106 protein-coding genes and 7 tRNA genes (2 of these 113 cut by a window edge) are annotated in these 115,343 nt (G+C 38.1%); 61 read left to right on the top strand and 52 right to left on the bottom strand.

Annotated elements, in window-relative coordinates; translation table 11 throughout:
* From HMPREF0014_RS18065 to HMPREF0014_RS18055, 3 genes are all read right to left on the bottom strand, one after another.
* Positions 1–1,255 carry the 5' portion of an amino acid permease gene (locus HMPREF0014_RS18065; protein ID WP_006580341.1) on the bottom strand. 206 nt of this gene lie to the left of the window's left edge, so the window shows 1,255 of its 1,461 coding nt (coding positions 1–1,255); the start codon lies at positions 1,253–1,255; the stop codon falls past the left edge of the window.
* Positions 1,256–1,276: 21 nt separating this feature from the next.
* Entirely contained in the window at positions 1,277–2,290 is a 1,014-nt protein-coding gene (locus HMPREF0014_RS18060) for a class I SAM-dependent methyltransferase (protein ID WP_002051385.1), read from the bottom strand.
* A 66-nt stretch (positions 2,291–2,356) separates the two neighbouring features.
* A complete protein-coding gene (locus HMPREF0014_RS18055; RefSeq protein ID WP_004885351.1) occupies positions 2,357–3,715 on the bottom strand; it encodes a uracil-xanthine permease family protein in 1,359 nt (452 codons plus the stop codon).
* A 178-nt stretch (positions 3,716–3,893) separates the two neighbouring features.
* On the opposite strand from HMPREF0014_RS18055, the gene typA reads away from it, so the two are divergent.
* The 3 genes from typA (at position 3,894) to HMPREF0014_RS18040 (ending at position 6,909) form a co-directional block, all read left to right on the top strand.
* The gene (gene typA, locus HMPREF0014_RS18050) at positions 3,894–5,729 is read left to right on the top strand and encodes a translational GTPase TypA (RefSeq protein ID WP_004712053.1); all 1,836 of its coding nucleotides are present in this window, start codon (positions 3,894–3,896) and stop codon (positions 5,727–5,729) included.
* Positions 5,730–5,985: 256 nt separating this feature from the next.
* Positions 5,986–6,417 (top strand): large conductance mechanosensitive channel protein MscL, encoded by a 432-nt coding sequence (gene mscL, locus HMPREF0014_RS18045; RefSeq protein ID WP_006580342.1) that lies wholly within the window; start codon positions 5,986–5,988, stop codon positions 6,415–6,417.
* A gap of 138 nt (positions 6,418–6,555) precedes the next feature.
* Positions 6,556–6,909, top strand: coding sequence for a gamma-glutamylcyclotransferase family protein (locus HMPREF0014_RS18040; protein ID WP_006580343.1), 354 nt, complete (start codon positions 6,556–6,558; stop codon positions 6,907–6,909).
* 11 nt (positions 6,910–6,920) lie between these two features.
* On the opposite strand, the gene HMPREF0014_RS18035 is transcribed toward HMPREF0014_RS18040, so the two are convergent.
* Positions 6,921–7,211: a peptidylprolyl isomerase gene (locus HMPREF0014_RS18035; protein WP_002051379.1), complete on the bottom strand. Its 291-nt coding sequence runs from the start codon at positions 7,209–7,211 to the stop codon at positions 6,921–6,923.
* Positions 7,212–7,230: 19 nt separating this feature from the next.
* Entirely contained in the window at positions 7,231–8,055 is an 825-nt protein-coding gene (gene mutM, locus HMPREF0014_RS18030) for a bifunctional DNA-formamidopyrimidine glycosylase/DNA-(apurinic or apyrimidinic site) lyase (RefSeq protein WP_006580344.1), read from the bottom strand.
* A 75-nt stretch (positions 8,056–8,130) separates the two neighbouring features.
* On the opposite strand from mutM, the gene HMPREF0014_RS18025 reads away from it, so the two are divergent.
* The 4 genes from HMPREF0014_RS18025 (at position 8,131) to HMPREF0014_RS18010 (ending at position 13,073) form a co-directional block, all read left to right on the top strand.
* Positions 8,131–8,697: a DNA-3-methyladenine glycosylase gene (locus tag HMPREF0014_RS18025; RefSeq protein ID WP_020992279.1), complete on the top strand. Its 567-nt coding sequence runs from the start codon at positions 8,131–8,133 to the stop codon at positions 8,695–8,697.
* A gap of 134 nt (positions 8,698–8,831) precedes the next feature.
* A complete protein-coding gene (locus HMPREF0014_RS18020; protein WP_006580346.1) occupies positions 8,832–10,964 on the top strand; it encodes a TonB-dependent receptor in 2,133 nt (710 codons plus the stop codon).
* 9 nt (positions 10,965–10,973) lie between these two features.
* Complete coding sequence (locus tag HMPREF0014_RS18015) at positions 10,974–12,083, top strand: NADH:flavin oxidoreductase/NADH oxidase (RefSeq protein ID WP_006580347.1); 1,110 nt, start codon at positions 10,974–10,976, stop codon at positions 12,081–12,083.
* A 66-nt stretch (positions 12,084–12,149) separates the two neighbouring features.
* Positions 12,150–13,073 carry an AEC family transporter gene (locus tag HMPREF0014_RS18010; RefSeq protein WP_006580348.1) on the top strand — a complete coding sequence of 308 codons (924 nt, stop codon included), beginning with the start codon at positions 12,150–12,152 and terminating at the stop codon, positions 13,071–13,073.
* A gap of 34 nt (positions 13,074–13,107) precedes the next feature.
* Here HMPREF0014_RS18010 and HMPREF0014_RS18005 read toward each other — a convergent pair whose 3' ends face one another.
* The 3 genes from HMPREF0014_RS18005 to HMPREF0014_RS17995 form a co-directional block, all read right to left on the bottom strand.
* Entirely contained in the window at positions 13,108–13,932 is an 825-nt protein-coding gene (locus HMPREF0014_RS18005) for a tetratricopeptide repeat protein (protein ID WP_002051569.1), read from the bottom strand.
* 182 nt (positions 13,933–14,114) lie between these two features.
* On the bottom strand, positions 14,115–14,825 hold the full coding sequence (locus HMPREF0014_RS18000) for a DsbC family protein (protein ID WP_006580349.1): 711 nt from the start codon (positions 14,823–14,825) through the stop codon (positions 14,115–14,117).
* Between the two features lie 145 nt (positions 14,826–14,970).
* Positions 14,971–15,693 carry a glycine cleavage system protein T gene (locus HMPREF0014_RS17995; RefSeq protein WP_006580350.1) on the bottom strand — a complete coding sequence of 241 codons (723 nt, stop codon included), beginning with the start codon at positions 15,691–15,693 and terminating at the stop codon, positions 14,971–14,973.
* Between the two features lie 212 nt (positions 15,694–15,905).
* Between HMPREF0014_RS17995 and HMPREF0014_RS17990 the strand changes: the two genes are divergently transcribed.
* The 4 genes from HMPREF0014_RS17990 (at position 15,906) to HMPREF0014_RS17975 (ending at position 17,844) form a co-directional block, all read left to right on the top strand.
* Positions 15,906–16,358 (top strand): SRPBCC family protein, encoded by a 453-nt coding sequence (locus tag HMPREF0014_RS17990; RefSeq protein ID WP_079377340.1) that lies wholly within the window; start codon positions 15,906–15,908, stop codon positions 16,356–16,358.
* Between the two features lie 147 nt (positions 16,359–16,505).
* A complete protein-coding gene (locus HMPREF0014_RS17985; RefSeq protein ID WP_006580352.1) occupies positions 16,506–16,862 on the top strand; it encodes a DUF488 domain-containing protein in 357 nt (118 codons plus the stop codon).
* Between the two features lie 90 nt (positions 16,863–16,952).
* The gene (locus HMPREF0014_RS17980; RefSeq protein WP_004885364.1) at positions 16,953–17,297 is read left to right on the top strand and encodes a zinc ribbon domain-containing protein YjdM; all 345 of its coding nucleotides are present in this window, start codon (positions 16,953–16,955) and stop codon (positions 17,295–17,297) included.
* Between the two features lie 211 nt (positions 17,298–17,508).
* On the top strand, positions 17,509–17,844 hold the full coding sequence (locus HMPREF0014_RS17975; RefSeq protein ID WP_006580353.1) for a YegP family protein: 336 nt from the start codon (positions 17,509–17,511) through the stop codon (positions 17,842–17,844).
* Positions 17,845–17,904: 60 nt separating this feature from the next.
* Here HMPREF0014_RS17975 and HMPREF0014_RS17970 read toward each other — a convergent pair whose 3' ends face one another.
* The 4 genes from HMPREF0014_RS17970 to HMPREF0014_RS17955 are packed head-to-tail and all read right to left on the bottom strand — an operon-like array spanning position 17,905 to position 24,610.
* Positions 17,905–19,620: a proline--tRNA ligase gene (locus HMPREF0014_RS17970; RefSeq protein WP_006580354.1), complete on the bottom strand. Its 1,716-nt coding sequence runs from the start codon at positions 19,618–19,620 to the stop codon at positions 17,905–17,907.
* 59 nt (positions 19,621–19,679) lie between these two features.
* Entirely contained in the window at positions 19,680–22,778 is a 3,099-nt protein-coding gene (locus HMPREF0014_RS17965; RefSeq protein ID WP_006580355.1) for an efflux RND transporter permease subunit, read from the bottom strand.
* 15 nt (positions 22,779–22,793) lie between these two features.
* Complete coding sequence (locus HMPREF0014_RS17960; RefSeq protein ID WP_006580356.1) at positions 22,794–23,912, bottom strand: efflux RND transporter periplasmic adaptor subunit; 1,119 nt, start codon at positions 23,910–23,912, stop codon at positions 22,794–22,796.
* Positions 23,913–23,971: 59 nt separating this feature from the next.
* The gene (locus HMPREF0014_RS17955; RefSeq protein WP_002051486.1) at positions 23,972–24,610 is read right to left on the bottom strand and encodes a hypothetical protein; all 639 of its coding nucleotides are present in this window, start codon (positions 24,608–24,610) and stop codon (positions 23,972–23,974) included.
* 282 nt (positions 24,611–24,892) lie between these two features.
* Here HMPREF0014_RS17955 and pilG point away from each other — a divergent pair, with 282 nt between their 5' ends.
* From pilG to HMPREF0014_RS17925, 6 genes are all read left to right on the top strand, one after another.
* Positions 24,893–25,276: a twitching motility response regulator PilG gene (gene pilG, locus HMPREF0014_RS17950; protein ID WP_000389061.1), complete on the top strand. Its 384-nt coding sequence runs from the start codon at positions 24,893–24,895 to the stop codon at positions 25,274–25,276.
* A gap of 26 nt (positions 25,277–25,302) precedes the next feature.
* Positions 25,303–25,665 carry a response regulator gene (locus HMPREF0014_RS17945; protein ID WP_002051151.1) on the top strand — a complete coding sequence of 121 codons (363 nt, stop codon included), beginning with the start codon at positions 25,303–25,305 and terminating at the stop codon, positions 25,663–25,665.
* A 57-nt stretch (positions 25,666–25,722) separates the two neighbouring features.
* Complete coding sequence (locus tag HMPREF0014_RS17940) at positions 25,723–26,259, top strand: chemotaxis protein CheW (protein WP_002051357.1); 537 nt, start codon at positions 25,723–25,725, stop codon at positions 26,257–26,259.
* Positions 26,260–26,305: 46 nt separating this feature from the next.
* The gene (locus HMPREF0014_RS17935; RefSeq protein ID WP_004885376.1) at positions 26,306–28,387 is read left to right on the top strand and encodes a methyl-accepting chemotaxis protein; all 2,082 of its coding nucleotides are present in this window, start codon (positions 26,306–26,308) and stop codon (positions 28,385–28,387) included.
* Between the two features lie 147 nt (positions 28,388–28,534).
* The gene (locus HMPREF0014_RS17930) at positions 28,535–33,058 is read left to right on the top strand and encodes a hybrid sensor histidine kinase/response regulator (protein ID WP_006580357.1); all 4,524 of its coding nucleotides are present in this window, start codon (positions 28,535–28,537) and stop codon (positions 33,056–33,058) included.
* Entirely contained in the window at positions 33,055–33,522 is a 468-nt protein-coding gene (locus HMPREF0014_RS17925; protein WP_002051358.1) for a hypothetical protein, read from the top strand. Before HMPREF0014_RS17930 ends, HMPREF0014_RS17925 begins: the two co-directional genes overlap by 4 nt.
* 249 nt (positions 33,523–33,771) lie before the next feature.
* Here the strand turns inward: HMPREF0014_RS17925 and dapE are convergent, their stop codons facing one another.
* From dapE to HMPREF0014_RS17910, 3 genes are all read right to left on the bottom strand, one after another.
* A complete protein-coding gene (dapE, locus tag HMPREF0014_RS17920; protein ID WP_006580358.1) occupies positions 33,772–34,905 on the bottom strand; it encodes a succinyl-diaminopimelate desuccinylase in 1,134 nt (377 codons plus the stop codon).
* A gap of 125 nt (positions 34,906–35,030) precedes the next feature.
* On the bottom strand, positions 35,031–35,174 hold the full coding sequence (locus HMPREF0014_RS17915; RefSeq protein WP_002051109.1) for an entericidin A/B family lipoprotein: 144 nt from the start codon (positions 35,172–35,174) through the stop codon (positions 35,031–35,033).
* Positions 35,175–35,286: 112 nt separating this feature from the next.
* Positions 35,287–36,180 carry a DUF1853 family protein gene (locus HMPREF0014_RS17910; RefSeq protein ID WP_006580359.1) on the bottom strand — a complete coding sequence of 298 codons (894 nt, stop codon included), beginning with the start codon at positions 36,178–36,180 and terminating at the stop codon, positions 35,287–35,289.
* A gap of 104 nt (positions 36,181–36,284) precedes the next feature.
* Between HMPREF0014_RS17910 and HMPREF0014_RS17905 the strand changes: the two genes are divergently transcribed.
* From HMPREF0014_RS17905 to HMPREF0014_RS17870, 8 genes are all read left to right on the top strand, one after another.
* Positions 36,285–36,653 (top strand): YbaN family protein, encoded by a 369-nt coding sequence (locus tag HMPREF0014_RS17905; RefSeq protein ID WP_006580360.1) that lies wholly within the window; start codon positions 36,285–36,287, stop codon positions 36,651–36,653.
* Between the two features lie 210 nt (positions 36,654–36,863).
* A complete protein-coding gene (gene elsL, locus HMPREF0014_RS17900; RefSeq protein ID WP_006580361.1) occupies positions 36,864–37,367 on the top strand; it encodes a cell wall-recycling L,D-carboxypeptidase ElsL in 504 nt (167 codons plus the stop codon).
* Between the two features lie 206 nt (positions 37,368–37,573).
* A tRNA-Val gene (locus tag HMPREF0014_RS17895) sits at positions 37,574–37,649 on the top strand.
* A 24-nt stretch (positions 37,650–37,673) separates the two neighbouring features.
* A tRNA-Asp gene (locus tag HMPREF0014_RS17890) sits at positions 37,674–37,750 on the top strand.
* Positions 37,751–37,797: 47 nt separating this feature from the next.
* Positions 37,798–37,874 (top strand) — tRNA-Asp (locus tag HMPREF0014_RS17885).
* A 21-nt stretch (positions 37,875–37,895) separates the two neighbouring features.
* Positions 37,896–37,971, top strand: a tRNA-Val gene (locus HMPREF0014_RS17880).
* A gap of 39 nt (positions 37,972–38,010) precedes the next feature.
* A tRNA-Asp gene (locus tag HMPREF0014_RS17875) sits at positions 38,011–38,087 on the top strand.
* A 66-nt stretch (positions 38,088–38,153) separates the two neighbouring features.
* A tRNA-Val gene (locus tag HMPREF0014_RS17870) sits at positions 38,154–38,229 on the top strand.
* Between the two features lie 248 nt (positions 38,230–38,477).
* Here the strand turns inward: HMPREF0014_RS17870 and HMPREF0014_RS17865 are convergent.
* The 4 genes from HMPREF0014_RS17865 to yccS form a co-directional block, all read right to left on the bottom strand.
* Entirely contained in the window at positions 38,478–39,263 is a 786-nt protein-coding gene (locus tag HMPREF0014_RS17865) for a YdcF family protein (protein ID WP_006580362.1), read from the bottom strand.
* A 126-nt stretch (positions 39,264–39,389) separates the two neighbouring features.
* Entirely contained in the window at positions 39,390–41,936 is a 2,547-nt protein-coding gene (locus HMPREF0014_RS17860) for a PepSY domain-containing protein (RefSeq protein ID WP_006580363.1), read from the bottom strand.
* Positions 41,937–42,092: 156 nt separating this feature from the next.
* Positions 42,093–42,668: an SdpI family protein gene (locus HMPREF0014_RS17855; protein WP_002051565.1), complete on the bottom strand. Its 576-nt coding sequence runs from the start codon at positions 42,666–42,668 to the stop codon at positions 42,093–42,095.
* 100 nt (positions 42,669–42,768) lie between these two features.
* Entirely contained in the window at positions 42,769–44,943 is a 2,175-nt protein-coding gene (yccS, locus tag HMPREF0014_RS17850; protein ID WP_006580364.1) for a YccS family putative transporter, read from the bottom strand.
* 127 nt (positions 44,944–45,070) lie between these two features.
* On the opposite strand from yccS, the gene HMPREF0014_RS17845 reads away from it, so the two are divergent.
* Entirely contained in the window at positions 45,071–46,285 is a 1,215-nt protein-coding gene (locus tag HMPREF0014_RS17845) for a multidrug effflux MFS transporter (protein WP_004885395.1), read from the top strand.
* A gap of 27 nt (positions 46,286–46,312) precedes the next feature.
* On the opposite strand, the gene HMPREF0014_RS17840 is transcribed toward HMPREF0014_RS17845, so the two are convergent.
* The gene (locus HMPREF0014_RS17840; protein WP_001047584.1) at positions 46,313–47,017 is read right to left on the bottom strand and encodes a nitroreductase; all 705 of its coding nucleotides are present in this window, start codon (positions 47,015–47,017) and stop codon (positions 46,313–46,315) included.
* A 507-nt stretch (positions 47,018–47,524) separates the two neighbouring features.
* On the opposite strand from HMPREF0014_RS17840, the gene HMPREF0014_RS17835 reads away from it, so the two are divergent.
* From HMPREF0014_RS17835 to sbmA, 6 genes are all read left to right on the top strand, one after another.
* Entirely contained in the window at positions 47,525–47,728 is a 204-nt protein-coding gene (locus tag HMPREF0014_RS17835) for a hypothetical protein (RefSeq protein ID WP_002051146.1), read from the top strand.
* A gap of 182 nt (positions 47,729–47,910) precedes the next feature.
* Positions 47,911–48,051, top strand: a complete 141-nt coding sequence (locus HMPREF0014_RS25590; protein ID WP_079377098.1) for a hypothetical protein — start codon at positions 47,911–47,913, stop codon at positions 48,049–48,051.
* A 98-nt stretch (positions 48,052–48,149) separates the two neighbouring features.
* On the top strand, positions 48,150–49,625 hold the full coding sequence (locus HMPREF0014_RS17830; protein WP_002051404.1) for an alanine/glycine:cation symporter family protein: 1,476 nt from the start codon (positions 48,150–48,152) through the stop codon (positions 49,623–49,625).
* A gap of 166 nt (positions 49,626–49,791) precedes the next feature.
* Positions 49,792–50,763 carry a patatin-like phospholipase family protein gene (locus tag HMPREF0014_RS17825; RefSeq protein ID WP_002051248.1) on the top strand — a complete coding sequence of 324 codons (972 nt, stop codon included), beginning with the start codon at positions 49,792–49,794 and terminating at the stop codon, positions 50,761–50,763.
* Between the two features lie 195 nt (positions 50,764–50,958).
* Positions 50,959–52,194: a threonine ammonia-lyase gene (locus HMPREF0014_RS17820; RefSeq protein WP_004712107.1), complete on the top strand. Its 1,236-nt coding sequence runs from the start codon at positions 50,959–50,961 to the stop codon at positions 52,192–52,194.
* Positions 52,195–52,429: 235 nt separating this feature from the next.
* Positions 52,430–53,626 (top strand): peptide antibiotic transporter SbmA, encoded by a 1,197-nt coding sequence (gene sbmA, locus HMPREF0014_RS17815; protein WP_006580367.1) that lies wholly within the window; start codon positions 52,430–52,432, stop codon positions 53,624–53,626.
* A 40-nt stretch (positions 53,627–53,666) separates the two neighbouring features.
* Here sbmA and HMPREF0014_RS17810 read toward each other — a convergent pair whose 3' ends face one another.
* Positions 53,667–54,416, bottom strand: a complete 750-nt coding sequence (locus tag HMPREF0014_RS17810) for a DUF4850 domain-containing protein (protein WP_004885401.1) — start codon at positions 54,414–54,416, stop codon at positions 53,667–53,669.
* Between the two features lie 125 nt (positions 54,417–54,541).
* On the opposite strand from HMPREF0014_RS17810, the gene HMPREF0014_RS17805 reads away from it, so the two are divergent.
* Both HMPREF0014_RS17805 and HMPREF0014_RS17800 read left to right on the top strand, forming a co-directional pair.
* On the top strand, positions 54,542–55,609 hold the full coding sequence (locus HMPREF0014_RS17805; protein ID WP_004885403.1) for a DUF1176 domain-containing protein: 1,068 nt from the start codon (positions 54,542–54,544) through the stop codon (positions 55,607–55,609).
* Positions 55,610–55,692: 83 nt separating this feature from the next.
* Positions 55,693–56,211, top strand: coding sequence for a hypothetical protein (locus HMPREF0014_RS17800; RefSeq protein ID WP_004885404.1), 519 nt, complete (start codon positions 55,693–55,695; stop codon positions 56,209–56,211).
* Between the two features lie 78 nt (positions 56,212–56,289).
* Here HMPREF0014_RS17800 and HMPREF0014_RS17795 read toward each other — a convergent pair whose 3' ends face one another.
* From HMPREF0014_RS17795 to gatC, 4 genes are all read right to left on the bottom strand, one after another.
* On the bottom strand, positions 56,290–56,868 hold the full coding sequence (locus tag HMPREF0014_RS17795) for a DJ-1/PfpI family protein (protein ID WP_004885407.1): 579 nt from the start codon (positions 56,866–56,868) through the stop codon (positions 56,290–56,292).
* A gap of 169 nt (positions 56,869–57,037) precedes the next feature.
* Entirely contained in the window at positions 57,038–58,507 is a 1,470-nt protein-coding gene (gene gatB / locus HMPREF0014_RS17790; RefSeq protein ID WP_004885409.1) for an Asp-tRNA(Asn)/Glu-tRNA(Gln) amidotransferase subunit GatB, read from the bottom strand.
* A complete protein-coding gene (gene gatA, locus HMPREF0014_RS17785; RefSeq protein WP_004885411.1) occupies positions 58,507–59,985 on the bottom strand; it encodes an Asp-tRNA(Asn)/Glu-tRNA(Gln) amidotransferase subunit GatA in 1,479 nt (492 codons plus the stop codon). The genes gatB and gatA overlap by 1 nt, the downstream gene beginning before the upstream one ends.
* A 53-nt stretch (positions 59,986–60,038) precedes the next feature.
* Positions 60,039–60,353 carry an Asp-tRNA(Asn)/Glu-tRNA(Gln) amidotransferase subunit GatC gene (gene gatC / locus HMPREF0014_RS17780; protein ID WP_000107699.1) on the bottom strand — a complete coding sequence of 105 codons (315 nt, stop codon included), beginning with the start codon at positions 60,351–60,353 and terminating at the stop codon, positions 60,039–60,041.
* A gap of 133 nt (positions 60,354–60,486) precedes the next feature.
* Between gatC and HMPREF0014_RS17775 the strand changes: the two genes are divergently transcribed.
* The 6 genes from HMPREF0014_RS17775 (at position 60,487) to HMPREF0014_RS17750 (ending at position 65,310) form a co-directional block, all read left to right on the top strand.
* On the top strand, positions 60,487–61,527 hold the full coding sequence (locus tag HMPREF0014_RS17775; protein WP_000601379.1) for a rod shape-determining protein: 1,041 nt from the start codon (positions 60,487–60,489) through the stop codon (positions 61,525–61,527).
* Positions 61,528–61,543: 16 nt separating this feature from the next.
* Positions 61,544–62,401 (top strand): rod shape-determining protein MreC, encoded by an 858-nt coding sequence (gene mreC, locus HMPREF0014_RS17770; protein ID WP_002051136.1) that lies wholly within the window; start codon positions 61,544–61,546, stop codon positions 62,399–62,401.
* Complete coding sequence (gene mreD, locus HMPREF0014_RS17765) at positions 62,388–62,879, top strand: rod shape-determining protein MreD (RefSeq protein WP_002051447.1); 492 nt, start codon at positions 62,388–62,390, stop codon at positions 62,877–62,879. The genes mreC and mreD overlap by 14 nt, the downstream gene beginning before the upstream one ends.
* Entirely contained in the window at positions 62,867–63,427 is a 561-nt protein-coding gene (locus HMPREF0014_RS17760; RefSeq protein ID WP_004885414.1) for a Maf-like protein, read from the top strand. Before mreD ends, HMPREF0014_RS17760 begins: the two co-directional genes overlap by 13 nt.
* A 113-nt stretch (positions 63,428–63,540) precedes the next feature.
* Positions 63,541–64,995 carry a ribonuclease G gene (gene rng / locus HMPREF0014_RS17755; RefSeq protein ID WP_004712131.1) on the top strand — a complete coding sequence of 485 codons (1,455 nt, stop codon included), beginning with the start codon at positions 63,541–63,543 and terminating at the stop codon, positions 64,993–64,995.
* Between the two features lie 141 nt (positions 64,996–65,136).
* Positions 65,137–65,310 carry a PA1571 family protein gene (locus tag HMPREF0014_RS17750; protein ID WP_001103036.1) on the top strand — a complete coding sequence of 58 codons (174 nt, stop codon included), beginning with the start codon at positions 65,137–65,139 and terminating at the stop codon, positions 65,308–65,310.
* 29 nt (positions 65,311–65,339) lie between these two features.
* On the opposite strand, the gene HMPREF0014_RS17745 is transcribed toward HMPREF0014_RS17750, so the two are convergent.
* Both HMPREF0014_RS17745 and HMPREF0014_RS17740 read right to left on the bottom strand, forming a co-directional pair.
* A complete protein-coding gene (locus HMPREF0014_RS17745; RefSeq protein ID WP_002051325.1) occupies positions 65,340–66,725 on the bottom strand; it encodes a wax ester/triacylglycerol synthase family O-acyltransferase in 1,386 nt (461 codons plus the stop codon).
* A gap of 172 nt (positions 66,726–66,897) precedes the next feature.
* Complete coding sequence (locus HMPREF0014_RS17740; RefSeq protein WP_004885416.1) at positions 66,898–67,632, bottom strand: phosphoadenylyl-sulfate reductase; 735 nt, start codon at positions 67,630–67,632, stop codon at positions 66,898–66,900.
* A gap of 184 nt (positions 67,633–67,816) precedes the next feature.
* Here HMPREF0014_RS17740 and thrH point away from each other — a divergent pair, with 184 nt between their 5' ends.
* Positions 67,817–68,434: a bifunctional phosphoserine phosphatase/homoserine phosphotransferase ThrH gene (thrH, locus tag HMPREF0014_RS17735; RefSeq protein ID WP_002051289.1), complete on the top strand. Its 618-nt coding sequence runs from the start codon at positions 67,817–67,819 to the stop codon at positions 68,432–68,434.
* A gap of 57 nt (positions 68,435–68,491) precedes the next feature.
* Here thrH and HMPREF0014_RS17730 read toward each other — a convergent pair whose 3' ends face one another.
* Complete coding sequence (locus HMPREF0014_RS17730) at positions 68,492–69,922, bottom strand: outer membrane protein transport protein (RefSeq protein WP_004885418.1); 1,431 nt, start codon at positions 69,920–69,922, stop codon at positions 68,492–68,494.
* A 597-nt stretch (positions 69,923–70,519) separates the two neighbouring features.
* On the bottom strand, positions 70,520–71,218 hold the full coding sequence (locus HMPREF0014_RS17725) for an NAD(P)H-dependent oxidoreductase (RefSeq protein ID WP_002051318.1): 699 nt from the start codon (positions 71,216–71,218) through the stop codon (positions 70,520–70,522).
* Positions 71,219–71,375: 157 nt separating this feature from the next.
* Here HMPREF0014_RS17725 and HMPREF0014_RS17720 point away from each other — a divergent pair, with 157 nt between their 5' ends.
* Positions 71,376–72,410 carry an AraC family transcriptional regulator gene (locus tag HMPREF0014_RS17720; protein ID WP_006580370.1) on the top strand — a complete coding sequence of 345 codons (1,035 nt, stop codon included), beginning with the start codon at positions 71,376–71,378 and terminating at the stop codon, positions 72,408–72,410.
* 53 nt (positions 72,411–72,463) lie between these two features.
* Here the strand turns inward: HMPREF0014_RS17720 and HMPREF0014_RS17715 are convergent, their stop codons facing one another.
* Positions 72,464–73,444 carry a fatty acid desaturase family protein gene (locus tag HMPREF0014_RS17715; protein ID WP_004885423.1) on the bottom strand — a complete coding sequence of 327 codons (981 nt, stop codon included), beginning with the start codon at positions 73,442–73,444 and terminating at the stop codon, positions 72,464–72,466.
* A 107-nt stretch (positions 73,445–73,551) separates the two neighbouring features.
* On the bottom strand, positions 73,552–74,352 hold the full coding sequence (locus tag HMPREF0014_RS17710) for a PaaX family transcriptional regulator C-terminal domain-containing protein (protein WP_004885424.1): 801 nt from the start codon (positions 74,350–74,352) through the stop codon (positions 73,552–73,554).
* Between the two features lie 344 nt (positions 74,353–74,696).
* On the opposite strand from HMPREF0014_RS17710, the gene HMPREF0014_RS17705 reads away from it, so the two are divergent.
* The 4 genes from HMPREF0014_RS17705 to hchA all read left to right on the top strand — a co-directional run bounded on the left by HMPREF0014_RS17705 (position 74,697) and on the right by hchA (position 78,689).
* On the top strand, positions 74,697–75,515 hold the full coding sequence (locus HMPREF0014_RS17705; RefSeq protein WP_002051555.1) for an undecaprenyl-diphosphate phosphatase: 819 nt from the start codon (positions 74,697–74,699) through the stop codon (positions 75,513–75,515).
* 158 nt (positions 75,516–75,673) lie between these two features.
* Positions 75,674–76,567: an AraC family transcriptional regulator gene (locus tag HMPREF0014_RS17700; protein WP_004885427.1), complete on the top strand. Its 894-nt coding sequence runs from the start codon at positions 75,674–75,676 to the stop codon at positions 76,565–76,567.
* A gap of 46 nt (positions 76,568–76,613) precedes the next feature.
* Positions 76,614–77,612, top strand: coding sequence for an NAD(P)H-quinone oxidoreductase (locus tag HMPREF0014_RS17695; protein ID WP_004885429.1), 999 nt, complete (start codon positions 76,614–76,616; stop codon positions 77,610–77,612).
* Positions 77,613–77,813: 201 nt separating this feature from the next.
* Complete coding sequence (hchA, locus tag HMPREF0014_RS17690; RefSeq protein ID WP_004885431.1) at positions 77,814–78,689, top strand: glyoxalase III HchA; 876 nt, start codon at positions 77,814–77,816, stop codon at positions 78,687–78,689.
* A 220-nt stretch (positions 78,690–78,909) separates the two neighbouring features.
* Here hchA and HMPREF0014_RS17685 read toward each other — a convergent pair whose 3' ends face one another.
* From HMPREF0014_RS17685 to HMPREF0014_RS17675, 3 genes are all read right to left on the bottom strand, one after another.
* Complete coding sequence (locus HMPREF0014_RS17685) at positions 78,910–81,102, bottom strand: S8 family peptidase (protein WP_006580372.1); 2,193 nt, start codon at positions 81,100–81,102, stop codon at positions 78,910–78,912.
* Positions 81,103–81,104: 2 nt separating this feature from the next.
* A complete protein-coding gene (locus tag HMPREF0014_RS17680; protein ID WP_006580373.1) occupies positions 81,105–82,205 on the bottom strand; it encodes an ATP-binding protein in 1,101 nt (366 codons plus the stop codon).
* A 104-nt stretch (positions 82,206–82,309) separates the two neighbouring features.
* A complete protein-coding gene (locus HMPREF0014_RS17675; RefSeq protein WP_020992277.1) occupies positions 82,310–82,603 on the bottom strand; it encodes a hypothetical protein in 294 nt (97 codons plus the stop codon).
* Between the two features lie 671 nt (positions 82,604–83,274).
* Between HMPREF0014_RS17675 and HMPREF0014_RS26320 the strand changes: the two genes are divergently transcribed.
* The 5 genes from HMPREF0014_RS26320 to HMPREF0014_RS17650 all read left to right on the top strand — a co-directional run bounded on the left by HMPREF0014_RS26320 (position 83,275) and on the right by HMPREF0014_RS17650 (position 87,676).
* Positions 83,275–83,469, top strand: coding sequence for a hypothetical protein (locus HMPREF0014_RS26320; RefSeq protein WP_227501429.1), 195 nt, complete (start codon positions 83,275–83,277; stop codon positions 83,467–83,469).
* 12 nt (positions 83,470–83,481) lie between these two features.
* Positions 83,482–83,964: a hypothetical protein gene (locus HMPREF0014_RS17665; protein WP_006580376.1), complete on the top strand. Its 483-nt coding sequence runs from the start codon at positions 83,482–83,484 to the stop codon at positions 83,962–83,964.
* Positions 83,965–84,105: 141 nt separating this feature from the next.
* Positions 84,106–86,631, top strand: coding sequence for a hypothetical protein (locus HMPREF0014_RS17660; RefSeq protein WP_006580377.1), 2,526 nt, complete (start codon positions 84,106–84,108; stop codon positions 86,629–86,631).
* A 93-nt stretch (positions 86,632–86,724) separates the two neighbouring features.
* Positions 86,725–87,192: a hypothetical protein gene (locus tag HMPREF0014_RS17655; protein ID WP_006580378.1), complete on the top strand. Its 468-nt coding sequence runs from the start codon at positions 86,725–86,727 to the stop codon at positions 87,190–87,192.
* Between the two features lie 52 nt (positions 87,193–87,244).
* The gene (locus HMPREF0014_RS17650; protein ID WP_031944335.1) at positions 87,245–87,676 is read left to right on the top strand and encodes a hypothetical protein; all 432 of its coding nucleotides are present in this window, start codon (positions 87,245–87,247) and stop codon (positions 87,674–87,676) included.
* Positions 87,677–87,893: 217 nt separating this feature from the next.
* Here the strand turns inward: HMPREF0014_RS17650 and HMPREF0014_RS17645 are convergent, their stop codons facing one another.
* The 9 genes from HMPREF0014_RS17645 to HMPREF0014_RS17600 all read right to left on the bottom strand — a co-directional run bounded on the left by HMPREF0014_RS17645 (position 87,894) and on the right by HMPREF0014_RS17600 (position 95,394).
* Positions 87,894–88,268, bottom strand: a complete 375-nt coding sequence (locus tag HMPREF0014_RS17645) for a hypothetical protein (protein WP_006580380.1) — start codon at positions 88,266–88,268, stop codon at positions 87,894–87,896.
* Complete coding sequence (dnaB, locus tag HMPREF0014_RS17640; RefSeq protein WP_006580381.1) at positions 88,268–89,641, bottom strand: replicative DNA helicase; 1,374 nt, start codon at positions 89,639–89,641, stop codon at positions 88,268–88,270. The genes HMPREF0014_RS17645 and dnaB overlap by 1 nt, the downstream gene beginning before the upstream one ends.
* Positions 89,641–90,462, bottom strand: a complete 822-nt coding sequence (locus HMPREF0014_RS17635) for a helix-turn-helix domain-containing protein (protein WP_020992276.1) — start codon at positions 90,460–90,462, stop codon at positions 89,641–89,643. The genes dnaB and HMPREF0014_RS17635 overlap by 1 nt, the downstream gene beginning before the upstream one ends.
* A 149-nt stretch (positions 90,463–90,611) precedes the next feature.
* Positions 90,612–91,166, bottom strand: coding sequence for a hypothetical protein (locus HMPREF0014_RS17630; protein WP_006580383.1), 555 nt, complete (start codon positions 91,164–91,166; stop codon positions 90,612–90,614).
* A 307-nt stretch (positions 91,167–91,473) separates the two neighbouring features.
* Positions 91,474–92,136, bottom strand: a complete 663-nt coding sequence (locus tag HMPREF0014_RS17620) for a phage antirepressor KilAC domain-containing protein (RefSeq protein ID WP_006580384.1) — start codon at positions 92,134–92,136, stop codon at positions 91,474–91,476.
* Positions 92,137–92,138: 2 nt separating this feature from the next.
* The gene (locus HMPREF0014_RS17615) at positions 92,139–92,357 is read right to left on the bottom strand and encodes a hypothetical protein (protein WP_020992273.1); all 219 of its coding nucleotides are present in this window, start codon (positions 92,355–92,357) and stop codon (positions 92,139–92,141) included.
* Between the two features lie 136 nt (positions 92,358–92,493).
* Positions 92,494–93,726: a hypothetical protein gene (locus tag HMPREF0014_RS17610; protein WP_006580386.1), complete on the bottom strand. Its 1,233-nt coding sequence runs from the start codon at positions 93,724–93,726 to the stop codon at positions 92,494–92,496.
* 99 nt (positions 93,727–93,825) lie between these two features.
* Positions 93,826–95,169, bottom strand: a complete 1,344-nt coding sequence (locus tag HMPREF0014_RS17605) for an integrase arm-type DNA-binding domain-containing protein (RefSeq protein WP_020992272.1) — start codon at positions 95,167–95,169, stop codon at positions 93,826–93,828.
* Between the two features lie 152 nt (positions 95,170–95,321).
* A tRNA-Arg gene (locus tag HMPREF0014_RS17600) sits at positions 95,322–95,394 on the bottom strand.
* Positions 95,395–95,707: 313 nt separating this feature from the next.
* Here HMPREF0014_RS17600 and HMPREF0014_RS17595 point away from each other — a divergent pair.
* The gene (locus HMPREF0014_RS17595; protein ID WP_004705831.1) at positions 95,708–95,962 is read left to right on the top strand and encodes a TIGR03643 family protein; all 255 of its coding nucleotides are present in this window, start codon (positions 95,708–95,710) and stop codon (positions 95,960–95,962) included.
* Positions 95,963–96,047: 85 nt separating this feature from the next.
* On the opposite strand, the gene HMPREF0014_RS25585 is transcribed toward HMPREF0014_RS17595, so the two are convergent.
* Both HMPREF0014_RS25585 and HMPREF0014_RS17590 read right to left on the bottom strand, forming a co-directional pair.
* Positions 96,048–96,188, bottom strand: coding sequence for a DUF2256 domain-containing protein (locus HMPREF0014_RS25585; protein ID WP_023188215.1), 141 nt, complete (start codon positions 96,186–96,188; stop codon positions 96,048–96,050).
* 4 nt (positions 96,189–96,192) lie between these two features.
* The gene (locus tag HMPREF0014_RS17590) at positions 96,193–97,716 is read right to left on the bottom strand and encodes a cryptochrome/photolyase family protein (RefSeq protein ID WP_004885433.1); all 1,524 of its coding nucleotides are present in this window, start codon (positions 97,714–97,716) and stop codon (positions 96,193–96,195) included.
* A 289-nt stretch (positions 97,717–98,005) separates the two neighbouring features.
* Between HMPREF0014_RS17590 and nudC the strand changes: the two genes are divergently transcribed.
* Positions 98,006–98,785: an NAD(+) diphosphatase gene (gene nudC, locus HMPREF0014_RS17585; protein WP_004885434.1), complete on the top strand. Its 780-nt coding sequence runs from the start codon at positions 98,006–98,008 to the stop codon at positions 98,783–98,785.
* Between the two features lie 97 nt (positions 98,786–98,882).
* On the opposite strand, the gene HMPREF0014_RS17580 is transcribed toward nudC, so the two are convergent.
* On the bottom strand, positions 98,883–100,238 hold the full coding sequence (locus tag HMPREF0014_RS17580) for an amino acid permease (RefSeq protein ID WP_004885437.1): 1,356 nt from the start codon (positions 100,236–100,238) through the stop codon (positions 98,883–98,885).
* Positions 100,239–100,616: 378 nt separating this feature from the next.
* Between HMPREF0014_RS17580 and prpF the strand changes: the two genes are divergently transcribed.
* The 3 genes from prpF (at position 100,617) to HMPREF0014_RS17565 (ending at position 103,303) form a co-directional block, all read left to right on the top strand.
* On the top strand, positions 100,617–101,804 hold the full coding sequence (gene prpF / locus HMPREF0014_RS17575; RefSeq protein WP_004885439.1) for a 2-methylaconitate cis-trans isomerase PrpF: 1,188 nt from the start codon (positions 100,617–100,619) through the stop codon (positions 101,802–101,804).
* A gap of 159 nt (positions 101,805–101,963) precedes the next feature.
* Positions 101,964–102,875: a polyprenyl synthetase family protein gene (locus HMPREF0014_RS17570; protein WP_000097114.1), complete on the top strand. Its 912-nt coding sequence runs from the start codon at positions 101,964–101,966 to the stop codon at positions 102,873–102,875.
* Between the two features lie 59 nt (positions 102,876–102,934).
* On the top strand, positions 102,935–103,303 hold the full coding sequence (locus HMPREF0014_RS17565) for an MmcQ/YjbR family DNA-binding protein (RefSeq protein ID WP_004885440.1): 369 nt from the start codon (positions 102,935–102,937) through the stop codon (positions 103,301–103,303).
* A 69-nt stretch (positions 103,304–103,372) separates the two neighbouring features.
* Here HMPREF0014_RS17565 and HMPREF0014_RS17560 read toward each other — a convergent pair whose 3' ends face one another.
* The 4 genes from HMPREF0014_RS17560 to HMPREF0014_RS17545 all read right to left on the bottom strand — a co-directional run bounded on the left by HMPREF0014_RS17560 (position 103,373) and on the right by HMPREF0014_RS17545 (position 106,434).
* Positions 103,373–104,227, bottom strand: a complete 855-nt coding sequence (locus tag HMPREF0014_RS17560) for an SPFH domain-containing protein (protein WP_002051299.1) — start codon at positions 104,225–104,227, stop codon at positions 103,373–103,375.
* A gap of 28 nt (positions 104,228–104,255) precedes the next feature.
* The gene (locus HMPREF0014_RS17555; RefSeq protein ID WP_004885442.1) at positions 104,256–104,717 is read right to left on the bottom strand and encodes an NfeD family protein; all 462 of its coding nucleotides are present in this window, start codon (positions 104,715–104,717) and stop codon (positions 104,256–104,258) included.
* Positions 104,718–104,822: 105 nt separating this feature from the next.
* A complete protein-coding gene (locus HMPREF0014_RS17550; protein WP_004705841.1) occupies positions 104,823–105,740 on the bottom strand; it encodes a patatin-like phospholipase family protein in 918 nt (305 codons plus the stop codon).
* A 67-nt stretch (positions 105,741–105,807) separates the two neighbouring features.
* Entirely contained in the window at positions 105,808–106,434 is a 627-nt protein-coding gene (locus HMPREF0014_RS17545) for a lysophospholipid acyltransferase family protein (RefSeq protein ID WP_004885444.1), read from the bottom strand.
* Positions 106,435–106,561: 127 nt separating this feature from the next.
* On the opposite strand from HMPREF0014_RS17545, the gene HMPREF0014_RS17540 reads away from it, so the two are divergent.
* The 5 genes from HMPREF0014_RS17540 (at position 106,562) to HMPREF0014_RS17520 (ending at position 113,571) form a co-directional block, all read left to right on the top strand.
* On the top strand, positions 106,562–107,809 hold the full coding sequence (locus tag HMPREF0014_RS17540) for an MFS transporter (RefSeq protein WP_004885446.1): 1,248 nt from the start codon (positions 106,562–106,564) through the stop codon (positions 107,807–107,809).
* Positions 107,810–108,350: 541 nt separating this feature from the next.
* A complete protein-coding gene (locus HMPREF0014_RS17535; protein WP_006580389.1) occupies positions 108,351–109,685 on the top strand; it encodes a DcaP family trimeric outer membrane transporter in 1,335 nt (444 codons plus the stop codon).
* Positions 109,686–109,872: 187 nt separating this feature from the next.
* Positions 109,873–111,522, top strand: a complete 1,650-nt coding sequence (locus tag HMPREF0014_RS17530; RefSeq protein WP_006580390.1) for a phosphoethanolamine--lipid A transferase — start codon at positions 109,873–109,875, stop codon at positions 111,520–111,522.
* A 14-nt stretch (positions 111,523–111,536) separates the two neighbouring features.
* Positions 111,537–112,211 (top strand): DNA-binding response regulator PmrA, encoded by a 675-nt coding sequence (locus tag HMPREF0014_RS17525; RefSeq protein WP_002051287.1) that lies wholly within the window; start codon positions 111,537–111,539, stop codon positions 112,209–112,211.
* Between the two features lie 25 nt (positions 112,212–112,236).
* A complete protein-coding gene (locus HMPREF0014_RS17520; RefSeq protein ID WP_006580391.1) occupies positions 112,237–113,571 on the top strand; it encodes a two-component system sensor histidine kinase PmrB in 1,335 nt (444 codons plus the stop codon).
* Here HMPREF0014_RS17520 and HMPREF0014_RS17515 read toward each other — a convergent pair.
* On the bottom strand, positions 113,568–114,266 hold the full coding sequence (locus tag HMPREF0014_RS17515; protein WP_004885453.1) for a phosphatase PAP2 family protein: 699 nt from the start codon (positions 114,264–114,266) through the stop codon (positions 113,568–113,570). The two genes, HMPREF0014_RS17520 and HMPREF0014_RS17515, sit on opposite strands and share 4 nt — an antisense overlap.
* A 259-nt stretch (positions 114,267–114,525) precedes the next feature.
* A protein-coding gene (locus HMPREF0014_RS17510; protein WP_004885455.1) for an ammonium transporter crosses the window boundary here: on the bottom strand, positions 114,526–115,343 show its 3' portion. Its footprint extends 370 nt past the window's final position; the window shows 818 of its 1,188 coding nt (coding positions 371–1,188); its start codon lies beyond the right edge, outside the window; the stop codon is at positions 114,526–114,528.

Here is a 115,343-nt window from a genome sequence, read left to right as displayed (position 1 = left end):
GAGCAAATGGGAAAAACTTAGCACGGTAGGCAAGATCGTCGAGCTTATAACCTTGAGCAATATAACCTTTACGGAAACGATAATGTGAAATTGCAATACCTAGCCAAACAATGAAACCACACATCCCAGACATATTGAGAAGCCAGTTAAAGACTTGTTTTTCCCCAATAAAAGTCGTTAAGAAGCAGAATGCAGCAATAAATGTAGTCGCATATAAGGCATTCATTGGAACACCACGATTGTCGAGTTTTGCAAACCATTTTGGTGCGCGGCCTTGTTGAGCCATATCAAATAACATACGGGTAGAAGAATACATACCTGAGTTACCTGCCGACAAAATAGCTGTCAAAATAACCGCATTCATTAAGCTCGCAGCGAAAGCAAAGCCTACTTTTTCATAAAGCAAGGTAAAAGGAGAAAGTGCAACATTTTCTGTTGTCGCAGCTTGTAATAGGTTTGGATCATCATAGGCAATGAGTGTACCGATAATGAAAATACACAATACATAGAATAATAAAATTCGCCAGAAAATCTGTTTAATCGCAAGTGGTATCGTTTTCTTTGGATCTTTCGATTCACCCGCAGCCACACCCACCATTTCGGTTCCCTGAAATGAGAACCCTGCAATCATGGCAACACCAATCATGGCTTGTAAACCACCTACAAAAGGCGCATCTTTGTAAGTCCAATTACCAAAAGTAGCCACACCTGGTGTCAACATCACCTTAATAATCATGGCAATACCAATGATAATGAAGGCAACAATAGCGATAACTTTAACCATTGAAAACCAGAATTCGCTTTCGCCAAATCCTTTTACACTCATCGCATTAATCATAAAAATAATGACGAGGAAGAGCGCACTCCAATAGAACCCGGGAATATCTGGAAACCAGAACTTCATAATAAACTGTACTGCAACGAGTTCAAACGCAACCGTGATTGCCCAGTTATACCAGTAGTTCCAACCTAGTGCGAAACCAAAGCCTTCTTCCACATAGCGACTGCCATAGGTGAAGAATGCGCCAGATGTCGGTGTATGAGTTGCAAGTTCGCCCAAGCTGGTCATTAAGAAATAAATCATAATACCAATGAGGGAATAGGCGAGTAACGCCCCACCTGGACCTGCATTTGCAATGGTTGAACCAGAAGCAAGGAAGAGACCTGTACCAATGGAACCACCAATGGCGATCATATTCAGATGACGAGCCCCAAGCTTTCGCTGGAGTTTTTCAGGAGCATGTGTTTCGCTCATGGAGATTCCTTACATAGTTTGTTATGCACAGGCATATAACACCTTAAAGCCTTGTAGATCAGTTTTAATCTCACACTGACCAAAGTGCTTCTCGATTAAGATCGGATAGTTTAAAAAACGGTTTGCTACAATCCATAGCTCACCTGATGCCTTTAAATGTTTTTTAGCGTTCTGGCAGAGTCCTTCACTTGCATCGTAGTTGGTATGAATACCTTGATGAAAGGGGGGATTACTGACAATGGCATCAAGTTCTGTTGGGGCGTCTGCAATTCCCGTAACGGGCTGCAATCTCAACTGGTCTGAACCTATTCCATTTCGACTAAAAGTCATTTCCGTTGACCGTAAAGCGAAGGCATCAATATCTAGGGCATGAATAATATTACTTGAATTTACTTTTGCCAAATAGCAACTGATAATTCCCGCACCACACCCGAAGTCGGCAATTCTACCTGATTTCACCTGATTTAGATAAGGGAGTAAAACAGCAGTTCCGACATCTAGATGATTTTGACTAAAAACGCCAGGTAGCGCGCAAATGGTAAGTTCTTGTTCATTTGCTTGAACAGTATAGGTTTTTAACCAGCTTTCAAGAGGCTTGATTTTTTCAGTTTTTTCAATTTTTAAATGCCATAATTGACAATGGCGTGCACTATCGAGTTTAAGTATCTGGCCAAAACTTTGTAATTGTTTAGCTGCTCTTTCAACACCGCCTTTTTTCTCGCCTACTAGAAAAACTGATTGATCAGCCTTTAAATGGCTCATCACTACATGCAATATATAGTTTAAAAGCTCTTTTGATTTAGGCACAAAAATTAAAGCCTGATCAAATTCTTGTGATGGAAACTCAACTGAGAAATGTGCTGGGGTACCTGTATTAATGAAACCTTGGTAGTCGGCATAATTCCATGTCCAGACTGAGGCATCAACCGCAGTAGGTAATTGACTGACTAAGGCATCATTGGGTGCATTAATCAACAAGAGTCTACCTTTTAAATAGTCTTGCTGTCTTAATACCACTTCACTTCTAGGATCCATGTACATCTCTCATGAAGAAGAATGCCCAGTGGAAACTGGGCAGTAATCAAAAAATTAAAAAATAGGTTATTTGTGGGTTTCAGGCAGAACAATATTTAAAATTAGTGCTGCAATACCACCTGTTGCTACACCAGAACTAAAAATATTTTTAAATAACTCTGGCAAGTGCTCCAAAATTTGTGGAACTTGGGCAACACCTAAACCGAGTGCAAGTGAGATTGCAATAATTAAAAGTGCGCGACGATCGAGATGGATAGATGAAAGAATGTTAATGCCTGAGGCAGCAACTGCACCAAACATTACCATAACTGCTCCGCCTAATACTGCCTGTGGTACAGCTTGTATTACACCCGCTACAGCTGGGAATAGCCCTAATATAATGAGTAAAGCTGCAATCCAGATCCCTACGTAACGACTAGCCACCCCCGTGAGTTGAATAACACCATTATTTTGGGCAAAAACAGAACTAGGGAAAGTATTAAATAATCCTGCAAGTAAAGAGTTTGCGCCATTTACTAACACCCCACCTTTAATGCGTTGCATCCACTGAGGGCCATCTACAGGTTGGTTTGAAAGTTTGCTGGTTGCTGTGACATCACCAATTGCTTCTAATGAAGTCACCAAATAAATGAATGCCATTGGAATAAATAAGCCCCATGAGAAGCTTAAGCCAAAGTGCATTGGTGTTGGAATTTGAATGACTGGGGCGTCTTTTAGACCAGAGAAATCTAAATAACCCATGAAGCCGGCAAGAATGTAGCCAATAACTAAAGCAATCAAAATAGCTGAGCTTTTAATCCACACTATGCGTATGCGATTTAAGACAATAATGATGGCAAGAACTGTACAAGACATTATAAGGTTATCGGAACTTGCAAAAGTATGATCTTGCATGGCTTGATAACCACCACCCATACTAATCAAGCCTTCCTTAATAAGTGTCAAGCCAATCAGAAGTACAACAATACCTGTCACAAGCGGAGTAATCAGTCTTTTTACCCATGGCAGAATTTGTGAAACACCCATTTCAATAAATGAACCAGCAATCACCACACCAAAAATAGCAGCCATAACTTGATTTACTGGCGTACCTGCAGCAACCATTGCACTACCGATACCAATAATTGGTCCAATAAAGTTAAAGCTTGTTCCTTGAACAATGAGTAGACCTGCACCGAAAGGACCAACTTTTTTGCATTGTAAGAAAGTTGCAATTCCTGAAATGACCAAAGACATGGATAAAATCATGTTAGTTTCGGTACGTGAAACGCCCAAAGCTAAACAAATGAGAAGTCCAGGTGTAACAATCGGGACAATAATTGCAAGCAAATGTTGAAAAGCTGCTAGAAAAGCCACGAAGGGTTTTGGTCGGTCATCTAGTCCATAAACGAGGTCAAGATGGTCTTGTGATGGTTGATTGGACATGGGGGTAAGTACGCCGCAATTTCGCAAATTGGCGCTATTCTAATCGAGATACCTATCTTTACAAAACGAAATACAAGCTATTGGGAAATTTTTTTGTCAATGTCAATAAACTGTCACTACTCAAGAGTAGTGTTTTTCTGTATAATTTGCCCTCAAATTTCAGGCGTTTCTAATTTTCATGTCAGATATCAAAAATCTCCGTAATATCGCAATTATTGCGCACGTCGACCACGGGAAAACCACACTTGTCGATAAACTACTTCAGCAATCAGGTGCTCTCGGTGACCGAGCAGGCGAGATTGAGCGTGTCATGGACTCGAATGCGCTTGAAAGTGAACGTGGTATTACCATCTTAGCGAAAAACACTTCTATTACTTGGTTGGATAAGCGTACTGATACAACTTACCGTATCAACATCGTGGACACCCCGGGACACGCCGACTTCGGTGGTGAAGTAGAACGTGTTATGTCGATGGTTGACTGCGTATTACTTCTTGTTGACTCTCAAGAAGGCCCAATGCCACAAACTCGTTTTGTGACACAAAAAGCCTTTGCTCGTGGTTTAAAACCAATCGTTATTATCAACAAAGTTGATAAACCAAGTGCGCGTCCAGACTGGGTAATCGATCAAGTATTTGATTTGTTTGATAACCTTGGTGCAACTGATGAGCAACTTGATTTCCCAATCGTTTATGCATCAGGTTTACGTGGTGTAGCGGGTCCTGCTCCTGAAGAACTTGCAGAAGATATGACTCCGTTGTTCGAAACGATTGTAGACATCGTTGAACCACCAGCGGTTGACGTTGATGGTCCATTCCAAATGCAGATTTCATCACTTGACTATAACAGCTTCGTAGGCGTTATCGGTGTTGGTCGTATTCAACGCGGTTCAGTAAAATTAAACACTCCTGTTACTGTAATTGACAAAGATGGCAATACACGTAACGGTCGTATCTTAAAAATCATGGGTTACCATGGTTTAGAGCGTATTGATGTTGACTCAGCATCTGCTGGTGACATCGTATGTATTACTGGTATTGATGCTCTTAACATTTCTGACACGATTTGTGATCCGAAAAATGTTGAAGCATTACCAGCTTTATCTGTAGATGAACCTACAGTATCTATGACTTTCCAAGTTAACAACTCTCCGTTTGCTGGTAAAGAAGGTAAATTCGTAACTTCACGTAATATCCGTGAACGTCTTGATCGCGAATTAATTCACAACGTAGCTTTACGTGTTGAAGATACTGACAGTCCAGACCGTTTCAAAGTATCTGGCCGTGGTGAACTTCACCTTTCAGTTTTAATTGAAAACATGCGTCGTGAAGGTTTTGAAATGGGCGTATCACGTCCACAAGTAATCATCAAAGAAATTGATGGTGAAAGACAAGAACCTTACGAAAACGTAACGTTTGACGTTGAAGAACAGCATCAAGGTGCTGTAATGGAACAAATGGGTCACCGTAAAGGCGAAATGACTAATATGGAAGTTGACGGTAAAGGCCGTATCCGTATTGAAGCGACTGTTCCTTCACGTGGTCTTATCGGTTTCCGTTCTGAATTCTTGACTATGACTTCTGGTACAGGGATCATGACTTCAAGCTTCTCGCATTATGGCCCTGTTAAACAAGGTACTGTTGCGAAACGTCAAAACGGTGTGTTGATTTCTATGGTTCAAGGTACTTGCTTGGGCTATGCATTGTTCAGCTTGCAAGACCGTGGTCGTTTGTTCGCTAAACCACAGTTAGAAGTTTACGAAGGTATGATCGTGGGTATTAACTCTCGTTCAGACGATATGGTTGTAAACCCAACTAAAGCGAAACAATTAACTAACGTTCGTGCATCTGGTACAGATGATGCTTTAACTTTAGTACCAGCAATTGAATTTACGCTTGAACAAGCGCTTGAATTCATTGAAGATGACGAGTTAGTAGAAGTTACTCCAAAATCAATCCGTATCCGTAAGCGTTACTTGACTGAAAACGAACGTAAACGTAATCGTGATAAATAATTTTTCTTAAATGGAAAAAGACAAACCGCTAAATTCGTTTAGCGGTTTTTTATTGCTTACTGGTAAAGCTGAAAGTAAACTTAAAGTCATATTTTTCTTGTAAGCAAATATGTTGTTAAAGTGTGAAATAGCTTTCTTTTTTTGAAAAAAATATTAAATTATCAATATCATGGCGAGTACTATCTAGACGGATAAGAGGCCAGTGAAAAAAGAAAAATATGATGTGTTCCTCCCCCCTACATCTGGAGATGTTTAGATGAGTATTATTCAAGAATTTAAAGAATTTGCCATTAAAGGCAATATGATGGATTTAGCCATTGGTGTAATTATTGGTGGTGCTTTTGGCAAAATCGTGGACTCGTTAGTAAAAGATATCATCATGCCGCTTATCACTGTAATTACAGGTGGTGGTGTTGATTTCTCGCAGAAATTTATCGTATTAGGTGCAAACCCTAATAATTTACAATCTCTAGATGCCTTACAAAAAGCAGGTATCAATGTATTAACTTACGGTAACTTCCTGACCATTTTAATTAACTTCCTGATTTTGGCTTGGGTTGTGTTCTTAATGGTGAAATTATTAAACAAACTTCGCCGTGATAAGAATGAGCCAGAAGCTCCAGCTGCAACTCCTGAAGACGTACAATTATTGCGCGAAATTCGTGATGAGTTGAAAAAGAAAGCTTAAGCAGATTTCAAATAAAAAAACGGTACTTAGAGTACCGTTTTTTATTACATCACATTTTATACTGGACTAGAGATATTGATAAAATTGTAAGGTCGCAGTTAAGTTTAGCTAAGCATATTGAACAAGGAACATAAATTAATGAATCAGCTTTTTGTATATGGAACCTTATGTCCTAATAAAGCAAATGCTCATATTTTAGAGCAGATTGGTGGAAGCTGGACGAAAGCTAGTGTACGAGGGGTAATTCATATTTTAGAGTGGGGCCCAGACAAAGGTTTAAAAGCGTTAGAGTTAGATTCGCAAGCAGATTGGATAGAAGGTTATGTGTTTAGCACAGAAAAACTTGCTGAAAACTGGCAAATGTTAGATGACTTTGAAGGCTTTCAATACCAACGTGTAATCGCTGATATAAAACTAGAGTCGGGTGAATATATTAAAGCCTGGACATATCAAATGAATGCACAGGCTAAAACTTTTGAAAACGACAATTAAATTAATGAGTCCTAACGTAAGCTACCCATTCGGAATTTAACTTCTAAAAGATGATAGCCAAACTGGCTTTTGATAGGACCTTGTAACACGCGTTCAGCAGCAGTAAAAACGACTTTGTCTATAACAGGTACCAACTGTCCTTTTTTGACTTCACCAAGTTCTCCACCACGTTTTGCTGAATTGCAAGTGGAGTATTGCTTGGCAAGTTTGGCAAAGTCAGCCCCACTTTGTAGCTTCTTTTTTAGCTGTTCGGCTAAGTCTTTATCTTTGACTAAAATATGTCGGACAATTGCTGTTTGCATGTTGTCTTCCTCCAAAAAATTAAGGCTTTCTCAGCTTTTTAAGCGGTTGGCATTGTGGGCAAAATACACTGGCGCGCTGACCGAGTTTTAAGTTTTCTAATGTGGTTTCACAGTTAACACACATTTCTCCGGCACGACTATAAGCGAGTAAAGTCTGTTGAAAATAACCATTTTCACCCATGGCATTGCTGTAGTCTCGTAAAGTCGAGCCGCCTAAATCAATTGCTGACTTCAAAATTCGCTTAATCTCGATAACCAGTTTCTCAATTTGTTGCATAGTCAAATCGCCAGCAGGCTGAGCTGGGTGAATGCCTACATTAAACAAGCTTTCGGTTGCATAGATATTGCCAACACCAACCACTACATGATTATCCATGAGTGCAATTTTTATGCCGACAGCTTTATTCTTGAGTTTGGAAGCTAAATATTCTGCATGAAAGTCAGTACTTAAAGGCTCTGGGCCTAAAGTATCGATGAGTTTGCCTTGAGTTTCAGGGTTAAGCCAAAGAATGCAGCCAAAACGACGTGGGTCGTGGTAACGTAACTGCTGATCTTCAAATTGAATAATCAGATGATCATGCTTTCTAAATTCATCGTTTGGTTGACACAGACGAAAGCTTCCTGACATGCCTAAATGCCAGAGCATTTGATCTTGTTCAAACTCTGCCAAAATATATTTTGAGCGACGATTTAATCCAATCAGGCGTTGCCCAACAAGTCTTTGAATATCATCTGGTATTGGCCAACGTAAGCTAGGGTTACGTACTTCAACACTTAAAACTTTTTGATTCAATAAGGGAAATAAACTGGTTTTGGTGGTTTCGACTTCGGGTAACTCAGGCATGCCAACTCGCAGAATTAACAGATATACTGGATTAATCAAGTATAACGTGTGGTATGTAATATTTCAGAGAATACTATGTCAGATATTTTACCATTAAGCTGGTTTCAACGAGAAACTTCGGAAGTAGCATATGATTTAATCGGCTGCGTATTATGTAAGCGACAACCTGATGGACAAGTTATCCGCTGTACAATTAGTGAAACAGAAGCTTATTTAGGCGTGCGTGATAAAGCCTGCCATAGCTACAATGACAAACGTACCGCACGAACAGAAGTGATGTATCGCCATGGTGGTACCATTTATGTCTATTTAATTTATGGCATGTATGAAATGCTCAACATTATTACTCAAACAGAAGGTGTACCTGAAGGAGTGATGATTCGATCAGCATTTTTAAATGGTGCTTCAACCAAAAAAGAATATAAGCTTTTGGCTGGACCTGGCAAACTGACGCGTTATTTAGGCATTAATCGGACTTTAAAAGGCCAGACTTTAGGTGAAGAATCTGGACTATGGATTGAGGCAGCCACTACACAGCCAGAAGTGGTTTTAACGCCACGTATTGGAATTGATTATGCCGAGGAAGCAAAAGATTGGCCTGAACGATATTGCTGGAAAGATCATCCATCTTTGAGCCGATAACTCTTAAACTGGAAATCAATTTTTATATCGCAAAACGACTGTTCCAGATTTACAACAATGTAAACCGAATTCTATATCCAGACAAGACACTGCTTTTTGTTATCATAACTACAATATAAATAAAGGAAATAAGCATGTCCTTATTACGCTTAGACCGACTTCACTACTGTATTTTGATGAGTATGGGCTGTATTTCTAGCCCACTTGTTTGGGCAGAAGACTTAAATTCAGATGTTGCCAAATTGCCTACTTTACATGTGGAAGCAACGCGTACTGATACTACTTACTTACAAACACCTGCTTCGGTTTTTCGAATCGAGGCACCTCAGGCGGATAATTCTTCACAAGTGAATTTGACCGAAGTTGTGAAGGGGATACCGAGTTTGCAAATTCGTAACCGTGAAAATTATGCGCAAGATTTACAGCTATCTATGCGTGGTTTTGGTGCACGTTCTACTTTTGGTGTCCGAGGTATTCGCCTATATGTGGATGGTATTCCTGCAACAATGCCAGATGGGCAAGGCCAAACGTCTAATATCGACTTAAGCAGTCTGGATCATGTTGAAGTCCTAACAGGGCCTTTTTCTTCACTTTATGGAAACTCATCGGGCGGGACAATTTTAACTTCTACTAAAGAAGGACAAGGGAAAGACTCAATTGAGCTCAGCTATTCGGGTGGTAGTCAAGATAAAAGCCGAGCAGGGTTAGTGCTACAAGGTGGGGCAAAAGGGGCGAATGAACCAAGTTATATTATTAGCTCATCATACTTCGATACCGATGGTTACCGAGAACATAGCGGGGCAGAAAAAATATTAAATAATGCAAAGCTCAGTTGGAACCTTGATGATGGAAGTAAAATCAACTGGGTGACTAACTATGTCAAAATCAATGCCGATGATCCACAGGGTTTAACGCATGATCAGTGGAATGCGAATCCAAAGCAACAAGTTCCGTTTTTAAAGCAATTTAATGTTCGTAAAGATATCGAACAAACCCAAACGGGCATGACATGGTCTAAGCCTATTAATGATAAAAATGAACTTTATGCCATGGCATATTTGGGTAATCGTCAAGTCACTCAGTATCAATCTATTCCTAAATCTACCCAAGATGCCAGTATCAATCATGCGGGTGGTGTGATTGATTTTGACCGTAATTATTATGGTGCTGATTTCCGTTGGACAGGTAAAGAACTATTGCCAAATACAACGGTGAGTTTGGGGGTTGCACTCGATGCGATGGATGAAGATCGTAAAGGCTTTGAAAACTTTAATTTAGTAAATGGTCAACCTTCTTATGGCGTCAAAGGTAAATTACGCCGTGATGAAGACAATACTCTGTGGAATATCGATCCATATTTACAAGCTTCATGGCAGTTCTTACCTACATGGCGTATAGATACAGGTGTGCGCTATAGCAATGTGCATTACAAATCCAAAGATAACTATTTAAGTAATGGCGACGATAGCGGCAAGACTGATTACAGTAAAGTTTTACCGTCGCTTGCGTTAAGTTGGCAAATTTTACCTGAGCTCATGGCTTATATGAGTTATGCCAAAGGGTTTGAAACACCGACCTTTACTGAAATGGCATATCAAACTGATACGACAAAGTCAGGTTTTAATTTTGATTTAAAACCATCGACCAGTGATACCTATGAAGCTGGTTTAAAATCACAAAACCAATTAGGTGATTTTACTTTGGCAGTTTTTCAAACTAAAACCAAAAATGACATTGTTTCAGCAGGAAGCTCAAATGGTCGTTCTACCTTCCGAAATGCGGATAAAACTTTGCGTGAAGGGGTAGAGTTTGCATGGAATAAAAAGTTGTGGCGAGATTTAACAGCGACAGCAAGCTATGCCTATTTAGATGCTACTTTTGATGCGGATATTCCTGCTTTAGGCAATATTGCTCAAATTCCAGCTGGCAATGCGATTCCTGGAATTGCTAAAAATCAGGCTTACATTTCTTTAGCTTGGCAACCGAGCCACGGACTATATGGTGGTGTAGATGTACAGTATATGGACAAAGTATACGTGAATGATACCAACAGTGACGCAGCACCAAGCTACAGTGTAACTTCAGCAAATATTGGTTATGCATGGGATTTAGGTACTTGGAAAGTCAAAAGCTTTGCTCGTGTAGATAACCTATTTGATAAAAATTATGCGGGTTCAGTTATCGTAAATGATGGTAATGATCGTTACTTTGAACCCGCTGATGGGCGTAACTGGAGTGCAGGTTTACGTGTAATTAAACAATTCTAGGAATTTAAAATGGCAAAATTATTTGAAACGGTTAATTTTGATTCGCTACAACTGGTCAATAGAATTGTAATTGCCCCAATGTGTCAGTATTCGGCAACTGATGAAGGCGAAATTACCTATTGGCATGAGCAGCAATGGGCAAATTACGCGTTGTCTGGAGCTGGGTTATGCATTGTGGAAGCTACGGCTGTACAAGCGGAAGGTCGAATTAGTTACGCAGATCTTGGACTTTGGAATGATCAGCAACGTGACCAAATCAAAACTTTATTAGGAAAAGTTAAAACACTTTCTCCTATGCCATTTGGAATTCAGTTAGCACATGCTGGACGTAAGGCATCAACTGAAAAGCCTTGGTTGGGGAAAGGTCAAATTGCAAAAGATCAGCCACATGGTTGGCAAACAGTTGCCCCAAGTACAAGTACTTTTTCGGTTCACGATGCAGCACCACATGCATTAACAGTTGATGAAATTAAACAAATTCAACAAGACTTTGCAGCTGCAGCAAAACGTGCAGTTGAAGCGGGCTTTGAGCTAATCGAAGTACATGCGGCGCATGGCTACTTGTTGCATCAATTTTTATCTCCAATTGCCAATCAACGTACTGACGAATATGGCGGCTCTTTAGAAAACCGTATGCGTATGACGCTTGAAGTACTTCAGGCAATTAAACTTGCTGTTCCTGCAGGTTATCCTGTAGGGGTGCGTTTATCTGCAACTGACTGGATGGATGGTAACGAACAGTGGGACATTGAGTCTACGGTTGGTTTATCAAAAGCCTTAGAGCAGTTGGGAGCCGCTTATATCCATGTCTCTAGTGGTGGCTTACATGAACACCAAAATATTACCATCGGGGCAGGTTACCAAGTACCATTCGCGGAGCAGGTTAAAAAACATGTATCTATTCCTGTGATTGCGGTAGGTCTTATTACTGATCCACAGCATGCTGAACAAATTTTAGAAAACCAACAAGCTGATGCCATTGGTCTTGCACGTGCAATGTTATATGACCCACGTTGGCCGTGGCATGCTGCAGCTACATTGGGGGCAAAAGTCAAAATTGCTCCTCAATATTTGCGTTGTCAACCACATGGCTTAAAACAGCTTTTTGATTCTTTTTAGTTTTTAAATATGCGGGCAAATTAAGATTTGCCCGTTTTTCTTTTGAAATGAGTGAGGAAGTAGTCTGTGGTTTTTCAGGTAATCTTACCAATTTTGATTTTATTATTGATGGGGTACTGTAGTGTCCTCATTAAATTGGTGACACCTGAGCAAATTAAGGCTCTTAGCGCATTCGTTATTAAAATTGCTCTTCCTGCATTTTTAATCCAATCCTTAGCCAATAAAAATTTACAAGATATTTGGCACCCAGCTTATTTTATTGCTTACGGTGGTGGCTCTTTAATCTTGTTTTTTCTGGCTTTTATTATTTATCGAAAATATTTTAAAAACAGCTTAACCCATAGTGCAGTCATATCAATGGGTGCTTCTATGTCAAATACAGGTTTTATAGGTACTGCTATTTTGACTATGCTCATGGGTAGTCATGCTGCAATCTATATATCTTTAACTTTAATCATTGAAAACTTATTAATCGTCGCTTTAATGCTTATTTTGGCAGAAGCGGGATTACATCAACAGCAGCGGCTTTTGCCTTTACTGAAAAAAACATTCATAAATTTAATTAAAAATCCTGTAATTATTGCAATTTTAGTGGGGATGAGCTGTATCTTGCTAGGTATTCATCTGCCTTCAAAACTTGGGCAAGCTTTAGAACTTTTAGGAAGGACAGCCTCACCTTTAGCACTATTTGCTATTGGCGGCAGCTTGGTTGGTATAGGTATTACCGCCGTGAATTTACAAAGTGTATTGTTGGCTGGGTTTAATGTCATTCTTATGCCAGTTGTGATTTTTGGATTGTTCCTTTTATTACCAAACGTCAGTCAAGAGATGTTATATGCCGGAACATTAATTGCGGCACTGCCCATGCCAATTGCTTTTGGTATTTTTGGGCAAGCATATGGTTTAAATGAAAGAGCATTAACACCTTTAATGATAAGTACCATTATTGGTTTTATTGGTGTAAGTGGGCTTATCGCTTTGTGGTGGTAAAAGATAAGCCCCATACGGGGCTGTTGTTTCTTTGCTATTTTTTAGGTGCAGGCTGTGTAGGGGCGGCTGCAGCTTGTTTATTCTTCTCAGCAATAATCTTTTCGACTGAAGCTAAAGATTCTCTAGCATTAGGAACATTTTGGTTAGCAAGTTCAGTAAAAATCTGTTTTGCTTGAGGCAAGTTCTGAGGAATGATATTGCCATTTGCCATCATAGTCGCTAAAGCCATAGACGCTGGTGCATAACCTTTTTGTGCAATTGCTTGTAAAGCTTCAATGCCTTGGCGTTTCATTAGCGGGTTTTTATTTTCAACCCCTTGGCTAATATCATAAAGAGCTTTGACCTGAATAGCAGGGTAGTTTCCTTTTCGAATTAAAGGCGCTAGCTTTTGTAAAGCAATTTGATGAGACTGTGGCTTTTTCTGAGCAAATAAAATGGTCGCAATTTTTACCGTTGCATCATCAGAGCCTTGAGCTGATGCTTTTTGCACATATTGGCTAAATTTATTACTATCTTTTGCAACGCCTAATTCACCCGTTTCATAAATCTGTGCAAGTCTATAACTGGCCTGGGCATAACCTTTGTTTGAAGCGTCTTCATAATATTTTAGAGCTTTGGCATTATCTTTAGGGGTGCCTTGTCCCATTTGCGTCATATAACCTAAGTTATAGATCGCTTGAGCATTTCCTGTCTGCGCAAGGCGCTGCACTTCTTGGAAAGCAGCAGGATAATTTTTTGCCGCATACAATTGTTCAGCCTGTTTAAAGACATCATTTTTTGCCACAGATGCTGTAGTGTCTGCCGCAAAGATTGATGAACTTGAAATGGCGATTAGGCTGGCGATGAGTAATTTCTTCATTTCTTTTTAACCTTTTACTTTGTAGCTACATCATTCCATCGATGTATTGAATCAACTCAACTTCTCATCATAAATATTGATAGATGAAAGTAAACAGCCGATTTGTATATAAAACGATGTCTATAAAGCAAACTATGGAGAAAAATAATATGCCACTCTACTTCTGAGAGTGGCATATAGCATTATTTTACTGATTTAAGTAATGCTTCAATTTGTTTTGCATCACTTGGTACACCAGAGATTCTTTGACCATCTTGCAAGAATAGGGTTGGTGTTCCATCGATATTTAATTTTTGTCCTAAAGCGATATTCTTTTGAATTGGGCTTGAGCAACTTTTGCTGTTAGCCGGCAATTTGCGATCAAGCATATAACTGGTCCAAGCTTCCGAAGGGTTCTTTGAACACCAGATCTGATTTGAAACTTTTTCAGCATTGGGGTGCAAACTGGTCAGCGGATATAAGAATACATATACCGTTACGTTATCAACCCCAACCATATTTTGTTCTAGGCGCTGACAGTAAGGACAATCAGGGTCGCTGAAAATATAAAGAGTACGTTCTCCTTTACCTTTTACATATTTAATCGCTTGGTTTAGAGGTAGGCTTTTAACATCAATTTTACCCAATTCGGCAATTCGTTCTTCTGTCATATTTTTTTGTTGTTTGATATCAACTAAATTGCCTACAAAAAAGTATTTAGCATCTTGATTGGTATAAACAATACGACCGCTTGTATACACTTCATAAATACCTTGCACAGGTGATTGATAAACACCTTTTACAGGTAAGTCTGGGTAATTTGTTTTCAGATTTTGTTCAAGTGTTTTTACATCAGCATGAGCAGAACCGAAAAAAGCCAGACTCAACATGAGTGTAGCAAGTTTAGTTTTCATATTTTTTCTCTTAGATTTCAATCTGGATTATGATGGCATAGAAAAATTAAAAAATTGATGCCCTAATTAAATGAATTTATTAGAATTTTGTATCTATAGAAAAGCCCGTAGGGTCATCCACGGGCTTTTTATTTGCTAAATCTGCTTATTGTGGTCTAGCAACATCACCACTTAAAGCTTCTGGTAAATCTAAAACTTGAAGGCCGAGTTCTGCTAGAGCGGCAGGTTTCGCAACAACTAAGGCAATATAACCGTCAGTGGTTTGGGTACTATTAACCACTTCTACATCATTGTGCAGTTGAGTTGCTGGAGAAGGTGCATCACCTGTACCTTGAACTAAATGCAACCAGTGTTTTGGTTTTGCTTTAAACCAAAGGCGCGCCACAATTTCTTGACCTAAGTAACAGCCTTTATCGTAATTGACGCCTTCACGTTGATGTAAACGTAATTCTTGTGGCTGAAACTCATGTTCAGTCGCTTGAGCAATCCATGCTTGACCTGTCATGATGGCTTGTTTTTGCCATTCGGAAATATCAGTTTCTGTAGAGCTGAACTCAGTATGGTCATTCACAACTTTTGGAAACACAACGCCTTGTTCACTTAAGGTCATTTTTGAAAATGCGCCATATTTTTTAATATGCTTAGCAAACTCTTCAGCTTGATCTTGAGTAACAACAATCTCAAAACTTTCAGCGTTAATCTTTTTCAACCATAGGCCAAAATGAATACGGCCTTTAAGATCACAAATGGCTGTATAGCGTGTTTCATTTTCAGCTAAACGCTCAGTATCGACAGTCACTTGGCCTTGTAAAAACTTCTGTGCATCTACACCGTTTAATGCATATGAGGAGAAAGCGAGCAGACTCATGATTAATCTCAAATTCAATATGTTTCTTTATGATTGCTGACTATTTTGCTCCATTTTTATCAAAAAATCAGCCTTAGTTTTCGTAATTTAGTTTGTTAGAAACTGGTTATATAAATGGAAAAAACACCAAAAATATACGTTAAATGAAATTCTAGGGTTTAAGCTACTAAAGATAATTTCTATAACCTAAATGGACTTAAAATAAGGAGAACATAATGGCAACAGGTACAGTAAAATTACATCGCGTATTTAAAGCACCCGCTGAACGGGTTTATCGTGCTTTTCTCGATCCAGATGCTTTAGTTAAGTGGATGGCACCTCACGGTTTTACTGCGAAGGTTCATAGTTTTGATGCAAAAGTGGGTGGCTCATATAAAATGAGTTTTACCAACTTTTCAACAGGTTCAACACACTCATTTGGGGGAACTTATGTTGAACTCGTTCCAAATGAATTAATTCGTTATAACGACCAATTTGATGACTCAAATTTACCTGGTACGATGCAGGTCACTATTACATTAAAAACTGTATTGGTAGGCACAGAAATTCACATTACCCAAGAAGGCATACCAGAAGTTATTCCTGTGGAAGCATGTTATTTAGGTTGGCAAGAATCTTTATCTTTATTGAAGTTGTTGGTGGAAGCCGAAATCCCAGATCAGTAATCGCCTTTTAAAATTTTAAATATTAAATAAGAAAAGAGTGAGTAGAGAGGCTACTCACTCTTTTCTTTTTAAGTACATTAAAAGAGAACAAAATATTAAATCTGTTTATAAAGCCTAAACAATGAGGCGTTCTAGTGAGAAAAAGAGATGAACATACAAATTAAAAGAATTTATGAACAAGCAAGTACCGAGGATGGAAAACGAATATTAGTTGATCGGCTATGGAGCCGAGGGATAAGTAAAGAAAATGCTCATTTGGATTTATGGTTAAAAGAAATAGCTCCCTCAACTGAGCTACGTAAATGGTTTCATGCAGAGTCTGCAGAATATTGGGATGAGTTCAAACAGCGTTATTTAAAAGAACTAAGAAGCAACCCAGCAGTTAAAGAGTTACAAGACCTTGTGTCACATCATAAAGTCACGCTTTTATATTCGGCAAAAGATGTGGAACATAACCATGCAATTATTTTAAGAGATTATTTATTAGAGAAAGAGAAGAAATGAATATATAAATTTTTTTTTGGTAAAAGTCTTTTATTTAAAACTTTAAAAAATGAGTCATATCTCGCATAATATACTTTTTGAGATTTTTTTATGTCTTTACCAAATTGCCCAAAATGCCAATCAGAATATACCTATCAAGACGGCGACTTATTAATTTGCCCTGAATGCTCACATGAGTGGAAGGAAGGGGAAGCTTCAATAGCTGATGAACAAGAAGTGATTAAAGACGCAAATGGTAATGCCTTGGCAGATGGCGATAGTGTCACTGTGATTAAAGACTTAAAAATTAAAGGTTCATCGTCAGTTGTTAAAGTGGGAACAAAAGTAAAAACAATTCGTTTAGTACCAGATGCAAGTGATGGTCATAATATCGATTGCAAAATTGATGGTATTGGTCAGATGAAATTAAAATCTGAATTTGTAAAAAAAGCTTAATTTGTTAATTTTAATTACATTTCGGTAGAGGTACCTATCAGACCTCTACCTTTTTAAACTTTCAACATCCTTATAATTTTATTACCATAATGTATAAAAAGTAGACTATCCAAAGTTACATTGCTCATTTATATTGTCATTAATAACAAATAACTTTCGTCCAGAATAATAACGAAAGTCATACCCACACCAACAAAAAAACGAGGTTCTTATGGCAGGATGGTACGAGATTTCACAAGCGAGTGATGGACAATATCGCTTTGTACTTAAGGCAGGTAATGGCGAAATTATTTTAAATAGTGAGCTATATAAAGCGAAAGCATCGGCAGTCAATGATATTGAGTCAGTTCAAAAAAATAGTGGTGACGATGGACGATATGATCGTTTAACTGCAAAAAATGGAAAACCTTACTTCAATTTAAAAGCTGCAAATCATCAAATTATTGGTACAAGCCAATTCTATGCGAGCGAAGCATCGCGCGATAAAGGGATTGAATCGGTGAAAACCAATGGATCTTCAGCAACCATTAAAGACTTAACGGTTTAGGCGTAAAATTAAATATAAAAAAAGCAGCTTCTAAAAGCTGCTTTTTTATTTATGTCTTTATTAACGCGCTAACTTAGCTAAAAGTTCTTCTTTAGTTAAATTGCTCGCTTCAGCATCGCGGCGGCCTTTATATTCAAATGTACCAGCATCAAGGCCTTTCTCACCAATTACGATACGGTGTGGAATGCCCATTAACTCAAGGTCAGAGAATTTAACACCTGGACGTTCATTACGGTCATCAAGTAATACATCAAAACCTTGAGCTTGTAATTCAGCATAAAGTGCTTCAGCTGCTTCAAGAGTGCGAGGTGATTTGTGTGCATTCATTGGAACAATTGCGATTTCAAAAGGAGCAATTGCTTGTGGCCAAATAATCCCTTTGTCATCGTAGTTTTGCTCAATTGCAGCTGCAACTACGCGCGTTACACCAATACCGTAACAACCCATTGTTACTGTAAATGGTTTGCCATCTTCACCTAAAACTTTACAGCCTAATGCTTCAGAGTATTTAGTACCAAGTTGGAAAATATGACCCACTTCAATACCGCGTTTAATTTGTAGTGTGCCTTTACCATCTGGAGATGGATCGCCTTCAACCACATTACGCAAATCAAAGATTTCAATAATTTGTGCATCACGTTCCCAGTTTACGCCTACAGCGTGTTTATCAGCTTCATTTGCACCAGCAACAAAGTCAGAAAGAACAGATGCAGCACGGTCAACAATTACAGTGATACCTTTTTCAACCAAACCTTGTGGACCTGTAAAGCCAGCAGTTAAGCCAAATGCTTGAAGTTGCTCTTCTGTTGCAAACGTAAGAGGAGCGGCAACTAAAGGATGTTTCTCAGCTTTAATTTCATTGAGTTCGTGATCGCCACGTAAGAATAGGGCAACCACAGGTACATTACCTTTTTCGTCTGCAATACCTTGAACCAATAACGCTTTTACTGATTGTTTAGGATCAGCATTTAAGAACTGGCATACATCAGCAATTGTTTTTTGGTTTGGTGTTTCAACTAACTTAAATTCTTGTGCAGGCGCTGCGCGTTCACCTACTAAAACAGCCTCAGCCATTTCAACGTTCGCTGCATAATCAGATTCAGTTGAAAATGCGATGTCATCTTCACCACTTGAAGCCAATACGTGGAACTCATGTGAAGCTGAACCACCAATTGAGCCTGTGTCAGCTTGAACTGGGCGGAAGTCTAAACCTAAGCGAGTAAAAATACGGCTATAAGTGTCGTACATTACATCATAGGTTTCTTGTAATGATTCTTGAGTTGCATGGAAAGAATATGCATCTTTCATAATGAACTCGCGTGAACGCATTACACCAAAACGTGGACGAATTTCATCACGGAATTTGGTTTGAATTTGATAGAAATTTACAGGAAGTTGTTTATAACTTTTTAGCTCGTTACGTGCTAAATCGGTAATCACTTCTTCATGTGTAGGACCAAGCACAAACGGGTTGTCGTGACGATCTTTGAAGCGTAATAATTCAGGGCCGTATTGTTCATAACGACCTGATTCTTCCCACAAGCTTGCGGGTTGAGTCACGGGCATGAACACTTCCATAGCACCTGAACGATTCATTTCTTCACGAACAATCGCATCAACTTTTTTAAGCACACGTGTTCCCATCGGCAGCCATGTATATAAACCAGATGCCAATTTACGAATCATCCCCGCACGTAACATAAGCTGATGTGAAATCACTTCAGCATCGTTTGGGGTTTCTCTCAACGTTGCAAATAAAAAGCGGCTTGCGCGCATGGAAAAAGTCCTAAAAAGTTAAGCGTTATAAAAACGCAGATTATACGATAGTTGCTGCATTATGACATGAATCGTCGAGTTTGACGCAGCATAAAGTTTTTCAAGTCATCCAGATAAGTGAAAATGACGGGTACTACTACAAGAGTCAATAAGGTAGAGGTGATTACACCACCAATAACAGCATGGGCCATCGGTGCACTTTGCTCTCCGCCTTCGCCCAAGCCTAAAGCTAATGGAACCATACCCATGACCATAGCACTAGTAGTCATTAAAATAGGGCGTAAACGGGTTTTACCCGCTTGTAAAATAGCATCATAACGACTTTCCCCATGTTCCATGGCCTTTTTAATAAAGTCGATAAGTAAAATCGCGTTTTTGGTTACTAGCCCCATGAGCATAATAATGCCAATAATTGAAAATAGGTTTAGGGTACTTCTGAACAAGAACAGTGCAAGGAACACCCCAATCAATGACAGAGGCAAAGATGCCATAATCGCAGCTGGGTGAATAAAACTATTAAACTGAGAACCCAAAACAATATAAATAAATACAATGGAAAGTGTAATAGCAGTTAATGCATAACCCGCAGACTCGGCCATATCTGCATTGGCACCTTGGGTATTGAAGGTATAACCAGCAGGCAACTTAAATGCTTTTTGCATTTTATCGATGTCTTTACCGATATCCCCACTTGGGCGTCCTGATGTATTGGCTTGAATGAGTACTTCGCGCTCAAGATCACGTCGGTTAATTTGTGACGCACCGAATTTTTGCTCGGTTGTTGCTACTGCACTCAATGGAACTAATATCGGTTGTCCATTTGCACCAGTTTTGTTTGAGTTGAGATATAGGTTTTGCACGTCTTGCGGAAGCATGCGTTTGTTTTCATTTAAGCGGATATTTACATCATAAGTTTCGCCGTCACGGTCTTCCCACGTTGTGACATTATCGCCCGCAATGAGTGGTCGAATTGCATTGGCAACTTGGGAAACAGACAACCCTAAGTCACTTGCCAGTACACGATTAATATGAACACCTAAAGTTGGTTTCGGTTCTTTTAACGAGCTTTCTAAATCGACCACACCTTTAATTTTACCCATTTCAGTCATAAATCGATTTGAAATTTTTTGAAGTTCATTCAGGTCAGTTCCTTTAATCGAAATCATGATTGGCTTTTGACCACCAGAAACTGAATCTTGAGCCGCAGCAACGGAGGTAACACGAATACCCGCTACGGTTTGCAAACGATCACGGAATTCATTATTGAGCGTTGTTAAATCTGAACTACGTTGTTGTTTTGGTTTTAAAGTCACTCCTAAACCAGCGTGGTTTTTACCAGAGTCTATTGTGCTATTTACAACCCCGTAGGTAGAAACCACATCGGGAAATTGCCTAATAATTTGATCGACTTGATGTAACTTGGCTTGAGTATATTCTAAAGAAGCATCGACAGGCGTCTCGAACTGAATACGGATTTCACCTTTATCTGGAACTGGTACAAATTCGGTTCCAATCAATTTAGATAAACCTAAGGCCGCAACCAGTGAAGCAATCGCAATAATGACTGTAATAAAACGAAAGCGTAGAGCAAGTTTCAACAGCTTTTCATAAATATGGGTAAGGCCATCTAGTAATTTAGAAATGTGATTAAAGAAACGTTGTAGTCGTCTTTCTTTTTTCTTTACAGGGTCTTTCCAATGTGCTGAAAGCATTGGGTCGAGTGTAAAACTGATAAACATGGAAATAAGAACAGCTGTACTTACAGTTACCCCAAACTGGTAGAAGAAACGCCCAATTAACCCCCCCATGAAAGCAACAGGTAAAAATACCGCCACAATGGTAAGTGTAGTTGCGAGTACTGCTAACCCAATTTCTTTGGTCCCATCTAAAGCGGCGGTGACATGGTCTTTGCCAAGCTCTGTATGCCTAACAATGTTTTCTCGAACTACAATCGCGTCATCAATTAATAGGCCAATACTAAGTGATAGAGCTAACAGTGTCATCATGTTAATACTAAAACCAAAAGCCCAGATGAACGTTAATGTTCCAAGCAGGGTAATGGGTAAAGTTAAACCTGTAATGACGGTAGATCGGAAAGAACCTAAAAAGAGTAAAACAATTAAAACTGCTAAACCTGCTCCTTCAAGAATGGTACGTACTACATCTTTAATTGAAGCCCGAATACCTTTGGAGCTATCTGCGACGACTTTATAGTTTAATCCAGCAGGCATTTGAGCTTTTAGCTTCTCTAAGGTTTGATAAGTCTTATCGACAACTTGAATTACATTGGCATCTGAACTTTTTAAAATATCGATAGAGACTGCGGTTCTTCCATTATAAAAAGCACTGGATTGCAGTTCGGCTTGAGTGTCTTCAACGGTTGCCACTTGTTTTAGAAAAATAGGGGAGCCATTTTTATTAGCAATGACCAAGTCACCAAAACCAAAAGGATGAATAACTTTTGATTGAATCTGTACCACTAGTTCAGAATTCTTTTGCTGTAAAGTTCCTGCAGGTACTTCTATATTTTCATTTTTTAGTGTGTTAATGACCTGATCAATGCCAATACCATAGCTTTGTAATTGTTCAGGATGAACTTTTATACGAATTTGACGTTTCGCATCACCTAGTAAATTGACATTACCTACACCAGAAACGGTTTTAAGTTGCGGCACAATTTTTTTGTCTACATAAGAACTTAATTGAGCCAAGCTCATCGTATTCGACTCAAATACCACCGACATAATCGGGCTAGATGAAGGATCGTATCGTTGCACAATCGGCGTATCAATTTCATCACGAAATTGAGCGATAACCGGAGCAATTTTGTCGCGAACATCTTGAGCAGCAATTGCTGAAGAGGTGTCTAGATTAAACTCGGCAATCACCATCGATGACCCTTCACTTGAACGTGAAGTAATTTGTTTAATGCCTGAAATTGTATTGATTTGATCTTCGAGTTTTTTTGTAATATCAGACTCAACTGCTTCAGGTGAAGCACCAGCATATTGCGTGGTAACCACTACAAATGGGAAATCTACGTTAGGAAACTCTTCAACGGTCATGCGTTTCCAAGAGGCTAACCCGAGTACCATTAAGCACAGCATCATCATAATGGTAAAAACGGGGTACTTCACACTGATTCGGGTAAACCACATAAGCTATTTGCTACCTTATTTATTTTTTTCGGCTGTAAGCGTCACTTTTTTATTGATATCGGAATCGTCAAACTGGATACGACTTACCTGATCTGTGCTTTGTAGACCTTGTACCAAAGCAATATTTTCGTTGTAACGCTGCTCAACTACCCGAATTTTGACCTTTTGAATGGTTTGATTGCGTATCACCCATACGAAAGGATCTTGTTGCAGGTTTTGAATACTATCTAAAGGAATAGTTTGTCCTCGATTGTGATCACTTTGCAAAATAATGCCATTAATAAAAGCGCCGATACTGAGTGAATCAATTGCTTCTTTAGGGCTCGCAAAGAATTCAATTTGTCGACTATCTTGGTCTGCTACAGGTGAGACCCGAGTCAGTATGGCATGTAATTGTTTTGAATTACCCTGAATCTGATATTGAATAGAGCTGCCGACTTTTAGTGCAGATTGTTGCTCAATAGGCAACTTTGCCTGTATTTCTAATTGATCAGGATTAACGATTTCAAAGAGCGTTTGTCCAACCGATACAGTTTGTCCCGGTTCAACTTGTCGTTTAGTAATGACACCTGAAATCGGGCTAGTAATAATACCATCTCGATCAGCCTTTTTAGCAATATCAACATTGGCTTGCTGAGCTCTAACACTTTCAAGTTGACCCTTATAATCTACCTGACTCTGTTCAAACTCTACACGGGCAATAAAGCCTTGATTAAGTAGTCTTTGTTTTCGATTCATCAAATTACGTGCAAGCTCTGCTTGTGCCTGAGCTGAAGCAAGATTTGCTTCAGCTTGAGCTAAACGTGCAGCATTATCTTGATTGTTTAATCTGACTAAAACTTGGCCTTTTTGTACTTTTTGTCCCACATTTGCATTAACAGATGTTGCTGTCGCACTGACTTGAGCTTGAATAGAGCTTCGTTGTACCGCACGAATAGTTCCTGTAAAGGCAGTCTGAGCAGCAAGCGAACCTTCTTTTACAGTAATTAAATCTTGAGGAATAAGTTCAATTTTTTTTGGTTCAGATGCTGTGGTTTTTGGTGCTTCTTGCTTATGACATGCAGCTAAAATCAAACTCAAGCTAATTAAGCTTAATTTAAAAAAAGTAGAAGGGGTAAGATGCGTTGTGCGCATACAGCATCATCCTGTAATTCAAATTTTATTTTGCCCCTATTCTTGATAAAGCTGTGCGCTTATTCAAGCTTTTTTAAACGTTCGATAATATTTTCATAGTCTTTATTGGTGCGGTTATAGTTTTTTGAAAGTATTTCAAGTGTTTGTTTAACCTTATTAATATTCATCAGATTGTTTTCAATTAGGGTTTTATGCCTTTCAGGAACCTTTTCACCTTTACGAAAATATTCCATTTCCTGACGTTTAAATAAAATTTTGTCTTGTTGTAATTGGCTCAGTTGTTCCTGTTGATAATTCATTTGTTTTTTGATTGCCAATAAAGCTTGGTCTCTTTTAATCAACGCAGTTTTACTATTGCTATATGCTTTTTTTAACTTGTTATCTTCTTCCCTATATCGAGCAGATAATGCACGTTGTGAAGATTGATTTAGATCAGCTTCAGAATTATAGGGATGATTTCTTTTAATGACCTGCATATTTTGGTCAAGTGCCTCATATCCATAGCGAATATGAGCGGGGGTTACAGATGTACTAATATTAGCAATGCCATGCTGGTCGTAATAGCGATACCAAACAGCTTTAGGAGCACCATTTGCAGCTAAAGTTGGGGATGAGAAAAACAGGGCTCCGCAAGAAGCAATGCTTATAAAAACAGACAAGCAGGTCCTATAAAAGGCATATTTCATCCGCTTATTCATAAAATTCCCCAAAAAAGAAAGCTAAACCGCTTATTTTTAAATAATTAATCTTAAATATATTAGTTATTATTTAACTGAATAAAAATATCGACATTCTAAAAAAAATGATAATTTTTTCGAAAGTGTGATGAGGTTAAAAGTTATTGTTTATAAATGAGAAAGTAGACAAAAACCTTTCATTGAAAATAGAAGTATAGATATGTTAAAAATGCGTATAAATCTGTAAAAACAAATTTAAGTTAAATTGCATTTATATTTTATGTTATGGGGATGGAAGATTAAATGGAAGATGCGTTCCAAAATCTGAAAGTAATGGTTATTGATGACTCAAAAACTATTCGCCGTACAGCAGAAACATTATTGCAACGTGAAGGTTGTGAAGTGATTACTGCTGTCGATGGATTTGAAGCTTTATCTAAAATTGCTGAAGCGAATCCGGATATCGTTTTTGTAGATATCATGATGCCTCGTTTAGACGGTTATCAAACTTGTGCTCTGATTAAGAACTCTCAAAATTATCAGAACATTCCCGTTATCATGCTCTCTAGTAAAGATGGTCTATTTGATCAGGCAAAAGGGCGTGTGGTAGGTTCAGATGAATACTTGACGAAACCATTTAGCAAAGATGAATTGTTAAATGCGATTCGTAATCATGTAAGTTCATAATTAAGTAATTTAAGGGCAAAGAAGAAATGGCACGTATTCTTATTGTTGATGACTCACCAACAGAAACTTATCGTTTTAGAGAAATTCTAACTAAGCACGGTTACGATGTAATTGAAGCATCTAATGGTGCAGATGGTGTAACTTTGGCAAAAGCAGAACAGCCTGACTTAGTGTTAATGGATGTTGTAATGCCAGGTGTAAATGGCTTTCAGGCAACACGCCAGATTACCCGTGATGAAGACACTAAGCATATTCCAGTTGTTATTGTAAGTACTAAAGATCAGGCAACTGACCGAGTATGGGGTAAACGTCAGGGTGCTCTCGATTACTTGATTAAGCCTATTGAAGAAAAGCAACTGATCGATGTAATTAAACAATTTCTAAATTAACTCATCCATCCATAAAAACATAAATGGCGGGTCTACACCCGTCTTATAGGATCGAGTATGGCCGCGAACGGATTTATTGAGTTACTTCGTTTGTCTAAACGGGGTAACAAGAATTACGCTTCAGTCCAAAATGAAGCAGAGCGATGGTCAGGAATTGCTTTTGAAATGAGAGGGCAATACTTCGTCGCACCACTTGGGGAAGTGTCAGAGGTTATCTATCCACCAAAATATACACCTGTTCCAAATACCCAAAGTTGGGTGAAGGGACTGGCAAATATTCGGGGAAGATTACTTTCAGTTTCTGACTTGGCACATTTTATTTCAGGGCAACGAAGTTCATTTTCGGCTGCCCAAAAAGTGTTATGTATTAGCCATCACGACCAATATGTGGGATTGGTTGTTGATCAGGTCTTGGGGATTCAACACTTTAATAAGAAAAGCTTTTTTTCTCAAAGTTCAAACTTGGAGGAAAATTTAAAAGAATATTGCCAAGGGTATTTTCACCAACACAATCAGCATTGGCATGTTTTTTTATTTAGTCGATTATTGCAAAACCCACATTACATGAATGCATCGACAAAATTTATAAACTAATTTTTATGCTGTTAATACACAGTGTATTTTTCTGGGGAGAAGCTGTATGGGCTTTAAACTTAAAAAGAAAAGTGGCAATCGTAGTGTAAACGAAAAATCGAGTGTCAACTTTATTGCGAAAATTCAGTCACAAATTGAGCAATACGCCAGTTTATTTGGGGAAAGTAAAAAGTCCAAGCCTATCCTTTATGTAGCGTTGTTATGTTTAGTATTAGCTTCAACTTCGCTTGCTTACTTGTTTTATAGTGTACCTCGACATAACGAATTAACACGTAGTATGGGTGAGTTACGTTTACTATCACAAACGATTTCTAGACAGGCTACAGAAGCGACAGCTTCTGGTTCACCTCAAGCCATGAAAGACTTGGTTGAATCGCGTCAAACTTTTGCCAAAAATATAAAAAATGTCGAAAATATTTATGGTACATCTTCAAAAGAATATAAAAAAGTAGCGACTCTGTGGAAATCTTTGTCTTATGACATTGACTTGATCTCATCACAACAGGACGTAATTAACCAGTTATATAATATGAATATCTCGATTAGTGATTCTATTCCTGAGATTCAAGCTGAATATAACTTGATGGTTGATAAGATGGTCCGCGAAAAAGTATCAAGTAATCAAGTCGTAATTGCTAAAAACCAAGTATTTATTGCGGAACGTATTTTACGATCTATTAACTCGGTTTTCGTTGGTACAGAGAACTCTGAAAACTCAGCGCATGACTTTAGTGTTGATATTGAGACTTTTGGTGTGTACTTAGATGCACAGCTAAATGGAAATGCGGAGTTGGGGGTAGCTAAAGTTGAATCTCCTGAAGTGCGTGAATCTTTGGAAGGTATCAAAACTGAATATGATAAAGTTTTAAAATCTGCTGCAACTTCTGTCCTCAAGCATACAAACCAGATCGTAAACGTACGTCAATCATCAAGTGAGATCTTCTCTCAATCTGATGCAATGTTAACTGCTTTAGGTGATCTTTCAGAGCAAACCCAATATGGCTGGAAGGCTTTTGCGTTAGTTGCTGTACTGACATTATCACTTCTTGGCTTAATTACTTCTGTTTTAAAGCTTTTATCACTTCGTAGTAAAGCAGATAAACAACGTGTAGCTACATTACAAGAAGAATATGATCGTAACCAGAATGCGATTTTACGTTTACTTGATGAAATTGCCGATCTTGCAGATGGTGACTTACGTTCATATGCAACGGTATCTGAAGACTTTACTGGTGCGATTGCCGACTCGATTAACTTTGCGATTGACCAGTTACGTGACTTAGTATCACGAATCCATGAAACTTCTCAGGAAGTTGCACGTTATACGCAAGATACTCAAAATATTACTAACCAGTTAGCAGAGGCATCTGAGCACCAAGCACAAGAAATTGCCGGTGCATCAACTGCAATGAACGAAATGGCATTGTCGATTGACCAAGTATCTGCCAACGCCTCTGAATCTGCTCAAGTAGCACAACGTTCGGTATATATTGCATCTAATGGTGCACAAGTTGTAAACCGTTCTATTGAGGGTATGGATACCATTCGTGAACAGATTCAGGAAACCTCGAAACGTATTAAGCGTTTGGGTGAGTCTTCACAAGAAATTGGTAACATCGTATCGCTCATTAACGATATTGCAGACCAAACAAACATTCTAGCCTTAAATGCAGCAATTCAAGCATCTATGGCCGGTGAAGCAGGTCGTGGTTTTGCCGTGGTTGCTGACGAAGTCCAACGTCTTGCAGAACGTTCAGCTTCGGCAACTAAACAGATTGAAACGCTTGTCAAAACGATTCAAACGGATACCAACGAAGCCGTTATTTCAATGGAACAAACGACAACAGAGGTTGTACGTGGTGCTAACTTAGCGAAAGATGCGGGTATTGCACTTGATGAAATTCAAAAAGTATCGGGTGACTTGGCAAACTTAATTGCGAGCATTTCTGATGCAGCAAAACTTCAATCAGCTTCTGCGAGTCACATTGCTGCAACCATGACTGTTGTACAAGAAATTACTTCACAAACAACAACGGCAACCTTCGATACTGCTCGTTCTGTATCTGAATTGGCGAATATGTCGGAGTCATTACGTGAGTCAGTAACGGACTTTAAATTACCTGACTAAATTGGGGGATGAGAATAGCTATTCTCATAATAGCTATTCTTTTAAAAGTATGAGCAGCGCCAGACAAATATTGGGGAAATAGCTATTTTTCTGGTGTTGACTCTGTAGTTTTCCCCATTCAGGGGGTAAGCAAAAGAAGCCTTTGCTATGAAAGAAATATTAAAAACTTTAACTGAAGCAATGACGCTACCTGAAGATAGCTATTCTGAACAAGATGCTGAGTTTCTTGAAATCTTCGTTGAAGAAATTGAAGAAATTTTTGTTGATTTGCAACCATTATTAAATGAATGGATGCAGTCTGAGAATACTGCTACGCTCACTGAAATCCGCCGCCATTTCCACACTTTAAAAGGTTCTGGAAGAATGATCGGTGCTAAATCTTCAGCTGAGCTTGCTTGGACAGTTGAAGACACGCTTAATCGCGTAATCAATCAAACCCTTAAATTGTCTCCAGCAATCCAGAGCTATGTTCAATTAGTATTTAAGTTCTATTTTCTTAAATTAGTAGATAACTTTAAGCAAAAAAGAGCACATGCAGTAGATTTTCGACCGCTTATTTTATTAGGCCAACAACTACAACAACAGCAAAGTTTAGAACCTGCTTTAGAAGAGCTTTTACAACTTTCAAATACGCTTACTGCCGAAACAATGACTGGGCTTGAGCTAGACTATATTGAGCAAAACTCATTGGCTGAGCCAATTGTTGAAGACGTAGATACTGAAATTGCAATAAATCTAGATGAAACTTTGACCTTGTTTATGGAAGAGGCAGAGGAGCATTTAACTACAATTCATCAGTTTTTAAATCAAGAGCTGCATCAGTATGATAGTTATAATGCCTTAATACGCGCGCTACATACTTTGCGTGGCAGTTCTGCGATGGCGCAGGTCGAAACAATTTTTGAAGCAAGTACCAAAGTTGAGCACTTATTTAAAATACTATTGCAAGAAGAACTCTCTTCTAACTCAGATGAAATTTTATTATTACAAGAATATCGTGAGTTTATTAGAGATAGCTTAGAGCTTCTATCTAAACATAGTTCAAATGAACAGCTTGAAGCTCGATTGCAGCAGTTTAATCAATCATGGGATGCTTACGTTGAGCAACATGGTGACCGAACAGATCCATTAACACCTTCTCATGGTTTGGTATCACAACTGTTGTTGTTAGATGTTTCTGAATTATTAGATGCAGAGTTAGATTTTGAGAAAGGCATTCGTAATGAGTTTCCAGATTATCTTGAACGTCTAAGTGAACAAGCTGATCTACTGTTACAACATACACATTCTCAAGCAATGCTGGGTTTACATGAATATACCAGTCAATTGAAAGAAAGTTATGATGTATTACTTGATAAACCTCTATTATTGCAATCAGATTATATATTTGAAATTTATCAAAAAGCGCATCAACAGCTTATTCAATTGTTCGATGCCTTGGCTGCTGGTCAGCGAGTTGGTATTGTTAAGCAACATCAAAGCATTCTAGAAGAATTAAAACTTTATACCCTACATACTCCGAGCGTTCACAATGACCTGTCTCAGCAAGATCCTGCTTCTGTTGAGCCACTATTTAATATCGAACCAGAGCCAGAAGCTGCTGTTACGGTAGAGAATTTATCAGACTCTGCAGACTGGGCAGTATTAAGCCAGAGTGTACAGCAAGATCGCCAATATATTTCTTCTACACAGGTAAATCAAAACTTTGATCCTGACCTTTTAGATATCTTTCTTGAAGAGGCTGATGAACTACTGGAGGGAATTGATACCGATCTCAATATTTGGGTAGGTGAGCAAGAAAACTTTGCAGCCCTGAATAATCTAATGCGCTATTTGCATACCTTGAAAGGTGGAGCAAATATGGTTCAGGCGACTTATCTAGGTTCGATTACCCATGAATTAGAAAGCATATATGAGCGTTTAATTCAAAAGCAGTTAGTTGCAACTTCACCTTTAATTGATTTTATCCGTTTAGTACAAGATGACTTGGCTGACCGTCTGCAAATCATGCGTGAACAACAATTAGATTATGCAGCTCCTTACACAATTAATGCGTTAAAACGAGCAGGTCAAAACTCTAACTTCCAACCTGTACCAGTGGTTGAAGTATTTGATAGTGAAAGTGAGATCTTCTCTGAACAAGAGCTGATATCTGAAGTATTAATCGATGAAGTACCGGCAGAAATTGAGCCTGTTCTTACAGAATTAGAAGTTTATGATGATCAGCTGGTATTTGAGAACGTTGTTTCTGAGTTAGCTACGCCAGTTGAAGCAATAACATCCGTTACATCACAAGAGAATGAAGCGGTAGTTGAAGAACAGGATATTACGGCTGTTGTTGAGCAGACATTCTTAGAAGAAGCTGCTGAATTGTTAGAAATGGCTGATGGGCTATTGAAACAATGGTTTGAGCAGCGTACAAACCGTAGTATCTTGCTTCAATTACAAAGAGCTGTGCACAGTTTGAAAGGTGGTGCACGAATGGTCGGTTTAGAAGCCGTCTACGCGATTGCCTATCAACTCGAAAATACATTCGAACAATTTGCACTGCATCACTTCAACTCGAATATTTATGACCATTTGCTCGAAAGTGCAATTGCATGGCTAAAAGATGCTATTTTCAAGCATAACTATCAGCATTTCGATGGATTACAACAAAGTTTAGAAAATATTCAATTCTTTGAAACGAATATCCAAATTCCGGCTAAGTTAACGAAAACTGATTTGTTTAGCTCAGAACCTGTGATGACTTTCATACAAGGTGATGGTACAGAACCACCACCAATGATGGGCGCATGGGAGCAAACAGAACGTCTGGATCAGAACAATGAAATGATCCGTGTTTCAGCAGACTTGATCGAGAAGATGATTGACTTGTCTGGTGAGAACTCAATTAACCGTTCACGAATTGAAATGGACTTGAGTCAGTTCGGTCATACATTGGTTGAAATGGAATTGGCTATTCAACGACTGGCCGATCAGTTACGACGAATGGAAGGCGAGTTAGAAACACAAATTATTGCTAAACACGGTATTGAGCATTCTCGCTATACCGACTTTGACCCTTTAGAGATGGACCAATATTCATCTTTAAACCAGTTATCGAAATCTCTTGCTGAATCTGCATCGGACTTGGTCGACTTTAAAAATACGTTATCTCACAAGATCAGAGATACAGAAAGTTTGCTTTTACAACAGTCGCGTATTCAGGCAGAATTTCAAGAAGGCTTAATGCGAACACGTCTAGTTCCATTTTCACGTTTGTTACCGCGTTTGCAGCGAATTGTGCGTCAAACATCTACAGCCTTGAATAGACCTGCTGAGCTTTTCGTAAATAATACCGAAGGTGAGTTAGACCGTAACATTTTAGAACGCTTAGTGACACCACTCGAGCATATGCTCAGAAATGCAATTGACCATGGTCTAGAAGACCGGGCACAGCGCCAAAAGGTGAATAAACCGGAAGCAGGGCGTATTGAACTGAACATTCAGCGTCAAGGAACAGACGTTGTTGTTGTCTTTAGCGATGATGGACAAGGTATTGATGTTGAAAAAGTGCGCCAAAAAGCACTGCTTGCTGGTCTGATCAAGCCAGAACAAGATTTAGAAGAGCAAGATATTCTACAGCTAATTTTCCATCCAGGTTTAAGTACCGCAGAACAGATTACTCAGATTTCTGGACGTGGTGTTGGTCTTGATGTCGTACAGAGCGATATTAAAGCTTTAGGTGGACATGTTAGCGTTGACTCTGTTTATGGTAAGGGAACAACATTTACGATACGTGTACCGACTACTGTAGCTGTAAGTGATGCCTTGATGGTGAAAGTGGCAGATCAGCAATTTGCAATTCCACTTGCTCAAATCGATCGAATTGTTCGAGTTTCGCCAGCTTCTTTAGAGCAGTATTTTGAAAGCCCTAAAGAACTATTTGAATATGAAAATAAGCGATATCCATTACGTTATCTTTCTGAATTTGTTGGTAATCAACCAATGCCACGACTAAATGGCATGATGTATTCATTACCTGTCTTAATGATTAAAGCCAACAATGGTCAAACTGTGGCGTTACTTGTCGATCAGTTAATTGGTTCTCGAGCTCAAATTGTAGTGAAACCAATTGGTCAACAGTTCTCTAGCATTGGGGCAATTGCAGGCGCCACGATTTTAGGTGATGGACAGGTTTGTTTAATTTTAGACGGGCAAAATATTGCGCGACAAATTCAGTCTACACCGTGTCATAAACAGCTCAATGAAGCAGTATATAGACAACGTGAATCAGACGAGCGTCGCCTCGTTATGATTGTCGATGACTCCGTAACTGTACGTAAGGTAACGTCTCGATTACTTGAACGCCAAGGCTACGATGTTGTTACGGCTAAAGATGGTGTTGATGCCATAGAACAGCTAGAAAATATTAAGCCGGATTTGATGCTGCTTGATATTGAAATGCCACGTATGGATGGTTTCGAAGTACTTAATCTTGTACGACATCATGATATGCATCAATACATGCCAATTATTATGATTACATCCAGAACAGGCGAAAAACATCGTGAACGGGCATTCTCGTTAGGTGTAAGTCAATATATGGGTAAACCGTTCCAAGAAGAAGAGTTACTAGAAAATATTGATGCTTTACTTGTAGCATTTGAAAATGAGGTCAAATCATGAAAGGTAGTGTAAATACATCTTTGATCGGTAATATGGACCAACAAGAGCTACAGCATCTTATTACGGTTTCAACTGGTTTTATTGATGCCTATATCATTGAATGTAATGATGAGGTACCTATGTTGTTGCCGCAAAATATTGTGTTATCCGCCATGGACGTAAAAAATGGCGTAAAACATATTGAGTGGCATGATGTAAAGCTACCTATATACTCAGTCCATAATGCAACTGATCAATATGCTGTAGCACTGGTAATTGAAGGGGAAGATATCAGCCAACGTTTTGCTTTAATGTGTAAAACTATGCCGATCTCTGTTCGTTTACGTATTTCTGAAATTGTTGATGAAATAGATGAATACCAAGAAGCTGAACAACACCCTACAGTATTTAAATATGTGCGTATGCAAGATCAACGCTACCACATACCTAACCTAGAATATATTGAAAAAACTCTAGGTTTATAAAGAAAAAAGGAACTCAAATGAGTTCCTTTTTTATAAAAATTAAATAAATTTTAAAATATAAAATCATATATTCCAGTATAGAGATAAGCATTCAAAAGAATGCTATATAAAGATTCTCAAAAATAAATTATCTAATTTAATAACCACGAATTATATTTCAGAATTTTCAAATGCATATTCATAATTAAAAATAATAAAAAAGCACCCTAAAGAGGATGCTTTTTATATAGATCAATGATCTTTAAGCTTTTAAGCAAGTAAGTTTTCTAAAATTTGCTCATAAATATCAGTTAAAGGATCAAGATCATGTACATCTACATGTTCATTAATTTGATGGATAGTTGCATTTAGAACACCTAGTTCTAAAACTTGTGCACCTGTTGGTGCAATAAAACGTCCGTCAGATGTACCACCACTAGTAGATAGCTCAGTCTCAGTACCAGTCACATTTAGAATAGCAGTCTGAGCAGCATTAACTAATTCACCTACTGGTGTCAAAAATGGCAAACCAGATAAGTTCCAGTCAATCTCATATTGCAAACCATGTTTATCTAAAATTTCATGAACACGCTGTTTAAGCTGCTCAGCTGTAACTTCTGTTGAATAACGGAAGTTAAAAGTAACTTCTAAAGTACCTGGAATGACGTTGGTTGCACCAGTACCTGAATGAATATTTGAAATTTGGAATGAAGTTGCAGGAAAGTATTCATTTCCATTGTCCCAAACAGTTTGGCATAACTCTGCTAAGGCAGCTGAAGCTTCATGAATGGGATTGCGAGCTAAGTGAGGATAAGCCACATGACCTTGCTTACCGTGAACATGTAGTACGCCATTTAAAGAACCACGGCGGCCATTTTTAACAATATCACCTAATTTACTTGTACTTGATGGTTCACCGACCAAACACCATGTAATTTTTTCATTACGCTCTTCAAGTGTTTCAATAACTTTAACTGTACCGTTAACAGCAGGGCCTTCTTCATCTGAAGTAATTAAAAAAGCAATTGACCCTTTATGGTTTGGATGCTTTACTACGAAACGTTCAGATGCAACCACCATCGCAGCCAACGCAGTTTTCATATCAGCTGAACCACGACCATAAAGTTTGCCATCACGAATTTCTGGTGCAAATGGGTCTGAATTCCATGCATCTAGACGACCTGTTGGAACAACATCGGTATGTCCAGCAAAACAAAACACAGGACCTTCAGTGCCGCGTCGAGCCCATAAATTGTCAACGTCCCCAAAACGCATTGGTTCAATATGAAAGCCAGCTTTGGCGAGACGATCAGCCATAATAGTTTGGCAAGTATGGTCAACAGGAGTAACAGAAGGCTGTTGTAAAAGTTCTAAGCTAAGCGAGAGAGTGTCTGAGTGGTTCATACCGGAAATTGCATGCTGAGTAGGGGAAATATAGTCCGATATAATAGGCGAATCTCTGAAGGTTGGGTATTTAAAAATAAAAAAACCTTATCGAAGTGATAAGGTTTTTCGAAGCTGTGCATAACTTACATTTTATTCTCAGTTTTTTGTGCGGTATTACTTACAGCATCACCAGCTTTAGAGACATCTTTACCAAAACCCTTGAACGTATTACAGCCAGTTAATACAAATGCAATCATTACAGACGCGACTAAAACTTTTTTCATCATTTTCTCCGTTTAAATTTAATAATGAAGTAAATTTAGATTAAAAAACAAACGTAAAAAGAAACATGACTATTTAATAGTAAAAACGTTATAAATTGTTTCTAGAAGTCCATACCTACTTGTAAAGTGGCATTTTTTCGTTGTTAACGGGTGCTAGGCTTAGTAGAGGAGGACGTCTAAACATATAAAACTGTGTATCTTCGTTGTTCTTACAATATAAGCCATCTGTCCACCAATAAGCAGCGTTTGAACTTGCTTGTCTATTAGGACAAAGCCATTCATGTCTTTCTAGACGATAAAATTTAGAGTCAGGAATAGTTGTGCCCCAGTATCCGAGTCGACGTGTTGAATTTACCCAATTGGGTATGGGTTGTTTTTGGCCTAAATTCAAAGGTAGGTAGAGCTGGCCTTTTAAAACAGCAAAACGCTGTTGTACCTTAAAATTTAAAGCTTCTGAAAATTGGAACTGCTTATCGGTAAAGTGATACAGCTTTTTGCTCAAAGTATCTTCTCTATTTAAGCCAATCCATTGTTCTAAATTTAACTGACCTTCACCCAAGTAATATTTTAGAGCAACTTCCCAGTGTTCAACTTGTTGTGTTTCTTTATTTAAAATTAAGAAATCGAGTTCACCTAAAGTTCTTGCACCCTCAATTTTTTGAATACTATGGCCTAATAACTGGTAAGAATGGTATTGATCTTCCTGTAACCAAAACCAAAGTAAATTCTCAAAACGTAAACCTAAACGTGTACTTTTAAGGCGAGACATAAATTGGAGTAAAGGCTCAGGCATCTCATCAAGCTGGTGTAAACGTGGTAAATAATTTTGAAAATGTTGTTTCCAAGTCTGATCAGAATGTAATTGAAAACTATGCCGAATAGAGAGGCTTTGGGGAAGTTGGCAAAGTAAATTAGGACTAGCAATGGTAAATGCTAATTGTCTTACCATTGGGTGGTTGAACTGTAACCATGGTTCAAAATAGGATGTCTTAACTGAGGCAATATTCATACGTTTAGTACTCGAAATAATTCATCCCAATTTCATGGTCGATCAACAAAACAATACCAGAAAAACACTTTATACTACGATCAACAATAGCTTAAGGTTTATATATGCGAACATTGTTTTGGCGAACTCTGGTCGTGATTTTTATCACGCTTGGTATTATTGGAGCAATTTTACCAGGCATGCCGACAACAGTGTTTCTTATTCTGGCTGCTTGGGCTGCCTCAAAGGGATGGCCTCAAATGGATGAATGGTTGTTAAATCATCCAAAATATGGACCAACTCTACGTGACTGGCGAGCAAATGGCACAGTACCGCGTAAAGCGAAGTGGATTGCCAGTATTATGATGACCGCAAGCGGTATTTTAATGCTGTTTACTTCTGCACCATTTTGGGTGAAAGTTTTCACTGATACTACCATGCTCGTTGTTGCAATTTGGTTATGGCTACGTCCTGAGCCAAAATTAAAAGATTGATAATCTTTTAATTTTGGCGCAAGACAAGCAGTGAAACTGCGCGTAGATAAAAGAAGATTGATAATCTTTTATTTTTGGCGCAAGACAAGCGGTGAAGCCGCGCGTGGATAAAAGAAGATTGATAATCTTTTACTTGCGACGTATGACGAGTTTTCCATTAATTTTTATTAAAGCTCAAAATAGTTGAGTTGATATAAGAGAAGAAATTCGATGTTCCAATTTAAACTTGAAGATGCAGATATTCTTATCGATTTAGCAAATCAAACTTTAAGCCTCCCTAAACATAATAAGTTTTATGTGGTTTCTACGGGTAAGAATGGAATTGGGGAACAGGAAAATACGGGGAAAACCCCACGCGGATGGCATCGGGTTGCCAAAAAATTTGGTATGCAATCTCCCCAAAACGCAGTTTTTATTGCACGACAGCCCACAGGTGAAGTCTATAGCAGTGAATTAGCCGCACAATTCCCTGAGCGAGATTGGATATTGTCACGCATTCTTTGGCTAGATGGTCTAGAAGAGGGCTTTAATAAAGGCGAAGGCCACGACACTATGCAACGTTATATTTATATTCATGGTACACCTGATAAAGAACCGATGGGGGTTCCAATGTCACATGGGTGCATTCGAATGCGTAATGAAGAAATTATTGAATTGTTTGATTTAGTCTCTGAAGATGCGCTTGTCTATTTGTCTGAACAATCTTTAACCTAAAATGGGATTTTAAAGATTATTGTTTAATTAGCCGAATGATCAAAATATTAAAATAAGTGCTTAAATAAAATACAAAAAATTGTTTTTTACTTAATTATGACTTATTTTTAATCATTCATTCGCATTTTTTTGAAAAGTTGTCGAAAAGCGTTTGACACCTGTTAAAGATTCTCTATAATGCACCTCACAAACGATGAAGACGTTAAGGGCGCTTAGCTCAGTTGGTAGAGCGTCTGCCTTACAAGCAGAATGTCGGCGGTTCGATCCCGTCAGCGCCCACCAAGCCTTTACGTTAAGCTCTCAAGTGCAGCGGTAGTTCAGTTGGTTAGAATACCGGCCTGTCACGCCGGGGGTCGCGGGTTCGAGCCCCGTCCGCTGCGCCACTTAAGACTTAACATCGTTTACCCCACAATTGCGATATTGTGAAAGTGCAGCGGTAGTTCAGTTGGTTAGAATACCGGCCTGTCACGCCGGGGGTCGCGGGTTCGAGCCCCGTCCGCTGCGCCACTTTTATAAAACGCTTTTGCAGGGCGCTTAGCTCAGTTGGTAGAGCGTCTGCCTTACAAGCAGAATGTCGGCGGTTCGATCCCGTCAGCGCCCACCATAATTTGTGACCATACTTTATTTTTAAAGTATTGCAAGTGCAGCGGTAGTTCAGTTGGTTAGAATACCGGCCTGTCACGCCGGGGGTCGCGGGTTCGAGCCCCGTCCGCTGCGCCATTCTCTTGATTCCCTGATCTAGAGGATGTAATGTATAAAGACTTCGGTTGTTGTCTTTTTCAATCAGGGCGCTTAGCTCAGTTGGTAGAGCGTCTGCCTTACAAGCAGAATGTCGGCGGTTCGATCCCGTCAGCGCCCACCATAATTTTTCAAGTTTAAAAAATTATATACACTAATTTATTTAGTGTTTTTTGTATTTCTGCTATTTATATTTCCTATCTATTTTATCTTTGCTATCGTTGGTCAAAACTTCTCTTTCTCTTTCTCTTTCTCTTTCTCTTTCTCTTTCTTAATCTTTTAAGTTCAGATTTATTACTTTAAATTGTGATTACTCTCTCGTTTAATGAAAGCTGCCATACCGTAAAGTAATAGCAGCTTTCTGAACCAAGATTAATACTCGTTTAGAATCCAGCCACTCGCGTACGCAAAGTATTCACGCAGCCAAGCGTTATAGCGACTGACTAAAGGAGTTTCGGCAGCAACTGTATAAATATGGGTATAGCCTTGTTTCTTTGCAATAGCTGCAGCTCTTGGGGTGTGAAAGTCACTTGTAACAATTGCAATAGGTTGATCAATACTGATATGAGCTTGCTCAAGTAATGGTTTACTGTTTTTAAGGTTAAGTTCTGTACTTGTACTTTTGTCTTCAAGAATCATTCTTTCTTTGGCTATGTGAAAGTGCTGTTCCAAGTAGCGTGACATGACTAATGCTTCAGGTTCTTTTTCGGAGAAGTCTAAACCGCCTGTTAAAATAACCTTTGCTTGCGGTTGTGAAAGGGCAACTGGCGCTGCTGTGTCAAGACGCTTTGCAAGAATAGCTGAAGGCCGTCCATTTTCGACACCACTTCCTAAAACAATAATTGCTTTAACTGCGGGAAGATTTTGACTTGAGTTTTTATTTTCTTTAATAAAACTAAAAAAATAGCCTAAGCCAATCAACCAGATCCAGAAACATAACCATCCGAAACGCCAAACTGAATGCAGGCGATAGTGATAAAAGAAAAAACGTTCCAGATGATAATAAAATAAGGCATAGAGGCAGAAAAATGCCCCTAATATTAAAGGAACAATTGTGCCTACATGAATTTTATTTAGGAAAGCTAGAAATAAGCCGTCTAAAAATAAAATTGAACCAATGATGGCCAAGAAAATCCGAATCCACTTACTGACTTGCATTGTGTTTAGAGTTGCAATTTAAATTGCAGACAGTGTATGCAAAATCATTCCAAATTCAATGCTGATCGCAATAAAAAGCCGAGTAAAGCTTTTCGGCTATTACTCGGCTTTATTATTTATTGATGTTTAATAAACATCACGGCGATAACGACCTTGTTGTCTTAGCTCATCAACTTGTTCTTCACCTAAAATATCAATCAGTGCTTGATCTACTCCGCTAGCCATTCCTTCAATGCTTCCGCAAACATAAAGAACTGCGCCGCGTTCAATCCAGTTGGTCAATTCAACTGCATTTTGTCGAATGATATCTTGAACATACACACGTTGCTCTTGATCCCGTGAGAATGCCAAATCAAGTCGTTTTAACATTCCCATTGTTTGCCAAGCTTCAATGGTTGATGCATAGAAGAAATCATGAGCGCGTTGGCGTTCACCGAAAATTAGCCAGTTTTCAGTATAGTTATGACGAGTTCGCGTATGAAGTAAACTCATTAAACCCGCGATTCCAGTTCCATTACCAATACAGATAATTGGACGATTATCATCGATCAAGTGAAAAGACTCATTGGTGCGAATACGTAATGCAATACTCTGGTTAATTTCTGTGTATTGAGTCAGCCAGCCAGATCCTAACCCTAAATGACCAGATTCATCGGTTTGCTGGCGAACAACCAAACGAAGTACTTGCTGAGAAGGGATACTAGCAATTGAATATTCTCGTGTTGGTAGAGTAGGGAGTTGTTCTAATAAGTGCTCCAGATTAGCAAACGGTTCAATCTCACCCGTTAAATTTTTATTCCAAAGTGCTTTTTCAATGGAGATTTGTAGCGAGTCTACCACTGCATTTCTAAGAATATGATGGTGTTGTAAAAACTCATTAATACGTTCAGGGCTATTACCCGGTTGTATTTCAGCAATGTCTCCAGCTTGCCATATAGCTTCATGATTTGCTGTAAGTTCAATATTGTAAGCTGGTTGCCCTAGACTATTTGGGTTGAGCAAGTCACGTTGTTGTAATGTCCAATTATCAAACACTTTTTCAAGATTAACGGCATGCAGCTCTAGTTTAGTTGCTTTTACAAGAGCTTGATTCCAGTTTTGAATATGTGTTGGATTTGCATTATCTACCTCGATAGTATCGAAGTAAGCTTTTGCACCATTGTTTTTAAGCCATCCATCTACAGTGTGACCAAAACTACAATATGTATCTGGGTATTCTTTCGAACCTAAGGCTAATACGGCATATCTGAGATGCTGAAGCTCTAATTTTGTTTTTAATAGCTTTTTTGCAAAATTAGAAGCTAAGTCTGGTGCCTCTCCAGTACCATAAGTACTAATCACAAAAAGAATTTGTTCATGTTCTTGTAAATCCGCTTCAGTTAACTGCTGTATAGATTTAACCTGAACAGGCTGATGTGCTTCTTGCAAGCTGGTTGCGGTACTCCACGCAAGTTGCTCTGCAACTCCTGTTTGGGTGGCATAAGTAATTAACCAAGGTTTCGCATTTTCATCAATGTAGTGACCAGCTAAAGACTGGCGAGCTGCCTGTGTCAATTTTTTCTGTTTACGGCGTTTTAGATAAAGCATCCAACCGGTAACAAAGAATAATGGCATGGCTAAAGATGCAAGCATTGCTACAAATTGATAGACTGGTCCAAAAAAGCTGCCACGATGTACAGGTAACATGCTGCTCATGATTTTTTGATTAAGCTTTTTATCTTCATAAAGCTCCATCTTTTCAATATTGGCAGTTTTATAGTTATAGACAGCTTGGTTACGTGCACGCTCGTGTTGTGGCGTTGCATCTACAAAACTTAATTCAACTTTTCCATCGTCTTTTTTCGGTAAGTTTACTGTTAAAGTTGAATAGTCACGTCCAACTTGATTATTAAAACCGCTCCAGGTTTGGTTGAGGGCAGTAATCAGCTGAGTGCTATCTAATTTAGTTTCAGAAGATTTGTCTTTATTGCGTCCAGCTCCGCCATGTCCTTGCATTTTAGGTTGTTCTACACCTAATACTTTGAACATACCGCTACGCCACCAGTCATATGACCAATATAGACCTGTACATGCAAAAAGAAGATAAAAAACAATAACCCAAGTACCTACGACAGCGTGTAAATCCCAAATAAAATTTCGACCTTTAAGTTTGGGTTTAACGGCAAGCCATTGACGTGCAGAGTGCTTCTTTGGCCAACGTAAATATAATCCGCTCAAAACAAAATAGATGAGCATTAAGGCACAAGCGCCGGTAATTTGTTTACCGAATTCACCAGCAGTTAAGTTTCGGTGAATTTGTTGTATTAATAAAAGTAACTCGCGACCTTTAACATCAGGCAATACCTGTGCTGTGTAAGGGTTGACCATCATATTGTAGCCACGTCGTTCGCCTTCTTTTTCAATATTGACAACAGAGGAGGCAGTAGGGTCTTTGGCAATCGTAATGCTATTAATTTTAATTTCTGGCTGGGTTGTTGCGAAATGTTGGTAAAGTTGAGCAGGGGTAAGCTTAGGAGTGCTTTCTGCTTGAACAACATAACTATCTGTATTTACCCATTTTAAAATTTGTTGATCATAAGAATAAATTGCGCCTGTAACACCCATAATAGATAAGATGAGGCCAGCACTAATACCCAGAAACCAATGAATTTGAAATAAAAACTTTTTAAACATGGTCGAAAATGTAAATATGATGGAGATCTTGTAACGAAGTATAGCCGAAGATTGCGTAGATAATATGGATTTTGGAGATAATATTAATTTTCATTATCATTTATTTTTAGCTTAATAAAAAACCTCCTATAACGGAGGCTTTTTAATGGGGTGAAATTATAAAGTTTTCGGTTCACCTACAGTTTCTTTCAAATGCTTACGAATTGTATTGAAAGAAAAGTTTTTAGAGTCCATGCGTTTAGGCAAGATATACGCACCTTGCTGTTCTTGGCCCTTAGGATCTTTTACTTTAAAGTTAACTAAAATAAAGTCAGGGGTGTTGTACCATTCATAGATGTTTTTCCATCCAATGGTTCCAACGCCTTCTTGTAATCCCATTTGCTGGCGCATTACGATACCGTGAGGTTGTACACCTAAGCGAATACCTTTGATTTCCTGTACAGGAAACTCATTCATCTTACGCTTAACGTACCATTCCAAACCATATGTGCGGCCAAGGTAATAAAGTACTACACCAACAATGGCTACCCAGCAAATCACTGTAGAATAGTTCTTAATAAAAATAAGACCTAAAATCGCAAGGGCTAAAATTACCCCCATAATTGCCCAGATTTTTGTGCTGATTTTATTGGTGCTGCGCCAGATAAGAAGTTGTGCATTACGTTGTTCAGCTTCTGTAACCTCGTAAGGAACTGGCTGAAGCGTATAAGCATATAAAGTTTTCGCGGTCATAGTGCAAATAACAAATTGTAAACTGTTTTAAGTTTAGCATTAATTGGCATAACTCAGGAAAGGATATTATGCCAATTTCATACTAAATTCCGACTCAAATTTATAATGATGCAAGTTCGCTGGCATCATTATCTAGATCATGACTTAGGCGTTGTTTCAACATACTAAATCGATTCAAAACACTTAGCATCAGTGATAACTGCTGTAAAATAATGAGTGATTTCTGGTCATCTTCATCATTTTGGCTTAAACGCTGACGTATCGTCTTAAGCATATTTTGTGCTGTCAAATCAGGCATTTCATCTCTTAACAGCGCTCCTTGTATATCGTCTAATGCTTGATCTAAAACGTTAAGAACCGCTTGATCCTGAATCTTTTCTCTATGCGCTCCAAGTGCTGCGATATAACTTAAAAATGTATGATTAAGGCATAAAAATTCAAATATATCTGACTTGCGAGTAGGATCAAAGTCAGGCTCTGTCGCTAATGTTGAAATAAGCGAGGCGACTTCAGCATCGGTATTATGAGCAGCGCGGCGAACAATACGATAATTGAGCGCATGGTTATGACCTTCATGGTATTGCTTTACCACTTCCGCTAAATAATTACATTGTGCTTTTAAAGAGCGTCGAATGCTGCGCGGTAGACGACGGAATTTCCAGTCAGGCCAAATAAAGGTGACACCAAACCACGCTAAAGCACATCCAATTAGGGTATCTACAAATCTAGGAATAGCCGCAGCGACTGCCGAGCCATCTAAGTTAAAGTTAATTAATGCCAAAATTGTGATGAAAGCGGTTGCTTGAGCATATTGCTTACTGCGTAACTCGAAAAATAGTACGCCGCTTAAGACCAGCATGACTAATTGTCCTTCTACGGAAGGTACGAGGAATACCACGCTTAGTCCGACAATAATTCCGACTAATGTCCCAACTATACGTAAACGTAAGCGACGTTTGGTCGCGTTAAAGTTAGGTTGGCTAACGAATAATGCTGTCAACATAATCCAGTAGCCATATTCGATTCGGGTGGTTTGAATAAATACATATCCAATAAAAAGAACAATCGAAACTCGAATGGCATGACGAAACAGTACAGATTCAGGGGTTAGATTTTGTTTTATTCGTACAACAATATCATTCCAACCTTTTAAATCATCATCTTTGAGTTGGTTTTCAGCCTGCTTTACTTTGTCTGACTGAATATGCTGTTCCGTTTCTAAGTTGAGTAATTGTGAGTCAATAGACTTTAAGTTTCGGTATAAGGCAAAAAGAGCATTTACCCATAACAAGTCATACTGTTGATCTTTTCTTAATTTTTCTAAAGATAAGCGTAAGTTCTCAAAACTCTGTTTAAAACGTTTGTTATGGATATATGGTTTGCGTTGTAAAATACATTCATTCAACTCTTGGCAGGCTTTACCCTGAACCGCCAAAATACGCTGAAATCTGAATAAAATATCACTGTGCTGAAAAATCTTTGCTAACTTTTGATAGTCGATATGAGCAGAGTCTGCACGTTCATGAATATCTTGTGCGACAAAATAATAATGTAGGCTACGGCGAGTGTCTTTTTGTCCTCGGTCACCTTTTAAGCGGGTTAAAAGGGCGGTTTTAAGATCATTAAAAATAGTAATCAATTTGCCATTTTCTAATGAAAGATCAATCATGCTTTGCTGATAACTGGCAGGAGTCATATCAACATCAAATAAATTGGATTTGGCAAATAGGAAGTCACCTAACGAACCATAAGAGGCTGCTAGTTTGTCTTGAAGTTGGCGAACAGGAAATAATAAAAAGCTAATGGTTGCAATAAGTCCGTACCATGCTGCTCCCGCAACTAAAAGCGCTGGCTGAATATACCATTGGTCAAATAAATGAACCCCCAACATGGTATAAACCGAAACAACCAGACATCCATAAGAGATTGTCGCGTAACGGCGGCCTAGTGACCCGAGTAGAATCCAACCAATACAAGAGGCAATCAACCCTAGTGCAAAAAGCATTGGATAAGGGAAAAGTAATTGCACGGAAGCGGCAGTAATGAAGAAACCAATATAGGTGTAAATCAAATTCATGATTCGCACTGAAAAGCGATCATCAATATCACTTAAACCAGCTGCGACCACACCTAAAGTGAGGGGAATTGTTGCTAATTGATGGCCTAGAAAATAAGGCACGAACGCAGTTCCTGAAAAGGCAATCAGCATCCGCACGTTATACATAAATGATGTGTTATAAGTCGCTCTTTTTAGGCGTTTAAACCAAGATTTCAAATGAAGTCCTTGCTGATCAACCTGAGTGATAAAGGATTTGCGTATTTCTACACCAATGTTGCACAAATCATACGATAGACAGTGTAAGCTTGTCTGTATGCAAATGATTGAAAAATGAAATATCGTTATGTCTGAACAAACAGCCCAGCGTCAATATTCTATTGGCTGGATTATGTTGCTCGCTTTACTCACGGCTTTAGGGCCATTATCCATTGATATGTACTTACCTGCGTTGCCTCAAATGGCCCATGATTTTGGGGTGAGTACGCAAATGGTAGCAAATACATTGCCAGCTTATTTTTTTGGTTTAGCCATTGGACAACTGGTATATGGTCCTTTAAGCGACCGTATCGGTCGAAAAAAGCCTCTTTATTTTGGGCTTGCGCTTTATGCAGTCGCAAGCTTGTTTTGCGTGCTCGCTACAAATGAATGGAGTCTAATAGCTGCCCGTATTTTACAAGCTTTAGGTGGTTGTGTAGGTGTGGTTATGGCTCGTGCTGCTATACGCGATCGGTTAGATGTACAAGGTTCGGCACAAGCTTTTTCTAGCATGATGATTGTAATGGGTTTAGCGCCTATTTTGGCACCTATGATTGGGGCCTGGATTTTAATCTGGTTTCCGTGGCAAGCGATTTTTATTGCGCTTTCAATTGTGGGCGCAATCTGTTGGCTATGTGTACATTTCTTTTTTAAAGAAACTTTGGCAACTGATAAGAGGCTCAAATTATCTCTATATCAAGTGGCTACCTTATATGGTGCTATTTTCAAAGATGCGAGCTTCCGTTTGCCTATGTTTGCAGGATGTTTAACAGGTGCAGCGCTATTTTGTTATATCAGCTCAGCTCCCGCCGTTTTTATGGATCAGTATGGGCTAAATCAACAAGAGTTTGCTTATGTATTTGGACTGAATGCTTTTGGCATTATGTTAATGTCATCTTTAAATAAGCACTTAACTACACGTGTTGAAATTACTAAGCGTTTAAAAGCCGGTTCAATGGTACAGGTGACAGGTGCAAGTATTGTATTGATTGCTGGTTTAATTTCTGCAGCACCTTTATGGCTAGTAATGTTAGGACTGTTTTTAGCGATTTCAGGAATTGGTTTAACTGGACCAAATGCCATGGCTCTAGCCATGTCAAAGCAAGGTGCTCGTGCAGGAACCGCTAGTGCAATTATGGGCAGTATGCAATTTGCTTGCGGTTTATTGGGTGGCGTACTTCTTAACTTCCTTATTTGGTCTGCATCACTCAATATGGGAGTGATGATGGTGTTATTTACATTAAGTGGTTTTATTGTTGTTTTAAAAGCGACGCGACAAGCAAAAAGCCAAGCACTCTCTTGATTTTAAGAGAGTGGTTTGCTTGAGTCTTTAATCAAGAAAAACTGCAAAATTCTCAACAGGCTCTCTAGGCGTAATAAAGGTATTCACAATGTGTGCAGGGTCGGCATGACCTAGCGCAATTGCACATACCAACTCTTCGTCATCTGCTGCGCCTAAAATATCTAACACTAACGGATGGAAATGGTTCCAAGCGGCTTGAGGGCAGGTGTCTAATCCCCGAGCCTTGGCCGCGACCATGACATTTTGAATCATCATGGCGATATCCATTTTGGAACCAATTCCCATTGCTTTATTGACTGTAAAGAAAATTCCGACTGGTGCATCAAACAGTTTGAAGTTACGTAACTGCTGTGCAGCCATTTTTTCTTTTTCGCCCTTTTTAATCTCTAAGAGACCATAAAGTCCCCAGCCATTTTCTCGGCGACGGTCAATAAAAGGTGAAATCCATTTTTCAGGATAATAGGCAAAAGTTTCTTTATATTGTTCTGCAAGTTCTGGATTTTTAGAAATCTCAATCTGTGCTGTACAAACACGCTCTACCATTTCATCACGTTTTTGTCCTGTCACGACATAGACTTTCCACGGTTGAGTATTGGTTCCTGAAGGTGCTCGGCTCGCGACTTTTAAGATATCCTTAATGATTTCGGGCTCAATGGGTGTGTTTAAAAAAGCACGGACAGAGTGTCGAGAGGTAATGGCCTCGTCAACAAGGCGGATTTGTTCCAGATTCATGAGGACTCCTGATCTTATTCTCAATGTTTAATGTTTATAAAAGTCTAATTTTGTGCGCCAAAATTGATGCATTTATAAACAAAAAATATTAGAAAAGTGATTTCCTTATATGTATGATGACTCGATTCGTTTAGACAAATGTCTAATCAATGAGAGTTTGAAAGTGTCATTTTAGATTTAAATAGACAAAATATTGTGACTTGTTTGGTCATTAAATTAAAATGAAAATAAAGTTTGAGTAAAAATATTCAATTAGAAAAAAGGTATAATATGTTTAAAAACAGTACAAAACAGATGGTTTTGTATGAAAAATAACCTTAAAGAGCATAATCTTTTAATGAAAAACATACACAAAATTTTAAATTTCTGCATAATACCGACTTTTTTACGCAGGTATGATTTCTCCATACTCACGTTAGGAAAAAGTAGTGGCTGCATAACAAAATACTTTTACAAAAAGGATTTTGTGCAGGAATGGAGAAATACACGAGGTATAAGGAGCTTTACATGAGTTTACCGCTCATCAACAAGCAGTTCATGAAACAAGGATTGGCGATTACCATTGCGACCATGAAAATGAACTTAACTCACGCAACGACTAAGCCACAAAAAATACAACAGCTTGGTACACATCTCAACGCACTCTTCTTGAATAACAAAGAAAGGGGCGCAGATAGTCGCGTCATAGCGATGGCTTGTTACAGTCTTTGAAATTTAAATCCAGTTTAGACATTCGCCCAAAAGTATATGTAAATATGCTTATTGGCTTAAATCCAGTTTTTATAACTCGATTAATTGATGGGAATCATTAAGCGAGCTGATTTAGCGGTGGTCATTTGTTAGTTTCCAAGTTTGTAGCCGAGTCGATGCATACTGTTCACCCAAATGGGAATATGTTCAGTAATGCGATGAATTCATTTTATTTGAAGGATGCTTTCTCTCATGCGACCTTCAAAGGCTTAGTGCTGGGCATCATGTTGCTTAAACTTGTGACGATAATTGCTATTCAATTGACATTAAAAGTTTTTTCTTAAATGTACTGAAAAAGTCCCTATTGCTAGGGGCTTTTTTGTTTATTGCAGATTTTGGCTTGTGCTAATAGCACTTTAGCAAGAACGTAAGCGGACCGAGTATGAATGAACAACTCAATGCCACACTGATGTCGTGGGTAAAATTTTTTAATGACCCTTTATGGGATTTTCTGGTTATTTTCTTGCTGGCTGTCGGTATTTTTTATACGGTCTTAACAGGAGCAGTGCAAATTCGCATGTTCTTGCAAAGTATTCGTGTTATGAAAAGCAGTCGTACTGAAGGCGAAGACGAGCATGGTCTTACTCCTTTTCAGGCGTTCGTAACAGGCCTTGCGAGCCGTGTTGGGGTAGGTAACATTGCTGGTGTAGCAATCGCTATCGCAATTGGTGGTCCTGGTGCAGTGTTCTGGATGTGGGTAACCGCTGTTCTTGGTATGAGCTCGGCTTTCATTGAGTCTACACTTGCTCAGCTATTTAAAGTGAGAGACAACAAGAGCAAACAGTTCCGTGGTGGACCGGCTTACTATATTACTCAAGGTTTACGTAGTAAAACCTTTGGTGTAGTTTTCGCACTGGCATTAATCTTTACCTATGGTTTCGTATTTAACTCAGTTCAAATCAATGCGATTGCAAATGCATCTTCACATGCATGGGGTTGGGATAAAGCCAATCTTATTGCTCATTTAGGTGGTGTTGATTTAGAAATTTCATGGGTTGGTCTTGCTCTTGTTGTGATGGTTGCATTGGCAATTTTTGGTGGTATTAAACGTATCGCTAAATTTGCAGAAATGTTTGTACCTTTAAAAGCGGGTCTTTACCTATCTGTTGCGTTGTATATTGCATTAAGCAACTATGCAATTTTACCTGACGTGTTAAAACTCATTGTAACTGAAGCTTTCCATTTCAATGCTGCGGCAGGTGGTTTCTTCGGTGCTGCCATATCAATGGCAATGATGCAGGGTATTAAGCGTGGTTTGTTCTCAAACGAAGCTGGTATGGGTTCTGCTCCGAATGCTGCCGCTGCTTCTGATGTAAAACATCCTGTAAACCAAGGCTTAGTGCAAATGCTTGGTGTATTCGTAGATACCTTCATTGTATGTACAAGTACAGCAATCATCATTTTGGTTTCTGGTGTTTATCATGATGCAGGCTTTGTTGGTGTTGAATTAACTCAACGCGCATTAGAGACTCAAGTTGGACACTGGGGTTCTGACTTCCTGGCAGTTCTATTATTCTTGTTCTGTTATTCTGCTGTATTAGGGAACTATGCTTATGCGGAAAGTAATGTGCAGTTCATTAATAACAACCCGAAAATTATGTTCATCTTCCGTATTTTTGTATTGGTGATGGTGTATTTCGGTGCAATTGGTAGTGTTCCATTAGTTTGGTCAATGGCTGACTTGTTTATGGGTATCATGGCTACTATTAACTTAGTCGCAATTTTACTGTTAACACCTGTAGCTCGTACTTTATTGAAAGACTACCGTGAGCAATTAAAACAAGGTATTAAAGAACCAGAATTTAAAATTAATAAATATCCAGAGTTGAAGAAAAAAGTCGATTCAGATATTTGGTAATTTTCAAAAAAGCCTCTTAGAAATAAGGGGCTTTTTTTATGGAGCATAAAAACACTTGAGTATAAAATTTAAACATGACAAATTAAATAAATTCACTACAGCTTTTCACAAAACGAGCAACTAAAATTGCAATTCGGAAATTAATGTCATAGTGCAAAGATGGGCCATGAAACAGCTTAAATTGTGGGTTCTCGGACTTTCTATGGTGTTGGCTGGGTGCCAGACCACCTCACACTTATCTGCCTTAAAACCACAAACGGCAGAGGCATATTCACGTTTTGTCGACCAGCCTTTTGCACAGCTTAAGAAGCAGCATAAAAAACCAGTTGTCGCATTGGTGTTAGGTAGTGGAGGTGCTCGAGGTTATGCACATATTGGTGTTATTGAAGTCTTAGAGCAACATGGTATTCGCCCTGATTTTATTGTAGGAACTAGTGCAGGTAGTATTGTTGGGGCAATTTATGCCAGTGGAAAAACACCTGATGAACTGCGTGATACCGCATTAAAAATGAAAGCGGGTGACGTTCGTGATATCAGTATTGGTTTAAAAGGTTTTTTTGACGGGAAAAAAGTTGAAGACTATGTAAATCAGCAAGTAAATAATTTACCACTCGAAAAAATGAAAATACCAATGTATGTGGTCGCAACAGAGCTTAAGCATGGTACCAAAACAGTATTTAACTACGGCAATACTGGGCAAGCTGTAAGAGCCTCAGCCTCAATACCAAGTATGTTTGTCCCCACTAAAATTGGTAAATCTGAATATGTAGATGGCGGTTTAGTGAGTCCGGTTCCTGTTGAAGTAGCACGAGACTTAGGTGCAGATGTCATTATTGCTGTAGATATTCTGGCTCAACCGATCTATACGGAAACCTCGAATGTATGGGGGCTGTTTAACCAAAATATTAATATTATGCAAGGACGTTTAGCTGCTGAAGAACTTCAATATGCAGATGTCGTGATTCAACCGGATTTAAGAGAAAAAGCACATATTTTTGATGTGAAAGGCCGTGAAGCTACTATGCGAGCTGGTGTTGAGGCAGCAAATGCAAAACTGTCCGATATTCAGTTTGCGATTGATGAAAAAATAGCTGAACAGAATCTCTCTACCGATGGATTAAGCGCTCAGTCAAAATAAATTAAAAGCAAGTATATGAAAATTAAATAAAAGCCCGAGAAGGGCTTTTTTGTTGAAAAATAAAAGATTTGTATGTACTGACAAAAATTTTTGTATAGTGGAGTTATGCTGAAAACTACTCATGACAGATATGAGAAATTCATGCTATTTTCAAAAAAATAATTGATTTGTAACATATTGAGGCCGATTAATTAGATGATTCAGCAACAGGTAAAACATGAGTTTCCAACATTAGAAGATATACATGCCGCTGCAGAGCGTTTAGATGGTTTAGTGGTTAAAACGCCTTTTGTTTTTTCAGAAACCATTTCTAAAACTTTAGGGGCAGAAATGTGGCTGAAATTTGAAAATCTACAATTTACGGCTTCTTTTAAAGAACGGGGCGCATTAAATAAGCTTTTAAGTTTATCTGAGCAGGAAAAGCAACATGGTGTAATCGCTGCTTCAGCCGGTAACCATGCACAAGGCGTCGCTTATCATGCTCAGCGTACGGGTGTAACTGCAACGATTGTCATGCCTAAATCGACACCCAATGTAAAGGTACAACGTGTACGTGAATACGGTGCACGGGTTATTTTGCATGGACAAGACTTTTCAGAAGCTGCTGCTGAAATGCACCGTGTTGCCCAAGAAGAATCATTAACTATTATTCATCCTTTTGACGATGCTGAAATTATTGCTGGTCAAGGCACCATTGCACTTGAAATGCTAGGTGCCGTACCTGACTTGGACATATTGGTGGTCCCTATTGGCGGTGGTGGTCTCATTTCAGGTATTGCGATTGCGGCAAAATCGATAAATCCTAAAATTAAGATAATCGGGGTTCAGTCGGTTGTTTACCCAAGCATGGCGAAATTGCTTTGTAACTATCAAATTGCGGTTTCATTAGGTTCAACCGTAGCTGAAGGTATTGCGGTTAAAACTCCGGGTGAGCTTACGACCCAAGTGGCTAAAGAATATGTTGATGATATTGTGGTAGTCACTGAAGACATGATTGAAGAAGCGATTGCGCTGTTGCTTAACATTGAAAAAACAGTGTGCGAGGGAGCAGGGGCGACAGGTATCGCTGCAATTATGTCTCGACCAGATCTATTTTTAGGTCATAAAGTCGGCGTGGTGTTATCTGGGGGCAATATTGATACACGTGTAATGGTTTCGGTATTACAGCGTCACTTAACGCGTACGGGACGTATGGTTCGTATTCGTGTTGAATTACCAGATAATCCGGGGGCTTTAGCACGTTTAACAGCAATTATTGCTGAGCAGGGAGGTAATATTTATGAACTGCGCCATGAACGCTTTGCTGCCACAAGTCGCGCAAAAGAAAGTGCGGTAAGTGTCGATGTTGAGTTAAAAAGTGCTCCAGATCTGGAACCTTTAATTCAGGCTATGCAGCTTGAAGGCTATATTGTTCGTAAAGAAGAGATTTAAACACTCATATTGCTATGATATAAAAGCTGTATATGGCTCTTAAGGGAGTCATATGCAAAGCAATTTAAACGGATTAAATTGCAACAAGGATGAATTTACAAAAAAACGATCAAATCCTTCAATGAAACGGGAAAAACTGACAATTCTCTAAACTTTGCCCTTCACAATTTTAAGGTTTAGGTTTTAGTATTCTCCTCATTGCAAATTTGAAGAAATATAGGGATAACAACGCTCAATGTTCAAATCATTTTTTCCATCACCACGGTATTTTTTTATATCTGTAGTTATTTGGCTCGCGCTAAATATGGTGCTTTGGTATACAGGGGGGGATCACTGGGGACAGTATCTAGGTTTTCCTCAAGGATATGCAGATGCTGAGCTACCTATTGGCGTAAGTCGCTTCTGGTCACCTGCTTTTTTATGGTTTTACCTCTGGTTTTTAGTCTCCACAGCTCTGTTTGCTGGTTTTTGGAAAATTATTTCCAATAATCCATGGCAGCGTTGGTCTATCTGGGGGTCGGCTTTTATTCTATTTAATATCTGGTTTGCTGTTCAGGTTAATGTTGCTATTAATGCATGGTACGTACCATTTTGGGATTTAATCCAAAAAATGCTTTCGAGTGGTGGGGGGGATATCTCGACATTATATAGTGAAACTCTAGTATTTCTTTACATTGCAATGGTATACGTAACTTTGGGTGTTATTACTGCTTTCTTTACAAGTCATTACGTATTCCGTTGGCGTACAGCAATGAATGAGTACTACACTGAACATTGGGAAAAGCTTCGCCATATTGAAGGTGCTTCGCAACGTGTACAAGAAGACACTATGCGCTTCGCAACTATTATGGAAGATTTGGGTGTTGAACTAGTTAAATCGGTGATTACTTTAATTGCTTTTTTACCTATTTTATTTCATTTGTCTAAATATGTGCCTGTATTACCATTAGTTGGTGAGCTCAATCATTCTTTGGTATGGGCTGCAATTGTATGGTCAATTTTTGGTACTGTTTTACTCATGGTGGTTGGTATTAAATTGCCTGGTCTACAATTTAACAATCAAAAAGTAGAAGCAGCTTATCGTAAAGAACTAGTTTATGGTGAAGATCATATTGAACGTGCAAAACCGGCTACTTTAAAAGAGCTTTTTAGTCGAGTCCGTACAAACTATTTCCGTCTTTATTTTCATTATGCTTACTTTAATATGACTGCAACATGGTATGGTCAACTTGATATTCTATATAATTTAGTTGTTCTTTTCCCGTCTATTGCTGCTGGTAAACTTACTTTAGGTTTAATGCAGCAAATTATGAATGTTTTTGGGCGTGTGCGGGATTCATTCCAATATTTAATTAGTTCATGGAAAACCATTATTGAACTGCTTTCGATTTATAAGCGTTTAAAAGCTTTTGAGTCTATATTGCATAAATAAAAGAAAACCCGCGAAAGCGGGTTTTTTTATGGTTATTGATTTAATGGGTTGCATTATAAAAATTAAGGATAGGGCCAACTAGAGACTGCTGCGACTTATCTAAGGTGACTTGAATCTCTTTATAGTTAAAAGTGTCTTCATCATCATACTTGGCAATACCATGGGTTTTATTGTTCACTTGAGGAATTTGGTAGCTAAAAAAAGCGACTTTTTTAGAGGGATGAACAATATTGATAAGGTTTTTAGGGTCTTTCAAACCACCATATTCATTTTCAACACTTTCTTTTAACAGTTCAGGAAAATACAGCGTTGCATTTGGTAATCCACACCCAACGCAAAAAGAAGAGTCATAAAGTTCTATCGCTTGTTTTTGATCTGGACTCATTGCTAAAGCAAAACCAGTTCCATTTGCACCTGCATTTGCTTGTACATCTTGCCAATTTCTTGGAACAAGTACTAAACCTGTTTCAGGTAATGCAAGAAGCTTGAGTTGCTTGGCATGTTGAGCATCAAGATTAAAATTAAAGCTACAGCTTTTAAGCGTGCATCTTTCAAAATTTTTAAGTAAACCATCTTCTATTGGGTTCTGTGCCGTTACACCATAAAAAGGGACTGCAACGCCGTTTAAAAAATTTGCTTCTCCAAGCTTATAGAATTGATTATCTGCTTTGCGGGTTGCAGCAGAGCTATAAAATTGGGGGAAATGAGGGGTAAAGTTTTTTACTTCTGCATAAACAGTTGAATTTAGGCTGACTAATGATGCCCATAAAAAAGAATTTAATTTTTTCATTTTTAGAAAGTAATCAATTTAAAATCTTATATAAATCTAACATATTCTTTTAAACTATAAGGTAATTCAAAATTGAATACTGTTTTTAACTTCATAATAAAAACAGACTTATAGAGATATGGAAAATGAAAAATATACTTTCAATTTGCTGCTTAGCGGCAATAAGTTCTTATAGTTTTGCTCAAGACATTAAAGGCATTTCATTTTCTCATCAAGAGTGGGAAATCTATTGTAGTAATACAGGTACTTGTAAGGCTGCTGGCTATCAAAATGAAGACAATGGTGATAATCCAGCTTCAATTTTAGTAACGCGTAAAGCAGGGCCAAAACAACCTGTGCAAGTTGAGTTTGCTTTGTCTGACTATGAACAAAGCATACCTGCAAACCAGCTTAAAAATATCCATTTTTATATCAATGGCAAAGACTTAGGACCGGTAGCTGTAGATGGTACTGAGCTGCCAATTATGGGTAAACTAAGTAGCTTACAAGCTAACGCTCTACTACAGCAGTCTAAACAGAAAACTGAAATTGTATTTAAAAATGCGCAGCATAAATGGAAAATTTCCGATGCTGGTATGACTGCTGTGTTATTAAAAATGGATGATTTTCAAAAGCGTATCGGAACGGTTGGGGCTTTAGTCAAAAAGGGCAGTGCCAATGAAAATCAAGTGCTTATGCCTGAGCCAAAACTAGTTGTGAAGCGTATTAAGACTTCAACCAAACCTTACTTAACTTTACAGCCAAAAAATAAACAGTACCAAACAATATACCGTAGTTTAATGGCAGCTAAGCTGAATCCGAAAGAAGACGGCTTTTGTGAAGGCGTTTATGGTGGGAATAGTGATGGAGCTGAACCACAAGAAATTGAACTATATAAATTAACCAATAAGAAAGTTTTGGCGACTACCTTGTGTTGGAGAGGTGCTTATAACGAAGGGTATGGTGCTTGGGTACTAGATGAGTCTTTAAACGGTAAAGCGACTTTTGTGACTGAAACTGCTTCAGATTTTGATAGCGGTTTGATTAGTAGTGCTCAAAAGGGAAGAGGCATTGGAGATTGCTGGGCAAGTGAAGAGTGGGTATGGGATGGCAAGAGTTTTGTACACACGAAAGATATGTGGACAGGCATGTGTAAAGGCTTGGCAGCAGGTGGAGTGTGGGAGCTTGATCGAATAGAGTCTGTGGTGAAATAAGTATTTTGAAGTTACAGAGTCATAACAGGTAACGTTGGTGACTCTGTGATAAAAAGAACAGATTATTTATTGGAGCTAGACCTATGTCACGTCATCTTTACGCTATTGCTCGCCGTAAGTTTTCACACCTGAGCCGTTCAATATGTGTGGCGGCGGCTGTACTGGGTGCAACACAAATTACGATGGCTGGTCCAACGGTCGATCAGCTCAGTGATTGTTTAGTTAAAGCAACGACAGCTTCAGATAAAACCACGGTGCTTCAATGGACATTTACCGCTTTAGCGGCTCATCCAGATTTAAAAGCATTTAGTAATGTAACGCCTGAGCAAAAAGATCAGTTAGACCAAAAACTGGCTCAAGTTTTACAGCGGATAATTGTAGAGCAATGTTCTGCTCAAACAAAGGCCGTGATTAAAGCAGAAGGTGTGAAGGCAGTTGGAGAAGCTTTCCAACAGTTAGGTCAAAGTGCTGGTGAAGATATTGTTAAAGACCCAGCCGTTAAACAGCAGTTGCAGGGCACATTGCGCTATATCGACTTAAACAAATTGGTGACAACGTTTTTAACCCCAGAAATTTGGAATAAGCTGGGAATTACAAGATAAAAATCTAGTTTTCTATTTTAGTAATAAAGCCTGCTATCTAAGAACAGGCTTCATTGTATTTAGTATAAAGAGATCTATTTAGATCGTAATTGTAGCCCCTAAAACTTTCACAAATTGTGCTAACCAAGCTGGATGGGCAGGCCAAGCCGGAGCTGTTACTAAATGTCCATCTGTAACTGCTTCAGTCACAGCAATGTCTGCATATTGACCACCTGCGAGTTTTACTTCGGCAGTACATGCTGGATAAGCAGAACAGAGACGGCCTTTTAAAATGTCAGCCGCAGCGAGTAATTGAGCACCGTGGCATACAGCTGCAATTGGTTTTTTTACTCTATCAAATTCACGTACAATTTCGACAACACGTTCATTCATACGTAAGTACTCTGGTGCTCGACCACCCGGAATAACTAGACCTACATAGTCTTTAGTATTAACGGCATCAAAATCATAGTTAATCGCAAAGTTGTGGCCACGTTTTTCGCTATAAGTTTGCTCGCCTTCAAAATCATGAATCGCAGTCGCAATATGGTCGCCGTTCTTTTTATTCGGGCAAACAGCATGCACGGTATAACCTAAACCTGTTAAGAACTGAAATGGAACCATAGTTTCATAGTCTTCAGCATAGTCACCGACTAACATTAAAATCTTTTTAGACATGATTTATCCCTCTTTTTAAAATATAAGTGATTTCTATTTTTAATTTAAATTAGCACAATGAAAGTATGATTTTTAGCAAAAAGCACATTCTTTAGTCGAAGGGTGCTTCATAAGGGATATAAAAAAGCCTCGATAAATCGAGGCTTTTTTGTTGAATTAGCTGATGAACTCAACCAATCAATTTTTTCATTAATTCATTGACTTGCGCAGGGTTAGCTTTCCCTTTAGATGCTTTCATGACTTGACCAACAAGACCGTTAAAGGCTTTTTCTTTACCAGACTTGTATTCTTCAACCATTTTTTCATTGGCTGCAAGTACTTCTTTAATGATTGCTTCAATTGCACCAGTGTCGGTTTCTTGCTTTAAGCCTTTTTCCGCAATAATGTCATCGGCAGATTTACCTTCCGATTCCCACATAAAGCCAAAGACTTGTTTAGCAATTTTACCGCTAATGGTGTTGTCAACAATACGTGCAATCATGCCGCCAAGCTGTTCAGCAGAAACAGGTGAGTCTGTTAACTCTAAGCCCGCTTTGTTTAAAGCACCAGAGAATTCGCCCATTACCCAGTTTGCAGCAATTTTACCTTGCTTCGCACCGCCAGCCGCAGCAACAACATCTTCATAGAAGTCCGCCATTTCGCGTGAGAGCGTAAGTACGTGCGCGTCGTATTCAGTTACGCCAAAGTCTGCAATAAAGCGTGCACGGCGTGCTGCTGGCAACTCAGGCATAGTTGCTTTGATGGCCTCAATTTGCTCATCTGGAATAATTACTGGTAACAAGTCTGGATCAGGGAAGTATCGGTAGTCATTCGCTTCTTCTTTAGAACGCATAGAACGCGTTTCCATTTTGTTTGGATCGAACAAACGAGTTTCTTGATCAATTTCGCCGCCCCATTCCAAAATTTCCATTTGGCGTTCAATTTCAACATTGATCGCTTGCTCAATGAAACGGAATGAGTTGAGGTTTTTAAGCTCACAGCGTGTGCCAAACGGTTGGCCCGGACGGCGTAAAGACACGTTACAGTCCGCACGGAATGAACCTTCAGCCATGTTACCGTCAGAAATACCTAACCAACGTACTAGTGTGTGAATGGCTTTGATGTAGGCAACGGCTTCTTCCACCGAACGCATATCTGGTTCAGAAACGATTTCAAGCAAAGGTGTACCAGCACGGTTTAAGTCAATGCCAGACATACCTTCAAATTGGTCGTGTACAGATTTACCCGCATCTTCTTCAAGGTGAGCACGAGTTACGCCAATACGTTTAGTCGTACCATCTTCAAGTTGAATGTCGATGTGACCCAAGCCCACAATCGGGTTATCCATTTGGCTAATTTGATAGCCTTTTGGTGAGTCAGGGTAGAAGTAGTTCTTACGTGCAAATACTGAAGCTTGGTCGATGTAAGCATCAATACCTAAACCAAAACGAATTGCAAGATCAACCACTTTTTCATTCAAAACTGGAAGTACACCCGGCATTGCTAAGTCTACCAGGCTCGCTTGTGTATTTGGGTCTTGACCAAATTCAGTCGATGAACCAGAGAAAATTTTAGAATTGGTTGCAAGCTGAGTGTGAATCTCAATACCAATAACGACTTCCCAACCGTCAATCAATTTCAACTTTTGAGCTTCAGCCATTATGCATTCTCCTCAGCAATTGCCGCACGTTGAGTATGGAAATCGGTATTTTGTTGATATTGATGAATAATTGACAACAGTTGTGATTCTGACCAGTAGTTACCAATTAATTGTAAACCTACAGGTAAGCTGTCTTTATCAAAACCAACAGGAGCATTAATGGCTGGTAAGCCTGCTAGGTTCACTGCAAGTGTATAGATATCGCCTAAATACATTTCAGTTGGACTTAAGTTCGCACCGATTTTATATGCAGTTGTTGGCGCAGAAGGAGCTGCAATCACATCTACATTTTCAAAGGCTTTTAAAAAGTCTTGTTGAATTAAACGACGTACTTTCTGTGCTTTCACATAATAAGCATCGTAATAACCCGCAGAAAGCGCATAAGTACCAATGAGGATACGGCGTTGAACTTCTGGACCGAAACCTTCTGAACGAGAACGTTTATAAAGATCCATCAAGTCTGTTGGGTTTTCACAGCGGTAGCCGTAACGAACGCCATCATAACGTGACAAGTTAGAAGATGCTTCCGCCGGTGCAATCAGGTAATACGTTGGTACATAAGCTTCAGTCATGTTGAGGTCAATCTCAACAAGCGTTGCACCCATTTCTTCAAGCTTTTTCAAAGACTCTTCAACACGTGCTTTTACGTCGGCATCTAAACCTGCAACGTTAAAGTACTGTTTAGGAATACCAATACGTAAACCTTTTACGGATGTGCCATTTAAGTTTGCAACGTAGTCATCAACTTCTTTTTTAACCGAAGTTGAGTCTTTTGCATCATGACCTGCAATTACATTCATGAGGTAAGCACAGTCTTCAGCAGAGCGTGCCATTGGACCCGCTTGGTCTAAAGATGATGCATAAGCAATGATACCGAAGCGAGAAACACGACCATAGGTTGGTTTTAAGCCTGTTAAGCCACAGAAAGACGCAGGTTGGCGAATTGAACCACCTGTATCGGTACCTGTAGCAAATGGTGCTAAATCAGCCGCTACAGCCGCAGCCGAGCCACCTGATGAACCACCAGGTACATGGTCAAGTGCCCAAGGATTGCTTGTTGCGCCTACATATGAGCTTTCAGAAGTTGAACCCATCGCAAACTCATCCATGTTCACTTTACCTAAAGTGACAAGACCAGCTGCTTTAGTTTTTTCAACAACAGTTGCATCGTAAGGAGAAATAAAATTATCTAATATTTTTGAACCAGCAGTGGTTTTAATGCCTTTGGTACAAAAGATATCTTTGTGAGCAAGTGGAATACCCGTTAAAGCAGTTGCATTACCCGCTTTTAAAGCTGCATCGGCTGCGTCGGCTTCAGCAAGTGCTTGCTCAGGTGTAACCGTCACATAGCTTTTTACCAGTGGGTCAATTTTAGCAATACGTTTTAAATAGTGTTCAGTCAGTTCGCGAGACGAAAACTTCGCTTGGCTTAAGCCTTCAGCAAGTTCGCGAATTGATAAGCGATGTAAATCAGTCATGAGTAAAATTTCTTTACATTCAAAATAGGGAAGATGGGTTAATTGAGTAAAAGTTATTCAATCACGCGAGGAACAAGATACAAACCATCTTGAGTTGCAGGCGCAACTGCTTGGTATTCATCTCGATGATTGCTTTCAGTTACCACATCAGCACGTAAAGGTTGAGGATTATCAAAAGGACTCTTTAAAGGTTCTACGCCTTCCGTATCAATGCCTTTTAAGGTTTCCATCATGCCTAAAATTTTATTTAGACTTTGAGCATATTCAGCAGATTGCGTATCATTGAGCGACAATCGAGCAAGATTGGCGATTGCTGAAACTGTTTGTGCATTTAAATCTGCTGAATGCTGTGCATCCGATGTAGACATAACATCACCTAATCAGTATTAAAAATTTTCAAAATATCGTGCGTTATAATAAGCGATTGACTTGTTCAAATCATCACATTTAGTTTAAAGTTGCCACCTTGCATCCACATGAAAGTTTAACTGAGAACGAACCGTGATTCTAAAACGACTAATTGGCTTGTTTTCGCCGGATCTAGCCATTGATTTAGGTACAGCAAATACACTTATTTATGCACCAGGCCGCGGCATTATATTAAATGAACCAACAGTTGTGGCAATTCGTCACAGTGGTTCACAAAAAATTGTTGCTGCTGTAGGGCTAGATGCTAAGCAAATGTTAGGCCGTACACCTGCGAATATTTCTGCAATTCGTCCAATGAAAGACGGTGTAATTGCAGATTTTGAAGTGACTGAAACCATGTTGAATCAGTTCATTGGTAAAGTTCACGAAAAACGTTTGTTCCCACCTGCACCTCGTGTAGTTGTATGTGTACCATGTAAATCAACTTTGGTCGAGCGTCGCGCAATTCGTGAAGCCGTATTTAATGCTGGTGCACGTGATGTACGCTTAATTGAAGAGCCAATGGCTGCAGCAATTGGTGCTGGCATGCCAGTTGAACAAGCATGTGGTTCTATGGTTGTGGATGTTGGTGGTGGTACAACTGAAATTGCAATTATTTCATTGCAAGGTTGTGTCTATGCCGATTCTTTACGTATTGGTGGCGATGTATTTGATGAGCAAATCATTAATTATGTTCGTAAAGCTCACGGTTGCGTAATTGGTGAAACCACAGCTGAAATTATTAAGAAAGAAGTAGGTATGGCTGTTTCTGATGGTACGACATTAGAAATTGAAGTACGTGGCCGTAACCTTGCAGAAGGTGTACCTCGTGCGATTACTGTAACTTCTGACGAAATTACTCAAGCGATTTCTGACCCATTACAAAGCATTGTAAGTGCGGTGAAATCTGCTCTTGAACAAACTCCTCCTGAACTTTCTTCTGATATTGCTGAGCGCGGTATTGTGTTGACAGGTGGTGGTGCGTTACTTCGTAACCTCGACAAATTGTTAGCGCAAGAAACTGGTTTACCAGTTGTTGTTGCTGAAGATCCTCTTACTTGTGTGACCCGTGGTGGTGGTAAGGTATTGGAATTCTTCGACAACCCGAACCATGACATGCTTTTCGTCGGTTAAGTTTAAGGATTAGGCGGTGCAACCGAATATTTTTTCAAGACAGCCGCCATCTTTCCGCTCGTTCATTATTGCGGTCATTACATGCTTGGTTGTGCTGTTCTTTGATTGGCGCATGCCTTATGTAATTCAGCCAGCAAGGGATGTCTTGTACGCTGCATATAATCCAATTTATGCGCTTGCAAGCTATCCGGTACTGTCGAGAGAATGGCTGAATCAACAAACTAAATCTGAAACACAACTGCGCCGTGAAAACACTGCAATGCAGGCTGAGTTGTTACAGGCTCAGGTTCGTTTGCAGAAACTATCTGAATTATCTGCTGAAAATACCCGATTACGCGGTTTACTTGATACGCCATTAATTATTGATGGTCGTATGGAAATTGCCGAAGTGATTGGAACAGATGCCGATCCGTTACGTCACATTATCATTATTAACCGCGGTTCAATGGATCACCTTAAGGTTGGTCAAACGGTTCTAGATGATAAAGGGATTATGGGGCAAATCATCAATGTATATCCTCATAGTTCACGTGTGATGCTACTTTCAGACAAAGAGCATTCACTCTCTGTTCGTTTAGAGCGTACAGGTATGCGTGCGATTGTTTCGGGAACTGGTGATTTAGGTCGCTTGAAAATGGAATATGTTCCAACTAGTGCAAATATTCAGGTTGGCGATAAAGTATTGAGTTCTGGCTTAGGTGAGCATTTCCCTGCAGGTTATGCAGTAGGTACGGTGGCTAAAATCCGTCGTCATAATTCAGGTGAGTTTGCTGAAATTGATATTACTCCAGCTGCTCAGCTTGCAACAGGACATCACGTGGTTGTGCTTTTCTCTGACTCATTAGCGAAGGAGCAACCTTATGCCGATCGCTAAACTGAAACGTGAGAAGCGTAAAGATCCACTATGGGGAATTATTCTCTCCGTTATCGTGGGTTCTGTGCTCATGGTTTACCCACTTTCCTACGATATTTCTGGCTGGCGTCCATTGTTCATGCTTATGATCATGTTGTTTTGGGTCGTTTGCCAACCAACATGGTGTGGGGTGTGGTTTGCATTTGGCATGGGAATTTTTACAGACCTTTTGCTTGATGCACCTTTGGGCTTAAATGCCTTAAGTTTTGTTATTGTTACCTTTGTTACCCGCTTTTTAATACGTGAACGTCGGATTTTAACTTTCGTTAATTTATGGACGATTGCCATTTTAGTGATTATTGCTCACTTGGCATTTATGTGGGTAACCCAAACGATGGGGGGCATTCATTTTTCGATTGCTCGTCATTGGCAACCATTAATAACAAGCATCTTAACTTGGCCTGTTGTTTATTATTGTTTAGCAAAATGGCGCATTTAGTTTTAGCTTCCAGTTCTCCGCGTCGTAGAGAATTGTTGCAACAGTTGGGCTTAAATTTTGAAATTTATAGCCCTGATATTGATGAATCTATTCATGATGGTGAGCTGGTTCATCAATATGTTGAACGTTTAGCAAGAGAAAAAGCGCAAGCTGTATTAAATATTTTTCCAGATGCCGTGGTTATTGCTGCCGATACAAGTCTTGGGCTTGATGGTCAGATTATTGGTAAACCTGACTCAAAACAGCATGCCTTTGAAATCTGGAAACAATTATCTGGCCGTTGGCATGATGTGTTTTCCGGAATTTGTATTGCGACACAGCAGCAAATCTTGAGTCAAGTAGTGCAAACTCAAGTTGAGTTTGCATCAATGACTGCGCAAGATATGGAAGATTATTGGGCCACAGGTGAACCTGTAGGGAAGGCCGGTGCATATGCAATTCAAGGAATTGCTTCGCAATATATTCCCAAAATTCAAGGAAGTTATAGTAATGTGGTAGGGCTTCCTTTGTACGAATTTTCACAGTTATTCAAAAGAGTGAAGACATAAGGGGTTGTTGATAATTCTTGATTGAATTGCATTGTCGATGAATAGTGGACAAAGCGACATTAACAGTCTCTCTGACTCTTTAATAAAAATTTTATAATGCTTTGAGTTTATGTATGTCAGAAGAACTACTTATTAATGTCACACCTATGGAGTGTCGGGTGGCATTAATCGAAAATGGAACTGTTAATGAGCTGTATGTTGAACGTACAGTGAAGCGAGGACTTGTCGGCAATATCTACAAAGGTAAAGTTGTCCGCGTGCTTCCGGGCATGCAAGCGGCTTTTGTTGATATCGGATTATCTAGAACAGCCTTTTTGCATATTAATGATATGGTTTGGCCTCGTTCACAGCCAACTCCCAATGTTTTTGAATTACTTCATCCAGGGCAAATTCTGACCGTTCAGGTGATGAAAGACATGCTCGGTACCAAAGGTGCTCGTCTAAGTACAGATCTTTCTATTCCTTCTCGCTATTTAGTTCTTATGCCGTATGGTAATCATATTGGTGTTTCACAGCGTATTGAGTCAGAAGAAGAGCGCGAACGCTTACGTAATATCATCGAAGGTATTCAGGCAGAGCATAATCTACCCGGTAGTGTGATTGTCCGTACTGCTGCTGAAGGCGTAGATGATGCTGAGATTGCACAAGATATGTGTTACCTCAGCAAGCTATGGGAATATATCCAGCGTAAACAAGTGGATGTTGCAGTTCCTTCTTTAATTTTTGAAGAACTACCACTACCACAACGAATTATTCGTGATTTGGCAAGCGAAGAAACAGCAAAGATTTATGTCGATTCGAGAGAAATTCACGGCAAACTGCGTGAGTTTGTAGATGAATTTGTGCCGAATATGCAAAGTCGCCTGATTCATTATCCGGGTGAACGACCATTATTTGATCTCTATAACGTCGAAGAAGATATTCAAAAAGCTCTACAAACACGTGTTGCTCTAAAGTCTGGTGGTTATCTAATGATTGACCAGACAGAAGCCATGACTACCATTGATGTCAATACAGGTTCATATGTCGGTGGTCGTAGCCTCGAAGACACAGTCTTTAAGACCAATATGGAAGCGACTCAGGTGATCGCACGTCAGCTCAGACTAAGAAATCTGGGCGGTATTATCATTATTGATTTTATTGACATGCAAGAAGCCATTCATCGTGAAGAGGTGATGCGTCAATTTGAAAAAATGCTTGAACGTGATCACGCCAAAACAAAAATCACACAGGTGTCTGAACTTGGCTTAGTCGAAATGACACGTAAAAGAACACGTGAATCATTAGAACACTTGTTATGTGAGTCGTGTCCAACGTGTCAGGGACGTGGTTTTGTCAAAACGGCAGAGACAGTGTGTTACGAAATATTTCGAGAGATATTACGATATACGCGTGCATTTGAGTCTACGAGTGGCTTTACTGTCGTTGCTCATCCTTCTGTAATTGACCGATTATTAACGGCAGAAGCCCCTGCAGTGGCTGATTTAGAGCACTTTATCAACAGAGTTATTAAATTTCAGGTCGAAAATTTATATACGCAAGAGCAATACGATATCATTTTAAGTTAAAGTTGTAACAAGATATCGCTTAATCCTTGTTACAACTGAAATTTTACTTTCATTCATGAATTTTAAATACTACTTGCATACAGTAGCCGTAGACGTTCTCCCTGTTTAAAACGTCTTAGCAAACAATAAGAGGTATAACCCATGAATGTAAGTGAAAACCTAATTAGCAACGGTCTTAAACATGTTTTAGAAAGCACGCCAGTAAATAGCTGCTATATGTTGAATGACCAAGGTAAAGAAGTACCGATTACAACTGCGATGATCCGTTCAGTATGTCATCAGTTGCTTAACCAGTGCCGCGCAATTAAAAAATAAGGGGCCATTTCAAAGCCCCTTAATTTTTCTTAACTTGCTGAATGATGTTTCAGCTGTTTTTCCTCAATAATTTCTTCAAACCGTTGAATCTCATCTTCAAGATGGGTTAAAAGGTTTTGCATCTTAGGTAAAGCATTTCGACATGCTGTTAAACCTACTTCAAGCTTATCCAGATAGCTTGTCATCGTAATATTAAGCGCTTGCCCATCCATGACTATAGAAGCAGGGTAGAGCGCATCTAATTTCGCACCATTCCAATAAAGTGGCTCACGTGGGCCAGGTACATTAGAAATCACTAAATTGAATGCCTGACGCTTAGGAAGCATTCCAGACATGATGTTTAGACCTGCTGGGCCATAAACTACAGCGCTATAGTTTAAAATCTCATTTGCAGTCATTCGGCTAAAGCGTTGCTTTGAATTTTGCATACTACGACGAATAATTTCGAGTCGTTCTAGAGGCTGGTCTTTATGGGTCCCCAAATTCGCTAGAATCATCGTAATGCGATTACTTACGTCAGAGTCATCTGTACGCAGTGAAGCGGGCACCATCGCAATAAGAGGCTTTTTAGGCAAGCTATTATGGCTAATCAGGTATTCACGTAATGCTCCAGAACATACAGCAAGTACGACGTCATTAATGGTCACACCAAGCGCTTTAGAAATCTTTCTAAGGCGACTTAATTCAAAAGATTGGGCTGCAAAGCGACGTGAAGCGCTTACGCGTTGATTCAAAATTGAAACTGGCGCCTGAAAAGTCGATACATAGTCAGGATTTTTCCCCATTTCTTTAAAGATGGTTTGTGATAACTCATGCATGACCTTCGGAGTAACTTCAAGCTGTGACTTGATGCCTCCTAAAATACTTTTGATTTTACTAGTACTTGGTTTTGGTACTTTTAAGCGTTTTGTTCTTTTACTTTCTACGCACCAAAGTGGAACCACATGTTTTTCTTCTGGTGTTTTTGACAGAGACTTCTCAATTAAGCGCATACCCGCAACGCCATCTACCATGGCATGATGAATCTTAAAGTACATCGCGAAACGATTACCTTCGATCCCTTCAATAATGTCGCAGGTCCACAGAGGTTTTGCACGGTCAATTAAAGAACTGTGCTGCTGCGAAATATATACGAGTAATTCACGAATTCGGCCAGGATGAGGCAAGGCAATATGGCGGAAATGATGATCGATATCGAATTCTTCATCTTCATCCCAAAATAAGCCATTTAAACGGTTATTAAAGGGAGGGACAGGAATACTTTTTGATTGGCGAATTTCTTCTACTAAATCACGAACAAAAGTTTCAGGGGCATTTTCAGGAATTTCAAATAAAAACAATCCGCCAACATGCATCGGTTGTTGTCTTTTTTCTAACGATAGAAAAATAAAATCAATAGGGTGTAATGGACGCATAACTCGTTGTGCCTCATGCTTTTTTCTAAGAAGCCCTTAACTGAGCTCTTATTAGAATTATAGAACCGTAAAATTTAGTATATAGCGTTTATTACAGATTAAATATGACTTTGTGTACGAGATATAACTGTAAAAAAAACCACTGATTCATCAGTGGTTTTTTTATACCAGACTATTTTTTTAAGTTGCCTGCATGTAAGCCACATTCTTTTTGTGTTGCTTCTTCCCACCACCAACGGCCTTCACGTTCATGCTGGTTTGGAAGTACTGGACGTGTACATGGCTCACAGCCAATAGAAACAAAACCACGCTCGTGTAGAGGGTTGTATGGAATTTCCATCATGCGGATGTAACTCCACACATCAGCACTAGACCAGTTCGCAAGCGGGTTATATTTAATGAGTTGCTTACCCGGACCAGAGAAACCAGCATCTGCTTGTACCACCGGAATTTCAGTACGTGTACCCGGACTTTGATCTTTACGCTGGCCTGTAATCCAACCATCTAAAGTCGCAAGTTTCTTACGTAAAGGCTGAACTTTTCGAATACCACAGCACTCTTGGTGTCCATCTTTAAAGAAGCTAAATAAGCCTTTTTCATTTACCATGCTTTGCACAGCTTCAGATTCCGGGAAGCAAATCTCGATATTAATATTGTAGTGCTTACTAACAGTTTCAATAAATTGATAAGTTTCAGGATGCAGCCGCCCAGTATCAAGACTAAAAACACGGAAGGGTTTACCTAAACGTGAAGCCATATCAATTAAGACTACATCTTCTGCTCCAGAGAAAGAAATTGCGATTTCACCTTGTTGGCTTAATGCAAGCTCTAAAATCTCACGTGGGCTTTTAGCTGCATATTCAGTCGCGAGAGCATCAACGATATCAATAGTCGGAATAACGGTCATGGGTGTTCCTGGCAAAAGGCTTGGGCGCATTGTGTTATGAAAAATATTCTAAAGGATAGTGAATAAATTGCTTAGCACTTTAATTTCAATCCTTATGAATAAAATTGATTTGATCAATAACAACGCAAATCTGAAAATCTTAATGGTATGATACAGCAATTTTTAACCAACGTTGGAAGCATTCATGGAAATCGTATGCCTAGATCTTGAAGGAGTTTTAGTTCCTGAAATCTGGATCAATTTCGCAAAAAAAACAGGGATTAAAGAACTAGAAGCAACAACTCGTGATATTCCCGATTATGATGTTTTAATGACTCAGCGTCTGAATATTTTAAAACAACATGGTCTAGGCCTAAATGATATTCAAGAAGTTATTGCCGAGATGGGGCCATTACCAGGTGCCAAAGAGTTTGTTGAATGGGTGAGTAATCATTTCCAACTGGTCATTTTGTCCGATACTTTCTATGAGTTTGCTCATCCTCTAATGAAGCAATTAGGCTGGCCAACAATTTTCTGTCACAAATTAGAAACTGATGAAAATGGGATGATTACAGCTTATAAACTTCGTCAACCAGACCAAAAACGCGAGTCAGTTAAAGCGCTTCACGGTTTAAATTTCCGTGTAATCGCGGCAGGGGATTCATATAATGACACAACCATGCTTGGTGAAGCTGATCATGGCTTCTTATTTGATGCACCTGCCAACGTCATTGCGGAATTCCCACAGTTCCCAGCAATTAATGGATATGATGCCCTAAAAGAAGCAATCCGTTCAGTTTCGCAGCGTAATATTCCTGCTTAAGAATGGGCAATAAAAAAGGCGCTTAAAGCGCCTTTTTTATATGAATGAGTTTGAAACTTAGAATTTATAGCCAAGTTTTAAACCATAGGCGATCGCGTTGTTATCAGAGAACTCTGCAACATATTGATCGCTACCAGCTTGTGCACCAGTTTGTGCTTTAGCATCACCCAACCAGAAGTATTTCACACCACCAGCAATAAATGTTTGTGGAGTAGGGCTATATTGAACACCTACACCTACGTTCCAGTAACCTTCTGTTGGGCCCAATGTAGTCACCGGGTTACCTGCGCCAGAGTCCCAACCGACAGAGACATTACCTGCCCATTTATCATTAAGCTTACGACCCACACCAGCATTCACTGTCCATTGATCGTCTGAATATTCAACTAGGTTAAAGCCATTTGGACGGCCAACCAGACCACCCACAGCTTCTGAAACTTTACCAAATTTATATGGTTGAATTGAGAAGTCTTTCCAGTTCACCCAACGTACATTGGCGAATGCAACGGTATCAGCCATGATCCCTGTTTGAAAATCAAGGTTAACAGACTGTGGAGTAGTAATTGTCGTTTTACCAGATGAGTTAATTGCTTGGATTTTAGAAGCTGGAACATCTAAACCACCAAGTACTGAAGTAAGACCAGGGAAGTTTAATAAAGATAAATTTTCATTAATATCCACTTTATGGTCAATTTCAGAACGATAAGTTACAGATGCTCGAAGTGCGATTTCAGGAATTTGATAAGCTGCACCTGCTAACCAACCAGCGCCTGTAGTTTCTTTGATATTTGCATCATAGCCATTATAAAGGCTATACGCTTGGCCTCGTAAACTTACATTACCTTTAACTGTTTGTAATACAGGACCTGCGTAGAAATTAAAGTTTTTTGTTGGTTGATAACCAAATACAAAAGATAAATTTTGTGTATCAACTTTAACTTTAGTTCCACCATTACCTAAATAATTATTTGCTGCAGCAAGAGCGCCAGCGAGTTGTTTAAATTGTGGGCTTGCTAAAACTTGGCCTTTTGCTAAAGCTAAAGTTTGATCATTGACAGGTAAACCTTGTGCTTGCAAAGCATCAGTTGCTTTTTTAGTAACAAGGCCATCGATAGCTGATGCTGATAAAACAGAATCAGTACCAGGATTAGAAACGAATACATTGTTACCTGAATATTCTGCATCTGCTCCAAATGGTTGGTCATAGAGTAGACCAAAAGAGAATTTATCGTTAAGTTGTAGTTTTAATGCTGCACTTGGGAAGTAGTAATCATTAGCCATATCACTAATATCACGACGTGTTGCACTCGAACCTGCTTCTTTACCCGATACATCTGGGTCTAAAACAGAAATACCTGCTTCAAAATAATTACCAGGTTGAAAGAATGCGGACATTGACTGTCCAGAGCGATCCAAAGCTGCTGCAAAAACCCCAGTTGCAGGCAGCGTTGCTAAAATCATTGCAGTGCTCAGATGTTTTAATTTCATTTTAATCTTTCCTTGAACTTCAAGACATTTTTTTAAAAGTAACAGAGTTAAACCGTTTAAACTGTGTTGCCTTCATAGCTTTTAATTACAAGTTTCAAAGCTTTGATAACTCCATGTAACAAAAATAGCATAATTACACTAAGAGTAAATCTGTTATATGAACTGGGGAGTACTCATTTTTTATACAAAAAATGTCAATAATGAATGAAATATGGAGAAATATTTACATTATTAAATTATTTTAAATATTTGATATTTATATTTTTTATCTATTATTAATAGACTTTAGTTTTATGACATTTTTGTCATAAATCCAAAAAAAATGGCCAAAGATTTTTTTGTAAAAATATGAATTGATTGGTTATGAATTGAGTATTAGTTATCATTTTTACTGGACAAGTCTAGTTTCTCTACATGTGTATATTATTGATTAAGTTTTATATTCTTAATTAATGGGTGGAAATTAAGCAATTTTTTTACCAATTGATCAATTTTTGGGAGGGTTTAAAGACTAGTTAAGATCTTTTATATTCCAAAGAATAACCAAAAAATGAGAAGTATGTCTGGTTAGTCTGCTTTTAGAGCTAAAACATACCATTAAAGGGGATATAACTTCTCATCAAATTCTTCAAGTTTGGGAAATTTTAAAGGTTCTAGCTGGTCGAGGTGAGTAAGGTACGTTATATAGTCTTCAAGAATTGTTTCTCGTGCCTCTTGGCTAATATAAGGTACATGGTAGGCAATGAATGGTGGAAGAACCTCAAAACCAGTATAAGCCAAGGTGCCGCGTTGAATGGGTGAGAGATAATGTTCAATTGGTCCGTGAATTGAGCTCTCGCCAAACATATGCGTTCTACCGCCCAGTGTTAAACAGAGCATCGCTTTTTTACCCGCCATACCACCGTGGTTATAAAAACGCTTTCCGCCATAAAAAAGTCCTGAAACGAATACGCGATCAATCCATCCTTTTAAAATTGCCGGGACAGAAGTCCAGTAAAGAGGGAAGTTTAAAATGATCAAATCTGCTCGTTTTACCTTTTCAATTTCCGCTTGGATATCAGGTGCTAAAAGGTTTTGCTTGGCGGCATTACGTTGTTCTAATGCGTAATTGAAATAGTCGGGTTGATTGAGTTCTAAAAAATCCTCTTTGGAAGCTACAGGGTTGAATTGCATTGCATACAAGTCAGAAACTTCTACACGATGACCCAACTTTTTAAAAGTTTGCTGGGCTGTGGTTTTTAATGATGTTGTAAAAGATAGTGGCTCTGGATGAGCATGAACGATCAGAATATTCATAAGGTGACCTGTATTCTTTTTAGAAATTGTGTTGTCTAGTGCAATTTAGCGGGTTTCGTTTTGAACAACTATGCATCAATTTAAAAGCATGGCATAGTTCATGAACTGACAGTTTTTACCATTTGGCGCCATATTTATGATTTCTAGTGGACCAAACCTGAACCCAGAATTACCTGGAACTTATATTAATTTATTAGTTGATATGGTTAAGCGCTTGAATATCTCTGCTGAGCAGTTTTTAGATGGAAGTGGCATAACATTAGAAAAATTAAACAAACCGTATTGGTATGTTGAGTTTAATACCTTAAATAACTTACTTAAGCATGCGATTCAACGCACTCATGAGCCAGCATTGGCGGGTTATTTGGCGTTGGAAATGAAAGCGTCTTGTTATGGTTCGGTGGGTATGGCGGCCATGGTCAGTACAAATTTGGGAGAGGCCTTAAAAATATTTGAGCAATTTATAGCGGCTCGTTGTGATGCCTTTAAACCTGAGTTAAAGCAAGAACAAGATTATTTTTACTGGTCTATACACCAGCCTTTGAAAGCTTTTCAGTTGAGTCCAGATGCTACTATTTTTTTATTATTAGGTTTTGTTCAAATCGCGAAGCATCTAACAGGATTATCTTCTTTAGGTACAGTGCAATTGAATATGCCCGAACCACTAGGTTTTTCAAAAATAAAAGATAAATTAGGCGTAAGTTGTTTATTTGACCAAAAACATAATCTTTGGATTTTTCCTAAAGAATATTTAATGCAGCCTATACTAACGGCTGACCCTATGCTGGCACCTTTACTGAAAGCACAGTGTAAAAAAGATATTGATAAATTGAAGTTACGAAGTGGATGGAAAGCAGAAATTAGCCAAGTCATAAAAAAATTATTGATTAATAATCAGGGAGAAATATTAAAAGTTAAGCAAGTCGCTCAAATGATGAATATGTCAGAACGTAGCTTACAGCGGTACTTGGCAACCGATAATACAAGTTTCTCAGCATTAGTTGATTTAACTCGAAAGCAATATGCACATCATCTTTTAGAAAATAGTTCTACATCAATTGAAACTGTGGCTTTAAGTTTAGGTTATGCAGATACATCTCATTTCACTCGCGCTTTTAAACGCTGGATGGGAGTGACACCTAAGTATTATCGAACTCAGTTAAAACTAAAAAATTTAGATATAAGTGAATAATCAAGAAGACCACAAAATTGAAAGTGATCTTCTAATATGCCTTAAATTGATGATTATGGTTTCGATGAAAGTGAGTGAATCACTTCAAAATAGCTAGGCGGGACTGGAACATGCCCTCGTTTTCTTAATATCTGGTGCATACGTGGTAATTTAAAATATGGTACAGAAGCCATTAAATGGTGTTCCATATGGTAGTTTACGTGGATTGGTGCAACAAAACTTCTCGCAATCCATCCAGCTCGTGTTGTTCGAGTATTGGTTAAAGCAGTATTGCTGGTTTTCATACCAGCGTGTTCTGCCATAGAGCGAATACGTAAAAAAAGTGGGAATGGAGTTAAGTAAGCCAGAGGCCATAACCAATAAAAACGTTGTTGACCAAATGCTTTTAAAACGCCATAAAGTGCTAAATTCGTTGCAATAGCACCTGTACTGTTTTTTGCAATACTCTTTGCATAGTCAACGAAATTTTTATGACTGCGGTCTAACCAAATTTGATCATTGGCAACAGTCCATTTCATGACATCCAGATCCATTAAAACTCGACCTAAGCTAAACTTTAAGCCAGTCATACCTGTTAAGTCGCGTAAGAATTTACGAGTCAGAGACTTTTTACTGACAGGAAAACCAGCAACTAAAGAAAGATCTGGGTCATCTGGAGTAGAGGTTTTTGCATGGTGACGAACATGGTGTACACGATATTTTTGAAGATCATTCCAGATGGGGCGGGCGCATAGCCATTCACCTACGAAATCATTTATTTTTTTATTTTTGAATAAACTTTTGTGAGATGCGTCGTGCATTAAAATTGCGAGGCATAACTGACGACCCGCCAAGATTGCTAAGGCAAGCATACATGCTAATAATTTACCCCAACTTGGCAAGTAGTCCCACATCATTATTAAGCTAGCGAATGTTCCGCCAATAACAGCCCATGTGCTGGCAACAGCCCAAGCTCCATATGCATCTGAAGGTTCTGTAAGCTCTTGTATTTCTTCTCTGCTAAATAGGTCCGTAACACTTACCTGCGTATTCATTGTTATTCTCCCAAATTAGAGTTCGGTATCTATATTTTTATATTACAAATATAGTCATAAAAAATTAAAAAGTGAAATATTTGTTTGTAAAAAAATAAATCAGATGATTATAGATTTAGTTCTTGTTCATATATTTTTTTCCAAAGTTTTTGGCCGATCGCGTCTAACTGCTGTACATCTTGAGCAAATTGATTACGCGCAGACTCATTTACAAATGGTGCTGGTAATAGGGGATCATTCATGAGTAAAGCAATTGTTTCCCTACCTAAAAGAAGGGCTTTAACTGCAGCATCATTTAAGGAGAGGTGAGTATAGTTTTCAAGCCAGTGTGTGATATCTCGACTATACATTTCATAATTTTTTTCGAGTTGTTTGGTATCCCACAAAGAAAAAATTTGCTTAAGCGTTGAGGGTTCGAAATGCTGAATAATACAAATTTTTGCTTCTTTCTCTAGCCCAGCTAAAACAAGCTCCTCACAGGTTTTTTCAAAACTATAAGCTAAATTGTCTGGGCGGATGTAAATACCAGTTTCTAATTCTTTAAAACCAAATTGACGCAGTACACGTTCACGCTTTTTAAGAGCAGTTCGGTCTATACGGCCCAGTGTGCCTGTAAATACAGCAAGATAATGTTGCTGCCATTCTTTAGTTTGTTTAATACCATTTTTACGATTGAGTATTACTTTTGCCCAATCTTTCGTAGAAGGTGAAAGTTGATAAATTCCGCGTTCTACGCTTTCAATCATGCCTTCATTTAATAAACGGGTTGTCGCAACTCGAATACCATTTTCACTTAAGTTAAACAGTTTGGCAGCCACCAAAATTTGTTTAATCGTAAGTTGAGGGTAAGCAGAGGAAAGAAAGAGATCGATAATCAGATGACGTGCGTTGATTTTAGTATTTTTCATTCTGTTTAAATTTTAAATATAAATGACATATACTTGAAATAATATCATGTTTGTTTGATGTTTTAAGATGGTTTCTTGGCCTGTTTAAGTTTAAGAGCTTTTATTTATAACTAGAAGACGATTTGTTTTTGATTAGATTTTATCTTTTTACGATAGTTAACCTAAGTTTGTCATAATGATGTGATACATTATTGCACTTTAAATAATCGGTCTTTAATTAAAGGCAATAACCAAAATGCTAGAAATGATCTGATATTGAACATGAACTTAGCCAAAATGTTGGTTCGTTCATGATATAAAACAAATTTTTAGACCTTTCTAGTGATTAACTTTTTGAGCAAGTGATGGAAAATTTTGAAGTTATAAAAGCACTATTTCTAGGGTTTGTTGAAGGTTTAACTGAATTTTTACCAATTTCCAGTACTGGCCATTTGATTTTATTTGGTCATATTATCGATTTCCATTCAGATGGTGGTCGTGTATTCGAAGTAGTGATCCAGTTAGGTGCTATTTTGGCAGTATGCTGGTTATATCGACAAAAAATTATTAACTTGATTAAAGGCTTCTTTAGTGGCGATGTAGAGTCGCGTCATTTTGCTTTTAGTGTATTAATTGCTTTTTTCCCAGCAGTGATTATTGGTGTTTTAGCCGTCGATTTTATTAAAAGCGTTTTGTTTAGCCCAATTGTGGTTGCGATTGCCCTCATTGTTGGTGCACTGATTATTTTCTGGGTTGAATCTAGACAGTTTGAGCATAAAACACTAGATGCGACAAAAATCACGTTTAAGCAGGCACTTTTAGTCGGTCTTGCTCAATGTGTTGCGATGATTCCGGGAACTTCTCGTTCAGGTGCGACAATTGTAGGCGGGATGTTTGCAGGTTTATCACGTAAAGCCGCAACAGAATTTTCGTTCTTCCTTGCAATGCCGACCATGTTAGGTGCAGCGACATTTGACTTAATTAAAAATGCTGATGTGTTGACCTCAGACAATATGATTAATATTGGTGTTGGTTTTGTTGCAGCATTTATTGCAGCTTTATTTGTAGTAAAGGCACTGGTACTTTTTGTTGAGCGCCATACGCTACGCGTATTTGCTTGGTACCGTATTGTGCTCGGTGTCATTATTTTGATTGCAGCAATGTTCTTTAACTTATCTGCTTAATAGTCAGACTAAGTGAAAAAACCTAGAATCTTCTAGGTTTTTTTATGCCTAAAAATAGTTTTAACTTGCTTATTTATACAAAGTACTACCAAGAAACGCTTTTTCCTTTTAGTTTGATTGATATAGTAAATCTTAAATAGCCTGTAAAAAATAAAGCAATGCAACAGAATGATCTGATGAAAAGTTTGGTAGGGGCTTTTTTATATTTAGCTCCTCAAGAAGGGCTATATCCCACCTATATTTCAAATATCACTCTTATGAGGGTTGATCATTCCACACAGCCTGTTGCTGTATTACAAGAGCCTTCAATTGTTTTAGTCATACAAGGCGTAAAGCGTGGTTATATAGGAAAAGAAACTTTTCAGTTTCAACAAGGCCAGTGTTTACTCATCTCGATTGCTATTCCTTTTGACTGCGATACATGGGTTGAAAATGAACCGATGCTGGCAATTGCGATTAAATTTGAATCACAAATGATGGCTGATTTAGCCACTAAAATGAACAAAGAGCAGCAGTTATCTATAGATGAACTTGAAAAAAGAGATATAAAGCTCAGTTGTGGTTTAAATATTATAGAAATGAACTCTGTTATATCTGAAGTTGCTTTACGTTTGTTGCATTTACTTCGTTCTAAACAAGATACCGCGATATTGGGAGAGCAGATAAAACGAGAACTCATTTATAGGGTTTTACAGGCCGGTAGTCGTGATTTAATCGAAAATCTTTCGGCTATGATAAGTCGAAATAGTGTGATTTATACAATTTGTGAAATTATTCAAAGAGATTACTATCATAATTTAACGGTTCAGGAACTTGCTAAACAAGCAGGAATGAGTGTCTCTCTTTTTCATCAAGCGTTTAAGAAAGTCACGAACTATTCTCCATTACAGTACATTAAGATTACTCGATTACATAAAGCACGTGATTTAATCTTAAATAATCAAATGGGTGTTGCGGAAGCTGCCTATCAGGTTGGGTATGTAAGTGCCTCACAGTTTAGTCGAGAGTTCAAACGGCTGTTTGGAGTTCCACCTAAATCTTCAATGAATTAAAGTAAATCAATACATTTAAAATATAAACCAAACATGGAGCATATCAATGAGTCTTCCAACAACCATGAAAATTGTTGAAATTACGGTTCCTGGCGGACCTGAGGTCTTAAAACTTCAAGATTCAGATGTTCCAGTTCCTCAAGCAGATGAAGTGTTAATTGAGATAAAAGCTGCTGGAATTAACCGCCCAGACGTATTGCAGCGTATGGGCTTATACCCAATGCCAAAAGGTGTTACGCAAATTCCGGGTCTTGAAGTCGCTGGGGTCGTAGTTGCTGTAGGTGATCAAGTGCAACACTTCAAAGTTGGAGACAAGGTTTGTGCTTTAACCAACGGTGGTGGTTATGCAGAGTATTGTACTGTCACTGCAACGCAAGTACTTCCCATACCTGAGAATTTATCATTTACTCAAGCTGCTGCAATTCCGGAAACATTCTTTACAGTTTGGGCAAATCTGTTTGATATCGGCCGTTTAAAAGAAAATGAAACAGCACTGATTCATGGTGGGGCAAGTGGTATTGGGACCACCGCTTTAGCGATTTGCCATGCTTTAGGGATTAAAACTTTTGCTACAGTTGGAAGTGAAGATAAAGTTGAAGCACTCTCTAATTTAACGACTGCAATTAACTATAAAACCCAAGATTTTGAGCAAGAAATTTTGAAACACACCCAAGACCAAGGTGTTGATGTGATTTTGGATATTGTGGGTGGTTCGTATTTCTCGAAAAACTTAAATCTATTAAAGCGTGATGGTCGACTGGTCATTATTGGTTTTATGGGAGGGCGAATTGCAAAAGAATTTGATTTACAAAAACTGATTTTAAAACGTGCAACGATTACTGGCTCAACCATGCGAGCGCGTAATAGCCAAGAAAAAGCACAGATTGCTCAGTCCTTACATGAACATGTATGGCCATTATTGGCGCAAGGCAAGTGCTTACCGCAAATCTATAAAACCTATGATTTTTCAGATGTACAAAGTGCCCATGCATGTATGGAGCAAGGTGACCATATTGGAAAGATCGTTTTAGAGATCAATACCTAATTTAACGCGTGATAGTTTAGGTGAACGTCATGTTTGCCTAAACTGAAATTTATAATTATTAATTGTGCCTATTTCTATATAAAAATTGCCAAATTCTATTGGCGTGTTGCACCAGTTTCTTGATCTAAATATACATGTACTAAGAAATAATAACTGGCTTAAAGCTGTTATTTCGTTCTTCAATTCTAAAGGATGGTAACAATGAATACCCCAGCATCAAATGATAAAAATCCAACTCCAGATTTGGCTGAAGATAATGCGTTCTTCCCATCACCATATTCACTGAGTCAATATACTTCTCCTAAAACAGATTACGATGGCACAACCTATCCAACGCCGTATACGGGCAATAAAAAAGTCTTAATGATTGCAACTGATGAGCGTTATATCCAGATGCAAAACGGTAAGTTCTTTTCTACAGGAAACCATCCAGTAGAAATGCTTTTGCCGATGTTTCATTTAGATAATGCAGGCTTCGAAATTGATGTCGCGACCCTTTCAGGGAATCCAGCCAAACTTGAAATGTGGGCAATGCCAAAGCAAGAACAAGTGGTATTAGATACTTTCCAAAAATATGCAGATAAATTAAAAAATCCGTTAAAACTTGGTGATATTTTAGAAAATGTAGTCGGTGAAAACTCTCTATATGCGGCTGTATTTATTCCGGGTGGGCATGGGGTGTTAGCGAAGATTCCGCATAGCCTTGAAGTGAAGAAAGTTCTTAAATGGGCAGTTGAACAAGACAAATTTATTATTACGTTATGTCATGGTCCAGCTTCGTTACTGGCTGCCGCAATAGATGAACAGCCTGAGAATTATATTTTTAAAGATTATCAAATTTGTGTATTCCCTGATTCATTAGATAAGGGAGCAAATATTGATATCGGTTATATGCCGGGAGCTTTACCGTGGTTAGTCGGTGAGAACCTTGAAAAACTCGGTGTGAAGATTCTGAACACTGGTATTACCGGACAATGTCATAGAGATCGTAAATTGTTAACGGGCGATAGTCCGCTTGCTTCTAATAATTTAGGTAAACTTGCAGCTGAAACATTGCTGGCTGAAGTGAAGGATTAAGTTATTCAATATGTGCGCCCTGCGGGACTCGAACTATACTTTGTAAGACCTTTAAGTAAAGGATTTTTTGTTTTGAATTTTTTAAATATATCCCTATTTGTATCCTTATTTTCTTAAGTACTATTAACTGAATTTCATTCAATTAATAGTTCTAGTTCGAATCCTTATTTAGGATTCGAACTACTAAAATAATTTAATCTGATCTGGTAAATTATTTGCTTTAAAGCTGAATTCGGTTTGAAACTTTTACGGGTAGAAGAGTCTGATTTTTTTGCAGAATACTATTGTATACGTTCACATCACCCACAGTTTGAATTGATAAAACTAAAGAATATCTAATAGGAGATAGTTCTGATATTTCAGTCGCAGCACCTTGTTCTCTAGCATGGTATTTAACATCAAATAAGGGATCTTCAAGAGTAGATAATTTAAATCTTTGGCTTCTAGATATTGTTGTTTCCCATTTATGTGCATCTTCTCTTAATTCTTCTTCAGTTAGATATAAGCCTTTACTTGAGAAAAAAGTTTTTGCATCAGGATGTTGTTGTTCATCATTTTTCTTATTTTGATTAGCCCTAAAAGTAATATCCAAACCTGATCGGGTGTAGTGTAGTGGATGTTCAGGATCTGTAATGGCATTAATACTGAATGTTGCTTTTAAAATAACCCATGTACAATCCGCGTCTTTAGGAACTGGAATAGGTATACGCAAATGTTGGTCTGGTTTAAGTTCTCCCTGAAATAGAATTGTAGCTTCATCATCTAAGCATTCTAATACTTCTTCTGGTTGATGTGGTAATTTACCCCAACCTACATTATTTTGTGAATGTTGTTCCGGTTTAGCCTTATGAATCATTAAGGCTTTAATTGAATTTGTTGTTAATTCAAAATCTGTTAATGCATCAATACCAGCTGCTACACGCATGGCAAGTGGGGAAGCGAAGCTAGTGCCCATTGTCGCGATTATTGAATGAGTTAATGGTGAGTAAACATGGAACATCTCCTTTTCACTTCCACCAAATAAAACTCCATCAGGTTTAATTAAGCCAGGACTTCTTCCAGGGCCCGTACAGCTATAAGGGGCACGTTCCCAATCTTTGCTTTGGCAATCAATTGCTCCAATAGCAAGGCTGTTAACCATGTCACTTGGAGGCTGAATGCGTCCTAATTCTCCAGGTAAGTCGCCATCATTTCCAATAGCAATTGTCGCTAAACAATGTCCATCTTGTAGATATTGGTCGAGGACAGAGGTCCATACATGCACGTCATCATCATCAACAGCAATTTGAGGCCCTAGACTCAAATTGATATATTTATACTTTTTTTCTTTAAGTACAGCTTCAATTCTTGATAAGACATTAAATAAATCAGGATCATGCTCATCTTCTGGTGAAAGAACTCTAACTACATCCACACTTGTGTACGGAGAGCCTAGCAACCCAGAACCTGGTTGATATGGTCCAAATAGATAAGTTGAGCATACTTCACTACCATGTGCTAAAAAATGGGGATGAGATGTAGAAACATCAACAGGTATAATTTCCTTAGCTAAATCTCCCAGAAGATGAGTGCTTCCAAGGCCACCATCGAAAATACATACTTTAAACTTATCAGAGAGTTGATAATTTTGAGGAAAGGCAAATGCTTCTTTTAATTGCGTCCTTGTTAAATTAGGCTTATTGAAACGTAACTTAGGAATACTTCTTAACGCTCGTAAATGGGAAAATTCAGCGAGCTCCTCTTCAAGACCATGTTCAATAGTTACAGGCAAGAATGTTAAGCCTCCAACAAATTTACTTTTATTTTTTTCCGCATTTCCTCCTAGCTTCTCAACATATTTTAGAAAAGCTTCTAGAATACTTTCTTCTTCTTGGGATGCGTGAATTACCACTTCCAGTTTATTGATTTGTCTAGTTGGATCTAAATTTTTAATCTTTTCTTCTGAAGTAAAAATATCAACCCGTTCAATTGTTCGAATAAAGTCTAAAGTAGCTTGATCTAAATCATTTTCTTCCACATTTTTAAGCATTTTTTGATAATCAGTTTTTTTCCCAGATACATATATGCAAGAAGTTACAGCAATATCTGGATGTTTACGTGTAGCCCAACTATCAGGGGAAATTTTTACAGATTTTGATCCTATATCCTTCATACCAAATTTTTTAAATAGCTTACGAGGATAATAAGTTTTAGCTAAATATGAAGGGTGTTGAATAAACTTGACCACGACCTCATCATTAGCACATGCATCCGTAGGTTTATTTTCAATTTCCCACATAATTTCCTCTAAATTATGTTGGAATCTTAATCTCCCTTCTTCTATGGAATAGGGATGTTTCTTATCGCCACCGCCAGTTTTTATATAAACTGGATTTGTAATGGTTTCACCATAACCTATGAGGAAGTTCTTCATATTTAATTACTCTCAATTGTTTGTAAAGTGGTAATAATTTTTTTAATCGTTGGTCTACTTAATCCTGTTTCTTCAGCGATTTTTCTTTGGGAAAGACCTTTTCGATGTAGGTTAAGCACAATTTCATTTCTTTCGGTTTTAGAACTTTGCTGTTGAGAAGTATTAGAAACTGATTCTAAATCTTCATTTCTTCCTAAAAGGATATTAATGAGTGCTTGGTCTTTTATAAAGGCTTCTTTTCTAGCTAAGTTAAATGTTCTTTCAATATCGCTAAAAGATTTTCCTGAAAAAAGGTCACATAAAAGTTTTTTATGTTTTTTTAAGTCAGAATGTTGCTGTTCTATATAAGCTTCGATCATTTGTGGAGTTGGATTACTGAACTTAAGTTGTAAGTCAAATCTACGCCAAATTGCTGGATCAAGTAATTCACTATGATTTGTAGCTGCTATTAAGATGGATGATTCTGGCCAGTCATCTAGTGTCTGTAAAAGCACCGTGACTAGACGTTTCAATTCTCCTAGTTCTCGTTCATCATCTCTACGTTTTGCAATTGCATCAAATTCATCTAATAGCATTACACAAGGGAACGAAGAGGCGTAATCAAGAACTGCTCGAATGTTGCTGCCTGTTTTACCAAGATAACTACTTATAACTGTAGCTAAATCTAAAATAATTAATGGCAGTTCTAATTTATTCGCCAACCATCTAGCTGACATTGTTTTGCCTACGCCTGGAGGACCTTCAAATAAAATTGTTTTAGTAGGGGTTAATCCGAGTTCTAACAATTTTTCAATTAAAGAACGCTCTTTAACTACTTGAAATAATTTACTTTCAATACTTTCTGACAGAATAGGAGTTGAAGGCATAATAACTGGATTTTCGACACGAACTAGTTGTAGTCGTGAATCAGTGTCAACAGGAAGTATTTTTGAATTATCTTTCGAACGTAAAAGGTTCGATTGCAATCTACTGTTAATAAAATGGTACAACTCTGGATCATCACTCTTAATTTTAGGAGCGATTTTTTTTAATGCCATTTCAACTGATCTGACATTACCAGTTAGAGCGGAATCGATAAGGAGTTGGCTAAGTTTTAGTTCCATTTTTGGTAAACTTTTTTAATATAACAAGTAGATTTTATCCTAAAATTTACCGATTTTAAATTTTTTTTACCAATTTGAGTATTTTTTTTACCACTGGTTGATGTTTAGTTTTTTCTAGGTCTGCCGATTCGATTTCTTAAATCTGTTTTTAGAAATGGAATAACAATATTTGGATCATAGAGTTTTTTTCCAGAACCACCCACATTAAATAGTTCTAATTTTTGTGAGAGCATTTCTCTTGATAGAGGAAAGCGTTTAGTGAGCCATGCTAAATCTACAAGATCGGGATATTGCTCTACTTCTAATGAAATAACTGTGGCGCCGTGAATTTTATCTCCTAAGCATATCTGAGGTGAAGATTCGCTTTCTACAGTGATGATATATTTTTGCTTAAACATATTAGAGGCTACTCCCATTTCTAGCCCATAACTAATCCAATATTGGGATTATTCCAAAAACGGTAATATTCCCATTATTGGTATTTTGAATGCTCCCAATAATGGGATGTAGAATCAACCCAATTTTGGGATGCAGAACCTATCAATGAATCAATCATAGAATCGCTTATTCACTCTAAAAGAGATATTGGCTTAATAAATTACATCGTTTGATATAGTCAAAATAATATAAATAAATAGATTTGAATTATTCCTCCTCAAAACCAATTAAGAAAATGGCTCCATTTCTCACTAGTTTGAGCACTGTCAACTTTTTTTAAGAAAAATGAATCAAGGTACATGGATAATTATTAAGAGCTTAGGACGGCGAATAAAGCACTTATCAATGGGATGATTTGGTTTGAGATTTGTTGGCTAGAGTTGGGGGCTTTACGGATAGGAAAAGTAAGAGAAATAGGGGGGGTTAGGGGCTCCCTCGCGCGCGCGCGCGTTTTATTGAAAATATACCCATTTTTTGTGGGCCTAATCCAAGTCTTAATTAGATAAATTGAATGGGCTGAACTATGAATGTATTTGCTGAGCTATGCAGCTTTTCCACACCGAAGAATCTTTTTTTTAATAAGAAATTTCCAAACTATTTAGCTCCAGACTTCAACAGTATGATTGTCGATTTGACGAATCTAGATTGGACACACGAAAAAATTGCACATGTTTTGCCGATCTCTGGCACTTCAACTGTTAGAGAGTGGTCGCGTGGTGTAATTCCAAATTATGACAACGGCGCTGCATTGATAGAACTCTGGATGCAGTTAACTAGTAAAACAGAAAAAGAAATACCTCGAATTAACCGCTACCTTATAGCTTAGAAGGACTTAAATATGGGATCTAAAAAGAAGTTTTTTGAACCGATTATGGGAATTGAGATTAATCGAGCTATTGATCTAAGTAAAAGCATTCCCGAAAAATTAAATAATTTTCAGGAAGATATTCGTTATCTGGATTCTAATCAGCTTTTTCATAAGCAATTTACTCACCAGCTATTAGCTATAATAAATAACCTTGAGGAATTAAATCATTTACTTTTAGTGATGACGAAGCCAAAAGATATTTATTATTCCTTATTAAGGACAGCTTTAGCTGCTGTTAGCAATATATCTAATTCTTTAATTATTACGGCGTATTACCTCGATTCTGAAAATAAGTATAAGCGTCTATTGAATAAGAATACATTTTCTTTTGAACTAAATTTAATCTTAAAGAAATTGGATTTTGTGAAACAGATTTTAGAGCGTGTAAGTAAGGGTAATTCTAGTAATAGGGGTATTCAGCGTCCAATATCAGATTTTAGATCTCGTGCATGAATAAGTGATGAGAGGGGCTTTAGAAGCCCTTTTTTGTTTTGGAATTTACCCATTTTTTGAATATGAATGTTGTTCTAAATTAATGATATTGGGTGGATAACGTTGGTGTTGTTCCAAATTTTAGAAAATAGGAATATGAAAATGAAAGAACAATGTAAACAAGCGGTAGCTAAAGCACTTGGCAAGCAATCACTATCAGCTCAAGAAGCAATAAAAATTGAATCACGTATCAATGAAGCCATGCGCAACATGGCACGCAAAGATATTGATAAATGGCGAAATCTTTCTGACTCTGAAAAACTCATAGAAGCATCAAAGCAAGTTGCTATTGATATTCAAGAACAATTAAAACGCAAACATAAAATTGCTGCGAATGACATTCTTACACAATCTAAAAATTTGGCTAAATTAGATCATACTAGGTTATTAGCAAGTGAAGTTGTAGACCGGATGGTTGCACCGCATGGTGACATGTCAGGCATTCAGTCAATTAGCTCTAAAGCAGATGGTATTGCAGATATTTATGAAGGTGAGCTTGTGGATTTCTACACCAATATTAAAGGCGGTTTAGGAATTTTCACAGATAAAGAATTAGTACATAAAATCGTACGTGAACGCTTTAATGAAAATACAGGCGATCCATTAGCCAAAAAAATTAGCAACAAGATGGGCGATGTCTTTGAAACCATGCGTGACCGTTTTAATCGGAGCGGAGGTGATATAGGGATGCTTGATAACTGGGGATTGCCACAAACTCACAACTTAGAAAAGATTGCTAAGGCTGGAAAAAAGGCTTGGGTAAATAAGGCTGAATCACTGATTGATACACGCCAATATGTGCATGAGAACGGTGATTACTACTCACAGCAAGAAATACGCTCATTGCTTGAATATACCTATGACACATTATCCAGTGACGGAGCAAATAAAATTGAAGTAGGCCGACAAGCTACCGGTGCAGGCACATCAAAAGTGACTAACAAACATAGCGAAAGTCGAGTACTGCATTTTAAAGATGCTGAATCATGGCTTGAATATCAATCTGATTTTGGTGGAATGCAGTTTGTTGATTTGGTAAATGCACATATCAAAGGCTTATCAAAAGATATTGCGTTGGTCGAAAACTTAGGCAGTAACCCAAAAACAGCTTTTAAAATCTTAAAGAATGCAGCTGATAAAAAAGACCGTGAAGCTGGAAGAATTACAACTAAGGATAATCCGGCACTAAATCGCGCTCAGGTAATGTTTGACGAGTTTAGCGGCGGAAACTCACCACAGTCGCAAGTTCTAGCAAATCTCGGTATTGCTTATCGCTCAATGAATATTTTCTCTATGCTTGGAGGAACTACCGTTGTATCTACTACTGATCAGGCAACCATTGCTAAAACAGCTCATGTACATGGCCTTTCATATCGTAAGGCTTTCGGGGAGTTAATTAGACAGCTCAACCCAGCCAATAAAGCAGATCGGGAGTTGGCGCATAGTTTAGGATTAGCTACTGAGGAAATGTTAGGCTCGATTGCACGTTGGTCAGACGATGGCCTTACTTCAACACATGGAAAGTCTGAAAAGTTAGCCCGTATTTCTAGTGGTGTTGCATCTCTGGTTATGAGGGTTTCACTTTTAAATGCGCTCACTGCTGCTTCTAAAGTTGGATTTACTAAGCTACTTATGGAGAAATACGGGCGCTTAAGCCGCTCAAAAGCTTGGGGTGATTTAGACATACAGGATAGAGAGTTACTTTCAAACACTGGTTTAGATGAAAGAGCATGGCAAGTTTTCCAATTAGCGGAACCAGTGGTGGACCGTAAAGGAAATCAACTTATGTCAGCACGTTCTATCTATGAAATTCCAGATGAAAAGTTAGCAGCGTTTGGTGATCCGAAACAGGTTAAAGATCAAGTAGCCTCACAGCTACAAGCTCATTTACTTGATGAGCAGGGAATGGCAGTAATTGAAGCAGGGCTTCGTGAAAAGACTCTAATAAATGTAGGTGCTAGAGGAACGATTACAGGTGAGATCTTTAGAGGGATTGTGCAGTTTAAATCGTTCTCTGCTGCATTCTTAATGCGTCATGGGAGTCGCACAATGGCCCAAGAAGGCTTAAAAGGTAAGGCGGCATATGCAATACCATTATTTGTGATGACTACATTACTTGGTGGGTTAGTAGTTCAATTAAAAGAGTTACTTAATGGCAATGATCCACAAACGATTTACGATAGTAATGACCCTAAAAAAGCAAGTAACTTCTTTGTAAGGTCCGCTGTGCAGGGCGGTGGATTATCATTCTTGGGCGATATTCTAGTTGCTGGTACAGATACCTCTGGTCGTGATGCACACTCATTTGTAGCTGGTCCACTTGGTAGTGATTTTGAGTCACTATTAAGCCTTACAGTTGGTAACTTAACCCAATACAATGAAGGCAAGGATACCAATTTCGGCAATGAAGCCTTTCAATTTGTTAAACGAAAAATACCCGCTCAGAACTTATGGTATACAAAAGCAGCGATTAACCGTATGGTATTTGATGAAATTCAAGATTTTATTGCACCAGGTTATCGTGAGAAAGCTTTGCGTAAAGCAGAAGAAAAACAAGACCGTGAACGTTTCTGGGGTGATGACATAAATGATATTAGAGCACCTGACTATGAGAGGGTAGTGCAGTAATTTGATTAAAATAAAAGGTGGCTCCGTATATTTCAATTTCAGCTATAGTTGGTATATGGGTCACTTTAAATAGATATTAAAAAAGAGATTTAAATGTTATACATCTTATTAGCTGCAGTCCTCTTAGTTTTAATAGTTACTATAATTATTTTCCACAAGGCCAAAAGCAAACAAATTTTGATTTTTGATACGCCAAAAGATTTAACGGCATTTATTCGTAGAAAATATAGTTCTCAAATCAAGCATAATCAACCTATCCACGGATTTGTTCTTGAGAATGCTTCAATAGAAAGTACACTTCAAGAATCCGTTGTGGGGGATTGGGGGCGCTCTGCTGTGGATGTACAAGTGAATATTATTACTCAAGATGGATTCCAAGAAGTAAGAGCACCATGTGGAAATATAAAAGCTGAATTTAAAAAGGGTGACTTTGTAATTGTTCTACCAATTCATAATGAACGTCATGGCTTTTGGCATTACGTAACTGTTGCAAAGTTACAGCCTATTTATGATGGCAAGAAGAAAAGCTGGATAATAATAGAAAATTATATCCAAAATTGATTGAGATAACTTAGATTCCTTTATGGGTTTAATACAAGGTAACTTTTCAATTATGAAAAAAATATTAATCTGTTCACTATTATCTTTTATTAGTTCAGTAGTTTTAGCGACTCCAATTACTTTGCAGCATGCCAAGACCGGCTATGTAAATTCAGGAATCTGCTCCGCCGTGGTGGATGTGACGGTTCATGATTTTCTTGGAACCTATGACAAGCTGTATTTGGATCTTGTAGCAAAGGATAAAGCTGGGAAAATAAAAGGAACCTCTGAAGATATCATTGCTTATGATGATGTTCAGAACCTTTCCGGCAAAGCATTTGGTAAAGTTTTTATAGAATCTGAAGATATGTGTGAGGCAGATCGTACTTGGACAATCCAAGTTAAGCGCGCCATCTTAGTTATAGATGGTAAAAGAGAAGATTTACTGAAGTCTAAACAAGTTCAGATTGATGATTTTCAACCTATGAAAATTGTTACCAAGTAATACATAGTAAATTGGTCAAAAAACATCAGAATCTACTGTTACACGATAAAAAATGGACAATTAAAGGGTGTTACACGATAATTTTTTGAGGTGTTACACGATAAAAAAAGGTATGTTACATGATAAATCTGTGGTCTGTTACACGATAAAAATGCCTGATAAATAGTTGCTTATTATTAACATTTTAAAAGCCCTATTTAGGGCTTTTTCATAATATTTAAAGTAACTCTAACTGACCAATTTCATATTTATATGTTTGCCACTCACCTTCACGCGGTACGCGATCTACCCCTGTTTCTGATTTCCACAATTCAATAAAAGCTTCACCGTGTTCGAAGTTTGGTATTCCACCACGCGCCCATTCACTAACAGTCGATGCACCTGCTACGGGGAGAACAAAGGCAATCTTTTCGTGTGTCCATTTAAGCCGACTTAAATCTAGAATCATGCGGTTGAAGTCTGGGCGTTTGTAAGCACGGCGTTTTAGTAGAAATTCTTTTACTTTCTTTTGCTGCCTTAAATTGATAAATCTTTCAGCATCAGCTTTTTTATAAACTGTACTATCCATGCCACAATTATTTATAAACATCATTATTGAATCCCCTGAATTTGATTTAGTGCATCATGATCTAGGTTAGTAAATTGGCAGTATTTCAATTGAGAGTGCATATAGGCAGTTCCAACTTCGCCGTGCCGGTTCTTACTAACTATAGCTTCAGCAATTCCACGAAATTGAGATTCCCTGTTGTAAACTTCGTCCCGATAAAGGAAAACAATTTGATCTGCATCCTGTTCAATGGCACCAGATTCACGTAGATCTGACATCATTGGACGCTTGTTTGGTCGTTTCTCTAACTCACGGTTGAGCTGTGATAAAAGGACAATGACACAATTAAATTCTTTAGCCATAGCCTTGAGTTCACCAGTGAAGTAGGCAATCTTTAAATCCTCTCGAGCAAATTGCTTAGATGTCTTCATAATCTGTAGATAGTCAATTAGCACTAATCCTACTGAACCATATTGATGAAGTACTTTTCGGATCGATTCTCTGATGTTCGCTATTGATGGGCGTGAAGTATCATTGATCTGCATTGGAACATTTTTCAGCTGCACTACGGCGTTTGTATATGCTGTAAATTCTTCTTTAGGGAGTAGGTGAGGAGAATTCCGTACTAGGCTAATGTCAGCAGGTGCTATAGCACAGCATAAGCGCATTGCAATTTGTTCTTTTGGCATTTCACCAGACATAATTAGTACTGGTTTTTTCTGAACTACGGAGACATGATTTGCAATTATTTGCATCATTGTCGTTTTACCCATAGCCGGCCTTGCTGCCACAATCATTAAGCAGCCTGGTTCTACATCACCAAGTTTCTTGTCTAGATCATAAATACCAGTTTGAATACCTTTGATTAGTGTTGTACCGACAATAGCGGCTTCCATCTTTTTGCTTATTTCGACAAAAGTATTTGATGCAGCATCATGGATATGAAATAGGGATTCGCTCCCTGATTCAGTATTTAGATTGGCAAAAGCAGTTTGTGCATTCTGTACCAGTTCACCACGATTTACAGTTAAATGCCGGGCTTGCTGGATTACCTTTATTGCTTCAGCTTCAACCTGACGACATACGGTCAAATCCTTCAATTTTTCTGCATAAGATTGCAGATTGTAGAAGCTAGAAGGAGCATCATTCATTAGTTGAATAAGATATTTCTCACCACCTGATGCTTCACCATAATTACGCACTTCTAACCATTGATTCACGAGTACGGCATCGTATGGCGAATTTTTTTCATCAAGATCTACGATTGCACTAAAAATTAACTTGTGACGTGTTGCATAAAAATCGTTTTTGGATAATAAATTTTCAACTTGTGCATAAGATCCAGCTACGGTCATCAATGCAGCAAGAACCGCTTGCTCAATTTGAAGATTATGAATTGGAGGAGTATTTGTATTCATTACATACTCCCCAGTAAACTTTTAGGTTTGCTGTCTACTAAATTAATTATAGGTTGAGTCGTGGAAGTAGGATGAGTTTCAGATTGCTTCACATAATTCGGATTTGCTTTTTGATAACGTTCAAATTTATCAATGATCCAACGGACAAAACAATAAAGTTTTTTAGCATTAGGCATCGCTTGGTCTGCATAGTGAGCATTGAAAGCACCGAGTTGAAATTCAAAATCTGGTAACCCAAAAATTAATTCTAAATTCTGCTGCTGTCCCGCTATATTTAGGATGCCAATTAGTTGATCTCGATCTGGAATCCACTCGTGTTCTTGAGAGAGATTCATTGATAGATTCAATGGTTGGTTCTGCATCCCAAAATTGGGTTGATTCAAAGTACCGTTTTGGGGGTTATTCAAAATCCCATTTTTGGGAATATTTCCATTGTCGGAATCATTCCGTTTTTGGGAGTGTTTAATGTTCCCACTTTTGGGTGTATTTGTTCTGGATTCAGTATCATTTTTTGAACCTGAATTATCCAGATTTTGGTTATATTCTTCACGGCCTTTTACGCCGTTTAATTTAAGTATACGGACTCTTTTTGTCGGTCCTGTACGTTCGCCAGTATCGCTAACTAGCCCAAGTTTTATGAGCTCTAAAATAACCTTTTGAACTGTCTTTTTGTCTAGCATAGTGTCAGCAGCTAAGCGATCAATGCTAGGCCATGCAGTATGTTCTTCACCAGCCCGGTCTGCTAATGAAAGCAGAACTAAGCGTTGAGCAGAAGTTCTAACAGAAGCTGTCCATGACCACCGAGTTGCATCAATGCTCATCAGATCCTCCTTGCCGAAGATTTTTAATGACGGCATTAATGAGTCGATCTGGCGTTATGCGGACGGACTCCACATATGTAGCAGATTGCGAAGTTGGTTTGGGTTCTGTAGTTGGTTGAACCGAATTTTTATTGACTGAAACTTGGGGTTTATCCATTTTTAGATACCTCCCATTCAGCTTCATACTTTTCACTTTCAGTAGAAAAAGTACCAACATTAGTTTCAGCTAAATACTCAGCAATATTAATTAAATGCTCAAGGGGCGCAAAGACAGCGCTGTGAATGACATCCTTTACTGCCTCTTTACTCAATTCAACTTCGATTTTAATTTGAGAAATTAAAGTTTCTAGCCAAGATGTATTCTCTTGAGCAAGTGAGTAAGCTCCAAATAGATCGCCTGCGTCATACCGATCATATGGTTCCTGACGATGTCTATTTGTTTCAGCGCTACAAATATCAGCATGAGAGTTGGAAAGTTGAAGCGAGATTGCGATTAAATTTTCAATCTCTGTGAAGATTGAATTATCGAAACCACGCTCTTCAGCATATGCTTTAACGAAGGTTGCAGTTTTACCTATTTGATTGATTAAAGTGCGAAGTTGAGTTGCTACTTCATATGCAAGTGCATAAGCATTTAATAAATTAGTAGCAGTATAGAAAGGGACTAATTGCTCTTGTAATTGAATTTGTACTTTAGCGTTCATGATGAATGCGCTCCTAGATTATTAGAAGCTTTGCCAATTATCACGACCAAGAGATATGGTGGCAAAGCAAAAGGGGGTTGGTCGACGAGTAATCTAGGTGACTCGCACACTCGAAAGTGTCCCCCTTCGGCCCTGCCATAAGACGCAGATGCGGAAGGATTACGCACAAAAAAAGTCCTGAAAGCGGACTGTGCGCCTAGATATAAACAGCCGACCAAAGCTGATCTGATGATTTTGCACCAGACAGACTTAATATAGATCAATAAAATTAATTTGAAAAGGGCGAAGCTAAAAATAGGTGAATATTTCATGAAATAGCCCCTTCACTTATTAATTTTTGAATTACCCAAGCTTCACCTTTTGTCGTAAACATTGGTTGTGAGTAGCCCAGATCAGTTTGTTTTAATTCGCCATAACCTTTATCGATAAACCATTGTTGGAATACACGTGCACGCTTTACGCCATGGCTATATACTTTAAAAGCGTCTAAAAGCTTGTTCATCGTTATAGCTGATAGGCCAATCTTCTGAGCTACTTGAGTTGCATTGAGTAAAGTGTCGCGCACTACGATTTTTTCGTAGTAATCAACCTTTGGTTTATCTTCTTCTATTTTTCGTGCCTGATCTGCTGCTAACTGAAGTGCTTCAGAGAAAGATTGAGGTAAGAGGGGTGTTTGTTTTTGCTTTAATGTAGCTAAAACATTTTTACGAACGGCTTTTGATTCACGCATACCGATTAACATACATTGATCAATTGTTAATCCGTAAACAATAGATTCAGTGTTGTTTGTATTTTGAACTACGAAAGTTTCGTAGTATTCACCTTCAAGTTCATCTGCAATCCTGCTGTTAAAGTCGTTAAGGCGAACAGGATTTTCATTAAAATTTATTCGTGCAAAATTAATTATCTCAAGCAAGATCTTGCTCGACATGATTTTTTGATTTGTATCAAAATTGGATGGCATATTCATTATTAAGCCTCCATTTCTGAAGCAGCAGTTTTCTTGCTGTTATGCCATTCAACAATATCCTGATAATCAAAGAAAACAGGTGCTTGTTTTGAGGTGCCCATTTTCATTGGTCGTGGAAATGAAGGATCTTTACGGATCGTATGGCGAAGTGATTCTCGTGTTACATCAAGTAGCTGACAAGCAGTACTAAATTGAATTCGAATTGGCTTTGTTTGAACCATGTTGATAACCAAGTTTGCAAGAACATGGTTGTATCTAAACAGTTTAGATCGTACGGACGCATAGCACGTAAATGCAAAAAACTACGGACGTATTTTTACGTACGTAGTTTTAAAGTTTTAAAATTCAATAACTTAATTAACTATTGATTAATAATTTTTTTCTATCATCATGCCATCCAATTAAAGGTGATGTTATATCTCGCAGTCTGCGCGTATACGTATCATCTCGATCGCCGGAATAGGGGGTATTATTTTTGATCCAAATATTTGCTTTGTTACTATGCTTGCCTGATTTGGGATTAGTAACATAAACGGATTCCCACAATTGAATAGCATAAGCTAGATCAGGCGCATATCTTTCATTGTCAGTGCTGTCTAAAATTAAATCTAGTAGGTTATATGGCTTTACTGGCTCTAATGATTGTTCCGACTGTAATTGCTCAATTTTTGTATTTAAGTTTTTAATAGTTTCTCTCAGTCTTTCTATTTCTTCATTTTGCTCATTAATTCTTTTGTGCTCGACAGTGAGATTACCTTCTTCCATTATTATTAGATGCGCATTAAAACCCTGGATACGAATTTTGTTTTTCTTAAGAGTCTCTTTTAATAAGTCAGCAGGGATCATTTCTGATTCACCTAAAATGCCATCTTTATACCAAGAGCTAATTAAATTATAAGAATGTAAATAATGCTGAAAGTATTTAACAAAGTTCGGTTGATCTCGATAAACATCTACGAAGAGTGGATTATTCATAGAAACAATTGAAGCTGCTTCATGAATTGTGAACGATGGTTTTGAGTATAGTAGGTGTTTATATTCTTCATGATTGTATTCACGCCGTAAGGTGTCAAACCTCCTTTTATCAGGATCATTAAAATTTATTCTTTTTAACTCTTCAATATGAAACACTATCTCTTTTTTAGAATATTCAATTCCTTTGTATTCCTCATCCTCCATATCCCTAATCCAAAAAAAATCTTTAACGTCATCATCATACCTACGCTCATATACGTGAAGAGATTGGTTAAGTTCTGGTTCATTAAGTGGTATTTCAGAATATTGAGATATAATTTGATCAATTTTTAATAGATTAAAAGTTTGGTTTTTTGATCGTAATTGTTCAATCAGATCTTGACTAAAAACATATCCTTGAAATGGTACGTGCCATTTAGCCTCCGCTACATGTACAGGATAATCTCTTTTATCCTCACTATGGTGTTCGCGAGTTTCTTCTATACAGACTAAATTACCATCAAGATATACACACGGATGCAGCATGCTTCTTCGACAATAATCAATAATATCTAAGAGAGATAATGGCTCATCTGAGGCAGATAACACCTCTTCTAAAGTATAGAAATTCTTCATTCTGCCTCCCAAGGCATCCCCAAATAGGAGCTAAGCCAATCAGATTGGGTATCCGACTTTCGCTCCGTCGAGCTAGGCTTAGCAAACTGTTAAAATTGATTATTTCATCAATTTTGCATACTTAAATTGTATGATCTCTTCACCTAAAATCTGTGCCGTATAATCATATGGACTAATACTTGTTTCTTTAGTCACATCTAAATAACTACTCCACCAATTGAGCATTGTTTTTCTTTCTTCTAAGAACTCTGCTTTATGGGTATATGCAAGTCGTACATTATTACGTTCTTGATGACTCATTTGCTTTTCAACAGCATCTTTCTGGAAAAGTTTACTTTGAATTAGGGCTGCACAGGCCATACCTCTAAAGCCGTGTCCACAAACTTCTGTATTTGTGTCATATCCCAGACGGCGTAGAGTTTTATTGATAGTTGATTCACTCATAAAGCCATGCGGATCGCCATTTTTAGGAAAAACATTTTGAGTATGTCCGCTGTATTTGTAGATCTCTTTTATTATAGCTAGTGCCTGGTTCGATAGAGGAATTAAATGAGGTGTTTTCATTTTCGCACCGCGATGAGAATATTTGTAGCCTTCTACGAAATCTCTAGTTGGAGGAATGGTCCAGATAGCATTCTCAAAATCAAACTCCTTCCATCTTGCAAATCTAATTTCACTTGAACGAGCAAAAGTATGTAAAGCAAATTCAACACATAGTCGAGTAATTGGATGGCCTGTATCGGAAGCTAATTTAGCTTGCAGCTCGGGCAATCTTTCTAATGGTAATTGAGGGTGATGTTTGGTTTTCTTTGAAAGGATGAAAATATCTTGAAGACCATAGGCTGGATTACTTTCAATAAATCCTTTCGACATTGCAAATGCAAAAATACTTGTTAGCCGTTGCCGGGTTTTTTTTACAACTTCGGTATAACCTAAGTCTTCAATACTTTTAATTACTTGAATCAGTTCTTTTGGCTTGATTGCATCAATAGGTTTTTTCCCAAGTTTTGGGAAAACATACTCTTCCATATTCTTAAGAGCTCTTTCTGCTGTTTCAGTTCCCCAGCGTCCAGTATTTTTATATGCTGTATGCCATTCTCGAGCTATAGATTCAAAATTATATTTATTGTCTAGTTTAGCCTTTTGTATTTCACTGTATTCAATTGGATCTATTCCATTGGCTAATAGGGTCTCCAATTCACGGCGCTTATCTCTGGCAGTTTTTAAACTTAAAGCAGGGAAGTTACCTAATGTCATTAAGCCATCTTTACCATTAGCTCTTTTATATTTAAATCGCCATACTTTTGAGCCACTTTTACGAATGAATAGAATCAGCCCATGACCATCGTATAGGGAATAATCTTTTTCCTGCGGCTTTGCACCAGTGCATTTGGAGTCGGATAGCGGAATAGTTTTCTTAGCCATGGCAGAATAAGGATACATGTTGAGTAGAACTTTATATATCCTCAATCATATCCTTAAATATTGCAACTATATCCTTATATATTTATCTATATTCTTCTATGATTTTTGTTTAAGTGTTTGAATGGTAGTTACTTTTAACTAAATTATTTTATATTTTGCTATTGGGTTTGTGCGCCCTGCGGGACTCGAACCCACGTCGGTCGCTTAGGAGGCAACTGCTCTATCCAGTTAAGCTAAGGGCGCATAATTTTATGATTATAAACAAAAAAGCTATTGCTAAGGCAATGGCTTTTTTCATGTTTTAGGTATTAAAAATTTTGTCATAGTGGTTAATAAAAAGTTAAACCACTCAAAGGTTTTAGAGCTGTTTATGTCTTATATAAAAAATAGAGTTTATAAAGCTAAAAAATCACAAAAAATTCATGTTTACCTTTCTATGATCTGAAGCAAAACACGAAAACATTCAAGGCAAGCAATCGGGTAAGTGAAGCTATTTTCAGAAGGTTGTTTGTTAAAGAATCAGATTTGGCTACAACATAATTTAAAAGGGCATAACATGAAAAAAATTGATGAACAGGACCTATCTAGAATTATTGAAATGGCATGGGAAGATCGAACCCCATTTGAAGCAATTGAGCGAGAGTATGGCTTACGTGAAAGTGAAGTTATTCGTTTAATGAGATATAACTTAAAATCGAGCAGTTTTAAACTCTGGCGTAAGCGTATGGCAGGGCGTAAAACCAAGCATCAGCAATTACGTTCACCAGAAGTTGAACGAGCTTACTGTTCTCGTCAGTATAAATATGCTTAAGACCATCAAATATAATCAATTGAAATACAACTGATTCAACAATGAAGAGTAGTGTTGAATCAGTTAAAACAATCCGGTGAAATATTTACTTATTCGAGCGGGCGTGTCGTTTACATCTTTCAGAGCAATATTTTACTTCTTCCCAGCAACGCTCCCATTTCTTTCGCCAGTTAAAAGAGCGTTGACAATAGACACATATTTTCTGGGGTAGATGCTGTTTTTTCATGATGTTAAAGCTCATCAAGTTGATGAATAAGTAACTTTGCATGCTTCATGACAGAAGCTTTATCTTTCATACGATCAAGGTTTTTGTAGACCATCGCCATTCTGGGATTTTGACGAAATATGGCCTCATGCTGGCTCATAAAATACCAATACAAGCTGTTAAATGGACAACTGTCTGGTTCAGTTTTGGTTTTGACGTTATATGTACAGTGCTGACAATAATTTGACATTTTATGTATGTAATTACCTGATGCAGCATAGGGTTTACTTGCCATGATGCCGCCATCTGCATACATCGCCATGCCTAAAGTATTCGGTAATTCGACCCATTCATAAGCATCTACATAGACAGCTAAATACCATTCGCAAATTTCTGATGGATTTACACCTGCTAAAAGCGCAAAGTTGCCTGTAATCATTAAACGCTGAATATGGTGAGCATAGCCATGTTCAAAGGTAGTTCTGAAACACTCGGCCATACATGCCATTTTTGTATCACCTGTCCAGTAATATTGTGGCAGCGGCGTGGTGGCATGAAGGGTATTTTGATCGCTATAGTCAGGCATAGATAACCAATAGATTCCACGCACATATTCCCGCCATCCTAAAATTTGGCGAATAAATCCTTCTACTGCATTTAAGGGGGCCTGTCCGTTGTAATAGGCTGTTTGAGCAGCGTCACATATCTCTTTGGGTAATAATAATCCACAATTTAAATAAGGCGAGAGCAGACTATGAAACATAAAGTCTGAACCATAAACCATAGCATCTTGATAATCGCCAAAGTGGGTTAGGTTGTTAGAAATAAAATCATCTAAAGCAAGCAAGGCATTTTGACGGGTAGTTGCCCATTGAAAGGAATCGATATTGCCGATATGTTGAGAAAATTCTTTCTTGACCAGTCGAATAACATCTATATCAATTTGATCATGCTCAAACGCTAATTTTGGTGGCAAAGGTGGATCGCCTGACCATGCTTTTCGATTGGCTTGATCAAAGTTCCATTGCCCGCCTATGGGTTGTTGGTCATACATTAAATATTGAGTTTGCTTGCGCATTTCTCGGTAAAAGTATTCCATTCTTAGCGTTTCATATTTCTTTGCCCATTGCTTGAATTGTTCTACGGTACAAAAGAAGCGATCATCTTCTAAACAAATAACAGATAGTTTTAGTGAGTTAGCCCATGAACTTTCGATTTCATGCTGCAAACGATATTCACCACATTGGGTAATGACGAGAGCATTCGCGAAGAAGTGTTGCTGCTGCAAAGCAATAAAGTCGACTAACTTTTTTATATGACTTTCGCGCTTAAATGTGTGATAACGGATTTTCCAGCCCTGTGCTTTTAATTCTTTTGCAAAGTGTCGCATTGCACTAAAAATCAGCGCTATTTTTTGTAGATGATGAGCAACATAAGATGTTTCCTCAAGCACTTCAGCCATCAAAATAACGTCTTCATTTCGGTTTAAATACTTGAGCGTTGCGAGTTGGTGATTTAATTGATCACCCAGAATTAAACCAAATCGCATATTTTTTGCTTCATGAGATGGAACTAAAACTAGTCTAAGTTTTCATAGATCAATTTTATGTGAAGCAGTGCTGCTAAGTTCATCACTGGTCAGTTAGCTATAAAGTCATAGTTATAACTTAAAAGCATAGTATACGTGAATAAAATGTGATTTTAATCAAAAAGATACAAATTAAATAAATTGAAGGTGTTTACCAATATGCGTAAGATTTTTGAAAAATATGTTTTAAGTCTGATCCTTTTGAAGGAGCTATAGAGGCCGTCGAAAGGTTCTTCACTCGAGTATATAAATGGATACCGACAACCTTTCTATTGCTTATATTTTTCAGCAGCAACAACTTTTGGTTGATGCGAATTTTAATCTGCCTTGCCTTAAACTGCAGGAACATGATTTACATATACAAGCAGACCCTCAAGTAATAGCAAGAGATTTCCAAGAAGGTGAACCTATACCAAATGGATATCAATTCATACCTATTCGCCAACTCTTGCAGTATTGGACTAAACCGCAATTTGAACAAGCGAGTCGTGCTTTTCAGTTACTCGAGTGGCGTCGTAATCATCAGTTTTGTAGCCGTTGCGGACATAAAACCCAGCAGCATAAGACCGAATATTCTATGACTTGTCCTGTATGTAATTTCAGTCAATATCCTAGAGTTAACCCTTGTGTGATTACTATTATTAGACGTGGAGAGAACGAGATTTTGCTGGCTAAAAGTGCCAGAAATACGGGCCAGATGTACAGTTTAGTCGCTGGCTTTGTCGAGGTGGGGGAAACACTAGAAGATGCTGTGCGACGTGAAACATTAGAAGAAGTTGGATTACACATTAAGAATATTCAGTATTTGGCGAGTCAACCATGGCCATTCCCGAGTAACTTAATGTTGGCCTTTAAAGCCGAATATGAAGCGGGCGAAATTGAAATTCAGGAGAAAGAACTGAGTGATGCTCAATTTTTCAAACTTGATCAATTACCTGAAATTCCATTTAAAGGCAGTATTGCGCATGCAATGATTATGCATGTTATTCATGGCACACCTGTCGCTGATGATACGAAACAGTGGCTCTAAATAGACATTCAAATATGGTTTTAATCTTATCGTCTTAAATAAAAAAGCCATTGTCGAGACAATGGCTTTTTTCATGTTTTAAATACAAATGTTCAGATTATTGTTCTTTAGCATTGAGTACTTTAAACAAAATAAACATAAGAACAATCCAGATCGGAATCATCATTACAGACTCTTTAAAGCCTTGGCTCCACATAATGTAGAGTACAACAGCAATGAAACCTAAAACCAAATAGTTACTAAATGGTGCCCAAAGTGCAGGGAAGTGAGTTTTTTGACCGAGTTTTTTCATTGCTGATTTAAACTTAAGGTGAGTCATACTGATCATCGCCCAGTTTAATACCAATGCTCCAACTACAATGTACATTAAGTGACTTAGTGCATTTTCAGGTACAAAGTAATTTAAAAGAACACAGCCAAAAATGAGTAATGCAGATAATAAAACTGCTGGTACAGGTACACCTTGTTTATTTACTTTCTTGAAAATTTTTGGCGCATTACCTTGTTGAGCTAAACCGTAAAGCATACGGCTATTGGCAAACATCCCACTGTTATAAACAGAAAGGGCAGCGGTTAAAATAATAAAGTTAAGTAAGTGTGCAGCCCAACCAATACCCATTTGACTAAAAATCATAACAAATGGACTTTTATCGAGACCGCCAAGGTCTAATTGGTTCCATGGCACTAATGAAAGTAAAATTGCCAATGAACCGATATAGAAAATCAAGATACGGAAAACAACTTGGTTAATTGCTTTTGGAATGGTTTTTTTCGGATCTTTTGCTTCTGCTGCAGCCATACCAATCAGTTCAATACCACCAAAGGCGAACATCAAGAAAGCCAACATGTAGAACAGGCCACTAAAGCCATTTGGAAAGAATCCGCCATGTGTCCAAAGGTTGCTAAATGAAATGCTTGAACCTACATCTGCTGTAAATAGCAAATATAGTCCAAAAACAATCATTGAGATAACCGCAACAACTTTAATAATAGCGAGCCAGAATTCGGACTCACCATAAAATTTGACGTTTGTTAGGTTAATTGCCGTAATCACGACAAAGAAAAATAAGACAGACGTCCACGCTGGAATATGAGGCCACCAATAATTAATATATTTGGCTACCGCAGTAAGTTCGCTCATTGCGACCAGAACGTAGAGTATCCAATAATTCCATCCAGCTAAAAATCCGGGAAATTTACCCCAATATTTATAAGCAAAATGGCTGAACGATCCTGCAACAGGTTCTTCAACAATCATTTCTCCCAGGTGGCGCATAATTAAAAAAGCAATTAAGCCACCAATGGCATATCCTAAAATAATGGATGGTCCCGCAGATTGAATCACTTGCGCCGAGCCTAAAAATAATCCGGTACCAATTGCTCCACCCATAGCAATTAATTGGATATGTCGATTTTTTAGTCCTCGTTGCAGTGTAGAAGATTCGTTGGTCAAAGGTCTTCACTCACTATGAATAAGTAAATTATTCTAATAGATGGATTTATTTTAGCCTAGACTACAAATTAACAAGCGGTGACTGAAAAGTAACACTAAAAAATATTTAAAATCATTAACTTGCTTTTAATAATTTAAAAATGATTAAAAAATATTCTAAAAATATATTTTTGATAGACTCTTTTTTTCATGATTTTGCTTAATTCGGTCATTGCGAGCATGAATCTAAATTCTCAAAATAAGTCTGCGTCAATACGATTGATGTATAAAAGCATAACGCTATCTCTAGATCACAAAACGATTTAAGATGAAGCGGATGACTAAACAACTCTGTTTGTTTCGAGATATAAAAACACAATAGTAAGGATAACAGTTGATATGAGCTCAGTACCGCAAATTAAAATTCCAGCAACTTACATGCGTGGTGGAACCAGTAAAGGCGTATTTTTTAAACTTGATGATTTGCCGGAAAGAGCTCAGGTGGCAGGTCAAGCAAGAGATCAACTCTTACTACGTGTCATTGGTAGCCCAGATCCTTATGGAAAGCAAATTGATGGAATGGGTGGAGCGACTTCAAGTACCAGTAAAACCGTTATTCTCGCTAAAAGCACACAGCCAGATCACGATGTAGACTATTTATTTGGACAGGTTTCAATAGATCAGCCTTTTGTGGACTGGAGTGGTAACTGCGGTAATTTAACTGCTGCGGTTGGTTCATTTGCGATTTCAAATGGTTTGGTTGATGAAAATCGAATTCCTGAAAATGGCCTCTGTACTGTTCGAATTTGGCAAAAAAATATTCAAAAAACCATTATTGCTCATGTACCTATCACCAATGGTCAAGTTCAAGAAACTGGTGACTTCGAACTGGATGGAGTGACTTTCCCTGCTGCAGAAGTTCAAATTGAGTTTTTAGACCCAGCCGATGATGGTGAAGAGGGCGGTGATATGTTCCCGACAGGGAATGTTGTTGACCAATTAGATGTGCCTGAGATTGGTAGTTTTCAAGCCACATTTATTAATGCCGGTATTCCAACCATTTTCTTAAATGCAGAAGATTTAGGATACCAAGGTACAGAACTGCAAGATCATATTAATGGTGACGCAGCAGCACTAGCACGTTTTGAAAAAATTCGTGCATATGGGGCTGTACAGATGGGTTTAATTAAAGATATTTCAGAAGCAGCTGCACGTCAGCACACACCAAAAATTGCATTTGTCTCTAAGCCGAAAAATTACACAGCTTCAAGCGGTAAAAACGTTTCAGAAAATGATGTCGACTTACTGGTTCGTGCTTTGTCGATGGGTAAACTTCACCATGCCATGATGGGAACTGCAGCGGTAGCAATTGGTACGGCTGCTGCCATTCCGGGTACATTGGTAAATTTAGCAGCTGGTGGTGGCGAGCGTGAAGCAGTGCGTTTTGGACATCCATCGGGAACATTACGTGTTGGTGCTCAAGCTGAACTTACAAATGGTCAATGGGTAGTGAAAAAAGCCATTATGAGCCGTAGTGCACGTGTCTTAATGGAAGGTTGGGTACGTGTTCCGGGTGACAGTTTCTAAAAGTCATTTAAATGAAAAGCCTCTCTACCATAGAGAGGCTTTTTTACTTCTGACATCCATAACTCATCACGCACTTTTTACAGTGAATCGTGTATGATGTAGCACATGAATGTTTCATCACATTCAATAAAATTTCTCTACTGATTTTACGAGGCGACTGTGTCATCACTCTCTCAAGTTAATGCGGATGTTTTAAAACAAGCTCAACAACGTATTCAACAAGATTTATTGACAACACTCGCCGCATTTTCAATTCCTGAACCTTTAAAAAGCGCAGTACACCATGCAGTTATGCTTGGTGGAAAACGTGTGCGTCCAGCTTTGTGTTATGCCACAGCTTCTTTACAAGACAATCCAAATTTTGCGGCTGCTCGCCGTGCGGCAGTTGCGGTTGAACTTATTCATTGCTACTCGCTAGCGCATGATGATTTGCCTTGTATGGACAATGATTTACTTCGTCGTGGTCAGCCAACTTGCCATGTAGCATTTGGTGAAGATACCGCTTTACTTGCAGGTGATATTTTACAGTCGATGGCTTTTGAGGTTTTAGGGAGTCGTTTGTTTGATGAACAAGGGCAGGGAACTGATGCTGCAATTGTATTAAAGCAAATTCAAATTTTAGCAACAGCCAGCTCTAAAATGGTTTGTGGACAGGTTTTAGACCTACAAGCTGAAGCTAAACAAATTTCTCAAGACGAACTAGAAAATATCCACCGTAATAAAACGGGAGCGCTTATTCAGGCTGCCATTATGATGGGTGCAGTGACAATTTTCTCTGGAACAGATCAGGCAATTCCAAAACTACGTCAATACGGACAAGCGATTGGACTGGCTTTTCAGGTCCAAGATGATATTTTGGATATTACGTCAAGCACTGAAACTTTAGGCAAAACCGCTGGTAAAGACGAACAAGTACAAAAGTCGACTTATCCTGCTTTAATGGGACTTGAGCAAGCACAGGTTTATGCAAAAGAGTTGCATGATCAAGCTTTTGAGGCTTTAGCGCATTTTGGTGAAAATGCAAAAGAATTAGTTGAGATTTCACAATTCCTTTTAGCCCGTACCAACTAATATAAAATCAAATTAATAATCCTGCTTGTATTCATATTCAATGAATAAAGGAGATAAGAATGAATGGTGATCAGCTCCATCAAGTTGCAATAGAGATTGCGTGTAATCTTCCTTTTAGTGAGCAAAGCCAACCCTTTGGTCCAGAATGCGATGTCTTTAAAATTTTAGAAAAGGTGTTTTTATTAGTAGGGGAAGGAACGGGCACAAAAATGATTACTGTTAAATGTGATCCATATAAAAGTCAGGAATATCAGGAGCTTTATCCTTTTATTATTCCGGGGTATCACATGAATAAAAAACACTGGATCTCTATTACTCCGCATAAAAACTTAACTCGTGATTTACTTCAAGATTTGATTCGAGATTCTTATGACTTAGTCGTAAAAAAGCTACCTTTGAAAGATCAAAAAAGATTAAACAACCAATAATACTCAATATGAAAACGGCGACCATCAGGTCGCCGTTTTTATTTCAATGACTTATTGAAAGCAGTTAAATTAATTATGCTTTCCCATAATGCCACGGATTGTATTTAAAACATCAGCAGGTAATACAACAGTTTTAGCATTGCTCGATTTAGCCATGTCTTGCATTGCTTTAACGTACTGTTCACCTAATAGATAAGCGACAGGTGTTTCTTTATCGCCGACTGCGCTTGTTACCATTTCAATCGCTTTTTGAGATGCTTCTGCTAAGACAACTTGTGCTTCTGCATCACGGCGAGATGCTTCTAAACGACCATCTGCTTCTAAAATAGCAGCTTGTTTTTCACCGTCAGCTCTAGTCACTGTAGCACGACGTTGACGTTCAGCAGCAGCTTGAGCTTCCATAGCAGCTTGCATGGTTGAAGATGGCTGAATATCTTGAATTTCTACAGTTTTTAAAGTGATACCCCAATCCGAAATATCATCAGAGATCGCAGCTTTGAGCTTCGCTTTAATGTGATCTCGTGAAGACAGTGCATCATCTAGATCCATTTCACCAACAATAGAACGTAATGAAGTCTGTACAAGGTTTTGAATGGCCCATGTATAGTTTTCAATACCGTACACTGCTTTTTCAGGGGTTGTTAAATTGATATAAGCTACTGCATTCATAAGCAATACAGCATTGTCACGGGTAATCACTTCTTGAGATGGAATATCAAGCACAATATCTTTAGTCGTGACTTTATAAGCTACGTCATCAATATAAGGAATAACGAAGTTCAAACCTGGATTAAGCGTGGAATGATATTTCCCTAAACGCTGAACAATCCATTTATAACCTTGAGGAACAATACGTACCCCTTTAAAAATAGTAACTGCTACAAAAGCCAAAAAGGCTAAAACAATAATGGTACCAACTGGCATGAAAATAACCTCTCTTTATCTTTAATGTTTATGAAGTACTGTGGGGCTGGACAATTAAGTCATTGCCCGAAATATCAATGACACGGACTCGATCACCGACTTTCACAGGGCTAGTGCTGCGACAGTTCCATTCATCGGCCCCTAAAATAGGCATAGGGAAACGTACAATAATTTGGTCATGAGCAAGTCCCGTTTGAATCACCATACCAATTTGTCCAATGGTGGCCTCACGAGGTAAACCTGCTTTAGTTCTATCAATCGATAAGGGTTTAATAAATTTGAACCAAAGAATGGTGCATAGCACCGATAAAATAATCCACAATACAATTTGGGTTGTAAGGCTAATATCTGGAAATAACCAATAGAGAAAGCAAACCATAATGGCTGCAATACCAAACCAGAGAGCGGCAAAAGCAGGGATAATCAGCTCAGAAAGAATAAGTAAGATACCCAATACAAACCAGTGCCAAGGTTCTACAACAAACTCCATAGATCTGCTCTTTTATATATCTTTATGATGGGTAAAAGTGATCTCATATCACTTTTACCACTGTAGCAGATGATAGTAAGTGTGGATAGAAAAAAACCACCTCAATTAAAATTTAGGACGTGGTGCTGGCTTAAATGCGGCTGGAGATTTTTTGAAATTCGCAATTGCAGTTTCAATTTGACGAATTTGGCCTTGAGCAGCTTTCTCTCCCTCTAAAATAGCTTCATTACTTGATTTTAAATCGAGTGTACCTAAGTGCCCAACTTTAGGTTGGATGACTACGTTTGCTAGCTTTAACTCTTCATTAATACTTTGTTGACCCATAATATTAATGGTTTGATCAAGTAATCCCCACATATTCGCTGGGCGATTTCCTGCTGGACGTGCTGAAATATCAACGGCAATCACAATATCTGCACCCATATCACGTGCTGTTTTTACAGGAATTGGGCTAACTAATCCGCCATCTACGTATTTTTGATTGCCAATAGTGGCAGGTACAAATACGTTTGGAATACTACAAGACGCACGTACTGCTTGACCTGCGTTACCTTTAATAAAGTCAGCTTTTTGACCATTATCAAGACGGGTTGCTACCGCGGCAAAACGAATTGGGAATTTCTCAATAGGCTTATTGCCCACGTTACGGTTCACATAATCTTGTAGCTTTTGCCCAAGAATAATACCTTGGCGATTAAGCGTTAAATCACGAATATCCGATTCTTGTAATTTAAGTGCAAGATTTTGGAGCTGATAAGGTGTTTGCCCACTGGCATAGATACTTCCTACAAAACTACCGGCACTTGTACCCGTAACAATTTTAGGTTTAATACCATGTGATTCTAAGACCTTGATAACACCAATATGTGAAAATCCTTTTGCTCCACCGCCGCCTAAGGCAAGTGCAATAACTGGTTCGCGTGCTTTAACTGAAGTGGTCGGTGTTGGTGTTTTGCTGAATTTATCACAGCCGAATAGGGCTAAAGAGATAAATCCGATACTGGCAAATTGAGCAATTTTCATCTTTGAAAAACAATCTATAGCAAGATAAATTAAGATGGCCCATCAGACCAGATTCGCTCAATTTTTGCTAGGTTTTTTTCACAAGATTTTGTAAAGGTTCTGCAAGCCAATTACGATTTTTCGGTGATATTTTTCCATCATAACGCTCAAAAATTTTGGCGAGATCTTCATCATAATTTCCGCTAGGAGTTAAATAGCCTAAGCAGTGAATAGTCTTGCGATCATAATCAAAAGAGAACATCACAATCGGGATATTAGCCTTTGCAGCAATATGGTAAAAGCCACTCTTCATTTTTTTTGCTTTCTTACGTGTGCCTTCTGGCGCCATTCCAATCCAGATTTTGTCATAATCCTGAATGGTTGCAACCACCTGTTCAGTCAGTCCATTGGCAGAGTCACGTTTTACCGGAATAACACCTGCCCAATCTAAAACACGTTTAAAAGGAGGTTTAAATAAGCTGTCTTTACCTAGTACTGTAATTTGAATGCCAAGCCCAAAAATAGCTAAAAAACCATACCAGCCATCAATATTGGATGTGTGAGGAGAAATAATGGCTACAGCCTTAGGAAAGTTAGGAACTTCACCTTCTATAGTCCAGCCTTGAGCCAAAAAAAGTTTTTTAAATAATGCTCGACTTAAAGCATTACCACGTTGAGGGACCTGTGGAGGTAGCTTAGGGAAATGTTGTTCCATATTTTTAAGTTTTAAATCATCCTTTGTTTTATCTTAATCTTTTGAAATCTATGCTTCATTGGCAAAATGTAAGACTACGCATGGTATTTCATGTTATTACCGCACAAAGAAATAAAAGTAGGTATATATGTTTCGACAGCAAAATCTTTATCTTTTGCTATTTTCCTTATATTGGGCGCAAGGTTTACCTGTGGGTTTTATGACCCATGCTTTGCCCGTAATATTAAGAGCTCAAGGTGTATCACTCGCGCATATTGGTGGTTTTGGGCTGCTTATGGTGCCTTGGTCAATCAAAATATTTTGGGCACCGTGGGTGGATCGACACGCAATTTCCCGTTTAGGTCATTATCGTAGCTGGATTTTACCCACTCAGCTTTTAACGGTGGCAGTACTTTGTATTTTATCTTTTTTTCCTATTCAGGCTTTAGATCAGCCTTTGTACTTATTTATATTTTTTATTGCACTGTTATTTATGAACTCGACGGGCGCAACTCAAGATATTGCAACCGATGCTTTAGCTGTCAATTTATTACAACATGATCAGCAACATTGGGGAAATACATTTCAAGTTGTAGGCTCTCGGCTTGGTTTTATTGTAGGTGGGGGAGCTGTGTTATGGTGTTTAGATTGGTTGTCATGGCAGCCAACTTTTTTATTATTAGCTGCTTTAGTATTTATCAATACTCTACCTGTTTTACTATTCAAAGAACCTCCTCATACTTCTCATTCTGACAATCAATCTAGCCAGCCAAATTTATTGATAAAAATTAAGTCTTATTTGAGTTATTTTTCTCAAAATAAAGAGCTTCGCTCTTGGTTAATGGTACTTATCACTTTTAAAGTGGCAGATGGCTTAGCCGGGCCATTACTTAAACCCTTAATGGTTGATATGGGATTAAGCTTTACCCAAATTGGTGTTTACATCACTATGCTAGGTGCTGTAGCTGCTTTAGTGGGGGCATTTATTGCAGGATGGGTATTAAAGTATTTTTCTAGACCAGCTACCTTAATTAGTTTTTCAATATTAAAAATCATGAGTCTAGGTGCGTATGTTTATTTGGCCTATGCTTATGAGCAGAAGATAAAAATAAATACATGGCTTATCTATTCTGTAAATGCTTTGGAAGATGCTTTTGCTGCCATGCTATTGGTTGTAATGCTAACCTTGGTTATGCATTACAGTCGAAAGAACTATGCGGGTACCGATTTTACTTTTCAGGTTTCGATTATGGCGACTGTAAGTGGGGGACTTTATACCTTGAGTGGAATCATTGGAGATGTACTTGGTTATTTCCATTATTTGATAGCTATTGTCACTATTGCTGTACTATTTTTAATTCCTATTTACGTATGGAAGGCAGCAAAAGCTGTATAAAAAGTGATATTAAGCTGATGAAATAAAGAAACTTAATTCATATTAAGTTAAGCTAAAAATTTGTGCTTATAACTTTACTCATTCTTTTAAAAATGTATATTTTTAGCTATTCAAATGGCTTATTAATTGTGCCATCTTGTTTGGGTAGCAAATGGACGCTAGAAAGGAAAAAAGGGTGGAAGTAACAAGAAAAATTATGTGAATCAAGCAACGTCGGTAAAAAAATATTCACTTAGACGGTTTATTAGCCTAAAGTCTAAAAAAGAATAATGAAATAATGATTTAATCATTCTATAAGATAAGAGAGTTGTGTAGGATTCGTTACAACATGAAGTCAAGGTAAAAGTTCTGTAAACAAAAGTATGTCTTGCTTCTTTTGATTTGGAATTTTTAATCTTACCCAGCGTTAAAATTGGTTTTGATTGCGGTAATAAAATTAATGCAATCAAATTTGGAGAATAGTTGATTTTTTAGTGCTCAATGGTCACCGAATCAACTTGGCATGGATAAGCAACATAAAATATATTTTTAGGAGTTTTTGATGGATCTATTCCTTAATCGTAAATCGTTTGTTGTTAAAAGTTTAGCTATTACAGTAACAGCTTTAATGATGAGTGGGGCAAATGCGGCAACCTCTGAAAAAGAGGAAATTCAAAAACTTCGTCAAGAAGTTGAAGCATTAAAAGCATTAGTTAAAGAACAGCGCCAAGTACAGCAGCAACAGCAACATGTACAGCAACAACAGCAAGTGCAGTTAGCTGAAGTTAAAGCACAGCCTCAACCTGTTGCAGCTCCTGCTTCTCCATTAGCAGGTTTTAAATCTAAAGCTGGTGCTGATGTAAACCTTTATGGTTTCGTTCGTGGTGATGCTAACTATATTATCGAAGGTGCCGATAACGACTTTGGTGATGTTAGTAAAACTGATGGTAAAACAAAAGATAAATTACGTTCGACTGCTAAAACCACACGTCTTGGTTTAGATTTTAATACACCTGTTGGCGATGCTAAGGTAGGCGGTAAACTCGAAGTCGATTTTGCTGGCTCAACAACAGATTCGAATGGCTCATTACGTATTCGTCATGCTTATTTAACGTATAACGACTGGTTATTTGGTCAAACGACGTCTAACTTCTTGTCAACTCATGCACCAGAAATGATCGATTTCTCGACAAACGTTGGTGGTGGTACAAAACGTGTTCCTCAAGTACGCTATGGCTACAAGTTAGGTCCAACTACACAATTGTTTGTTTCTGCTGAAAAAGGTGATAGTACTGCTCTTAATGGTAAACAAGATGCAAATGGTAGCTGGTTAAATGACAGTGTTAAATATAGCTTACCAGTATTGACAGCAAAAATTACTCAAGGTTATGCGGATGGTAAAGGTTCTGCATCAGCTCGTGCATTAGTAGAAAATTATAAATCACCAACTGGTAATAAGGATAACAAAACTGGTTGGGGTATTGCTGCAGGTACGGACTTTAAAGTATCTGATCCTTTAAAACTTTTCGCTGATGTTTCATATGTAGTGGGTGATAGTAGCTATTTATATGGTAGTAACGCTGCCTATACTTTGGTAAATAACGATATCGAGCAAAATAAATTTGTTGCTGTACAAGTAGGTGGTACTTATAAAATTTTACCTAACTTACGTTCAACTTTAGCGTACGGTGCAGAGTTTGCTGATGACGGCACTGATTATGCAAAAGCATATACAGCTGGTAATGAAAAAGTTCAGCAAGCATGGATTAACTTCATCTATACACCTGTTAAACCAATTGATTTAGGCCTTGAATATGTCAATGGTAAACGTGAAACGTTTGCTGGCCAGTCTTATAAAGATAACCGTATTGGTTTAATGGCTAAGTATAGCTTCTAATTTCTCAATGCTTTTTAGCGAAATGAGTCGAGATTCATATGAGTCTCGACTCATTTTTTTAATTGAAATAAATAAGTAGCGTAAAGCCGTTAAAAATGGTTTATACCGATCATTCTATTATTTAAGTCATTTTTAAGTTTCAATTTTTACAGTAGAGCATCATAAAAAAAGGTCGTAGTAACCAGAGATGCTGAGTTTTTTTTCTACATTAAGAAATAAGCAGATTTCCCTGTTTATGTTCAACTTCATTATAGCCATTTGGTTAGGTGCAATTCTAAATTTTGGTTTTTATAAGAAAGTTCATTTGTTAACGCCATATTTAGGTATAAAAGCGACCTTTTTCTTAGCGGCTACTGTAGTGATTGTTGTTGCTACCTATTATGCGGCTTTACAAATTTTAAACTGGAAATGGACGGCCAAAATTTTTGCCATTTTACTGGTATTTATTGGTGGTTTTAGCTCGTACTTTGTAAATACTTTAGGTGTCATTATTTCACCTGATCAGATTCAGAATATTGCTCAAACAGATGTTGCTGAAGCTACAGATTTACTGTCTTTGCGTTTTGGGCTCTGGACAATCTTCTTTGTTATTTTACCTATTTTTTTAATTACTCAGGTAAAACTCAAATCAGAAAAAATACTTCCGCTTTTGCTTAAAAAAGTACTTTCAATCGCTCTTGCATTTGCCGTTGTAGGTGGTTTGTTGTTTGCATATTATGTTGATTTTGCAGCAATATTTAGAGAGCATCGTGATTTAAAAGGAATGATCTCTCCTCAAAACACTATTTCTTCGGTGATGTCTTATTATCGTAAAAAAGCGCCTAAGAAAAATCTTCCTCTTGTGAAGTATGGTGAAGATGCCCATCAAGTTCAGCAAACTCAAAAAGATTTACCTAAACTCATGGTACTTGTAGTGGGCGAAACTGCACGTGCAGAAAGTTTCTCGCTCAATGGGTATGCTAAAAATACAAACCCAGAGCTTTCTAAACAAGATATTTTAAACTTCTCTCAAGTGAGTTCATGTGGTACGGCAACAGCAGTTTCTGTGCCATGTATGTTCTCTGGTATGCCTCGTACTGATTATGATGAGCAATTGGCAAGTCATCGTGAAGGCCTACTAGATATTGCAAAACGCGCAGGCTATCAAGTGACTTGGATTGATAACAACTCGGGTTGTAAAGGTGCATGTGATCGTGTTGAACAATACCAGATTCCAGAAGACTTAAAGCAAAAATGGTGTAAAGATGGTGAATGTCTTGATGGTATTCTCATTGATAGCTTAAAGCAGTATTTGGCCTCTATTCCTAAAGACGATAAACGTCCACGTTTAGTTGTATTACATCAGATGGGTAGCCATGGGCCAGCATATTACAAACGGGCACCTGAGGGATATCAACCATTTAAACCAACTTGTGATACTAATGCGATACAGGGTTGTTCACCAGCTGAGCTATTAAATAGTTATGATAATACAATCGTGTATACAGACCATGTATTAAGCCAAATGATCAATACTTTAAAAGAAGTATCGAATTATCAAACAGGTTTATGGTATTTATCTGATCATGGAGAGTCGACAGGTGAGCATGGTATGTATTTGCATGGTTCGCCTTACTCAATCGCACCGAGCCAACAAACACATATTCCAATGATTATGTGGTTCTCTGATGGCTGGAAACAACATAATCTTGCTCAAGTAAATTGTTTAAACCAACAAACTAAACAAAAGTTAAGTCAGGATAATTTATTCCCAAGTTTGTTAAGTTTGCTGGATGTACAAACTCAGGTCATCAACCCTCAACTGGACATGTTGCACTCTTGTGCCCATGTAAACTAAAGCGAGCCTAGAACATGACAAAAATCTTGATGATTGAAGATGATTTTATGATTGCAGAATCAACAACGACGTTGCTGCAATATCATCAATTTGAGGTGGAATGGGTCAATAACGGTTTAGATGGTTTGGCCCAATTAGCAAAGAATAAGTTTGATCTCATTCTTTTAGACTTGGGATTGCCAATGATGGATGGTATGCAAGTTTTAAAGCAGATTCGTCAAAGAGCAGCAACACCAGTCTTAATTATCTCTGCACGTGACCAACTGCAAAACCGTGTTGATGGTTTGAATTTGGGAGCAGATGATTACTTAATTAAGCCTTATGAGTTTGATGAATTACTTGCTCGTATTCATGCTTTATTACGCCGTAGTGGCGTAGAGGCTCAACTTGCAAGCCAAGATCAACTACTAGAAAGCGGTGATCTGGTTTTAAATGTTGAACAGCACATTGCAACATTTAAAGGGCAACGTATTGATTTATCGAATCGTGAATGGGCAATCTTGATTCCGCTTATGAGTCATCCAAATAAAATTTTCTCAAAAGCTAATTTGGAAGATAAGTTATATGACTTTGATAGTGATGTGACCAGCAACACGATTGAGGTATATGTCCATCATTTAAGGGCTAAGTTGGGTAAAGACTTTATTCGAACTATCCGAGGACTGGGTTACCGTTTAGGGCAATCATAATTTAAGATTTCGGGACTTCATGAACGTGCATTATTCATTAAAAAAACGACTGATTTGGGGCACCTCAATTTTCAGTGTCATCTTAGGTTGTATTTTAATTTTTAGTGCTTATAAGGTTGCACTTCAGGAAGTCGATGAAATTCTAGATACTCAAATGCAGTATTTAGCGGAAAGAACGGCTGAGTATCCCTTAAAAACAGTAAGTAGTAAGTTTGATTTACATCGGACTTACCACGAAGAAGATTTATTTTTAGATATTTGGGCTTATAAAGACCAAGCGAATTTATCTCATCATCTACATTTACTGGTTCCTCCAGTGCAACAAGCTGGTTTTTATTCACATAAAACCGCTGAAGGTGTAGTCCGAACATATGTTTTACCGTTGAAAGACTACCAAATTCAGGTCAGTCAACAAGAGCGGGTTCGTGAAGCTTTCGCATGGGAGCTTGCAGGCAGTATGTTCATTCCTTATTTAATTATTTTACCTTTCGCGATATTTGCCTTGGCTGCCATTATTAGTCGTGGTTTAAAACCAATAGATGATTTTAAAAATGAGTTAATGGAGCGTGATTCTGAGGAGTTAACACCAATTGAGGTGCATGATTATCCTCAAGAGCTTTTGCCTACCATTGATGAAATGAACCGTCTGTTTGATCGTATTTCTAAAGCACAAAATGAACAGAAGCAATTCATTGCTGATGCTGCTCATGAACTACGAACACCTGTTACTGCATTGAACTTACAAACCAAGATTTTGTTAAGCCAGTTTCCTGAGCATGAATCGTTGCAAAATTTAAGCAAAGGTTTAGCTCGTATTCAGCATTTAGTGACGCAGCTTTTAGCGTTGGCAAAGCAAGATGTAACTTTAAGTATGGTTGAACCTACTGGCTATTTCCAGCTCAATGATGTGGCTTTAAATTGCGTTGAGCAGTTGGTTAATTTAGCCATGCAAAAAGAAATTGATTTAGGCTTTGTTAGAAATGACCCTGTCGAGATGCATAGTATTGAACCTACCGTACATTCGATTATTTTTAACTTAATTGATAATGCAATTAAATATACACCACATCAGGGGGTAATTAACATTTCAGTTTATACCGACCCAGATAACTTTGCTTGTATTCAAATCGAAGATAGTGGCGCAGGTATAGATCCTGAAAATTACGATAAGGTGCTTAAACGTTTTTATCGAGTACACCATCATCTTGAAGTGGGAAGTGGTTTAGGCTTATCAATTGTAGACCGTGCAACTCAAAGACTTGGTGGAACTCTAACTCTCGATAAAAGTTTAGAACTTGGTGGTCTTTCAGTTTTAGTGAAGTTACCTAAGGTTTTACATTTACATGAAACAAGAGCTTAACTAAGCTCTTGTTTTAATTGTTTTTCGAACTCAAAGCGATGAATACAAATCGCATAAAAGAAAATGTTCACTGCCCAAACAACCCAACCTGTCCATAAGTTATGACTTAGGAAATGTGCTCCTCGCATCATTTGTGCCCAACCCATCATAAATCCTAATAAAATGCCTGAAAATAAATAAAAATAAGCTCGTTTTGGTTGTTCAAGACGATAAACAAAATAACCGGTCATTATGATAAATCCAGCACTGGCATGACCACCTGGAAAACAATGACCATGTTTTGCTGTAAAGTCCCAAATATAGCCACCTAAACTATTAGGATGAACCATATTCCAAGGGCAGGCATGAGCAGATTGTGATTTTAATAAACCAACAACACCGCTACCAATCATGCTGACAAAAAACATATAACCATATTGCCAGCGATAGATTTTTAACTTTTCTACTTTAAATGAAGCAAGCCACAGACCAAAAAAGATGACATAAACCGCAGTGATAATGTCTTTTACGATTTGATGATTAAGCCTTTCGAGATACCAATTTTCCCGATTAAAAAATTGACCAGTTGAATCAATCCAAGGTTGGATGAGGTACATATCAATTTTTCCACCCACTGGGAATACAAATAAAAGTATAAAAAAGCTGATAGCAAGAAAAATAAGCTGAAGCTGAAAAAAATGTTTTTGTTGATTCATTGTGTTTTAACATCAATTTAAGCGTGAATTGAAGGCATTACATAAAATAAAACTTAAATTGTTCTTAAACTAAACAGGATTTCATCTTTAAACCTTAAAAAAATATTCAATTTAATATATTTTTCAATATATTAAATTGAATATATGGAAAACTAAAAGTATAGTTTTTAATCAAGGAAAGTTATTTTTAAACTAAGAGGTTTTATTTGTAAGAGGTATATGAAGCAGAATATTTAAATCCTGCTTCATAATCATTGAATCAAAACATGCCTTCTTCAGAGTTGGCAGAGATTTTATGAATAGACAAATCTGCACCACGAAACTCATCTTCTTGAGATAAACGAATACCAATGGTCGCTTTAAGGATGCCATAAACAATAAAACCGCCAGCAAGTGCAATAGCAATCGCGAGTACTGTACCAATGAGCTGTGAGGCAAAAGATACACCGCCTAAACCACCTAGCCATTTTTGACCAAATAGCCCCACTGCAATACCGCCGAAGGCACCGCAAACCCCATGTAAAGGCCATACACCTAGTACATCATCTACTTTGAGTTTATTTTGAGTATAGGTAAATAGGTATACGAACATGGCACCAGCTATACCACCAATAACAAGTGCACTCACGGGATGAACAATGTCAGATCCGGCACAAATAGCAACTAAACCGGCAAGTGGACCATTATGTAAGAAACCTGGGTCATTTTTCCCAATTGCATTTGCTGTAATCGTTCCGCCAACCATTGCCATAAGTGAATTAATAGCAACTAGCCCAGAAATAGCATCAAGACGTTGAGCACTCATTACATTAAAGCCAAACCAGCCCACGATTAAAATCCATGAACCAAGTGCTAAAAATGGAATTGAAGAAGGAGGGTGAGCACTTACACGACCATCTTTCTTATAACGACCAGAACGAGCACCTAATAAAATAACCGCAGCGAGTGCAATCCAGCCACCCATTGCATGGACTACAACTGAACCAGCAAAGTCGTGAAAAGCTGCGCCAAAGGTCGCTTCTAACCATTTTTGTAGACCATAGTTACCATTCCAGACCATACCTTCAAAAAAAGGAT

It is taken from the genome of Acinetobacter sp. RUH 2624, assembly GCF_000162375.2.
Lineage (GTDB): Bacteria > Pseudomonadota > Gammaproteobacteria > Pseudomonadales > Moraxellaceae > Acinetobacter > Acinetobacter nosocomialis.
Note: the sequence above shows the minus strand (reverse complement) of the source record. Positions and strands in the feature narration are given on the sequence as shown.

Excerpts from the sequence above, each read along its gene's own strand:
- HMPREF0014_RS18060 (WP_002051385.1), bottom strand. The coding sequence starts at position 2,290 with ATGGATCCTAGAAGTGAAGTGGTATTAAGACAGCAAGACTATTTAAAA.
- HMPREF0014_RS18055 (WP_004885351.1), bottom strand. The coding sequence starts at position 3,715 with ATGTCCAATCAACCATCACAAGACCATCTTGACCTCGTTTATGGACTA.
- typA (WP_004712053.1), top strand. The coding sequence starts at position 3,894 with ATGTCAGATATCAAAAATCTCCGTAATATCGCAATTATTGCGCACGTC.
- mscL (WP_006580342.1), top strand. The coding sequence starts at position 5,986 with ATGAGTATTATTCAAGAATTTAAAGAATTTGCCATTAAAGGCAATATG.
- HMPREF0014_RS18040 (WP_006580343.1), top strand. The coding sequence starts at position 6,556 with ATGAATCAGCTTTTTGTATATGGAACCTTATGTCCTAATAAAGCAAAT.
- HMPREF0014_RS18035 (WP_002051379.1), bottom strand. The coding sequence starts at position 7,211 with ATGCAAACAGCAATTGTCCGACATATTTTAGTCAAAGATAAAGACTTA.
- mutM (WP_006580344.1), bottom strand. The coding sequence starts at position 8,055 with ATGCCTGAGTTACCCGAAGTCGAAACCACCAAAACCAGTTTATTTCCC.
- HMPREF0014_RS18025 (WP_020992279.1), top strand. The coding sequence starts at position 8,131 with ATGTCAGATATTTTACCATTAAGCTGGTTTCAACGAGAAACTTCGGAA.
- HMPREF0014_RS18020 (WP_006580346.1), top strand. The coding sequence starts at position 8,832 with ATGTCCTTATTACGCTTAGACCGACTTCACTACTGTATTTTGATGAGT.
- HMPREF0014_RS18015 (WP_006580347.1), top strand. The coding sequence starts at position 10,974 with ATGGCAAAATTATTTGAAACGGTTAATTTTGATTCGCTACAACTGGTC.
- HMPREF0014_RS18005 (WP_002051569.1), bottom strand. The coding sequence starts at position 13,932 with ATGAAGAAATTACTCATCGCCAGCCTAATCGCCATTTCAAGTTCATCA.
- HMPREF0014_RS18000 (WP_006580349.1), bottom strand. The coding sequence starts at position 14,825 with ATGAAAACTAAACTTGCTACACTCATGTTGAGTCTGGCTTTTTTCGGT.
- HMPREF0014_RS17995 (WP_006580350.1), bottom strand. The coding sequence starts at position 15,693 with ATGAGTCTGCTCGCTTTCTCCTCATATGCATTAAACGGTGTAGATGCA.
- HMPREF0014_RS17985 (WP_006580352.1), top strand. The coding sequence starts at position 16,506 with ATGAACATACAAATTAAAAGAATTTATGAACAAGCAAGTACCGAGGAT.
- HMPREF0014_RS17980 (WP_004885364.1), top strand. The coding sequence starts at position 16,953 with ATGTCTTTACCAAATTGCCCAAAATGCCAATCAGAATATACCTATCAA.
- HMPREF0014_RS17975 (WP_006580353.1), top strand. The coding sequence starts at position 17,509 with ATGGCAGGATGGTACGAGATTTCACAAGCGAGTGATGGACAATATCGC.
- HMPREF0014_RS17970 (WP_006580354.1), bottom strand. The coding sequence starts at position 19,620 with ATGCGCGCAAGCCGCTTTTTATTTGCAACGTTGAGAGAAACCCCAAAC.
- HMPREF0014_RS17965 (WP_006580355.1), bottom strand. The coding sequence starts at position 22,778 with ATGTGGTTTACCCGAATCAGTGTGAAGTACCCCGTTTTTACCATTATG.
- HMPREF0014_RS17960 (WP_006580356.1), bottom strand. The coding sequence starts at position 23,912 with ATGCGCACAACGCATCTTACCCCTTCTACTTTTTTTAAATTAAGCTTA.
- HMPREF0014_RS17955 (WP_002051486.1), bottom strand. The coding sequence starts at position 24,610 with ATGAATAAGCGGATGAAATATGCCTTTTATAGGACCTGCTTGTCTGTT.
- pilG (WP_000389061.1), top strand. The coding sequence starts at position 24,893 with ATGGAAGATGCGTTCCAAAATCTGAAAGTAATGGTTATTGATGACTCA.
- HMPREF0014_RS17945 (WP_002051151.1), top strand. The coding sequence starts at position 25,303 with ATGGCACGTATTCTTATTGTTGATGACTCACCAACAGAAACTTATCGT.
- HMPREF0014_RS17940 (WP_002051357.1), top strand. The coding sequence starts at position 25,723 with ATGGCCGCGAACGGATTTATTGAGTTACTTCGTTTGTCTAAACGGGGT.
- HMPREF0014_RS17935 (WP_004885376.1), top strand. The coding sequence starts at position 26,306 with ATGGGCTTTAAACTTAAAAAGAAAAGTGGCAATCGTAGTGTAAACGAA.
- HMPREF0014_RS17930 (WP_006580357.1), top strand. The coding sequence starts at position 28,535 with ATGAAAGAAATATTAAAAACTTTAACTGAAGCAATGACGCTACCTGAA.
- HMPREF0014_RS17925 (WP_002051358.1), top strand. The coding sequence starts at position 33,055 with ATGAAAGGTAGTGTAAATACATCTTTGATCGGTAATATGGACCAACAA.
- dapE (WP_006580358.1), bottom strand. The coding sequence starts at position 34,905 with ATGAACCACTCAGACACTCTCTCGCTTAGCTTAGAACTTTTACAACAG.
- HMPREF0014_RS17915 (WP_002051109.1), bottom strand. The coding sequence starts at position 35,174 with ATGATGAAAAAAGTTTTAGTCGCGTCTGTAATGATTGCATTTGTATTA.
- HMPREF0014_RS17910 (WP_006580359.1), bottom strand. The coding sequence starts at position 36,180 with ATGAATATTGCCTCAGTTAAGACATCCTATTTTGAACCATGGTTACAG.
- HMPREF0014_RS17905 (WP_006580360.1), top strand. The coding sequence starts at position 36,285 with ATGCGAACATTGTTTTGGCGAACTCTGGTCGTGATTTTTATCACGCTT.
- elsL (WP_006580361.1), top strand. The coding sequence starts at position 36,864 with ATGTTCCAATTTAAACTTGAAGATGCAGATATTCTTATCGATTTAGCA.
- HMPREF0014_RS17865 (WP_006580362.1), bottom strand. The coding sequence starts at position 39,263 with ATGCAAGTCAGTAAGTGGATTCGGATTTTCTTGGCCATCATTGGTTCA.
- HMPREF0014_RS17860 (WP_006580363.1), bottom strand. The coding sequence starts at position 41,936 with ATGTTTAAAAAGTTTTTATTTCAAATTCATTGGTTTCTGGGTATTAGT.
- HMPREF0014_RS17855 (WP_002051565.1), bottom strand. The coding sequence starts at position 42,668 with ATGACCGCGAAAACTTTATATGCTTATACGCTTCAGCCAGTTCCTTAC.
- HMPREF0014_RS17845 (WP_004885395.1), top strand. The coding sequence starts at position 45,071 with ATGTCTGAACAAACAGCCCAGCGTCAATATTCTATTGGCTGGATTATG.
- HMPREF0014_RS17840 (WP_001047584.1), bottom strand. The coding sequence starts at position 47,017 with ATGAATCTGGAACAAATCCGCCTTGTTGACGAGGCCATTACCTCTCGA.
- HMPREF0014_RS17835 (WP_002051146.1), top strand. The coding sequence starts at position 47,525 with ATGAGTTTACCGCTCATCAACAAGCAGTTCATGAAACAAGGATTGGCG.
- HMPREF0014_RS25590 (WP_079377098.1), top strand. The coding sequence starts at position 47,911 with ATGTTCAGTAATGCGATGAATTCATTTTATTTGAAGGATGCTTTCTCT.
- HMPREF0014_RS17830 (WP_002051404.1), top strand. The coding sequence starts at position 48,150 with ATGAATGAACAACTCAATGCCACACTGATGTCGTGGGTAAAATTTTTT.
- HMPREF0014_RS17825 (WP_002051248.1), top strand. The coding sequence starts at position 49,792 with ATGAAACAGCTTAAATTGTGGGTTCTCGGACTTTCTATGGTGTTGGCT.
- HMPREF0014_RS17820 (WP_004712107.1), top strand. The coding sequence starts at position 50,959 with ATGATTCAGCAACAGGTAAAACATGAGTTTCCAACATTAGAAGATATA.
- sbmA (WP_006580367.1), top strand. The coding sequence starts at position 52,430 with ATGTTCAAATCATTTTTTCCATCACCACGGTATTTTTTTATATCTGTA.
- HMPREF0014_RS17810 (WP_004885401.1), bottom strand. The coding sequence starts at position 54,416 with ATGAAAAAATTAAATTCTTTTTTATGGGCATCATTAGTCAGCCTAAAT.
- HMPREF0014_RS17805 (WP_004885403.1), top strand. The coding sequence starts at position 54,542 with ATGAAAAATATACTTTCAATTTGCTGCTTAGCGGCAATAAGTTCTTAT.
- HMPREF0014_RS17800 (WP_004885404.1), top strand. The coding sequence starts at position 55,693 with ATGTCACGTCATCTTTACGCTATTGCTCGCCGTAAGTTTTCACACCTG.
- HMPREF0014_RS17795 (WP_004885407.1), bottom strand. The coding sequence starts at position 56,868 with ATGTCTAAAAAGATTTTAATGTTAGTCGGTGACTATGCTGAAGACTAT.
- gatB (WP_004885409.1), bottom strand. The coding sequence starts at position 58,507 with ATGGCTGAAGCTCAAAAGTTGAAATTGATTGACGGTTGGGAAGTCGTT.
- gatA (WP_004885411.1), bottom strand. The coding sequence starts at position 59,985 with ATGACTGATTTACATCGCTTATCAATTCGCGAACTTGCTGAAGGCTTA.
- gatC (WP_000107699.1), bottom strand. The coding sequence starts at position 60,353 with ATGTCTACATCGGATGCACAGCATTCAGCAGATTTAAATGCACAAACA.
- mreD (WP_002051447.1), top strand. The coding sequence starts at position 62,388 with ATGCCGATCGCTAAACTGAAACGTGAGAAGCGTAAAGATCCACTATGG.
- HMPREF0014_RS17760 (WP_004885414.1), top strand. The coding sequence starts at position 62,867 with ATGGCGCATTTAGTTTTAGCTTCCAGTTCTCCGCGTCGTAGAGAATTG.
- rng (WP_004712131.1), top strand. The coding sequence starts at position 63,541 with ATGTCAGAAGAACTACTTATTAATGTCACACCTATGGAGTGTCGGGTG.
- HMPREF0014_RS17750 (WP_001103036.1), top strand. The coding sequence starts at position 65,137 with ATGAATGTAAGTGAAAACCTAATTAGCAACGGTCTTAAACATGTTTTA.
- HMPREF0014_RS17745 (WP_002051325.1), bottom strand. The coding sequence starts at position 66,725 with ATGCGTCCATTACACCCTATTGATTTTATTTTTCTATCGTTAGAAAAA.
- HMPREF0014_RS17740 (WP_004885416.1), bottom strand. The coding sequence starts at position 67,632 with ATGACCGTTATTCCGACTATTGATATCGTTGATGCTCTCGCGACTGAA.
- thrH (WP_002051289.1), top strand. The coding sequence starts at position 67,817 with ATGGAAATCGTATGCCTAGATCTTGAAGGAGTTTTAGTTCCTGAAATC.
- HMPREF0014_RS17730 (WP_004885418.1), bottom strand. The coding sequence starts at position 69,922 with ATGAAATTAAAACATCTGAGCACTGCAATGATTTTAGCAACGCTGCCT.
- HMPREF0014_RS17725 (WP_002051318.1), bottom strand. The coding sequence starts at position 71,218 with ATGAATATTCTGATCGTTCATGCTCATCCAGAGCCACTATCTTTTACA.
- HMPREF0014_RS17715 (WP_004885423.1), bottom strand. The coding sequence starts at position 73,444 with ATGAATACGCAGGTAAGTGTTACGGACCTATTTAGCAGAGAAGAAATA.
- HMPREF0014_RS17710 (WP_004885424.1), bottom strand. The coding sequence starts at position 74,352 with ATGAAAAATACTAAAATCAACGCACGTCATCTGATTATCGATCTCTTT.
- HMPREF0014_RS17705 (WP_002051555.1), top strand. The coding sequence starts at position 74,697 with ATGGAAAATTTTGAAGTTATAAAAGCACTATTTCTAGGGTTTGTTGAA.
- HMPREF0014_RS17700 (WP_004885427.1), top strand. The coding sequence starts at position 75,674 with ATGCAACAGAATGATCTGATGAAAAGTTTGGTAGGGGCTTTTTTATAT.
- HMPREF0014_RS17695 (WP_004885429.1), top strand. The coding sequence starts at position 76,614 with ATGAGTCTTCCAACAACCATGAAAATTGTTGAAATTACGGTTCCTGGC.
- hchA (WP_004885431.1), top strand. The coding sequence starts at position 77,814 with ATGAATACCCCAGCATCAAATGATAAAAATCCAACTCCAGATTTGGCT.
- HMPREF0014_RS17685 (WP_006580372.1), bottom strand. The coding sequence starts at position 81,102 with ATGAAGAACTTCCTCATAGGTTATGGTGAAACCATTACAAATCCAGTT.
- HMPREF0014_RS17680 (WP_006580373.1), bottom strand. The coding sequence starts at position 82,205 with ATGGAACTAAAACTTAGCCAACTCCTTATCGATTCCGCTCTAACTGGT.
- HMPREF0014_RS17675 (WP_020992277.1), bottom strand. The coding sequence starts at position 82,603 with ATGTTTAAGCAAAAATATATCATCACTGTAGAAAGCGAATCTTCACCT.
- HMPREF0014_RS17665 (WP_006580376.1), top strand. The coding sequence starts at position 83,482 with ATGGGATCTAAAAAGAAGTTTTTTGAACCGATTATGGGAATTGAGATT.
- HMPREF0014_RS17660 (WP_006580377.1), top strand. The coding sequence starts at position 84,106 with ATGAAAGAACAATGTAAACAAGCGGTAGCTAAAGCACTTGGCAAGCAA.
- HMPREF0014_RS17655 (WP_006580378.1), top strand. The coding sequence starts at position 86,725 with ATGTTATACATCTTATTAGCTGCAGTCCTCTTAGTTTTAATAGTTACT.
- HMPREF0014_RS17650 (WP_031944335.1), top strand. The coding sequence starts at position 87,245 with ATGAAAAAAATATTAATCTGTTCACTATTATCTTTTATTAGTTCAGTA.
- HMPREF0014_RS17645 (WP_006580380.1), bottom strand. The coding sequence starts at position 88,268 with ATGATGTTTATAAATAATTGTGGCATGGATAGTACAGTTTATAAAAAA.
- dnaB (WP_006580381.1), bottom strand. The coding sequence starts at position 89,641 with ATGAATACAAATACTCCTCCAATTCATAATCTTCAAATTGAGCAAGCG.
- HMPREF0014_RS17635 (WP_020992276.1), bottom strand. The coding sequence starts at position 90,462 with ATGAGCATTGATGCAACTCGGTGGTCATGGACAGCTTCTGTTAGAACT.
- HMPREF0014_RS17630 (WP_006580383.1), bottom strand. The coding sequence starts at position 91,166 with ATGAACGCTAAAGTACAAATTCAATTACAAGAGCAATTAGTCCCTTTC.
- HMPREF0014_RS17620 (WP_006580384.1), bottom strand. The coding sequence starts at position 92,136 with ATGAATATGCCATCCAATTTTGATACAAATCAAAAAATCATGTCGAGC.
- HMPREF0014_RS17615 (WP_020992273.1), bottom strand. The coding sequence starts at position 92,357 with ATGGTTCAAACAAAGCCAATTCGAATTCAATTTAGTACTGCTTGTCAG.
- HMPREF0014_RS17610 (WP_006580386.1), bottom strand. The coding sequence starts at position 93,726 with ATGAAGAATTTCTATACTTTAGAAGAGGTGTTATCTGCCTCAGATGAG.
- HMPREF0014_RS17605 (WP_020992272.1), bottom strand. The coding sequence starts at position 95,169 with ATGTATCCTTATTCTGCCATGGCTAAGAAAACTATTCCGCTATCCGAC.
- HMPREF0014_RS17595 (WP_004705831.1), top strand. The coding sequence starts at position 95,708 with ATGAAAAAAATTGATGAACAGGACCTATCTAGAATTATTGAAATGGCA.
- HMPREF0014_RS25585 (WP_023188215.1), bottom strand. The coding sequence starts at position 96,188 with ATGAAAAAACAGCATCTACCCCAGAAAATATGTGTCTATTGTCAACGC.
- HMPREF0014_RS17590 (WP_004885433.1), bottom strand. The coding sequence starts at position 97,716 with ATGCGATTTGGTTTAATTCTGGGTGATCAATTAAATCACCAACTCGCA.
- nudC (WP_004885434.1), top strand. The coding sequence starts at position 98,006 with ATGGATACCGACAACCTTTCTATTGCTTATATTTTTCAGCAGCAACAA.
- prpF (WP_004885439.1), top strand. The coding sequence starts at position 100,617 with ATGAGCTCAGTACCGCAAATTAAAATTCCAGCAACTTACATGCGTGGT.
- HMPREF0014_RS17565 (WP_004885440.1), top strand. The coding sequence starts at position 102,935 with ATGAATGGTGATCAGCTCCATCAAGTTGCAATAGAGATTGCGTGTAAT.
- HMPREF0014_RS17560 (WP_002051299.1), bottom strand. The coding sequence starts at position 104,227 with ATGCCAGTTGGTACCATTATTGTTTTAGCCTTTTTGGCTTTTGTAGCA.
- HMPREF0014_RS17555 (WP_004885442.1), bottom strand. The coding sequence starts at position 104,717 with ATGGAGTTTGTTGTAGAACCTTGGCACTGGTTTGTATTGGGTATCTTA.
- HMPREF0014_RS17550 (WP_004705841.1), bottom strand. The coding sequence starts at position 105,740 with ATGAAAATTGCTCAATTTGCCAGTATCGGATTTATCTCTTTAGCCCTA.
- HMPREF0014_RS17545 (WP_004885444.1), bottom strand. The coding sequence starts at position 106,434 with ATGGAACAACATTTCCCTAAGCTACCTCCACAGGTCCCTCAACGTGGT.
- HMPREF0014_RS17540 (WP_004885446.1), top strand. The coding sequence starts at position 106,562 with ATGTTTCGACAGCAAAATCTTTATCTTTTGCTATTTTCCTTATATTGG.
- HMPREF0014_RS17535 (WP_006580389.1), top strand. The coding sequence starts at position 108,351 with ATGGATCTATTCCTTAATCGTAAATCGTTTGTTGTTAAAAGTTTAGCT.
- HMPREF0014_RS17530 (WP_006580390.1), top strand. The coding sequence starts at position 109,873 with ATGCTGAGTTTTTTTTCTACATTAAGAAATAAGCAGATTTCCCTGTTT.
- HMPREF0014_RS17525 (WP_002051287.1), top strand. The coding sequence starts at position 111,537 with ATGACAAAAATCTTGATGATTGAAGATGATTTTATGATTGCAGAATCA.
- HMPREF0014_RS17515 (WP_004885453.1), bottom strand. The coding sequence starts at position 114,266 with ATGAATCAACAAAAACATTTTTTTCAGCTTCAGCTTATTTTTCTTGCT.